Origin of the sequence: Methylocella silvestris (assembly GCF_002891535.1) — a bacterium.
GTDB classification, from domain to species: Bacteria; Pseudomonadota; Alphaproteobacteria; order Rhizobiales; family Beijerinckiaceae; genus Methylocapsa; species Methylocapsa silvestris_A.
On record NZ_PDZR01000010.1, the window covers coordinates 1 to 113,852 of the forward strand.

At 63.5% G+C, this 113,852-nt stretch carries 104 protein-coding genes and 2 tRNA genes (1 of these 106 running past the window's edge); 55 read left to right on the forward strand and 51 right to left on the reverse strand.

Translation table 11 applies throughout. The annotated features are described in order from the left end of the window. Positions 1-222 precede the first annotated feature (222 nt). Complete coding sequence (locus tag CR492_RS10155) at positions 223-969, forward strand: glycoside hydrolase family 25 protein (RefSeq protein ID WP_102843641.1); 747 nt, start codon at positions 223-225, stop codon at positions 967-969. 316 nt (positions 970-1,285) lie between these two features. Here CR492_RS10155 and CR492_RS10160 read toward each other — a convergent pair whose 3' ends face one another. Then, entirely contained in the window at positions 1,286-2,824 is a 1,539-nt protein-coding gene (locus CR492_RS10160) for a hypothetical protein (protein WP_102843642.1), read from the reverse strand. A 610-nt stretch (positions 2,825-3,434) separates the two neighbouring features. Between CR492_RS10160 and CR492_RS10165 the strand changes: the two genes are divergently transcribed. The 3 genes from CR492_RS10165 (at position 3,435) to CR492_RS10175 (ending at position 6,348) form a co-directional block, all read left to right on the forward strand. Beyond that, positions 3,435-4,628, forward strand: a complete 1,194-nt coding sequence (locus tag CR492_RS10165; protein ID WP_102843643.1) for a glycosyltransferase — start codon at positions 3,435-3,437, stop codon at positions 4,626-4,628. Then, on the forward strand, positions 4,625-5,230 hold the full coding sequence (locus CR492_RS10170) for a putative colanic acid biosynthesis acetyltransferase (RefSeq protein WP_102843644.1): 606 nt from the start codon (positions 4,625-4,627) through the stop codon (positions 5,228-5,230). Before CR492_RS10165 ends, CR492_RS10170 begins: the two co-directional genes overlap by 4 nt. Before the next feature lie 134 nt (positions 5,231-5,364). Beyond that, a complete protein-coding gene (locus CR492_RS10175) occupies positions 5,365-6,348 on the forward strand; it encodes an aldo/keto reductase (protein ID WP_102843645.1) in 984 nt (327 codons plus the stop codon). A 10-nt stretch (positions 6,349-6,358) separates the two neighbouring features. On the opposite strand, the gene CR492_RS10180 is transcribed toward CR492_RS10175, so the two are convergent. After that, a complete protein-coding gene (locus tag CR492_RS10180; RefSeq protein WP_102843646.1) occupies positions 6,359-7,231 on the reverse strand; it encodes an SDR family oxidoreductase in 873 nt (290 codons plus the stop codon). 105 nt (positions 7,232-7,336) lie between these two features. Here CR492_RS10180 and CR492_RS10185 point away from each other — a divergent pair, with 105 nt between their 5' ends. After that, positions 7,337-7,735, forward strand: a complete 399-nt coding sequence (locus CR492_RS10185; RefSeq protein ID WP_102843647.1) for a winged helix-turn-helix transcriptional regulator — start codon at positions 7,337-7,339, stop codon at positions 7,733-7,735. A 141-nt stretch (positions 7,736-7,876) separates the two neighbouring features. After that, positions 7,877-9,469, forward strand: a complete 1,593-nt coding sequence (locus tag CR492_RS10190) for a Na+/H+ antiporter (RefSeq protein WP_102843648.1) — start codon at positions 7,877-7,879, stop codon at positions 9,467-9,469. Positions 9,470-9,544: 75 nt separating this feature from the next. Here the strand turns inward: CR492_RS10190 and CR492_RS10195 are convergent, their stop codons facing one another. Beyond that, entirely contained in the window at positions 9,545-10,507 is a 963-nt protein-coding gene (locus CR492_RS10195) for a LysR family transcriptional regulator (protein WP_102843649.1), read from the reverse strand. A 96-nt stretch (positions 10,508-10,603) separates the two neighbouring features. Between CR492_RS10195 and CR492_RS10200 the strand changes: the two genes are divergently transcribed. Beyond that, positions 10,604-11,323, forward strand: coding sequence for an SDR family oxidoreductase (locus CR492_RS10200; RefSeq protein WP_102843761.1), 720 nt, complete (start codon positions 10,604-10,606; stop codon positions 11,321-11,323). Between the two features lie 319 nt (positions 11,324-11,642). Here CR492_RS10200 and CR492_RS10205 read toward each other — a convergent pair. From CR492_RS10205 to CR492_RS10220, 4 genes are all read right to left on the reverse strand, one after another. Then, positions 11,643-11,718, reverse strand: a tRNA-Lys gene (locus CR492_RS10205). 202 nt (positions 11,719-11,920) lie between these two features. After that, positions 11,921-13,498 carry a 2-isopropylmalate synthase gene (locus CR492_RS10210; RefSeq protein ID WP_102843650.1) on the reverse strand — a complete coding sequence of 526 codons (1,578 nt, stop codon included), beginning with the start codon at positions 13,496-13,498 and terminating at the stop codon, positions 11,921-11,923. Positions 13,499-13,777: 279 nt separating this feature from the next. Then, on the reverse strand, positions 13,778-14,770 hold the full coding sequence (locus CR492_RS10215) for a bifunctional riboflavin kinase/FAD synthetase (protein ID WP_102843651.1): 993 nt from the start codon (positions 14,768-14,770) through the stop codon (positions 13,778-13,780). 172 nt (positions 14,771-14,942) lie between these two features. Further along, on the reverse strand, positions 14,943-15,827 hold the full coding sequence (locus CR492_RS10220) for a TIGR01459 family HAD-type hydrolase (RefSeq protein ID WP_102843652.1): 885 nt from the start codon (positions 15,825-15,827) through the stop codon (positions 14,943-14,945). A gap of 271 nt (positions 15,828-16,098) precedes the next feature. On the opposite strand from CR492_RS10220, the gene CR492_RS10225 reads away from it, so the two are divergent. The 6 genes from CR492_RS10225 to CR492_RS10250 all read left to right on the forward strand — a co-directional run bounded on the left by CR492_RS10225 (position 16,099) and on the right by CR492_RS10250 (position 22,122). Continuing rightward, the gene (locus CR492_RS10225; RefSeq protein ID WP_102843653.1) at positions 16,099-16,914 is read left to right on the forward strand and encodes a hypothetical protein; all 816 of its coding nucleotides are present in this window, start codon (positions 16,099-16,101) and stop codon (positions 16,912-16,914) included. Between the two features lie 80 nt (positions 16,915-16,994). Continuing rightward, complete coding sequence (gene mobA, locus CR492_RS10230) at positions 16,995-17,627, forward strand: molybdenum cofactor guanylyltransferase MobA (RefSeq protein ID WP_102843654.1); 633 nt, start codon at positions 16,995-16,997, stop codon at positions 17,625-17,627. 71 nt (positions 17,628-17,698) lie between these two features. Further along, the gene (locus CR492_RS10235; protein ID WP_102843655.1) at positions 17,699-18,031 is read left to right on the forward strand and encodes a rhodanese-like domain-containing protein; all 333 of its coding nucleotides are present in this window, start codon (positions 17,699-17,701) and stop codon (positions 18,029-18,031) included. A 220-nt stretch (positions 18,032-18,251) separates the two neighbouring features. Next, positions 18,252-18,584, forward strand: coding sequence for a septal ring lytic transglycosylase RlpA family protein (locus tag CR492_RS10240; RefSeq protein ID WP_102843656.1), 333 nt, complete (start codon positions 18,252-18,254; stop codon positions 18,582-18,584). Between the two features lie 398 nt (positions 18,585-18,982). Further along, positions 18,983-20,731, forward strand: coding sequence for a 30S ribosomal protein S1 (rpsA, locus tag CR492_RS10245; protein WP_102843657.1), 1,749 nt, complete (start codon positions 18,983-18,985; stop codon positions 20,729-20,731). An 86-nt stretch (positions 20,732-20,817) separates the two neighbouring features. Beyond that, positions 20,818-22,122, forward strand: coding sequence for an Hsp70 family protein (locus CR492_RS10250; protein WP_102843658.1), 1,305 nt, complete (start codon positions 20,818-20,820; stop codon positions 22,120-22,122). A 45-nt stretch (positions 22,123-22,167) separates the two neighbouring features. Here the strand turns inward: CR492_RS10250 and greA are convergent, their stop codons facing one another. Continuing rightward, on the reverse strand, positions 22,168-22,641 hold the full coding sequence (greA, locus tag CR492_RS10255; protein WP_102843659.1) for a transcription elongation factor GreA: 474 nt from the start codon (positions 22,639-22,641) through the stop codon (positions 22,168-22,170). 258 nt (positions 22,642-22,899) lie between these two features. After that, complete coding sequence (carB, locus tag CR492_RS10260) at positions 22,900-26,223, reverse strand: carbamoyl-phosphate synthase large subunit (RefSeq protein ID WP_102843762.1); 3,324 nt, start codon at positions 26,221-26,223, stop codon at positions 22,900-22,902. A 324-nt stretch (positions 26,224-26,547) separates the two neighbouring features. Here carB and CR492_RS10265 point away from each other — a divergent pair, with 324 nt between their 5' ends. Further along, positions 26,548-27,030 carry an Lrp/AsnC family transcriptional regulator gene (locus CR492_RS10265; RefSeq protein WP_102843660.1) on the forward strand — a complete coding sequence of 161 codons (483 nt, stop codon included), beginning with the start codon at positions 26,548-26,550 and terminating at the stop codon, positions 27,028-27,030. 88 nt (positions 27,031-27,118) lie between these two features. Here the strand turns inward: CR492_RS10265 and CR492_RS10270 are convergent, their stop codons facing one another. Further along, a complete protein-coding gene (locus CR492_RS10270) occupies positions 27,119-28,120 on the reverse strand; it encodes an aldo/keto reductase (RefSeq protein ID WP_102843661.1) in 1,002 nt (333 codons plus the stop codon). 123 nt (positions 28,121-28,243) lie between these two features. On the opposite strand from CR492_RS10270, the gene CR492_RS10275 reads away from it, so the two are divergent. From CR492_RS10275 to rfaE1, 7 genes are all read left to right on the forward strand, one after another. Then, positions 28,244-29,446, forward strand: coding sequence for a glycosyltransferase family 2 protein (locus CR492_RS10275; protein ID WP_102843662.1), 1,203 nt, complete (start codon positions 28,244-28,246; stop codon positions 29,444-29,446). 118 nt (positions 29,447-29,564) lie between these two features. Then, positions 29,565-32,144: a PAS domain-containing sensor histidine kinase gene (locus CR492_RS10280; protein WP_102843663.1), complete on the forward strand. Its 2,580-nt coding sequence runs from the start codon at positions 29,565-29,567 to the stop codon at positions 32,142-32,144. Continuing rightward, positions 32,134-33,708, forward strand: a complete 1,575-nt coding sequence (gene tsaE, locus CR492_RS10285; protein ID WP_102843664.1) for a tRNA (adenosine(37)-N6)-threonylcarbamoyltransferase complex ATPase subunit type 1 TsaE — start codon at positions 32,134-32,136, stop codon at positions 33,706-33,708. The genes CR492_RS10280 and tsaE overlap by 11 nt, the downstream gene beginning before the upstream one ends. Before the next feature lie 23 nt (positions 33,709-33,731). Continuing rightward, the gene (locus CR492_RS10290) at positions 33,732-34,457 is read left to right on the forward strand and encodes a nucleotidyltransferase family protein (RefSeq protein ID WP_102843665.1); all 726 of its coding nucleotides are present in this window, start codon (positions 33,732-33,734) and stop codon (positions 34,455-34,457) included. A gap of 97 nt (positions 34,458-34,554) precedes the next feature. Then, the gene (locus CR492_RS10295; RefSeq protein WP_102843666.1) at positions 34,555-36,093 is read left to right on the forward strand and encodes a YifB family Mg chelatase-like AAA ATPase; all 1,539 of its coding nucleotides are present in this window, start codon (positions 34,555-34,557) and stop codon (positions 36,091-36,093) included. A 211-nt stretch (positions 36,094-36,304) separates the two neighbouring features. Continuing rightward, positions 36,305-37,525 carry an AGE family epimerase/isomerase gene (locus CR492_RS10300; RefSeq protein WP_146030231.1) on the forward strand — a complete coding sequence of 407 codons (1,221 nt, stop codon included), beginning with the start codon at positions 36,305-36,307 and terminating at the stop codon, positions 37,523-37,525. 276 nt (positions 37,526-37,801) lie between these two features. Beyond that, positions 37,802-39,259 (forward strand): D-glycero-beta-D-manno-heptose-7-phosphate kinase, encoded by a 1,458-nt coding sequence (gene rfaE1 / locus CR492_RS10305; RefSeq protein WP_102843668.1) that lies wholly within the window; start codon positions 37,802-37,804, stop codon positions 39,257-39,259. 3 nt (positions 39,260-39,262) lie between these two features. Here the strand turns inward: rfaE1 and CR492_RS10310 are convergent, their stop codons facing one another. Then, on the reverse strand, positions 39,263-40,792 hold the full coding sequence (locus CR492_RS10310) for an AAA family ATPase (RefSeq protein ID WP_102843763.1): 1,530 nt from the start codon (positions 40,790-40,792) through the stop codon (positions 39,263-39,265). Between the two features lie 142 nt (positions 40,793-40,934). On the opposite strand from CR492_RS10310, the gene ribH reads away from it, so the two are divergent. The 4 genes from ribH (at position 40,935) to CR492_RS10330 (ending at position 45,227) form a co-directional block, all read left to right on the forward strand. Further along, entirely contained in the window at positions 40,935-41,429 is a 495-nt protein-coding gene (gene ribH / locus CR492_RS10315) for a 6,7-dimethyl-8-ribityllumazine synthase (protein ID WP_102843669.1), read from the forward strand. Next, positions 41,426-41,890, forward strand: a complete 465-nt coding sequence (gene nusB / locus CR492_RS10320) for a transcription antitermination factor NusB (RefSeq protein ID WP_102843670.1) — start codon at positions 41,426-41,428, stop codon at positions 41,888-41,890. The genes ribH and nusB overlap by 4 nt, the downstream gene beginning before the upstream one ends. 70 nt (positions 41,891-41,960) lie before the next feature. Then, positions 41,961-42,932 carry a thiamine-phosphate kinase gene (thiL, locus tag CR492_RS10325; RefSeq protein WP_102843671.1) on the forward strand — a complete coding sequence of 324 codons (972 nt, stop codon included), beginning with the start codon at positions 41,961-41,963 and terminating at the stop codon, positions 42,930-42,932. 159 nt (positions 42,933-43,091) lie between these two features. Next, the gene (locus CR492_RS10330; protein WP_102843672.1) at positions 43,092-45,227 is read left to right on the forward strand and encodes a sodium-translocating pyrophosphatase; all 2,136 of its coding nucleotides are present in this window, start codon (positions 43,092-43,094) and stop codon (positions 45,225-45,227) included. A 153-nt stretch (positions 45,228-45,380) separates the two neighbouring features. Here the strand turns inward: CR492_RS10330 and CR492_RS10335 are convergent, their stop codons facing one another. Next, positions 45,381-45,872, reverse strand: coding sequence for an outer membrane protein assembly factor BamE (locus CR492_RS10335; RefSeq protein ID WP_102843673.1), 492 nt, complete (start codon positions 45,870-45,872; stop codon positions 45,381-45,383). 223 nt (positions 45,873-46,095) lie between these two features. On the opposite strand from CR492_RS10335, the gene CR492_RS10340 reads away from it, so the two are divergent. From CR492_RS10340 to CR492_RS10375, 6 genes are all read left to right on the forward strand, one after another. After that, complete coding sequence (locus CR492_RS10340; protein WP_102843674.1) at positions 46,096-46,623, forward strand: ubiquinol-cytochrome C chaperone family protein; 528 nt, start codon at positions 46,096-46,098, stop codon at positions 46,621-46,623. Between the two features lie 25 nt (positions 46,624-46,648). Continuing rightward, on the forward strand, positions 46,649-47,263 hold the full coding sequence (locus CR492_RS10345) for a YceD family protein (protein WP_180982507.1): 615 nt from the start codon (positions 46,649-46,651) through the stop codon (positions 47,261-47,263). A 368-nt stretch (positions 47,264-47,631) separates the two neighbouring features. After that, positions 47,632-48,741 (forward strand): phosphate acyltransferase PlsX, encoded by a 1,110-nt coding sequence (plsX, locus tag CR492_RS10355; protein WP_102843677.1) that lies wholly within the window; start codon positions 47,632-47,634, stop codon positions 48,739-48,741. A gap of 3 nt (positions 48,742-48,744) precedes the next feature. Then, positions 48,745-49,734 (forward strand): beta-ketoacyl-ACP synthase III, encoded by a 990-nt coding sequence (locus CR492_RS10360; protein WP_102843678.1) that lies wholly within the window; start codon positions 48,745-48,747, stop codon positions 49,732-49,734. A gap of 363 nt (positions 49,735-50,097) precedes the next feature. Then, positions 50,098-50,436, forward strand: a complete 339-nt coding sequence (locus tag CR492_RS10370; protein WP_102843680.1) for an integration host factor subunit alpha — start codon at positions 50,098-50,100, stop codon at positions 50,434-50,436. A gap of 186 nt (positions 50,437-50,622) precedes the next feature. Next, positions 50,623-51,123 (forward strand): MerR family transcriptional regulator, encoded by a 501-nt coding sequence (locus CR492_RS10375; protein ID WP_102843681.1) that lies wholly within the window; start codon positions 50,623-50,625, stop codon positions 51,121-51,123. 18 nt (positions 51,124-51,141) lie between these two features. Here the strand turns inward: CR492_RS10375 and CR492_RS10380 are convergent, their stop codons facing one another. Next, entirely contained in the window at positions 51,142-52,026 is an 885-nt protein-coding gene (locus tag CR492_RS10380; RefSeq protein WP_102843682.1) for an alpha/beta hydrolase, read from the reverse strand. Positions 52,027-52,380: 354 nt separating this feature from the next. Here CR492_RS10380 and rsfS point away from each other — a divergent pair, with 354 nt between their 5' ends. Next, entirely contained in the window at positions 52,381-52,707 is a 327-nt protein-coding gene (rsfS, locus tag CR492_RS10385; RefSeq protein WP_041368398.1) for a ribosome silencing factor, read from the forward strand. Positions 52,708-52,719: 12 nt separating this feature from the next. After that, positions 52,720-53,202: a 23S rRNA (pseudouridine(1915)-N(3))-methyltransferase RlmH gene (rlmH, locus tag CR492_RS10390; RefSeq protein ID WP_102843684.1), complete on the forward strand. Its 483-nt coding sequence runs from the start codon at positions 52,720-52,722 to the stop codon at positions 53,200-53,202. An 11-nt stretch (positions 53,203-53,213) separates the two neighbouring features. Here the strand turns inward: rlmH and msrA are convergent, their stop codons facing one another. Further along, the gene (msrA, locus tag CR492_RS10395) at positions 53,214-53,957 is read right to left on the reverse strand and encodes a peptide-methionine (S)-S-oxide reductase MsrA (protein ID WP_102843764.1); all 744 of its coding nucleotides are present in this window, start codon (positions 53,955-53,957) and stop codon (positions 53,214-53,216) included. A 32-nt stretch (positions 53,958-53,989) separates the two neighbouring features. After that, positions 53,990-54,475, reverse strand: a complete 486-nt coding sequence (msrB, locus tag CR492_RS10400; protein WP_102843685.1) for a peptide-methionine (R)-S-oxide reductase MsrB — start codon at positions 54,473-54,475, stop codon at positions 53,990-53,992. Positions 54,476-54,694: 219 nt separating this feature from the next. Here msrB and CR492_RS10405 point away from each other — a divergent pair, with 219 nt between their 5' ends. The 3 genes from CR492_RS10405 to CR492_RS10415 all read left to right on the forward strand — a co-directional run bounded on the left by CR492_RS10405 (position 54,695) and on the right by CR492_RS10415 (position 58,085). Next, the gene (locus CR492_RS10405) at positions 54,695-56,065 is read left to right on the forward strand and encodes a murein hydrolase activator EnvC family protein (RefSeq protein ID WP_102843686.1); all 1,371 of its coding nucleotides are present in this window, start codon (positions 54,695-54,697) and stop codon (positions 56,063-56,065) included. Beyond that, the gene (locus CR492_RS10410; RefSeq protein WP_102843687.1) at positions 56,062-57,405 is read left to right on the forward strand and encodes a S41 family peptidase; all 1,344 of its coding nucleotides are present in this window, start codon (positions 56,062-56,064) and stop codon (positions 57,403-57,405) included. Before CR492_RS10405 ends, CR492_RS10410 begins: the two co-directional genes overlap by 4 nt. Before the next feature lie 107 nt (positions 57,406-57,512). Beyond that, positions 57,513-58,085, forward strand: a complete 573-nt coding sequence (locus tag CR492_RS10415; protein WP_180982508.1) for an RNA pyrophosphohydrolase — start codon at positions 57,513-57,515, stop codon at positions 58,083-58,085. Between the two features lie 146 nt (positions 58,086-58,231). Here CR492_RS10415 and infC read toward each other — a convergent pair whose 3' ends face one another. Further along, on the reverse strand, positions 58,232-58,759 hold the full coding sequence (gene infC / locus CR492_RS10420) for a translation initiation factor IF-3 (RefSeq protein ID WP_102843688.1): 528 nt from the start codon (positions 58,757-58,759) through the stop codon (positions 58,232-58,234). A 293-nt stretch (positions 58,760-59,052) separates the two neighbouring features. Further along, positions 59,053-60,249: a glycosyltransferase gene (locus CR492_RS10425; RefSeq protein ID WP_245412042.1), complete on the reverse strand. Its 1,197-nt coding sequence runs from the start codon at positions 60,247-60,249 to the stop codon at positions 59,053-59,055. 149 nt (positions 60,250-60,398) lie between these two features. On the opposite strand from CR492_RS10425, the gene CR492_RS10430 reads away from it, so the two are divergent. Both CR492_RS10430 and rplS read left to right on the forward strand, forming a co-directional pair. Next, positions 60,399-61,217: an alpha/beta hydrolase gene (locus CR492_RS10430; protein WP_102843690.1), complete on the forward strand. Its 819-nt coding sequence runs from the start codon at positions 60,399-60,401 to the stop codon at positions 61,215-61,217. A gap of 124 nt (positions 61,218-61,341) precedes the next feature. After that, positions 61,342-61,782 carry a 50S ribosomal protein L19 gene (rplS, locus tag CR492_RS10435; protein WP_102843691.1) on the forward strand — a complete coding sequence of 147 codons (441 nt, stop codon included), beginning with the start codon at positions 61,342-61,344 and terminating at the stop codon, positions 61,780-61,782. Between the two features lie 179 nt (positions 61,783-61,961). On the opposite strand, the gene CR492_RS10440 is transcribed toward rplS, so the two are convergent. Then, positions 61,962-62,363: a VOC family protein gene (locus CR492_RS10440; protein WP_102843692.1), complete on the reverse strand. Its 402-nt coding sequence runs from the start codon at positions 62,361-62,363 to the stop codon at positions 61,962-61,964. Between the two features lie 135 nt (positions 62,364-62,498). On the opposite strand from CR492_RS10440, the gene leuC reads away from it, so the two are divergent. Then, entirely contained in the window at positions 62,499-63,905 is a 1,407-nt protein-coding gene (leuC, locus tag CR492_RS10445; RefSeq protein ID WP_102843693.1) for a 3-isopropylmalate dehydratase large subunit, read from the forward strand. Between the two features lie 29 nt (positions 63,906-63,934). Here the strand turns inward: leuC and CR492_RS10450 are convergent, their stop codons facing one another. Beyond that, a complete protein-coding gene (locus tag CR492_RS10450) occupies positions 63,935-64,750 on the reverse strand; it encodes a hypothetical protein (RefSeq protein WP_102843694.1) in 816 nt (271 codons plus the stop codon). Positions 64,751-64,982: 232 nt separating this feature from the next. Between CR492_RS10450 and CR492_RS10455 the strand changes: the two genes are divergently transcribed. Beyond that, a tRNA-Leu gene (locus CR492_RS10455) sits at positions 64,983-65,067 on the forward strand. A gap of 214 nt (positions 65,068-65,281) precedes the next feature. Here the strand turns inward: CR492_RS10455 and CR492_RS10460 are convergent. The 4 genes from CR492_RS10460 to CR492_RS10475 are packed head-to-tail and all read right to left on the reverse strand — an operon-like array spanning position 65,282 to position 67,935. Next, positions 65,282-66,061 carry an anti-sigma factor family protein gene (locus tag CR492_RS10460; RefSeq protein ID WP_102843695.1) on the reverse strand — a complete coding sequence of 260 codons (780 nt, stop codon included), beginning with the start codon at positions 66,059-66,061 and terminating at the stop codon, positions 65,282-65,284. Then, a complete protein-coding gene (locus CR492_RS10465; RefSeq protein ID WP_102843766.1) occupies positions 66,061-66,600 on the reverse strand; it encodes a sigma-70 family RNA polymerase sigma factor in 540 nt (179 codons plus the stop codon). Before CR492_RS10465 ends, CR492_RS10460 begins: the two co-directional genes overlap by 1 nt. Positions 66,601-66,637: 37 nt before the next feature. Further along, positions 66,638-66,982, reverse strand: a complete 345-nt coding sequence (locus CR492_RS10470; protein ID WP_102843696.1) for a cupredoxin domain-containing protein — start codon at positions 66,980-66,982, stop codon at positions 66,638-66,640. A gap of 11 nt (positions 66,983-66,993) precedes the next feature. Next, complete coding sequence (locus CR492_RS10475) at positions 66,994-67,935, reverse strand: metallophosphoesterase family protein (RefSeq protein WP_102843697.1); 942 nt, start codon at positions 67,933-67,935, stop codon at positions 66,994-66,996. Between the two features lie 121 nt (positions 67,936-68,056). Between CR492_RS10475 and pdxY the strand changes: the two genes are divergently transcribed. Together pdxY and CR492_RS10485 are read left to right on the forward strand one after the other, a co-directional pair. Next, positions 68,057-68,920 (forward strand): pyridoxal kinase, encoded by an 864-nt coding sequence (gene pdxY, locus CR492_RS10480; protein ID WP_102843698.1) that lies wholly within the window; start codon positions 68,057-68,059, stop codon positions 68,918-68,920. 64 nt (positions 68,921-68,984) lie between these two features. Beyond that, a complete protein-coding gene (locus tag CR492_RS10485) occupies positions 68,985-69,830 on the forward strand; it encodes an RNA methyltransferase (RefSeq protein WP_102843699.1) in 846 nt (281 codons plus the stop codon). On the opposite strand, the gene CR492_RS10490 is transcribed toward CR492_RS10485, so the two are convergent. Further along, a complete protein-coding gene (locus tag CR492_RS10490) occupies positions 69,803-71,221 on the reverse strand; it encodes an MFS transporter (RefSeq protein ID WP_102843767.1) in 1,419 nt (472 codons plus the stop codon). The genes CR492_RS10485 and CR492_RS10490 overlap by 28 nt on opposite strands. Positions 71,222-71,352: 131 nt before the next feature. On the opposite strand from CR492_RS10490, the gene murI reads away from it, so the two are divergent. Both murI and CR492_RS10500 read left to right on the forward strand, forming a co-directional pair. Next, a complete protein-coding gene (gene murI, locus CR492_RS10495; RefSeq protein WP_102843700.1) occupies positions 71,353-72,192 on the forward strand; it encodes a glutamate racemase in 840 nt (279 codons plus the stop codon). Between the two features lie 7 nt (positions 72,193-72,199). Next, positions 72,200-72,586, forward strand: coding sequence for a VOC family protein (locus CR492_RS10500; protein ID WP_102843701.1), 387 nt, complete (start codon positions 72,200-72,202; stop codon positions 72,584-72,586). 12 nt (positions 72,587-72,598) lie between these two features. Here CR492_RS10500 and xseA read toward each other — a convergent pair whose 3' ends face one another. The 10 genes from xseA to CR492_RS10550 all read right to left on the reverse strand — a co-directional run bounded on the left by xseA (position 72,599) and on the right by CR492_RS10550 (position 85,602). Beyond that, positions 72,599-74,368 (reverse strand): exodeoxyribonuclease VII large subunit, encoded by a 1,770-nt coding sequence (gene xseA / locus CR492_RS10505; RefSeq protein WP_102843702.1) that lies wholly within the window; start codon positions 74,366-74,368, stop codon positions 72,599-72,601. 75 nt (positions 74,369-74,443) lie between these two features. Beyond that, positions 74,444-75,412, reverse strand: coding sequence for a hypothetical protein (locus CR492_RS10510; RefSeq protein ID WP_102843703.1), 969 nt, complete (start codon positions 75,410-75,412; stop codon positions 74,444-74,446). A gap of 131 nt (positions 75,413-75,543) precedes the next feature. Next, entirely contained in the window at positions 75,544-76,257 is a 714-nt protein-coding gene (locus CR492_RS10515) for an anti-sigma factor (RefSeq protein WP_245412043.1), read from the reverse strand. Further along, positions 76,257-76,805, reverse strand: a complete 549-nt coding sequence (locus CR492_RS10520) for a sigma-70 family RNA polymerase sigma factor (RefSeq protein ID WP_102843705.1) — start codon at positions 76,803-76,805, stop codon at positions 76,257-76,259. Before CR492_RS10520 ends, CR492_RS10515 begins: the two co-directional genes overlap by 1 nt. Before the next feature lie 109 nt (positions 76,806-76,914). After that, a complete protein-coding gene (gene ybaL / locus CR492_RS10525) occupies positions 76,915-78,615 on the reverse strand; it encodes a YbaL family putative K(+) efflux transporter (protein WP_102843706.1) in 1,701 nt (566 codons plus the stop codon). 121 nt (positions 78,616-78,736) lie between these two features. Continuing rightward, positions 78,737-80,047 (reverse strand): DUF3422 family protein, encoded by a 1,311-nt coding sequence (locus CR492_RS10530; RefSeq protein WP_245412044.1) that lies wholly within the window; start codon positions 80,045-80,047, stop codon positions 78,737-78,739. 97 nt (positions 80,048-80,144) lie between these two features. Next, positions 80,145-81,044 carry a LysR family transcriptional regulator gene (locus CR492_RS10535; RefSeq protein ID WP_102843708.1) on the reverse strand — a complete coding sequence of 300 codons (900 nt, stop codon included), beginning with the start codon at positions 81,042-81,044 and terminating at the stop codon, positions 80,145-80,147. Continuing rightward, complete coding sequence (locus tag CR492_RS10540; protein WP_102843709.1) at positions 81,041-82,474, reverse strand: glycoside hydrolase family 15 protein; 1,434 nt, start codon at positions 82,472-82,474, stop codon at positions 81,041-81,043. Before CR492_RS10540 ends, CR492_RS10535 begins: the two co-directional genes overlap by 4 nt. Then, positions 82,471-83,733 carry a glucoamylase family protein gene (locus CR492_RS10545; protein WP_102843710.1) on the reverse strand — a complete coding sequence of 421 codons (1,263 nt, stop codon included), beginning with the start codon at positions 83,731-83,733 and terminating at the stop codon, positions 82,471-82,473. Before CR492_RS10545 ends, CR492_RS10540 begins: the two co-directional genes overlap by 4 nt. 39 nt (positions 83,734-83,772) lie before the next feature. Continuing rightward, the gene (locus CR492_RS10550; RefSeq protein WP_102843711.1) at positions 83,773-85,602 is read right to left on the reverse strand and encodes an ABC transporter ATP-binding protein/permease; all 1,830 of its coding nucleotides are present in this window, start codon (positions 85,600-85,602) and stop codon (positions 83,773-83,775) included. Positions 85,603-85,830: 228 nt separating this feature from the next. On the opposite strand from CR492_RS10550, the gene CR492_RS10555 reads away from it, so the two are divergent. Continuing rightward, on the forward strand, positions 85,831-87,972 hold the full coding sequence (locus tag CR492_RS10555) for a glycoside hydrolase family 3 N-terminal domain-containing protein (RefSeq protein WP_180982509.1): 2,142 nt from the start codon (positions 85,831-85,833) through the stop codon (positions 87,970-87,972). Here the strand turns inward: CR492_RS10555 and CR492_RS10560 are convergent. The 6 genes from CR492_RS10560 to CR492_RS10585 form a co-directional block, all read right to left on the reverse strand. Next, positions 87,969-88,613 (reverse strand): glutathione S-transferase family protein, encoded by a 645-nt coding sequence (locus tag CR492_RS10560; protein ID WP_102843712.1) that lies wholly within the window; start codon positions 88,611-88,613, stop codon positions 87,969-87,971. The two genes, CR492_RS10555 and CR492_RS10560, sit on opposite strands and share 4 nt — an antisense overlap. A 454-nt stretch (positions 88,614-89,067) precedes the next feature. After that, entirely contained in the window at positions 89,068-89,817 is a 750-nt protein-coding gene (locus CR492_RS10565) for an SDR family NAD(P)-dependent oxidoreductase (RefSeq protein WP_102843713.1), read from the reverse strand. Between the two features lie 136 nt (positions 89,818-89,953). After that, positions 89,954-91,429 carry an amidophosphoribosyltransferase gene (gene purF / locus CR492_RS10570; RefSeq protein ID WP_102843714.1) on the reverse strand — a complete coding sequence of 492 codons (1,476 nt, stop codon included), beginning with the start codon at positions 91,427-91,429 and terminating at the stop codon, positions 89,954-89,956. 243 nt (positions 91,430-91,672) lie between these two features. After that, entirely contained in the window at positions 91,673-92,284 is a 612-nt protein-coding gene (locus tag CR492_RS10575; RefSeq protein ID WP_102843715.1) for a CvpA family protein, read from the reverse strand. Between the two features lie 203 nt (positions 92,285-92,487). Next, complete coding sequence (radA, locus tag CR492_RS10580) at positions 92,488-93,900, reverse strand: DNA repair protein RadA (RefSeq protein WP_102843716.1); 1,413 nt, start codon at positions 93,898-93,900, stop codon at positions 92,488-92,490. A gap of 38 nt (positions 93,901-93,938) precedes the next feature. Further along, positions 93,939-95,435: a replicative DNA helicase gene (locus tag CR492_RS10585; RefSeq protein WP_102843717.1), complete on the reverse strand. Its 1,497-nt coding sequence runs from the start codon at positions 95,433-95,435 to the stop codon at positions 93,939-93,941. A gap of 236 nt (positions 95,436-95,671) precedes the next feature. On the opposite strand from CR492_RS10585, the gene CR492_RS10590 reads away from it, so the two are divergent. Beyond that, the gene (locus tag CR492_RS10590; protein WP_102843718.1) at positions 95,672-96,385 is read left to right on the forward strand and encodes a helix-turn-helix domain-containing protein; all 714 of its coding nucleotides are present in this window, start codon (positions 95,672-95,674) and stop codon (positions 96,383-96,385) included. 71 nt (positions 96,386-96,456) lie between these two features. Further along, positions 96,457-96,894, forward strand: a complete 438-nt coding sequence (locus tag CR492_RS10595) for a DMT family transporter (RefSeq protein WP_102843719.1) — start codon at positions 96,457-96,459, stop codon at positions 96,892-96,894. 17 nt (positions 96,895-96,911) lie between these two features. On the opposite strand, the gene CR492_RS10600 is transcribed toward CR492_RS10595, so the two are convergent. Together CR492_RS10600 and hemB are read right to left on the reverse strand one after the other, a co-directional pair. Then, positions 96,912-97,142, reverse strand: a complete 231-nt coding sequence (locus CR492_RS10600) for a hypothetical protein (protein ID WP_102843720.1) — start codon at positions 97,140-97,142, stop codon at positions 96,912-96,914. A gap of 140 nt (positions 97,143-97,282) precedes the next feature. Next, positions 97,283-98,350, reverse strand: a complete 1,068-nt coding sequence (gene hemB, locus CR492_RS10605; RefSeq protein WP_102843721.1) for a porphobilinogen synthase — start codon at positions 98,348-98,350, stop codon at positions 97,283-97,285. A 107-nt stretch (positions 98,351-98,457) separates the two neighbouring features. On the opposite strand from hemB, the gene CR492_RS10610 reads away from it, so the two are divergent. After that, positions 98,458-99,447: a glutathione S-transferase family protein gene (locus tag CR492_RS10610; RefSeq protein ID WP_102843722.1), complete on the forward strand. Its 990-nt coding sequence runs from the start codon at positions 98,458-98,460 to the stop codon at positions 99,445-99,447. A gap of 7 nt (positions 99,448-99,454) precedes the next feature. Here the strand turns inward: CR492_RS10610 and CR492_RS10615 are convergent, their stop codons facing one another. After that, entirely contained in the window at positions 99,455-99,763 is a 309-nt protein-coding gene (locus tag CR492_RS10615; RefSeq protein ID WP_102843723.1) for a DUF3572 domain-containing protein, read from the reverse strand. Positions 99,764-99,873: 110 nt separating this feature from the next. On the opposite strand from CR492_RS10615, the gene CR492_RS10620 reads away from it, so the two are divergent. Then, a complete protein-coding gene (locus CR492_RS10620; protein ID WP_102843724.1) occupies positions 99,874-100,245 on the forward strand; it encodes a response regulator in 372 nt (123 codons plus the stop codon). A gap of 41 nt (positions 100,246-100,286) precedes the next feature. After that, a complete protein-coding gene (locus CR492_RS10625) occupies positions 100,287-101,696 on the forward strand; it encodes a PleD family two-component system response regulator (RefSeq protein WP_102843725.1) in 1,410 nt (469 codons plus the stop codon). 332 nt (positions 101,697-102,028) lie between these two features. On the opposite strand, the gene parE is transcribed toward CR492_RS10625, so the two are convergent. From parE to sseA, 6 genes are all read right to left on the reverse strand, one after another. Next, positions 102,029-104,119: a DNA topoisomerase IV subunit B gene (gene parE / locus CR492_RS10630; RefSeq protein ID WP_102843726.1), complete on the reverse strand. Its 2,091-nt coding sequence runs from the start codon at positions 104,117-104,119 to the stop codon at positions 102,029-102,031. Positions 104,120-104,331: 212 nt separating this feature from the next. Beyond that, the gene (locus tag CR492_RS10635) at positions 104,332-105,375 is read right to left on the reverse strand and encodes a glutamine synthetase beta-grasp domain-containing protein (RefSeq protein ID WP_102843727.1); all 1,044 of its coding nucleotides are present in this window, start codon (positions 105,373-105,375) and stop codon (positions 104,332-104,334) included. A gap of 510 nt (positions 105,376-105,885) precedes the next feature. Next, the gene (gene glnA / locus CR492_RS10640) at positions 105,886-107,295 is read right to left on the reverse strand and encodes a type I glutamate--ammonia ligase (RefSeq protein WP_102843728.1); all 1,410 of its coding nucleotides are present in this window, start codon (positions 107,293-107,295) and stop codon (positions 105,886-105,888) included. Positions 107,296-107,384: 89 nt separating this feature from the next. Next, a complete protein-coding gene (locus tag CR492_RS10645) occupies positions 107,385-107,723 on the reverse strand; it encodes a P-II family nitrogen regulator (RefSeq protein ID WP_012589472.1) in 339 nt (112 codons plus the stop codon). 370 nt (positions 107,724-108,093) lie between these two features. Beyond that, entirely contained in the window at positions 108,094-108,480 is a 387-nt protein-coding gene (locus CR492_RS10650; RefSeq protein WP_102843729.1) for a hypothetical protein, read from the reverse strand. A gap of 364 nt (positions 108,481-108,844) precedes the next feature. Continuing rightward, on the reverse strand, positions 108,845-109,705 hold the full coding sequence (sseA, locus tag CR492_RS10655) for a 3-mercaptopyruvate sulfurtransferase (protein WP_102843769.1): 861 nt from the start codon (positions 109,703-109,705) through the stop codon (positions 108,845-108,847). A 314-nt stretch (positions 109,706-110,019) separates the two neighbouring features. Between sseA and CR492_RS10660 the strand changes: the two genes are divergently transcribed. Further along, on the forward strand, positions 110,020-110,292 hold the full coding sequence (locus CR492_RS10660; protein WP_146030234.1) for a hypothetical protein: 273 nt from the start codon (positions 110,020-110,022) through the stop codon (positions 110,290-110,292). 25 nt (positions 110,293-110,317) lie between these two features. Here CR492_RS10660 and CR492_RS21370 read toward each other — a convergent pair whose 3' ends face one another. Beyond that, entirely contained in the window at positions 110,318-110,638 is a 321-nt protein-coding gene (locus tag CR492_RS21370) for a trypsin-like serine protease (RefSeq protein WP_146030235.1), read from the reverse strand. Beyond that, on the reverse strand, positions 110,551-111,063 hold the full coding sequence (locus CR492_RS21375; RefSeq protein WP_180982511.1) for a trypsin-like serine protease: 513 nt from the start codon (positions 111,061-111,063) through the stop codon (positions 110,551-110,553). The genes CR492_RS21370 and CR492_RS21375 overlap by 88 nt, the downstream gene beginning before the upstream one ends. A gap of 34 nt (positions 111,064-111,097) precedes the next feature. On the opposite strand from CR492_RS21375, the gene CR492_RS20785 reads away from it, so the two are divergent. From CR492_RS20785 to ccmI, 4 genes are all read left to right on the forward strand, one after another. Beyond that, positions 111,098-111,421 (forward strand): PepSY domain-containing protein, encoded by a 324-nt coding sequence (locus CR492_RS20785; RefSeq protein WP_102843733.1) that lies wholly within the window; start codon positions 111,098-111,100, stop codon positions 111,419-111,421. A gap of 152 nt (positions 111,422-111,573) precedes the next feature. Continuing rightward, on the forward strand, positions 111,574-112,284 hold the full coding sequence (locus CR492_RS10680) for a response regulator transcription factor (protein ID WP_102843734.1): 711 nt from the start codon (positions 111,574-111,576) through the stop codon (positions 112,282-112,284). Further along, positions 112,284-113,729 carry an ATP-binding protein gene (locus CR492_RS10685; RefSeq protein ID WP_102843735.1) on the forward strand — a complete coding sequence of 482 codons (1,446 nt, stop codon included), beginning with the start codon at positions 112,284-112,286 and terminating at the stop codon, positions 113,727-113,729. Before CR492_RS10680 ends, CR492_RS10685 begins: the two co-directional genes overlap by 1 nt. Before the next feature lie 47 nt (positions 113,730-113,776). Further along, positions 113,777-113,852 carry the 5' portion of a c-type cytochrome biogenesis protein CcmI gene (ccmI, locus tag CR492_RS10690; protein WP_102843736.1) on the forward strand. The gene runs 1,046 nt beyond the window's last position, so the window shows 76 of its 1,122 coding nt (coding positions 1-76); the start codon lies at positions 113,777-113,779; the stop codon falls past the right edge of the window.

A 113,852-nucleotide genomic window follows, 5' to 3' on the forward strand; every position in this document is an offset into this window, starting at 1 on the left:
GGAGGGAGGCGGGCGGCGGGCGGTGAAGCAGCGCTTCAGTCGCAACCGTCTTCCAGGAGCATGACAGTTCGATGACGGGCGCAAGCGGCGAAAGCGACGCGCGCCTCACTTCGTCGTGAAAGAAAAGCATTCGGTGAAACAGGGCGCCGTTTTTTCGACTTGTTAACGAGGCTTTACTGATTTCACGATAATCGAATTGGATCGACATCCCGGTTCAGAACAATGTGGCGACCCCTCTTTTGCATTTTCGCGCTGGCGGCTCCTCTGCTCGTCGGCGGCTGCGCAGGCGGCGGCTTCGAAGAGGATCCATTTCCGACGCCGTCCGATTACCAGATTCACGGCATCGACGTATCGAAATATCAAGGCGAGATCGATTGGGCCAGCGTTCGCGGGGCAGGCGTGCAATTCGCCTGGATCAAGGCGACCGAGGGCGGCGATCACGTCGACGATAAATTCGCGCAAAACTGGGCCTCGGCGAAGGCTGCGGGCATTCCCCGCGGCGCCTATCATTTCGCCTATTGGTGCCGGCCAGCCGAAGAGCAGGCGGCCTGGTTTACCGCCAATGTGCCGAACGATCCCGATGCGCTGCCGCCGGTGCTCGACGTCGAGTGGAACGGCCAGTCGAAAACGTGCCCTAGAAAGGTGCCGCGCGACGTCGCCATCTCGGAAATGAAAATCATTCTCGCTGCAATGGAGCGCGCCTACGGCAAGCGGCCAGTCATCTATACTTCGGTCGATTTCCACAAGGATGTGATGCAGGGCGAATTTGCCGACTATCCGATATGGGTCCGGAGCGTGAAATGCCATCCGGCGCTGAAATATGGCGCGCGTAAATGGCGCTTCTGGCAGCACACGGCCGAAGGCCGCGTCGCCGGCATCAAGGGCAATGTCGATCGCAACGCCTTCAACGGCACGCCGAAGGACTGGCAGGTCTGGCTCGGCGCGATGACTGTCGCCTCACGCGCGTAGCACGCTCCGGCGGCCTGAAGACCCAAATAAAAGAAGGGCCGTCCTTGCCAGACGACCCTTCCATTGTCGGACCGCGTTTCCGCGAACCTGACGCCTAGGAGGCGAAAACCTCACTGGCGCGAGTCCAGGTCCGGGCCCGCAGCAAATGACAATGAGACACTGGATCACCTCCTTCCGATACGTTGATGATGACTCAAGGCTAAGACAATTTGGACGATTCGCCAATGCCCGAATTCGACAATCATGCGCGTCAATTTCAGGCGCTCCCGACGACCGACCCGCGCATGTCTGCGCCCTGGCGGCGATTGCGTGTTGGCTAGTCGCCGGGGCGGCGCGCCAGAACGCTGCGCGGCTCCCTTAGCAGAGCTGCTTTGACGAGATGTCGGGCGAGGCGCGGGGGCCGTTCGCGGAAGAAGACGAAATGGATACCGCCAAGGACGATCGCAAGAACAACAATTTCCCGCATCACCAAATTCATGTAGCCGTCGGAAGTGGATTCGATCAGCGCGTGCTGCATGTCAGCGAAGAGAAAGATGCTGACGGGAGCCCTGAGGCGGAAACTCGAAAGGCGGGAAAAGATGATCAAAACCGGCAAAAGGAAGATGAAGGGATACGTCAGGAAGCCAATCCATCCCCAAGTCGTGTACGCCTCCATCGGCAAGCTGTAGACGATATAGGTTGTGTAGGGCGGCTCCAGCAGCCCGGTGTGCCAAGCGAGCCAATCGCCGACGCTGACGCCATCTTTCTTGAAGCCGAGAAAACCGGGCATCACGCCCGCGAGATTTTTTTCGACGGCCGGAAAGCCGACATAGGTCCTTGTCCGCACGCCATTCAGGACAGCGTCGAGCAACGCCACATGGGACAGCCGGTTTGCGACGTTTGAGCGATCGCCGAAATAATCAAAGGCCGTGTCTTCGGTAAAATTCCGAGTTTGGGCAAATTTTGTAGTTTCGACGACGGTCCTGCGAAACTCCGGATCGACGATCATGCGCGCCGTGGTCTGCGAAGCTATCTCAATGAATTGCGAAACTCCTGCTTCTCTTTGGCTGCGCAAATAAAGCGTGAGCGGCGATAGGAAATTTGTAAAAACGACTGCGAAAACGAGGCCAAAGACAATCAAACGGAGGCTGATCGCGCGATACATGATGCCGACGAGCGCAATGCCGAGCACGGCGTCAAACAGGAAGGCGCGTTGATTGAGGGCGATGACGGCCAGGAAAGTGAAGCCGAACATGCCCGCAAGTAAAGGTGAAAATAACTTCTTTCCGCCAGAGAGCTCTACCGACCGTATGGCTTCCGCGGCGAGACCAAGAACGATGAAAGATACGAGAGCCGACGCGATGACCATGATCGGACCGGCGCTCGCCTGCCCGTCGCCGCTGCCGCGCGAGCCTATGATGGCAAGGCAACTCACGCCGATGCAAAAGGAAATGATTGCGAGCTTGCGGAGGCTTTTCGGATCGTTCGGGAACGCAAAGAATTGCTTGCCTGGGTCCCAGCGCCTCGCCAGCAGAATAATGACGGTGACGATCACCATCAAAACGAGCGTCCAGGCATAAGCCGCCGTGGCGTCGAAGAGATGGCTGTCGAGCGATTGCCCGTAGGCGATCTTGAAAAGCAGGGCGATGATCAGGTATCGGGCTGAAAACAGGATCGCGACCATCGAGTAAAGATCGCGTCCGTAAAGGTGCAGCGGAAGAAAGCTGATGGTGATTCCCGCAACGCACATCAGCACGACCGGGAGACTCGACCCGAGGCATAACGCGACCACGCCCAGCGCGCTGGCGGCGGCGAAAGGAATGATCAGCGGAACACGGGTGTCTTCCAGGTCTTGTGAACTGACGGCCTTTTCCAAACGGCAATCCCTAGTTCGTTTGCGGCGCGCCCGATTGACGCAGGTCGATCACGCCAGTCGAGACGCAACACGCCGGCTCCAGGCAACGCCCGTGCCTGAATGGCGACAGATAAACGGCCCCAGTCGAGGCCGGATCGACGAAACGACGCGCATATTCGTGTAAAGCGCCTGAAAGATCAAATCGCCTTAAACATGACGTCGGCCTGATCCGGCGGCCCCTTCTGCAGCTGCGACAAATGCACGCCCCTGTCGGCGCAAATTATGATCCACGCGCGGGCGCAAGGGAGCTTTCAGCAGCGCTCAGGCTCGCCGCGCATTGTTTAAATACCCCCACCGCGCTCGAATACTCAAGCGCATTTTCTAACAAGAATCGCGCCAATTCTTCAGGATGAAGATGTTTTATTTGATAAATACCGTCTATGCACAAGCCGTTATAGAAATGTTACATAAGTCGGCGGCGGCGTGCTTTTTCGCACCCGCTCTCAGCTTGATCGGCATTGCTCCGAAGCCCGATTTCCGTTAGGACTCGAGGCAAATGCGATCCCTGCCGAGGGCGGCGGCGCGAACCTTGCCCTATCCTTTTCGACGCAGCGACGGACATCGATTTCGCATGATTATTTTGCACATTATCCCGACGTGTAACCCCGAATATGGCGGTCCGATCGAAGGGATATTCACTTCGGCGCCGGCTTTGCGCGCACAGGGCTGCGACCGCGAGATCGTCTCGCTCGACATGCCGACCGATCCATGGGTGAAGGCGTCGCCGGTTCGTGTGTATCCGATGGGAAATCCAAGCCCGGCCTATCACACCTGGAAGAAACGCATCCCTTTCCTGCGCTACGGCTACAGTCCGGCGATTGTTCCCTGGATCCGTGAAAACGCCAAACGCTATGACGCGGTGATTGTCAACGGCCTGTGGAATTTCGCCTCGCTCGCGGCGCGGCAGGCGCTGGTCGGCAGCGACACGCGCTATTTCGTGTACGCGCATGGGATGCTCGACCCCTATTTCAACAAGATTTCTCCTGTCAAAGCTTTCTTCAAGCAGTTGCTGTGGTGGGTCAGCGAGGGCCGACTGATCAACAACGCCACGTCCGTGATGTTCGTGACGAAAGAGGAGCGCGAACTGGCGAAGACATCCTTCTGGCCGTATCGGGCGCGGGCGCAGGTGGTGCCTTACGGGATTGTCGACGTCAGCGGCGACGCAGAGGCCCAGGTCAAGAGTTTCCGCGACGTCGTTCCGGAGCTCGGCGACCGCCGTTTCCTGCTGTTCCTCAGCCGGATTCATCCGAAGAAAGGCTGCGACATTCTGGTCGAAGCCTTCGCTAAGATGGCGGCTGGCGACCCCGAGCTCGATCTGGTTATCGCCGGTCCGGATTCAGTCGGAGCGGTAAAAGAGCTTCGGGAGGTTGCGGCGCAGCGGGGCGTCGCTGATCGCATCCATTGGCCGGGCATGCTGAAGGGCGATCTGAAATGGGGCGCCTTTCGCGCCTGCGACGCCTTCATCCTGCCCTCGCACCAGGAAAATTTCGGCATTGTCATCGCCGAGGCGCTCGCCTGCGGCAAGCCCGTGCTGACCACGAACAAGGTCGCCACCTGGCGCGAGGTGGCCGAAAACAATGCCGGATTCGTCGAAAATGACGACCTGGCCGGCGCTATTCGATTGATCGAGCGTTTCCTAAGTCTTTCGCCGCTCGAAAAACAGGAAATGAGCAAAAGAGCGCGGGCAACCTATCTTACGAAGTTCGACATGGGGAGCATGGCTCCGGAATTGATCGAAGCCTTCAGGACCTCGCAGGCCGCATGAAGATACTCGACGCACGATCGACCCGGCCGCTCGAGGGCGGACCGACCTATTCGATAGCGAACCGCGCCTTCCGGGCAAGCTGGATGCTGACTTGGCTTCTGCTTGCTTCCTGGACGCCGCCGCTGATGCATGGGTGGCGGCGGATGCTTCTTCGCCTGTTTGGCGCGAAGATCGCCCCGAATGCGGCCGTCTATGGAAGCGTGAAGATCTGGTATCCGCCGCATCTCGACGTTGGGCGCTTCGCCGTTCTTGGCCCCGGCGTCAATATCTATTGCGTCGAGAAAATCACGATCCACGACTACGCCATCGTGTCGCAGGGCGCTAATTTGTGCTCCGCAGGCCATGACGTCGAGGACGTGTTCTTCCAGACTGTCGCGCGTCCGGTCACCGTCGGCCGGCGGGCGTGGGTCGCCGCCGAAGCCTTTGTCGGACCCGGCGTCACTCTCGGGGAGGGCGCCGTGCTCGGCGCGCGCGGTTGCGCCTTCCGCGATCTGGCGCCTTGGACGATCTATGGCGGCAACCCGGCCCGGATCTTGAAGCCGCGCAGCCTGCGCTTTGATGAAGACGGCGCCTCGGAAAATATCGCCCGCGCCGCGGAATGACGCAATCGCGGCGTCGCAACCCGCGCCGATGCATCAAGATTTGAACGCGAAAGCGGCCCTGACCCGTCCGGCAGAAGAGTGTTGACAGGCCGCAAGGCTTTGTCCGACCTTGATCGGCGTTGAGGGAAGCCGCTATGCGAACGGTCCTATACCCCGACCGCGCCGTGTCAGCGCTGGGGTTCAGTTGCGCCAGCCTCGGCTCGCGCGTGTCGGAAGCGCATTCGCGCCGCCTTCTCGACTATGCCTTTGACCGCGGCGTGACATGGTATGACGTTGCCCCGTCCGACGGCGATGGCGACGCCGAGGCGATTGTCGGGCGCTTCGTCGCCGGGCGGCGCGATCAGATCATTGTATCGGCGAAGGTCGGCCCCGCCCGTCCCAGTCCGTCCCGCGTCATGCGGCTTTTTTCATCCTTAAAGCGCAGCGCCCTCAACGCTTTTCCCGAGCTTGCGGCTGTGTCTTTGCGGGCGCTAAGGACGGGTGGCGAGCGCGAGCCGCTGCGCGCGGACCGTATCGGATCCTCCGTCCTTGACAGTTTGCGGCGGCTTAAAACCGATTATCTCGACGTGCTGGCGCTACAAAACCCTAGCGTCGAGGATTGCCGCAATCCGGCGATCCTCGACGCTCTCGCCGATGTGGTCGCCAAGGGCCATGTGCGCCGCCTCGCCGTCGCGGGCGATCCCGACGTGATCGAGGCCGCCCGCGAAACGGATCTGTTTCCCGTCATCATGATCCGCAATAACCCGTTCGAGCGCGCGATCGAGCGCGTTCGCGCCGCGCCGCCTGGCGGACAGGCGGAGTTTCTCGTGGTGCGAAGCCCGTTCGGAAAGGCCTATGAGCGGCTGTCGCATCTGCTGGTCGGCGACGGCGGCCGGCTCGCCTCGCTGGCCTCGCAGCTCGCCTATGGGCCGCCCTTCATGACAGCTGAGATTTTGCTCGACTACGCCTTCGGCAACAACCCGACCGGCATCGTCGTCGCCGCCATGTCGCAGATCGCCCATATCGAGCAGAATTGCGCGCGAGCGGCGCGCGCGCCGCGCACGGATGTCGTTGAATTCGTCAATAAGACAGTTTTATCGGCCCCCGCTCCAAGAGGCTTTGGCGTCCTGCGGCCATAACCGCCGCGGCTCAGGCGATAAGCGCCTTGGCTATCGTCGCGGCGAAGGGAGTCGTTGGCCGACCGATCAGGCGCGAAAGCTGGCGTGAATCGTCAAACAGCGCGTCTTCAGCCGCCGCGGCGTCGGAATCGGCGAGGAGCGCGGCGAGCGGTGCGGGAAGACCAGCGCCCGTCAGAGCCGCCCGATACTTTGCCTCGGGCAAGTCAGCATAGGGGATTTCGCGCCCGGCCTGACGCGAAAGCTCGGCGGCGAATTCCGCCAGCGTGAAGGATTGGTCGCCGGCAAACTCGTGGATCGCGCCGCCGGCCGCATCGTCGTCGAGCAGTGCGATCGCCGCGGCTTCGGCATAGTCGACGCGCGCGGCGCTGGAGATGCGCCCGCCTTGCGCGCTGCCAATGAAGGCGCCGTGCTGCAGCGCGGCCGGGATCGCGGCGGCGTAATTCTCCGTGTACCAGCCGTTGCGCAGCAGTGTGAAGGGAATGCCGCTCGCGCCGATCAGCGCCTCGGTCTGGCGGTGTTCTTCGGCGAGGCCAAGCTTTGAAATCTCGGCATGGAGCACGCTGGTATAAGCGATGCGCGCCACGCCGGCGCGCTTGGCGGCATCGACCACGTTTCGGTGCTGCGCCACGCGTTCGCCGAGCGCGTTGGACGAGATCAGCAGGAGGCGCTCTGCGCCCACGAACGCTGCGTCGAGGGTGTCGGGGCGATCATAATCGCCCTCGCGGATGACGACGCCCTTTGCAAAGAGCGCGGCGGAACGGGCGGGATCGCGGACGACCGCCGCCACTGCCTGCGGCCCGGCGCGCTCAGCGAGGGCGGCGACGACGAGCCGGCCGAGCTGACCGCTCGCGCCGGTGACAAAGAAACGGGGATGGGAAGCCATGGGAGTTCTCCGGTCTCGCTTGTTGACATTGGTCTCAAATAGAGACCAATGATCGGGCTGGGAAGACGGCACTTTTCCGTCGCCTGGTTACGCGGGAGGTACCGGATGGATGCGCGTGTGGCTCTGGGCGCCAAATTCGAGAATTGGCTGGCCCTGGGATTCGACGACGCGCGCTGTCCCGTGCGCAACCTGCTCGACCAGATCGGCGACCGCTGGTCCATGCTGGTGCTGGCTGCGCTCGCGGGTGGGGCAAAGCGCTTCAGTACGCTCGCCCGCGCGTTGCCGGATATCTCGAAGCGCATGCTGACCCAGACGCTGCGGAGGCTCGAGGCCGACGGGCTCGTTCACCGCGATGTGCAGCCGACTGTGCCGCCCAGCGTCACCTATTCGCTCACATCGCTCGGCGAGAGCTTCGCAGCGCCGCTCCTCGGGCTGGTCGAATGGGCCGAAGCCAATTTCGCCGCAGTGCTTGAGGCGCGCGCGAGAAGAGCCCAAGCAGCATAGCGTCCCGACTGTAAATAATGACCTGCCGCATCAGCTCGGACGGGGCTTTAAAAGCGCGGGAAAGCCGCTAGGTTCAGGCGAAACGCCTTCTTCGTCCCAGCAGCGCGAACCGCGCCGAGGGCTGACCCCAAACGCCGCCCCATGCCAGCCGAACGTTTTGAAATCCTTCTTATGCTGATCGCCGCCGTGATCCCGCTCGAGCTCGCGGCGCGGCGGCTGCGCTTTCCGCCCTCCGCCATGCTGACGTTAGGCGGCATCGCGATCGCCCTTGTCCCCGGCGCGCCGGAGATCGAGGTCGATCCTGATCTCATGCTGGTCCTGTTTCTGCCGCCGCTTCTATTCTCGAGCGCCTATTTCACCGTGTGGCGCGATTTCAAAGCCGATCTGCGGGTCATTCTACAGCTCGCGATCGGGGCGGTCGCCTTCACGACGCTGGCGGTCGGAGTCGTCGCCCACGCCATCGTCCCCGGCCTGCCATGGGCGGCCTGTTTCGCGCTCGGCGCCGTTGTGTCGCCGCCCGATGCGGTGGCCGCCAAGGCGGCGCTGCAGGGCCTCCCCCTGCCGCGCCGGCTCGTCACGCTTCTCGAAGGCGAAAGCCTCGTCAACGACGCGACAGGGCTTGTGCTCTATCGGCTCGCCATTGCGGCGGGACTGACCGGCGCCTTCAACGTCTGGTCTGGCGCAGCGGAGTTCGCCTTTCTCGCGGCGGGCGGCGTCGCCGTCGGCGTGGCGCTCGGATTTCTTGGCTCAAGCCTGCTCGAGCGGCTCGACAACGTCCATCTGAACATCGTGGCCGGATTTCTCGGCGCCTTCGCGTCTTACATCGTCGGCGAACAGCTTCATGTCTCGGGCGTGCTGTCGACGGTCTGCTGCGGCCTTGTCCTCGGCCAGCGTCAGCACAGGGTGTTCCCCGCGCTCACGCGCGTGCAGGCGACGGCGGTGTGGCAGGTGGCCATCTTCCTCCTGGAATCGCTGGTCTTCATCCTGATCGGCCTTTCGCTGCGCCCCGTTCTGCATCGTCTCGGCGAGGCAGGCGTCGAAGCTAATCAATTCGCTCCGGCAATCGGCGTCATTCTGCTCGCCATGACCGCGGCGCGTTTCGCATGGATTCTTGCCACCGCCTATATCTCGCGCTTTCTCATTCCGTCGCTGCGGGCGCGGGACCCCTATCCGCCTCTCGCCGTGCCCATCATCATGAGCTGGGCCGGCATGCGCGGCGTCGTCAGCCTCGCCGTCGCCCTTTCCGTGCCGGCGGGGTTTCCGGGCCGCGACTTCATCATGGCCGCCACAATGGCGGCGATCCTCGCTTCGATCCTCATTCAGGGGACGACTTTGCGCGCGCTCGTCAAGGCGCTCCAGCCAGGCGACGGCTTCGCGCTGAACGGCGGCGACCACGGCCTTTCCCGGCACGAAGCCCATGCGCGCATCCTCGCGGCGGAAGCGAAAGAAATCGAAAAGATCTCGCGCCAGCCTGATGGGAGCGAGCTGCATCCCCGCCTGCTCGAGCAGTATGGTCGCCGCGCGTCCGTCGCACAGCGCTTTGTCGACACGGAAGGCGCTCTTGCCGCCGATCGGCTGGCGCATTACGAGGCGATTCTCGCGGCAAACCGCGCCGGCCGCGCCGAATTGTTGCGGCTTCACCGCTCCGGCGAAATCCACGATTTGACGCTGCACGCCCTAGAGGCCGAGATCGACATAGAGGAACTCGGCGCGCGAAAGATGCTCGACCGCTGAGACAACTCTAAAATTCTGTGTCCGCGGCCATAGCGGCGCGTCCGGCGTCGGATTTGCGACGCCGATCAGTCAGGTCTACCCGCTGCAGGACGGAGCCGGCCGGATCTCCTTCGGCGGCGAGCTCGTCAATTGCGCTGGCTCGTTCGCGGCGATGAGATGAATGAATTCGAGAAAGGCGCGCAGCTTGGCTGGCGCCTGTCGGCGGGACGGATAATAGGCATACAAGGGGAAACGCTCGTCAGACCATTCGGGAAGGACCTGCACGAGCTTCCCGCTCGCGAGCCACTGGGCCAGCCCGAGTTCGAAGCTCTGAAATAAACCCTGTCCGGCTTCGCAGGCTGCCAGGGCCGTCGAGGGGTCATCCATTACGATGCGCCCGTCGACGGCGATCTCGACGATCTCTTCGCGCCGATGAAACTCCCAGCTGAAGGGCCGCCCGGACTGCGGGTTCCGGAACAGCAGCGCTTCGTGATTTGCGATGTCTTCCGGGGTCTGGGGCGTCCCTCGGCGCGCGAGATAGCTCGGAGACGCGCAGGTTACGATGCGCGTTTCGAGAATCTTTCGCGCGATCAGCGCTGATGCGTCGGGAGACCCGAAGCGCAGCGCGAGGTCAACGCCGCCGGCCATCATATCCTCGCGATGATTGCTGACGAGAATCTCCAATGAGAGGTGGGGAAAGCGGGTTGTCAGCTCGGGCAGGCGGGGCGCAAGAACGATGCGGGCGAACCACGGATCGAGGCTGAGCTTGAGACGTCCCCGAACCGTAGCGCCGGCGCCGGCCGCTTCTTCTGCCGCCTCTTCGATCCCCGTCAGCAGCGGCGCCACCTGGGAATGGAAACGCCTACCCTCCTCGGTGAGGACTACGGCGCGCGGGTTGCGATCGAAGAGCCTTATGCCGATCCGCGTCTCCAGCCGCGCGATGGCCCGGCTGACGCCAGACGGTGTCAGGCCGAGCGCCTCGGCCGCCTGAACGAAGCTGCCGGCTTCGACTACAGCTATCATCACGCTGACACCGGAAAGCAATCGCGCATTGAACATTGATAGTGACTCCAAGTCACTTTTGTATGGACAGGGATGCGTTTGTGTCAAAGGCATTCACAATGAGAAATGAGCCTCTCGCAAAAGGAGGCTACCATGGCTTTGAAAGACAAACGGATCATCGTTCTTGGAGGAACATCGGGCATCGGCCTCGCGGTCGCGGAAGCCGCCGCAACGGATGGCGCCAAAGTGCTGGTCGCGTCCAGGGACGAGGCGCGGATTAAGCGAGCGCTGACGGAGCTACCTGCCGGGGTAGAAGGATACGCGCTCGACCTGTCGAACGCCGCCGCCATCGAGGCTTTCTTTGACGCCGTCGGACCGTTCGACCATCTCGTCTACACCGCCGGGGAGTCGCTGAAGCTCTCGCCCCTAGCGGAAGGGGACATCGCCAGCGTTCGTCACTTCTTCGAAGTGCGTTATTGGGGCGCGTTCATGGCGGCCCGATGGGGGCATCGTCATATCCGGACGGGCGGCTCGATCGTGTTCACATCCGGCGTTGCAGCGGCAAGGCCAGGGCCGGGCTGGTCTGTCGCGGCAAGCATCTGCGGGGCGATGGAGGGGCTTACACGAGCCTTGGCGGTAGAGCTGGCGCCGATGCGCGTTAACATCGTCTCCCCGGGCGTCGTCAAGACGCCGCTTTGGCGTGAGATGCCAGAGGAGGCGCGGGAGTCGCTTTATGCTTCCGAAGCGCGACGTCTCCCTGTGGGGCATGTCGCTGACGCGCAGGAGATTGCGAAGGGCTATCTCTACCTGATGCGACAGACATTCGTGACTGGCCAGACTCTGGTGATCGACGGTGGCGGCCTCCTGGTCTGATCGGTTCGCCGAACGCGGCCCGCGTCTGAACGTGCGACGGGACGAAACAGGTTGATCCATCGCAACCCATTGATTGCTCGTGATTTTGACAGCCTGGGCGGCTTGGACGGCCCTCTCCTATTTAAGATAAAAAGGAGGAAGTAAGGGAGCATGCGCCAGCGCCTCGCGCCGGAAGCGTGTGGTCCTGCACGGGGGAAGGGGGCAACATTAAATGAGCCGCGAAATCGATCCGGCGGTTGACATATCGCTGACATAGCCCGGCGCGAGAGACGAGGCGCCAGTCATCAAAAAATAGGGACAGTGAAACCAAGGGGTTTGATGGTGGGCGCACAAGGGCTCGAACCTTGGACCCGCTGATTAAGAGTCAGCTGCTCTACCAACTGAGCTATGCGCCCATCAAACCAATGCAAGGGCCACATGGGCCCTGCGCAGCGGGAGCGCTCATGTAGCAAACGGGGTCCGCCCTGTCCAGAGCAAGAGGCGGAAAATACCAGACCCGCCGCCATGCGTCCGAAGTCGAGGAAAATCAGCGCGAACTGGCGGCTCATGCGCCGCGGTGGTCAAATTGGCCGCCAGTGATTTTCGCGCCGCTCGCCATCACCCGGCGAGAACGTCCCGCTGTGACTTGCCGCGCTTCATCATCAGCTTGTTCAGTGAGGCGATATAGGCTTTCGCCGCGGCGACCAGCGTATCGGGGTCCGCCCCCTTGGCCGTCACCGTCTTGCCGTCCTCGGCGAGCCGCACCGACACCTCCGCCTGCGCGTCGGTTCCCTTCGTGACCGCGTGAACCTGAAACAGTTCGAGGACGGCCCCATGCGGCACCAGCGCCTGGATGGCGTTGAAGATGGCGTCCACCGGGCCGTTGCCGGTCGCCTGATGGGTCACATGCGTTCCGTCGATGTCGAGGGTCAGCGCCGCCGATTGCGGCCCCTTGGTCCCCGCGAAAACGGTGAGGTCGACGAGCTTGATTCGATCATGCGCATGAATGATTTCATCGTCGACAAGCGCCATCAGATCCTCGTCATAGACGACCTTCTTGCGGTCGGCGAGATCCTTGAAGCGCACGAAGGCGTCGTGCAGGGCGTTGTCGGCGAGCTCATAGCCAAGCTCGCGCAGCTTGTCCTTGAACGCGTGGCGGCCGGAATGCTTTCCCATCACCAGCGAGGTCTTGCTGACGCCGACGCTCGCCGGCGTCATGATCTCATAGGTCTGGGCATTTTTCAGCATGCCGTCCTGATGGATGCCGCTCTCATGGGCGAAGGCGTTGCGGCCGACGATCGCTTTGTTGAATTGCACCGGCGACGAACTCACCGCCGAGACGAGTTTTGACGCGCGCGTCAGAAGCGTCGAATCGATTTCGGTGTGATAGGGCAATGAATCGCCGCGCGTCTTCAGCGCCATGACGACTTCCTCGAGAGCGGCGTTGCCGGCGCGTTCGCCAAGGCCGTTGATGGTGCATTCAACCTGACGCGCGCCGCCGCGCACGCCCGCTAGCGAATTGGCGACGGCGAGTCCGAGATCGTCGTGGCAATGCACCGAAAACACCGCCTTGTCGGCGTCCGGCACCCGCTCGCGGATCTGGCGGAACATCGCCTCATATTCGTCGGGCAAAGCGTAGCCGACGGTGTCCGGCAGATTGATCGTCGTCGCGCCGGCGCGGATCGCCGCCTCGACGCAGCGGCAGAGATAGTCGATCGGGGTGCGCGTTGCGTCCATCGCCGACCATTCGACGTCGTCCACGAGATTGCGCGCCTGCGTCACGGTGCGGGCGATGATCTCAAGTACCTGGGCTTCGCTCTTGTTCATCTGATGCTGAAGATGAATGGGCGAGGTCGAGACGAACGTATGGATGCGCGGCCGGCGCGCTTTGCGCACCGCCTCGCCACAGCGGGCGATGTCGCCCTCGATGGCGCGGGCGAGTCCGGCGATGACGGCATTTTTGGTGCGTTCCGCGATGGCTGAAACGGCTTCGAAATCGCCTTCGGAGGCGATCGGGAAGCCGGCCTCGATGATGTCGACGCCCATATGGTCGAGCATTTCGGCGACCTGCAGCTTGTCCTCAAGATACATGGTCGCGCCGGGCGATTGCTCACCGTCGCGCAAGGTGGTGTCGAAGATGACGACGGATTCTGAATTGCGCGCGGAGTCGCGCGGGGAAGAAACGGAGTCTGTCATGGTCTTGTCCGGAAAGGGAGATCGTCAGGGTTTTTTCGGCGCGTTCCCCTGAGCGCCCAGGCAAAGCCCGGCCGGCCCTCAGGGGCGGATAAGCAGAAGAAGCTTTCCAGCAAGAAGCGAAGCTCCGCCGGGCGCGGCGCAAAGCGCAACGCGGCCAACCAGCGGAAAGTCAAAACCGAAATGCACGGAATATCTTACCCTAATAGCGCCCTTAAGCTGAAGGCGAGGATTGAAAGTAGAGGAGGCGGGGGAAAATAGCAAGCGCCCGCCCGACGCGCGTCAAGGCGAGGATGAGGCGCGCAGCATCTCCCGCGCCTTCGCTGCGTCGGCCGCGATCTGCGCCCTCAGCGCCTCCAGCGAGGCGAATTTTTCCTCCGGCCTGATCCAGCCGATAAAGAACACTTCCACCGTCCGGCCATAGAGATCGCCGGAAAAATCGAACAGATGCGCCTCGAGCAGCGCCTCGCCATTGTCGTCGATCGTCGGACGGCGCCCGAAGCTCGCGACGCCATCGTGCAGGACGCCGGCAATTTCCACCCGCACGGCGTAAATGCCGTGACGCAGCCGACAGGTCGGATCCGGCCTGATATTGGCCGTCGGATAACCAAGCTCGCGTCCAAGTTTCTGGCCCGCCAGCACCTCGCCGACAATCGAATAGGGGCGTCCGAGCAGGCGGGCGGCCTCAGCGGCGTCGCCGGTTTCCAGCGAGGCGCGGATCGCGGTGGAGGAGGCGGGTCTTTGCGCCTCACCGGCCGCCGAACCGCCGCCAGCGGCGTCGACGCGTTCGACGATTTCGACGCCAAGGCCGAGTCGCGCGCCAGCCTGCCGCAAGAACGCCGGCGTGCCCGAGCGGCCGGCGCCGAAATGGAAATCATAGCCGGCGACGACGGCGCTGACGTTGAGCCGCCGCAGCAGAATCTCTTCGATGAAACGGTCCGCCGGCAGGCCGGCGAGCGCTGCGTCGAATGGCACGACGATCATTCCGTCGAGGCCGAGGCGCTTCAGCGATCGCGCCTTGGCTTCAAGCGGCGAAAGGCGAAACACCGCGCGTTCCCGATTGAAAAAATCGGCTGGATGCGGCTCGAAGGTCAGCACCGCGCAGGGCCGGCCAAGCCGGGCGGCAAGAGCTTCGGCGCGGCCAATCACAGCCAGATGTCCAAGATGCACGCCATCGAAATTGCCGATCGCGACGACGGCGCCCTCAAGGCCCTCCGGCGGGCTCTGCGGGTCGATCGCGAGGATGAAGCGTTTGGCGCCATGCGTTTGGGTCAAGGCAGGCGGCGCCGCGCCGATTGGAGGCGGTCGGTCGGCTGGCGCGCGCGGCGCCGCCGCATGGCCTCGTTCAGGTGCTGCGGCATGGGAAAGGCCTGTTGTCGGAAGTTCGCGCGAAACTGACGCGGGCCCTGGCTCCAGTCAAGCTTGGCGTCTGGCGTCCGCAATGGCTCTACCAGACAAGTTGGGCGATTGCGGCGCTGGGCCGCAGGCCGAAATCAAGGACGAACTGCTGCAGCGCGGCGGCGTGGATCGCCGCATGCTCGGCCGCTCCATGCAAGGCGTCGCGATGAATCCCGGACGTGACGAGAACGCTGTCAAAGCCCTGCTTGGCGGCCCCGCGAATGTCCGTGCGCATGGCGTCGCCGATGGCGAGGACTCTCGCGCGTTCGACCGCGCCGCCACGCGCTGCGCCCGCGAGCGTCAGAGCGCGATCATAGATCGGCGCAAAAGGTTTTCCAGCCTGGATTACATTGCCGCCGAGACGCTCATAGCGTTCGGCGATGGCCCCGGCACAATAGGAGAGGGCGCCGTCGACCTCGACGACGAGATCCGGATTGGCGCAGAGAAAATCAAGTTTTCGCGCAAAGATAAGCTTCAGCCGCTCATCGTAGTCTTCGGGCGTCTCGCTAAAAAAATCAATGAAACCGGTGCAGAGGACGAAGTCGGCGCTCGCGATCGGCGCAAATCGCGGCGCGTGGCCGTCGCGCGCCGCGACTTCCTCGAACAAGCCCGTTTCCTGCGGCGCGCCGATGTGGAACAGGCTTTGACCGCTCCGCTCGATCAACAGGCTGACGGTGACGTCTCCCGACGAAACGACGGCGTCATAGGCGCTGGAGGGAAAGCCGAGTTCGTTCAGCTGGGCCGTGACGATGCGGCTTGGCGCTGGCGAATTGGTGATGAGAATGACCGCGCCGCCCCTGGCGCGAAAGCGGCCAAGCGCGTCCGCCGCGCCGGCGAAGGCCGAGGCGCCATTATGGACGACGCCCCAGACGTCGCTGAGGATGACGTCATAGCCATCGGCGATCTCGCTCAAGCCCGCGATTAGACGAGGCACGCAAATTTCCTTCGGGTTGCGAAAAAAGGCTCTCTTTCAGGGCGGCCAGAGGGTTCGGGCGGCGCCGCAGGTCGGGCCTCGGACATCCCGCGCCTCTAGGCGGGGAAGCCAGCTCTGTCAAGCAAGCGTCCCCGCGATTGCAGAGGACTTTCGATCCGAGCCGTTTACCGATTTTTCTCAAGCTGCCGCTTAAGCTGTGGCATGACGACTGACAATATGTTTTATTAAATAGCTAGCCGGCGCGAGTTTGAGCCTTGCGTAACTTTCCCAAATGTCGCCGAGCACGAACCTCTTGAGCGCGGCGCCGACCGCCGCCCGCATTCTCTTCGCTTGCGCTCTTCTGCTTGTGACGCCACGCATCGTCGTCGCCGGAGCCTGGCTGATGCCGCCGGGCGCCGGGCAAATCATCGCCGGAACGGCCTTTTCCGGGTCGGCCCGGGCCTTTGACGCGCAAGGGCGCCTCGTGCCGGTGCCCTCCTACCAGAAATTCGAACTCGGCGCCTATGTCGAATATGGCCTGACCGATTGGGCGACGCTTGTCGCGACGCCGTCCTATGATCGCATCAGCCAGCCGGCGCCGGCCGTCCCCTACTCGGGGATCGGCCAAAGCGGGCTTGGCGCGCGCTTCGGCCTTTACCACACCGACGCGCTGGTGTTTTCCGCGCAGGGGCTGCTGGCCTCGCCGGGAGCGTCCTTCAATGGCAATCTGCAGCCGCATCGGGCCGCTTCGCTCGATCTGCGCGCTATGGCCGGCTATAATTTTACCCTCGGCGCGGCGGCCGCCTTTCTCGACGCCGAGGCGGCCTATCGCCTTTATGCGCAGGCGCAGCCGGGCGAATGGAAATTCGATGTCACCTTCGGCGTTCGGCCGATCGCAAATTGGCTCGTCCTGATGCAGAGCTTCGGCTCGCTCCAGCCAGGGCAGGCCGAGGGGTTCCCGCAATCCTGGTGGGAGAAGCTTCAGGGCAGCGTCGTCTACGATTTCAATTCCGTCTGGTCCGCGCAAATCGGCGTTTTCATGACCGTCGCGGGAAAGAACACGGGGCGGGAGCTGGGGCCGGTCGGAGCGATCTGGTATAAGTTCTAATCAGGTTGCGCACACGCCGGGAAGTTAATGTTAGATATCAGAAATATATTGCAAGTCATTGCCAAAGTTGCAGCGCCGTGATGGAGAAATGCGTTGGCGTGCTCCTCGCTGGCGGCCTCTCTCGGCGCATGGGCGGAGGCGATAAGGCGCTGCAAGAGATCGCCGGAGCGACGATCCTCGAACGCATGATCGCGGCGCTGTCGCCGCAATGTTCGAGATTGATCCTCAACGCCAATGGCGATCCAGGCCGCCTCAAGGCCTTTGGTTTGCCGATCATCGCCGACGATCCGCCGGATTTCAAAGGGCCGCTTGCCGGCGTTTTGGCGGGGCTCGACTGGATCGCCGAAAATTCCCCGGAAGCTTCCTTCGCGCTGAGCGCCCCGACCGACGCGCCATTTCTGCCGGATGATCTTGTCGCAAGGCTTTTTGCGGCGCGGCGTGCGGAAGGCGCCGAAATCGCCTGTGCGCGTTCAGGCGGACGGGAGCATTCCGTGATTGCGCTTTGGCCGGTAGCCATCCGGCAGGAGCTGCGTCACGCGCTTTATTCTGAAGACGTGCGAAAGGTCGGGTCTTTTCTTGGGCGCTACGCGGTCGCCTACGCCGATTGGGACATCGAACCCTTCGATCCCTTCTTTAACGCCAATACGCTCGAAGATCTTCGCGTCGCCGCCGAGATTGCGACCCGCCTGGCGTCTAGCCGAAAAATTCTTTAGTCTATTCTTTTAGACTGTAACTCCACGCTGCGTTATAGAGCCGTCACAATCAAAACGGATCGGGACCTAACATGGCGCAAACGTTGGATAATATCGAAAATATCTCACTTGAGGAGTTGAAGCAGGGGCTTGCCGATGGCGCGATCCTGCTTGTCGATGTGCGGGAGCCGAATGAATTTGCTGCCGGACATATTCCCGGGGCGACGCTCAATCCGCTGCAAAGCTTCGACCCTTCAAAGCTGCCGAAGGGGCAGGGCAAGCGCGTCGTCCTTTCCTGCCGTTCCGGCAAGCGGTCGCTGGCCGCGCTGGAGCTTGCCCGCAAGGCCGGGCGCAGCGATGTGACCGCGCATTATCCCGGCGGTTTTCAGGAATGGGCCCAGCGTGGCGAGAAGGTGGAATTGTAGCCCACTTCCTTGGCGTTGGGGCGCCTCGACGCCAGGGTCGGCCTCGGACGGGACGGACTTACCGGAATCGCCCCTAGCGTTTGACCGTTCCGCCGCCGCCCGCGCTCTATAGTCACAGTCTAATCAAGCAACCATCTCGTTATGGTCACAATTGCTGGCTAATTGCCCCGCTCCCGTTAACAGGAGAGGGGTAGAAGGTTTGAAGTTTGTAAATGGAGCGATGCTTGGAACCCTGATTGTTTGTCCTTTGTCTGAAGCCGTTGCTGGCGCCGAGGCTGAATATTATGTCAAAGCCTCATATTATTCATCGGGTGTGCGAACTGCATCTGGGGAACCCTTCGATCACCGCGCAATGACCGCCGCGAGCAAGACCCTGCCCTTTGGTGCGCGCCTGAAACTGACCAACCCCGCCACCGGACGCTCGGTCGTCGTGCGGATCAATGATCGCGGCCCCTTCGTGCGTGGCCGCGACCTCGATCTTGCCCGCGGCGCGGCTGAAGCGCTTGGCATGCTCGAGGCGGGCACGGCCACTTTGCAGGTCGCACGCCTGTAAGCGTTCGTTCGCCTTCCCTGGTTCGGCCGGGCTTTGCGCGTCGCGATCCTCGATCGGGCGCCGGGCCTGGCCGCATAAATCACCCAGCGCGCGCTCCAAACGGCTAAACGCGCTCCGCGCTCTTGCCAGTTACCAGACGCGCGCCGCGCTCTTGCTGATCAAACGCGCATTGCGCTCTTGCCGATTAAACGCGCCCGGCGCTCTTGCCGCAGCGCCCGGCTCTTGCTAGATAGCGCACATCAGTCTTGCTTTTTTTCGCCGTTCCGGCGCCGGTCCGCTTTAGCGGAAGTCCTTCGCCCATTGTGAGCAATGCTCATTGGCAGGGATACCGGCGGAAGAAAGCGCCACCAACCCCAAACCACCGGCGCCGCCCGCTCCGCGGGCAACCAGGAGACCAAATGGCATCAATTTCCACCTATGCGCCGACGCGCGAGGATTTCGCGGCGCTTCTCGACGAGAGCTATGGCGACAACGAGGCTTTTGAAGGCTCGGTCGTCAAAGGCACCGTCGTCGCAATTGAAAAAGACGTCGCCGTCATCGACCTCGGCCTCAAGACCGAGGGACGCGTCGCCCTCAAGGAATTTCAAGGTCCGAACCGCGAAGGCGCGCCCGTCGTCGGCGACGTCGTCGAGGTCTATCTCGAGCGCATCGAGAATGCGCTTGGCGAGGCCGTCATCTCGCGCGACAAGGCCCGCCGCGAAGAGAGCTGGGTCAAGCTCGAAAAAGCTTTCGAGAAGCAGGAAAAGGTTGAAGGCGTCATCTTCAACCAGGTCAAGGGCGGCTTTACGGTCGACCTCGACGGCGCCGTCGCCTTCCTGCCGCGCAGCCAGGTCGATATCCGTCCGATCCGCGACGTCACCCCGCTGATGGGCGTGCCGCAGCCGTTCCAGATCCTGAAAATGGATCGCCGCCGCGGCAATATCGTCGTTTCGCGCCGTACTGTGCTTGAAGAATCTCGCGCCGAACAGCGCCATGAGATCGTTGCCAACCTCGAAGAGGGGCAGGTGATCGAAGGGATGGTCAAGAACATCACCGATTACGGCGCCTTCGTCGACCTCGGCGGCATCGACGGCCTGCTGCATGTTACCGATATCGCCTGGCGCCGCGTCAACCACCCGACGGAAGTTCTGTCGATCGGTCAGACGGTTCGCGTCAAGATCATCAAGATCAACCACGACACCCACCGCATCTCGCTCGGCATGAAACAGCTGCTCGAAGATCCGTGGCAGGGCATCGAGGCGAAATACCCGGTCGAGGCGCGCTTCCGCGGCCGCGTCACCAACATCACCGACTACGGCGCCTTCGTCGAACTGGAGCCCGGCATCGAGGGACTGATCCACGTCTCCGAAATGTCCTGGACCAAGAAGAACGTGCATCCCGGCAAGATCGTCGCGACGAGCCAGGAAGTTGACGTTCAGGTTCTCGAAGTCGATCCCGTCAAGCGCCGTATTTCGCTCGGCCTGAAGCAGACCCTCGCCAATCCGTGGGAATCCTTCGCCGAGAAATTCCCGATCGGCTCGGAAGTCGAGGGCGAGGTCAAGAACAAGACCGAATTCGGTCTGTTCATTGGCCTCGACGGCGACGTCGACGGCATGGTCCACCTCTCCGATCTCGACTGGAAGAAGCCCGGCGAGCAGGCGATCGAGGACTACAAGAAGGGCGATATCGTCCGCGCCAAGGTGCTCGACGTCGATATCGACAAGGAGCGCATCTCGCTTGGCGTGAAGCAGCTCGGCGGCGACGCCGTCGCGCCGGCCGCGGAAGGCGCTCCGAAGCCGACCGACGATCCGTCCGACCTCAAGAAGGGCGTTGTCGTCACCTGCGAGATCATGGACGTCAAGGACGGCGGCCTCGATGTTCGCATCGTCGGCACAGACTTCACCGCCTTCATCAAGCGCAACGAGCTGGCGCGCGACCGCGCCGATCAGCGTCCCGAGCGTTTCGCCGTCGGCGAGAAGGTCGATGCGCGCATCACCCAGTTCGATCGCCGCACCCGCAAGGTGACGGTCTCGATCAAGGCGCTCGAAGTCGCGGAAGAGAAGGAAGCCATCGCGCAATATGGCTCCGCCGATTCTGGCGCTTCGCTCGGCGACATCCTTGGCGCGGCCCTGAAGGCCCGCGAAAAGGGCGGCAAGGCCGAAGAGTAAGATCGACCGCAAAGCGGCCTATCAATCCAGCGAGCCCGCGCGAAGTTTCTTCGCGCGGGCTTTTTTGGCCTTCAGGGGAGCGGTCCATGACTGCGGCAGCTTCACGCGTCGCCGGCGTCGGCGTTGATTTCGGCACGACGAACAGCGTCGTCGCTCTCGCCTATGAGAACGGCGAAGTCGAGAGCCTCAGCTGGCCCTCTCAGTTTGGCGCGACCGAGACCTATCGTACGGCGCTGATGTTCTGGCGCGAGGGGCGCGCCATTGCCCACGCCTCTGGGCCAACGGCCATCGCTCGCGCCGTCGCGGCCGATGGCGAACAGCGCTTCATCCAGTCGATCAAGACCTATCTGGCGAGCCGGCTCTTCTCCGAAACGCGGCTTTACGGCCAGCGCTTCACCATCGAGCAATTGGTCGCGACGTTTCTGAGCGATCTCTTGGCCGATTTGCGCTTGGGCGGCGATTCGAGCGCGGCGCAAATCGCGATCCTGTCCGGCCGGCCGGTCGTTTTCGCCGGCGAGGATCCGGACGAAGAACTCGCGGTCGCCCGCCTCAAAAACGCCTATGCTCTGGCAGGCTTTCACGATGTCGGCCTCGCCTTCGAGCCCTTCGGCGCGGCCTATTGGTATGCGCGTCATCTGGAGTGCGAAGAAACGGTGCTTGTGGCCGATTTCGGCGGCGGCACCAGCGATTTCTCAATTATGCGCTTTTCCCGCAAGGACGGCGCGCTGACGGCGCGGCCGCTCGCCCATACCGGCGTCGGCGTCGCCGGGGATTCATTTGACTATCGCATCATCGACCATGTCGTGGCGCCAAAACTCGGCAAAGGCTCGTTTTACCGCTCCTTCGACAAGCGTCTGCCGATCCCGGCCTATTTCCATGCCGCCTTCGCGCAATGGCATCAATTGTCGTGGCTGAAGACGCCGCAGACGCTGGGCGAATTGCGCAAGCTGATCCAGAGCGCCGAGGAGCCGGAGCGGCTGGAAGATCTGATGGCGGTGATCCAGCACGATCTCGGCTTCGAGCTGTACCGCTCCGTCGGCGCGCTCAAGGCGCAGTTGTCCGATGAGGAAAGCGCACGTTTTTCCTTCAAACGGGAGGGCATCGCCATTGAGGCGGACGTGTCGCGCGAAAAATTCGAGGCCTGGATCGCGCCAGATCTCAAGCGCATCGGTGCCTGCGTCGATCAGGCTATCGCGGCGGCCGGCCTCAACGCCGCAGCGATCGACGCCGTCTTTCTGACGGGCGGAACGTCTTTCGTGCCCTCCGTGCGCGCGCTGTTTACGGAGCGCTTTGGCGCCGGGCGCGTGCATATCGGCGACGCCTTCCAGTCAGTGGCCTCGGGCCTGGCGCTGATTGCGGCGGAGCGGGTGGGCGCCGGGCCGGCAGGGTAGGGGCCGGCGCGGCGCGCAAGACTTCGGCTACGGATGAAGCTCCGGCTACTGAAACGTCACCTTCAAGATCTCATAGCTTTTTCCGCCGCCGGGCGTCGTCACCTCGACCGTGTCGCCGACCTTCTTGCCGATCAGCGCGCGGGCGGTCGGCGAGGTGATCGAGACGCGGCCGGATTTCACGTCGGCCTCGGTCTCGCCGACGATCTGATAGGTTTTTTCCGCTTCGGTGTCTTCATCGATCAGCGTCACCGTCGCGCCGAACATCACCGTCGCGCCGCTGAGTTTTGAGACGTCGATCACCTCGGAGCGGGACAATTTGTCTTCAAGCTCGGCGATGCGGCCCTCATTCAGGGACTGGGCTTCCTTCGCGGAATGATATTCGGCGTTCTCCGACAGATCGCCGTGGCTGCGCGCTTCGGCGATCGCCTGGATGATCCGCGGCCGTTCGATCTGCTGGCGCCGCTTCAATTCGTCTTCGAGGGCGAGATGGCCCGCCGCCGTCATGGGAACCTTGTCCATGGTGGTATCTTTCACATCCCTATAAACAACAAAAGCGTCCGCTCCTCCCTGGGGCGCGGCGTTGTCGTGGTCTTCAAAAACTGTCGGCTCGTTTGAGGCCGCAGGGGCTATCGCTAATCGCCGGGCTCCAGCGCTTTGCCGCCGCGAATCCGTCTCCCGCCTAAGAGACACTTTCGCGCAGGCTCCTGCAAGTGGCTCGTGTCAGGGCGAGGTTTCAATCGAGACGCCGGCGCCGGGTTCCCGGGGGCAAATCATTCCTTAACTGAAATAATCCTGCAGTGCGCGGACTTCGAGATCGCCGGCGATATAGGCCTTGATTCCTTCGGACGCGGCGATCGCCCCCGCGAGCGTCGTGTAATAGGGCACTTTGTGCAAAAGCGCCGCGCGGCGCAACGAACGTGAGTCAGCGAGGGCCTGCTTGCCCTCGGTCGTGTTGAGGACGAGCTGCACGCTGCCGTTCTTGATGAGATCGACCACATGCGGCCGGCCCTCGGAGACCTTGTTGGTGCGCTGCGCGGCGACCCCTTCGGCGAGAAGGAAGCGGGCCGTCCCGCCGGTCGCAAGGATGCGGAAACCGAGCCCGGCCAAAAGCTTCATCGTGCCGAGCACGCGCTGCTTGTCGGCGTCGCGGACGGATACGAAGACGGCGCCCGAGGTCGGCACATTGGTGCCGCCGCCGAGCTGACTCTTGGCGAAGGCGACGGCGAAAGAGCGGTCGAGCCCCATGACTTCGCCGGTCGAGCGCATTTCCGGGCCGAGCACCGTGTCGACGCCGGGAAAGCGCGCGAAGGGAAACACGCTCTCCTTGACGCCGACATGGTCGAAGCGCGGCGGCGTCAGGCCGAAGCTGGCGAGGCTTTCGCCGGCCATGATGCGGGCGGCGATCTTGGCGATCGGAACCCCGATCACCTTGGCGACGAAGGGGACCGTGCGCGCCGCGCGGGGGTTCACCTCGAGCACGTAGATTTCGCCGTCCTTCAGCGCATATTGCACATTCATCAACCCGCCGACGCCAAGCGCGAGCGCGAGATCGCGGGTCTGGGCTTCGAGTTTTGCGATCATGTCCGGCGACAGCGAGCGCGGCGGCAGCGAGCAGGCGCTGTCGCCCGAATGAATGCCGGCCTCCTCGATATGCTCCATGACGCCGCAGATATAGACGTCCGTCCCGTCCGACAAAGCGTCGACGTCGACTTCGACGGCGTCGCTGAGATAGCGGTCGAACAGCAGCGGATTCTTGCCGAGCACCGTGTTGATCTGCCCGGTCTTGTCGTTTGGATAGCGCGCCTTGACGTCGGACGGCACGAGGCCCGGCAGAACCCCGAGCAGATAATCGTCGAATTCGCCATGATCGCGGATGATCGCCATGGCCCGGCCGCCGAGCACATAGGACGGGCGCACCACCAGCGGCAGGCCGAGGTCCGAGGCGACGATGCGCGATTGCTCGACCGAATAGGCGATGCCGTTCTTCGGCTGCTTCAGGCCGATCTTGTCGAGCAGGCGCTTGAAGCGGTCGCGGTCCTCGGCGAGATCGATCGAATCGACCGAGGTGCCGAGGATCGGGATTCCCGCCCGCTGCAGGCCTTCTGCGAGTTTAAGCGGCGTCTGGCCGCCGAACTGGACGATGACGCCCTTGAGCTTGCCGGCTTCGCCCTCCTTGGCGAGGATTTCGAGAACGTCCTCCATCGTCAGCGGCTCGAAATAGAGCCGGTCGGAGGTGTCATAGTCGGTTGAAACCGTTTCCGGATTGCAATTGACCATGATTGTCTCGATCCCCCTCTCACGAAGAGCGAAGGAGGCGTGACAGCAGCAATAGTCGAATTCGATGCCCTGGCCGATGCGATTCGGACCGCCGCCGAGGATGACGACTTTTTCACGATCCGAGGGGCGCGCCTCGTCCGCCGAGACCCCCGCGAAGGGTGGCGCATAAGTCGAATACATATAGGCTGTCGGCGAGGCGAATTCGGCGGCGCAGGTGTCGATGCGCTTATAGACCGGCCGCACGCCAAGACTGCGGCGAAGCGCGCCGACGGCGGCGGCGGAGGATCCGGTCAGAGCGGCGAGGCGGGCATCGGAAAAACCGGCCGCTTTCAGCATGCGCAGATTGGCGCTGTCGCCGGGCAGGCCGCGCTGGCGAACCAGCGCCTCAAGGTCGAGGATTTCCTGCAGCCGCTCGAGAAACCAGACGTCAATACGGCACGCCTCATGGATCTCGGCCGGCGTCATGCCGTAGCGCAACGCCTGCGCCGCGACGAGCAGCCGGTCCGGCGTCGGCCGGCCGAGCGCGGCGCGTAGCGCATTCATATCGTCGCCAAGGCCGAGCCCCTCGATCTCGATCTCGTCGAGCCCGTCGAGGCCGATGTCCAGAGAGCGCAGCGCCTTCTGCAGGCTCTCGGCGAAGGTGCGCCCGATCGCCATGGATTCGCCGACCGACTTCATCGCGGTGGTCAGGATATTATCGGCGCCGGGAAATTTCTCGAAGGCGAAGCGCGGGATTTTCGTGACGACATAATCGATGCTCGGCTCAAAGGACGCCGGCGTCGCGCCGCCGGTGATGTCGTTTTCGATCTCGTCGAGGGTAAAGCCGACCGCGAGCTTGGCCGCCACCTTGGCGATCGGGAAGCCGGTCGCTTTCGAGGCGAGGGCGGAGGAGCGCGACACCCGCGGGTTCATCTCGATGACGATCATGCGCCCGTCGGCCGGATTGACGGCGAACTGGACGTTGGAGCCGCCCGTCTCGACGCCGATCTCGCGCAGCACCGCGAGCGAGGCGTCGCGCATGATCTGATATTCCTTGTCGGTCAGCGTCAGCGCCGGCGCGACCGTAATGGAATCGCCCGTATGCACGCCCATCGGATCGATGTTCTCGATGGAGCAGACGATGATGCAATTGTCCGCTCTGTCGCGGACGACCTCCATTTCATATTCCTTCCAGCCAAGCACGCTTTCCTCGACCAGCACCTCGCTTGTCGGCGAGGCGTCGATGCCCCGCTCGATGATGTCGATGAATTCGGCCTTGTTATAGGCGATGCCGCCGCCGGTGCCGCCCATGGTGAAGGAGGGGCGGATGATCGCCGGCAGGCCGATATCGTCGATAATGGCGAGCGCCTGGCTGAGCGTCTTGATCTGATGCGAACGCGGCGTCGACAGGCCGATGCGCGACATCGCCTCGCGGAACAATTCGCGATCCTCGGCCATGTCGATCGCCTCGGCGCTGGCGCCGATCATCTCGACGTCATATTGCTCGAGTATTCCCATCTTCTTGAGCGAGAGCGCGCAATTCAATGCCGTCTGGCCGCCCATGGTCGGCAGCAGGGCAAAGCCCCCCGGCGCAGCGTATCGCTCCTTGGCGATGATCTTGGCGACCGCCTCGGGGACGATCGGCTCGATATAGGTGCGGTCGGCCATGTCCGGGTCGGTCATGATCGTCGCCGGGTTGGAATTGACGAGGACGATTCGGTAGCCCTCTGCGCGCAGCGCCTTGCATGCTTGCGTGCCGGAATAGTCGAATTCGCAGGCCTGTCCGATGATGATCGGCCCGGCGCCGATGATAAGGATCGTCGAGATGTCGGTCCGCTTCGGCATTAGGTCTCTTTCGCGATCGAGGCTGGCATTCAGATCTTTGTCATAAAAGCCGCGCGGCTGCCCAGGCCGGCGCTTTGACCGGTTCAAACGGAGTCTTTGCGCGATGGTTCGCTTGAGCGCAGCAAGGACGGCGCCGAGTCCGCGCGGGCTTCAGCGAGAATTCATGAGGCAGGCAGGTGTCTAGACTAGATCGCCGCGCCCCTCAACCCAAGCACCTTGGCAGAGGGCACGCCGCAGCCGGGGGAACTTCCTAGCTCGAGCTCTGACGCGGGTTGCAATCGGCCGCGGGATGATGTGTATTAATAGAACAGTAATTCTATAGAAATGATAATCATGAGCCCGCCCAAAATCCTCGATCCCATCGACCGGCGAATTTTGCGCATCGTGCAAACAGACGCCTCACTCTCAATCCACGAGATCGCCTCGCGCGTCGGACTTTCGCAAACGCCATGCTGGAAGCGCCTGCAGCGGCTTGAGGCGGCGGGCGTCATCAAGCGGCGCATCGCGATTCTCGATCCGATCAAGCTCGGCCTCGGCATCACCGTCTTTGTCACGATCGAGGTCGGCGATCATTCAGGGCAGGGCCTCGAGCGATTCTCGGCCGCGCTCGCCGCAATGGACGAGGTGATGGATTTCTACCGGACCGCCGGAGACGTCGACTATATTTTGCGGGTCGTCGTGGCGGACACCGCCACCTTCGACGATTTCTACAAGCGGCTGATCGCGCTGGCGCCGCTGAAGAACGTGACGTCGCGCTTCGCGCTGGAGAACATCAAATCGGAAACCGCTTTTCCGATCGCCGGCTGATGGGCGCACTCGCGTCACGCGGCGAATGCCCGGCGCGGGGACGGGCGGCGCCTGTCGCTGTGGCGAGATTGTTTCGGGCGCGGCCCCGTCAGAGATAGGCCGCTTTCAGCAGATTTTCCGGGTAGCGTTCCCCTGCCGCGGCGCCGGCCGGAATCATCTCGCCCAACTCAGCCAGCTCTTCGGCAGTTAGCTCCACATCCGCCGCGCCAATATTTTCCTTGAGCCGTTCGATCTTTTTGGTGCCCGGGATCGGCGTCACCGTGTCGTCGGCGATAAGAAAGGCGAGCGCGAGCTGCGCGCTCGTGCAGCCTTTGGCCCGCGCCATCTCCGCCACCCGGTCCGCCAGACGCCGGTTCTGGTCAAAGTTCTCGGCCAAAAAGCGTGGATGAGTCGCGCGTCGGTCGCCGGCGACATCCGCGACCGAGCGCAGCGCCTCGGTGAGAAGGCCGCGGCCGAGCGGAGAATAGGCGACGAAGCCGATGCCCAGTTCATGCGTTGCAGCAAGCACCTCTTCCGCCTCTTTGCGGTAGAGCAGGGAATATTCCATCTGCACGGCCGCGACGGGGTGGATGCGGCAGGCGCGTCGTATCGTATCGGGCTTTGCTTCCGAAAGCCCGATGAAGCGCGCCTTACCCTTTTTGACGAGCTGGCTCATCGCGTCGACGGTTTCGTCGATCGGCACCTGAGGGTCGACCCGATGCTGATAAAAGAGGTCGATATGATCGACCTTGAGCCGCATCAAGCTGGCGTCGCAGGCTTTGAAGACATAATCCGGCCGGCCATTGACCAGGAGCTCCCCGGAATTTCCCTCGACATGGCCGAACTTCGTCGCGATGAAGGCCTCGTCCCGGCGACCCGCGATCGCGGCGCCGACAAGGCGTTCATTGTGGCCCCAGCCATACATGTCGGCGGTGTCGAGGAAGTTGACCCCGGCGTCGAGGGCCGCTCGGATCACGGCGATCCCGTTTTTGTCCTCGCTTTCGCCATAGGCGCCGGAAAGCGACATGCAGCCGAGCCCGATCGCTGAAATTTTCGGGCCTTGCGCGCCAAGGCGATGAAACCGCGCGATTCTGGACGTGGATACAGCCATATTTTCTCCGCGAGACCGAAGCGAGAGGATGGTTTTGCTCACCGCGGTCCGGTCTCTCGTGTATGTCAATATTGACTGATCGGCAAAATGTTAGTCCATCTCTGTCTGGCTAGGAGATCGGCGATGAACGAGGTTCGCGTGACGGAGCGGTTTCGCTACGAACTGCAAGGCGCGGAAGCGGATTCGCGCGCGCCCGCGCTGAGCCTGCCGCTCGTCAGCGTCATCGTCGTCAATTACAATTACGGCCGCTTTCTCGCGGCCGCCGTCGGCTCCGTCTTTGATCAGACTTACCCGAATGTCGAATGCGTGATCGTCGATAACGCCTCGACGGACGAGACGCCCGAAGTTCTGCGCGCCATCGAAGCGCGCCATCCGCAAGCCAAAATTATTCGCCGCGCCGCCAACGACGGGCAGACGCCGGCCGCGCTCGACGGGCTCAAGGCCTCGCGCGGGCCTTATGTCATTTTCCTCGACGCCGACGATCTGCTGCTGCCCCACTGCGTCGAGACGCACGTCTATGTGCATCTGTCGTTGCGGGTGCATGTTGGCTTTTCCTCCGGCGATCTGCTGCAGGCGGCTGGAAACGAGGTGGTGCTCGGCGCTGAGGAGGCGTTCAACCGGGTGATCACCGCAAAACGCGGCGTAAAGACCAATTATGTGCGGCCCTATCGGCAGCCGGCCGGCGGCCCCTTCGCGACCGCGTGGCCTGGTGAGAATTTCGACCGATCGATCCTCAAGCGGCTGCGTTTCGTCGCGCCGATGACCAACGAATGGGTCTGGTCGCCGACCTCCGGCAATTGTTTTCGCCGCGATGCGCTTGACCTTTTTTGCGACAACGCCGAGATCGCGACGCTGCGCACAGGCACGGATCTTTACTTCTGCCTCGGCGTCAACGCGATCAGCGGCAGCGTCCTGATCGACGACGCGCTGGCGGTCTACCGGCTCCATGGCGGCAACATATTCTCCAAGCGGCCGCAGCTGCATAATGTGCTGTCGTATCAGCCAGGCGGCTCGGGCGACAGCAATGCGTGGGCCAAAGCGATCTTGATCGATCATCTGATCGATCGCGCCGCCTTCTTTCTCGAACGCGGCTGGACGTCGTTCGATTATGCGCTGCTGCTGCGCCGGCTCGACTGTTCGAACCCTGACGCCGGACCGGCGACGCCGCGCTGGTCGGCCCGCTCCCGCGTCGCGACGCGGCTGGTCGAGAGCTACAAGGACGTTGCCGCGGTGCTCGGGATGCCCATCGCCAGGGGCCTGATGTTCGTCAGCGGCGTTCCCTGGGCGGCGATTATCTGGCCGCCGGCGCCGCGTTCGCGGGGATAACCGGGCCGCCCGTCAGCCTGGCGCAAGAATTTTACCGGATTCTCAAACATAGGCGCTATCGCTACAGTGCAGCGAATCGGCGGCGATCGGCTTGATCGGGCCCGCTTCGGAGAGAGTCATGCAAGCGCGCCGGCGCGAGCCCCAGAATGCGCGGACTTATGCACGGACGCAATTTGCGTCGCGGGGGCATCGTGTTCTGCGCCGCGTCGCCGGCGCCGTGGCGTTTCCGCTGGCCGCGCTCGGCGTCCTTCTGCCAGCGGCGGCTGAAGGCGCGTTTGAGAGCGGCGCTTTTCAGCGCGCCGTTCCTGCCGCCGCCGAAGGCGCGCTCATCATCGGACTCATCCTCTTCGCCGGGGCCGCCGCCATCGCCGCCGTCGCCGCGCGGCGACGATGGGCGGATCGCGAAACGGAGCTTGCTGGCGAGGCCGCGCGTCTTCGCGCGCGGCTCGACCGCGCCGAGGTTTTGCTGGCCGCGTCGGCGGGGATTGTCATTGTCTGGCGTGGGGCGGACGATCAGCCCGACGTCGAGGGCGATCTCGCCCTGCTGGCGGAGGATCCCTCGCGACGGCTTCCGCTTTCCTTCGGATCCTGGCTCGCGGCGGCGACGGCGCGGGAGCTGGGGGCCCGCCTCGTCAATCTGCGCGCCCGCGGGGAGGCGTTCCGCGCGACTCTCGTAACCCTCGACGGGCGCCATCTCGATGTCGAGGGCCGTCCCGCCGCCGGTCTCGCCATGGTGCGGATCGGGGACGTGTCCGCCGAACGGATGGAGGCCATCCGGCTTCAGGAACTCGAAGCGCGCGCGAAGGGGGAGCTGAAAGCCTTGTGGGCGATGCTCGAGGCGTCGCCCAATCCGGCCTGGCTGCGCGACGGGGAGGGGCGGCTGACCCTGGTTAATTCCGCCTATGCGCGGGCGGTCGAGGCGGCGAACCCCGACGAGGCCGTGGCGCGCAACGTCGAACTGCTCGAAATGCCTGCCCGCGAGGCGAGCCGCGAGGCGCGCGCAACAGGCGCGGTCTGGCGCGGCAGGGCGCCTGCCGTTGTCGTCGGCGAGCGGCGCCTGTTTGACGTCATCGACGCGCCATCGGGCGAGGACGCCTCGCCCGGCTCCGCTGTTCCAGCTTCGGTTGGCATGGCGAGCGACGTGACCGAGCTTCAAGGCGCCCGCGACGCGCTCGAACGCGAAAAACAGGCGCATGCGCGCACGCTTGACCAGCTTTCGACGGCGGTTGTGATTTTCGACCGCTCGAAGCGGCTCGTCTTCCACAATGCCGCCTATCGGCAGCTGTGGGGCCTCGATCAGGCCTGGCTCGACGAGAAGCCGACCGATGCGGAAATTCTCGACCGGCTTCGCGCGGCGCGACTCATTCCCGAACAGACTGATTTCCGGGTCTGGAAGGAGAGCCTGCTCGCCGCCTATCAATCGATCGAGACCGAGGAGCAAGCCTGGTATCTGCCGGACGAGCGCACGCTGCGCATCGTCATCAACCCCAATCCACAGGGCGGCGTCACCTATCTCTATGACGACGTGACGGAGCGCTTCCGCCTCGAATCGCAATTCAACGCCGCAATCCGCGTGCAGAGCGAAACGCTCGACACGCTGAAGGAGGGCGTCGCCGTGTTCGGCAGCGACGGCCGGCTCAAACTGTTCAATCCGGCTTTCGCGGACCTATGGGGCCTCGAGCCCGGTCAGCTGGGCGATCAGCCGCATATCGATCGCGTGGCGGAACTCTGCGCGCCGTTGTTCATGAAGGAGGGCGACTGGAACGAGCTGCGGGCCGTCGTCGCCGGCCTGCAGGATCAGCGGCTCGGCTTCGAAAACCGGCTCGCGCGCCGCGACGGAGCAGTGCTCGATTGCGCCGCCGCGCCATTGCCGGACGGGGCGACGCTGATCACCTTTATCGACGCGACGCCGGGGGTGAATGTCGAGCGGGCGCTGACTGAACGCAATCAGGCCCTCATCGAGGCCGAGCGGCTGCGCAATGATTTCGTCCATCACGTCTCCTACGAACTGCGCTCGCCGCTGACCAACATCATCGGCTTCATCCAGCTGCTTGGCGATCCTTCCGTCGGGCCGCTCAACGCGCGCCAGCTCGAATATGCCGGCTATGTGACGAAATCCTCGTCGGCCCTGCTCGCCATCATCAACGACATTCTGGATCTCGCCTCGATCGACGCCGACGCGATGGAGTTATCGCTGGAGGAGATCGATGTCGCCGAAACGATGCGCGCCGCCGCCGAGGGGCTCGAGGACCGGGTCGCCGAAGCGGGGCTGACGCTGAGCGTCATCCCGATGCAGGAGCTCGGCTCCTTTGTCGCCGACGGGAAGCGCATCCGGCAAATTCTGATGAACCTTCTCTCCAACGCGATCGGATTTTCCGCGCCCGGCAGCACGATCGGTCTTGCCGCTCTGCGCCGCGGCGAGGAGATCGTCTTCAAGGTGAGCGATCAGGGCCGTGGCATTCCGCGCGAGGTCGTCGATCATATTTTTGATCGCTTCAAGACGCATACCGCCGGGTCGCGGCATCGCGGCGTTGGCCTTGGCCTCTCGATCGCGCGCTCCTTCGTCGAATTGCACGGCGGGCGCATCCTGATCGACTCCGCGCCGGGGGAGGGCACCACGGTGACTTGCATCTTCCCCACGAAAAGCCCGAAGGTGGGCGAGGTCGAATCACAGGGGCGGGAGCGGAATGGCGGTTGAGGCGCAGCTCGCGGCGGGAGCGGCGACGGTCTGGCCGCGGCGCCTTGCCGACGAGGACGCGACGTCACGCCTTGCAGCCGAAATCGCCGAACTCATCCGTCCGGGCGATCTCGTGACCCTTTCGGGCGAGCTTGGCGCCGGCAAGACCACTTTCGCCCGCGCCCTGATCCGCCTCCTGACCGGCGATCCCGATCTCGAAGTCCCAAGCCCGACATTTCTCCTCATGCAAATTTATGAGGGCGCGTCGGCGCCGATTGTCCACGCCGATTTCTATCGCCTCGAAAAGCCCGGCGATCTCATCGAACTTGGCTGGGACGAGGCCAGCGACGGCGCCTTTGTCATCGTCGAATGGCCGGATCGCGGCGGCGCTTATCTTGGCGACGACAGGCTCGACATCAGCTTCGCGCTCGACGCCGACAGCGCGGCTGGCGCACGCGACGCCACGGTGACAGGCTTTGGCGCCTTCGCCGGCCGGCTCGCACGCGCCCGGGCGATCGAGAGCGTGCTCGCCCCGACGCCATGGCGCGACGCACAACGCCATTTCATGCAGGGCGACGCCTCGTCGCGTCTGTTCGAACGGCTCGTGCGGGACGACGGATCGAGCGCCGTCCTGATGATTTCGCCGCCGCGCCCGGACGGCCCGCCAATCCGCTTCGGCAAGCCCTATAGCGCGATCGCCCGGCTTGCCGAAGATGTGAGGCCGTTCATCGCAATCGGCGAAGGCCTTCGCGCCGAGGGCCTTTCCGCGCCTGAAATTTATGCTTTCGACCTTTCGACTGGCGTGATCCTGGTTGAAGATCTCGGGCACGAGCCGATCCTCATTGGCGGGGAACCAGATTTCGAGCGCCATGCCGTCGCGACGGAGGTCCTCGCCAGGCTGCATGGCACCGATCTGCCCGACGCGCTGCCGGTTCCGGGCGCAGCGCCCTACGCCATTCCGCCCTATGACCTCGACGCGCTGCTGATCGAGGTGGAGCTGTTGCTCGACTGGTACGCGCCGTATCGGGCGCGGCTGCAGCTTTCCTCGGGCGCCAAGGCGACCTTTGTCAATCTATGGCGCAAGGCTCTGACCGAAAGCCTCACCACGGAGACGAGCTGGACCTTGCGCGACTATCATTCGCCCAATCTGATCTGGCTCGCCGGCCGTGATGCGCTGAAGCGCGTCGGGCTCGTCGATTTTCAAGATTGCGTCAGGGGTCATCCGGCCTATGACCTCGTCTCTCTGTTGCAGGACGCGCGGGTCACCGTGCCGGACGCCCTCGAGCTGAAGCTGCTTGGTCATTATGCGCGGGCGCGCCAGGCGGCGAACGCGCAAAAACCGGGGGCGGGCGCTTTTGCGATGGGCGATTTCGTCAGGGCCTACGCCTTGCTGGGCGCGCAGCGCGCGACAAAAATCCTCGGCATCTTCGCCCGGCTCGACGCGCGCGACCGAAAGCCGCATTACCTCGCGCATCTGCCCCGGGTCGAGCAATATCTTCTGAAAAACCTCCGCCATGAGGCTCTGGCCGAGCTCAAGATCTGGTATGAAACGCATCTGCCGCAGATTTTTGAATCTGCAGCCTGAGGCAAGCGCAGCGAGACGCCGATATGCCAGTCAAAGCGCCTTCGACGGCGATGGTCTTCGCCGCCGGCCTCGGCAAGCGCATGCTGCCCGTGACGTTGAGCGTCCCAAAGCCGATGATCAAGATCGGCGGCAAGCCGATGATCGATCATATGCTCGACCGTTTCGCCCGCGCCGGAACGCGGCGCGCGGTCGTCAATGTGCATTACCTCGCCGACCAGATCGAAAGTCATCTTGCGAGCCGCACCGATCTCGAAATCATCATCTCGGACGAGCGCGACGAACTTCTCGATCAGGGTGGCGGCATCGCCAAGGCCCTGCCTTGGCTCGGTTCCGAGCCAATCTTTATGTGCAACACGGATGCGCTCTGGCTTGAGGGGCCAAAGCAGAACCTGCTTCGCCTCGCCGCAGCCTGGGACCCGGCCAGGATGGACATCCTGCTCCTCGTCGCCGCGACGACGGCAAGCGTTGGCGTCGACTGGCCCGGCGATTTCTTCATGGACGCCGAAGGAAGGCTGACGCGGCGCGCCGAGACCAAGGTCGCGCCCTTCGTCTACGCCGGGGTCGGCATCGTCAAGCCGGAGCTATTTGCCGGGCAAACCCGGAAAATCTTTCCGCTGGCGCCGTTTTTCTGGGCGGCGGCGCAGCGCGGACGACTGTTTGGCCAGAGGCTGGATGGCCTCTGGCTGCATGTCGGCGCGCCGGACATGATCGAAGAGGCGGAGCTGGCCATCGCGCGCAGCGTGATCTGAAAATCCGCCCGACCATTCAAAATCTGTTCTTGGGTTGTTCTTGATCTGCAGCCTCGTCTCAGCTAACCTAATTGGAACTGAGGGATGAGTTCACGTCATGGTCGTCAGGGTCGCGACGGTTGCATTCGAGGGAATTGAAGCCCGGCCCGTCGACGTGCAGGTGCAAATCGCCAATGGCAACGTTGTTTTCACCGTCGTCGGCCTTGGCGACAAGGCGGTCGCCGAATCGCGCGAGCGGGTGCGTGCGGCGCTGAACGCCTCGGGCCTCGCCTTGCCGGCCAAACGCATCACCGTCAACCTCGCGCCAGCGGATCTTCCCAAGGAAGGCAGCCATTACGATCTGCCGATCGCGCTCGGCATCATGGCGGCGATCGGGGCGATCGCGCCGGACGCCCTGCAAAATTACACCGTGCTTGGCGAACTTGCGCTCGACGGGGCGATCACGGCCGTGGCCGGCGTGCTGCCGGCCGCCATCGCCGCCAATGCGCGCGGGCACGGACTGATTTGTCCGCATGACTGCGGACCCGAGGCGGCGTGGGCCGGACAGGATCTCGACGTGCTGGCGCCGATCTCGCTCATCCAGCTGGTCAATCATTTCAAGGGAACGCAGGTCATGGCCCGGCCGCGCCCCGGCGTGCGCGCGGTCAATAGGGCGCTGCCGGACCTGCGCGACGTCAAGGGACAGGAAAGCGCCAAGCGCGCACTCGAAATCGCCGCTGCGGGCGGCCACAATCTTCTGTTCAACGGGCCCCCCGGCGCCGGCAAATCGATGCTGGCGGCGCGGCTTCCCTCGATCCTGCCGCCGCTGACCCCGGCCGAACTGCTCGAAGTCTCGCTGATTCATTCGATCGCCGGCGATCTTGCCGGCGGGGCGCTGACGGATCAGCGTCCGTTCCGCGCGCCCCACCATTCCGCCTCGATGGCGGCGCTTGTCGGCGGCGGCGCGCGCGCGCGGCCCGGCGAGATTTCGCTCGCGCATCACGGCGTTCTCTTCCTCGACGAACTGCCGGAATTCCAGGCTCAGGCGCTGGACAGTTTGCGCCAGCCGCTGGAGACGGGCGAGGTCGCCATCTCCCGGGCGGCGCATCGCACGGTCTATCCGGCGCGGTTCCAGCTCGTCGCAGCCATGAACCCCTGCCGTTGCGGCCACGCCATGGATCCTGGCTTTTCCTGCCATCGACAGCCCAATGACCGCTGCATGGCGCAATATCAGACGCGTATTTCGGGGCCCTTGCTTGACCGTATCGATCTCCATGTGGAGGCGCCGGCCATCGCCGCCGCCGATCTGATGCTGCCGCCGCCGTGCGAGGGATCGGCCGAGGTCGCTGCGCGCGTCGCCGCTGCCCGCGAGATCCAACGCGCCCGCTACGCGGCCATGGGCTTCAAGGGCATCGGATCGAATGCGGCGGCCCCTGCCGCCGTCATCGAACAGGCGGCGCAGCCGGACGCCAGCGGCCGCAAGCTCGTGCAAGAGGCCTCGGAGCGTCTGCGGCTCTCGGCGCGCGGCTTCCATCGCGTGCTGAAATTGGCCCGCACCATCGCCGATCTTGACGGCGCGGCTACCGTCGGAGCCATTCACCTCGCCGAAGCCCTGTCCTATCGGATCGACGCGACGCGCCTGTTGCGGGCAGCCTGAACGAAAAAGCAGCCAAAGCATCAGACCGGGAAGATGCAGAATTGTCAGATTGATATTATGCTATAAACATCTGCAATCGCTGATGTTTTTGTGATTATTTGATGGCTGAAATCAAATATCGTCGTTCCATGCGTGATTTGGTCATTAAAGTTCAATCAAGGGGGTGTGTTGTCCTGCGGGATTGTCCGGACCCGCGTTTCAGGGAGTTTGTGTGACCGTACCTGCCTGCGTCGCCATCGAAGAAAAGAGGACGATGAAACAACAGATTTCCTCAGAAGCGGGCGCCGCCGCGGGCGGTCTTCGCGCGTGGCTTTCAAATGCGGCTCTCCCACTCTGGGCGAGCGCGGGATTTGACCGATCGCTTGGCGCGTTTCATGAGCGTCTTGATGGGAGCGGCCGGCCACGCCTTGATCTTGCCCGCCGCGCCATGGTGCAGGCGCGGCAGATTTACGTTTTTTCGCATGCGGCGCGGCTGGGCTGGTTCGAAGAAGGCGCAGACCTCGCCGAAAGCGCAGCGGAGGCGCTTGTCGGGCGCTATTGCGATGCGGGCGGTCCGCGCGGCGGGTTTGCTTTTTCGATCGGCCCTGAGGGGCATGTCGCCTCGAGCGTCAGGGACGCCTATGCGCATGCCTTCGTTCTCTTCGCGCTGGCCTCGCTGTACCGCCTGAACGGCGATGCGCGCCTGATCGTATATGCCGATGAAACCATCGCCTTTATCGACGAAGCCCTGACGGACCGGAATTTTGGTGGACTCTATGACGCCTCGCCCGTCACGGACCGGTCGAAGCGCCAGAACCCTCACATGCATCTGCTCGAAGCGTATCTCGCGCTGGAGACGGCGGCGCCCGGGCGCGGCTATCTGGATCGCGCGCGCAAGATCGTCGATCTTTTCAAAAAGCGACTCTTTCTCGCCGAGCCGGGCGTTCTGCTCGAATATTTCGGCGAGGACTGGAGCGTCCCGGAGGACCCGGCGAGGTGCGGGATTTTCGAGCCGGGCCATCATTACGAATGGGTCTGGCTGCTGGCCGAATTCGAGGCGCTTGCCGGCGACGATCTGGGCGCTGAGATCGCGCGGCTTTATCGGGTGGCGCGGCAGGTCGGCCACGCCCCGAACGGACTGATCTTCGACGAGCTCGACGTCGAGATGAAGGTGACAAAAGGCGCGCACCGCGTCTGGCCGCACACAGAAGCGGTGAAGGCTGCGGTCGCCATGCGCGCCAAGGGCGACGCCGGGGCCGAGGCCTTTGCCGCGGCGATGATCGGCGCACTGCGCGGGTCTTTCCTCGACCGGCCTTTCGCCGGGGGCTGGATCGATCATTTCAGAGCCGACGGCGTCCCGCTCAGCGGCGATGCGCCGGCAAGTTCGCTCTATCATGTGTTTCTGGCGGCGACCGAAGCCTCGTTCGCTTTCGAGCCGAAGATCGGCGCCTGACGCTCCCTGCGCGCGGCATGGCGGGTGCATGGTCGAGAACCGCCGCAAGCGCGCAGTCGCCTGAACCAATACCGGGTTTCAAATCAAAGTTTCGGGGACGGAGGGCGTGAGGCGCGCCCGCTTCGTCCTGATGGAAAGATCTGGAGGCAATTCATGAATTTGCGGGAGCGTGACGATCAAGGCAGAATGGACGGCGCCGTCCCTTCTGTGCCGCTCGCCCATCGTTCGTCGCCGGACAAGGAGCCGCGGACTCCTCCCTCAGGATCGGAACCCCGAATGATTCCCATCATCGACCGTTTCGCGAAATGCCGCGTCGCGGTGATCGGCGATTTGATCCTCGATTGTTATCTTCAAGGCGACGTCAGCCGGATCTCGCCCGAGGCGCCGGTTCCGATCGTGCGCTCTCTGTCCGAACGATCCGTGGCGGGCGGCGCCGCGAACGTCGTCGCCAATCTCGCGACTCTTGGCGCGACAGTCGACGTTGTCGGGCTGACGGGCCTCGACAGCGCAAGGGACGACCTGATTTCCTGCCTTCAGACCCATGGCAGGGTCGATCTGACCGGCCTCATCGGCGTTGCGGACCGCCCGACCACCCGCAAATTGCGCATTCTGGGCGCGCATCAGCAGATCGTCCGCGTCGATCAGGAAGACACCTCTCCCTATGACGATCTTGTCGAACAACGTCTGATCGCCGCCGCCGCCGCCGCGGCCGATCGCGCCGACATCGTCATCCTGTCGGATTATGGCAAGGGCGCTTTGTCCTTGCGCGTGCTGCGCGAGATCATTGATCGCTGCAACGCCACGCAAAAGCAGGTTCTTGTCGATCCAAAGCGTCTCGACCTCACCGCTTATCGGGGCGCGACCATCATTACGCCGAATCGCAAGGAGCTCAGCGCCGCGACGCGGCTTCCCTGCGACACGGATTCGCAGGCGCTCACCGCAGCGATCCAGGCGCAGGAATTAACCGAATCGAGCATCCTGCTAACGCGCTCGGAAAAAGGCATGTCGTTCTTTCCCCTGTCTGGATCGCCGATCCACCTCGCGACGGTGGCGCAGGACGTGTTCGACGTGTCGGGCGCCGGCGATACGGTGATCGCCGTGCTCGGGGCCTCGCTGGCCTCGGGCCTTTCCATGCTGGAATCGATGAAGCTCGCCAACCATGGCGCCGGCATCGTCGTCGCCAAGGTCGGCACCGCCTGCGTCACGCCGGAGGAGCTTGCCGCCTCGCTTGGCTCCGAGCTTGCCTCAGCCTCCGTCAATGACGGGCGCCACATCACGGCGGAGGATGCGGTCGCGCAGCGCTGGGCCTGGGCCAAGGAAAAGCTCACGGTCGGCGTCGCCAACGGCTGTTTCGACCTGCTGCATCCAGGTCATATTTCGCTCATCAAACAGGCCGCCGCGAGCTGCGACAGGCTGATCATGGCGCTGAATTCCGACGCTTCGGTGCGCCGCCTCAAAGGGCCGAGCCGGCCGATCCAGGACGAGGAATCGCGCGCCGCTGTGATCGGCGCGCTGAAGGGCGTCTCCGCGGTCGTGCTGTTTGATGAAGATACGCCGTTCAACCTGATCAAGGCGCTGCAGCCAGATATTCTCGTCAAGGGGGCTGATTACAGCGAAGACCAGGTCGTCGGCGGCGATATCGTCAAGGCCCGCGGCGGCCGGATCGTGCTGGCGCAGCTCTCTCCCGGCCAGTCGACGACCCAGCTCGTAAAGAAGGCCGAGTTGACGCATTGAGGATCAAGTCGCGGTGATCGCGGCGAGCGCCGCCTGCGCCACAAGTTCGGGCGGCTGCGCGGCGTCGATGTGGATCCAATTGATTTCGCCAAGAGAAACGGCCTCCTGCGCCAGAGCCACCTGTGGGCCGGCGTCGGAGGCGTCGCCATGACGGGCGGAGACGCGCTCCAGCCTCGCCTCGAGCGGCGCGTCGAGCCAGAGGCCGAGGAATTTTCCACCCGCGACCTTTGCGGCCGCAGCGTCCGCCCGCTCGCTCTCCTTGAAAAAGGCGGCGTCGATGATGACGCTCTGCCCGGTTTCAAGGGTTAGCGCCGCGAGCGCATCAAGGCGGCTGTAAACCGGGCCTGACGCCTCCGCACGATAGGCCTCCTGCGGCAGCCGCTCCAGCTCCAATGCGCCGAACATGCGCTTGCGCTCGACGTCGCTGCGAAAATGAACGGCGCCAGGCGGTCGGCCGATCGCGGTGGCGAGCCGGCGCGCAAGCTGCGTCTTGCCCGTGCCCGATCGTCCGCCGATCGCGACGAGAAGGGGCGCCTCGAATGCAAGAAAATCACCGGCGGCCGCAAACAGGAGCCGGGCCGAAGCGATCGTTTCGGGCGACGGCGACGGTTCGAGCGTTGCGACCCTCGCGCGGATCGCCGCGCGCAGGCTGAGAAACACGGGTAGGGCCTTTAGGCCGCCAAGCTGCACCTCAAGGGAATCGCTCACCGAGAGGTAGCGGTTCATGACGAGATTGGCTTCGCTGAAATGGCCGCGGGTCCAAAGATCCATCAGAAGAAAGGCGAGGTCGTAAAGACTGTCGCAAATCGCCAGTTTTTCGTCGAATTCAAGCGCGTCGAACAAGACGGGCGCGTCGCCGATCATGACGATATTGCGCAGATGCAGATCGCCGTGGCAGCGGCGGACGTCGCCCGAAGCTTCCCGGCGCAAAAGTAGCGGCGCGACGTCGTCGAAGGCGGCGAGCAGGGCGCTCTCCAGCCGTGCAGCGGCCCCCGCGGGGAAAACATCGCGCGCGTCGGCAAGTCCGCGCGCCGTCTCGATGATCTGGGCGCGCAAGGTCGCGGTTGCGCGTCTGTCGTGAAAAACGGGCGCCTTGCGATGCGCGGCGGCGACGATCTCGCCGAGCTGCGTGGCGATGTTGGGCTCGAGCGGCCCCTGCGCCGCCAGACGATCGAGCGTTTGATTTTCGTCGAACCGGCGCAGATGCACAGCCCACTCGATAATCTCTTCGCCGTTTCCTAAAGTTAGATGATTATCTTCGCGTGAAATTGGAACGACGCCAAGGTAAAGATCGGGCGCGTTCCGGGTGTTAGCCTCGATCTCGGCTTCGCAGGCGAGCCTGCGTTTCTCAAGGGTCGAGAAATCCATGAAGGGAAACCGCACGGCCCGCTTCACCTTGTAGACGTCTTTTCCGGCAAGAAAGACCGAAGCGCCATGGGTGTCGATGCGGATCACGGGTTCGCGCAAGCCGTGGGTCGCCGGCTCGCTGAGAAAGGCGAAAACCCTGGCCTGATCCGCGTTTTCCGCCGTCATTGCTGTCTCCATGCCAGGCCTCTGGCGGCGACCTGTGTCGGGCGCGCCGCCGGTTTTGCTTGCTCGCAAAGGCCCGCCTTGCTACTGCCAACACCAATCGGGCATCGCCCGCGGCCTCTCCTGCTTATTGAGCCCCAAGCTGATGGCCATACCGCGACGGTCCTTGACGGAATTGGACCAAAACGCCGCCGGCGCGCATTTTCTCATCGTCGAAGCCCGTTACTATGACTCGATTGGCGCGATGCTTCTCGCCGGGGCCAAGGCCGCGTTGGAGCGGGCGCGCGCATCGTATGAACTCGTCAGCGTGCCGGGCGCCCTCGAAATCCCGATCGCCATCGAGATCGCGACCGATCAGGCCAAGCGTGCGGGCGCGCCTTTTGCAGGAGCCATCGCGCTCGGTTGCGTCATCAGGGGTGAGACCTATCATTTCGAAATCGTCGCGGCCGAGAGCGCGCGAGCGTTGATGCAATTGGCCGTGGCGCACAAGCTTCCGCTCGGCAACGGCATTCTCACCGTCGACACCGAGGCTCAGGCCGAGGAGCGCGCCGACCCGGATCGGGGCGACAAGGGCGGCGACGCCGCGCGCGCGGCGATCGCGCTTCACTGTCTGGCGCGCCGCGCGGGAGCCCTCTCATGAGCAATGCCGATGGCCGCTCCGCCGCGCGTCTGGCCGCCGTCCAGGCTCTCTATCAGATGGACATCACGGACAAGGGCCTCAAGGAAACCTGCGCCGAGTTCGAAACCTTCTGGCTCGGCGGCGAAGTCGAGGGTCAGATTTATAAGCCGGCGGAACTCGCCTTCTTCAAGGATATTCTTTCAGGCGTCCTCGCTGATCAGGGACCGATCGACCGCGCGATCGATCAGACGCTGGTCGATGGCTGGCCGCTGGTTCGGATCGACTCGGTGCTCCGCGCGATTTTGCGCGCCGGCGCCTATGAATTGAAAAAGCGAACCGACGTTCCGGCGCGGGTGGCGATCAAGGAATATGTCGACGTCGCCGGCGCCTTCTTCGAGCGCGAGGAATCCGGCATGGTCAACGCCGTTCTCGACCATCTCGCGCGCCGCTTTCGCGCCGAGGAATTCGAGCGGCCGCGCTAAAGCATTTTTCGCGATAAGAAAATGCTCTGCGCCGACGGGGGAACGACCGCTGAGGCTCTCCGAGGACGAATTGATCGCCGCTTTTTTCGCTCCAATTGCGGGAGAGGCGGGTCTTGGCCTTCGCGATGACGCCGCGTTGCTGCAGGCGCCGCAGGGTCGCGGGATCGTCCTCACCAAGGATCTCCTCGTCGCCGGGGCGCATTTTTTTGAAGATGATCCCCCGGATGCAATTGCGCGCAAGGCGCTGCGCGTCAATCTCTCCGATCTGGCGGCCAAAGCGGCAAGGCCGCTCGGATTTTTGCTCGGCCTTGCGCTCCCGCCGGATTGGACGGCGGACTGGCTGAAGCGTTTTGCCGCGGGTCTTGGCGCGGATGCGCAAAATTTTGACTGTCCCTTGCTAGGCGGCGACACCGTCAAGACATCGGGACCGCTGACGCTTTCGATCACGGCGCTCGGCGCGGCGCCGGGGCATGGCATGGTTCGCCGCGACGCCGCCCGCGATGGCGACGCGCTTTATGTTTCGGGCTCGATTGGCGATGCGGCGCTTGGCCTCCGGCTGCGGCTCAACAGGGAGGAAGACCGGCACTGGATCGCCGCGCTCGGCGCCGAGAACGCGGCGTTTCTTGCCGATCGCTATTTGTTGCCGCAGCCCCGTCTCGGCCTCATCGAGACGCTTGGCGAACATGCGCGGGCCGCGATGGACGTGTCGGACGGCCTAGCCGGTGACCTGGCGAAAATGCTCGCCCTCGCCGGGCTCACGGCGGATGTCGCGCTGGCGGATCTGCCGCTCTCGCAGGCCGTGCGGGCGGCGCTCTCGGCGCGGCCGGAGTTGATCGAGACGATCTGTTGCGGCGGCGATGATTATGAGATCCTTTGCGCCGTCGCCCCTGAAAAAGCGCTGGCGTTGGAGGCGGGCGCCAAGGCCGCGGGGATCGAATTGACCCGCATCGGGCAGGCGCAGCGGGGCGCGGCGGCGCCTATCTTCCGCAACACAAAAGGCGAGGCGTTGCGCTTGGCACGCGCCTCATTCAGCCATTTTTAGATAAGTCTTTGAATTAGAATGCGTTTGCGGCCGCTCTGAAAACATTGGTTCGATTGATTTGGTCGATTGCGCCCTCTGACTGCTTTCTGTAAATGTCAGCCATCGGGCGGAGCATCGACTCCAAACCAAGCCCCAACAAAATTTTCAGGGTGGTAACAGATGGCCATTTGGCTTGTCATTTTCGCTGGGCTTTTGTCCGTCGCATACGGCTATGTAACGTCCTCCAAACTCATGGCCGCAAGCGCTGGCTCCGCGCGGATGCAGGAAATCGCCGGCGCCATCGCCGAGGGCGCGCAGGCCTATCTGAAGCGTCAATATCTGACCATCGCCCTCGTCGGCGCGGTAATTTTTATCGCCTTCTGGTTTTTTCTCGGCGGCGCGATCGCCTTTGGTTTCCTGATCGGTGCGGTGCTTTCGGGCGCTGCCGGCTTCGTCGGCATGAATGTCTCGGTGCGCGCCAATGTCCGCACCGCGGAAGCAGCCTCGCGGTCCCTTGCCGACGGCCTCGACATATCCTTCAAGGCCGGAGCCGTGACGGGAATGCTCGTCGCCGGCCTCGCGCTGCTTGGCGTCTCCGGTTATTTTTATGTCCTGACGGGGCCTCTCGGCCACGCCGCAAACAGCCGCGAAACCATCGACGCGCTGGTCGCACTGGGCTTTGGCGCCTCGCTGATTTCAATCTTCGCCCGCCTCGGCGGCGGCATCTTCACCAAGGGCGCCGACGTCGGCGCCGACCTTGTCGGCAAGGTCGAGGCGGGCATTCCGGAAGACGATCCGCGCAATCCCGCCACGATCGCCGATAACGTCGGCGACAATGTCGGCGACTGCGCCGGCATGGCGGCGGATCTGTTCGAAACCTACGCCGTCACGGTCGTCGCGACGATGGTCCTCGCCGCGATCTTCTTCGTCGGTCAGCCGGTTCTCTACAGCGCAATGATCTATCCGCTGGCGATCTGCGCGACCTGCATCGTCACCTCCATCGCTGGAACCTATTTCGTCAAGCTGGACGCCAGCCAGTCGATCATGGGCGCGCTTTACAAGGGCCTTATCGCGGCGGGACTTTTCTCCATCGTCGGCCTCGCCCTGGCGACGACGCTCACCGTCGGCTGGGGGACGATCGGAGCGGTCAAGGGCGTACCGGTTTCAGGCTTTCATCTGTTCCTCTGCGGCCTGATCGGTCTGGTCGTAACCGGCTGCATCGTCGTCATCACCGAATATTATACCGGCACCGGCAAGCGGCCCGTCGTCTCGATCGCGCAGGCCTCCGTCACGGGCCACGGCACCAATGTCATTCAGGGGCTCGCCGTCTCGCTCGAATCGACCGCGCTTCCGGCGCTCGTCATCATCGGCGGCATCATCGCGACGAGCCAGCTCGCCGGCCTGTTCGGCACCGCGATCGCTGTCACGACCATGCTTGGCCTCGCCGGAATGATTGTGGCGCTCGACGCCTTCGGCCCGGTCACCGACAATGCGGGCGGCATCGCCGAAATGGCCGGACTGCCGAAGGAAGTGAGGCAGGTGACCGACGCGCTCGACGCCGTCGGCAACACCACCAAGGCGGTGACCAAGGGCTACGCCATCGGCTCAGCCGGGCTCGGCGCGCTGGTGCTGTTCAACGCCTACAGCCACGATCTCGAATATTTCGCCGCGAACCCCGACCAGTTCCCCTATTTCAAGGGCATGGGAGTGGTCTCCTTCGATATCGCCAATCCCTATGTCGTCGCCGGCCTCATCTTCGGCGGCCTTATTCCCTATCTCTTCAGCGGCATCGCCATGACTGCGGTCGGCCGTGCGGCCGGCTCCGTCGTCGAAGAGGTGCGCCGCCAGTTCAAGGAAAAACCCGGCATCATGCTGGGAACCGAGCGGCCTGACTACGGCCGCGCCGTCGACATGCTGACCAAGGCGGCGATCCGGGAAATGATCATCCCGTCCCTTCTTCCGGTGCTGGCGCCGATCGTCGTCTATTTCGGCGTCCTCCTCATTTCCGGGTCACGCGCGTCGGCTTTCGCAGCGCTCGGCGCCTCGCTTCTCGGCGTTATCGTCAACGGACTGTTCGTGGCGATCTCGATGACATCGGGCGGCGGCGCCTGGGACAACGCCAAGAAAAGCTTCGAGGACGGATTTACCGACAAGGACGGCGTCAAGCATTTCAAGGGCGGGGAGGCGCACAAAGCCTCGGTCACCGGCGATACGGTCGGCGACCCTTACAAGGACACGGCTGGCCCCGCGGTGAACCCGGCGATCAAGATCACCAATATCGTCGCCCTGCTGTTGCTCGCGGTGCTGGCGCACTAAATTTCAGATACGCGATCAGATATGCGAAAGGTCAGGCGATGCGACGCCTGACCTTTTTTGCATAAAGCTGACTAGCAGCTGGAGCGCAGGGGCGCGGGCAGACGCGCTGGAGCCGCCGCGATTGGCGAAGCAGCGGGCCGCTTCGCCAAGAGGCTACTGGAAGCGCATCAAATTCAGGAACATGCCCTTCAGGAAGGTCGATTCCGCGCCGGCCGTCGGCGTTGTGCGCGAGACGAAGTCGAACACCTTGCCGTCCTGGATGCCGTAATTGGCGATCCGCTCGACTTTCTTGTTCTTGTCGAAATAGACGGCGAAGACGCGCTGGTCGATGAGCTTCGGCTGCAGGAAGGCGATGCTACGGTCGGTCACCTGCGTCACATAATACCAGACGGCGCCGCCGACGGTCGAGGTCGTGGTCGGCGTTCCAAGCAGGGTCAGCACCTGTTCGGCGGAAGCGCCGACGCGGACCTGTTCCAGGGTGCGGGGGTCGGATTGATAACCATGCACGACCGTGCCGTCATAGCCAAGGCAACCGCCAAGCCCGAGCGGCAGCGCCGCAGCAAAAGCGAGCTTCAGTCCAAAAAAACCGGAGCGGGCGCGAGGCGCCGACTTAAGGCGGCTTTTGTTCGCGATGGCGAGCCACATTCCCTAAAATCTCCGGAACAATTGCGATGCGAAGGATTACGAATTCAAAGCCGCGAGCTTGCTTTGGCCGCGAGGCTGGGCGATGCCTAGCCGTCAGCTTTGGTAAAAGCAAGGCGCCGCCTCGCCAAAGCTCGGCAGACTCCCGCTGGGCGGAGACAATCTGGCGTTTCGAAGGTTAAGCCCGCGTGAATTTCCGGCGCCGGCGGAACGGATATTTTTAAGCATGCTGTCCTGGTTTTCCCGAAGAGCCGCCAATCGCCAGCTCATCGCACGTCTCCTTGGCGAGATCATCGCGGCCGCCCGCGAGCCTGCGTTCTTTACCGACTACGGCGTCCCGGACAGTTTCGAGGGCCGGTTCGAAACCCTGACCCTGCATGCGACGCTGGTGCTGCGCCAGCTCAACGCAATGGCCCCGCCGGCGCCTGATCTGGCGCAGGACCTTGTCAACGCTATATTCGCTCATCTCGACGGGACCTTGCGCGAAATGGGCGTCGGCGATCCGACCGTGCCGAAGAAAATGAAGGTTCTCGCCGAGGCTTTCCTTGGCCGGGGCCTAGCTTATGATAGCGCGGCGCGAGCCGGCGGCCCGGCGCTGGAAGAGACGCTGCGGCGCAATATTTATGCTGGCCGAGGCGATGCGGGGCGCCTTGCCCGTTATGTCGCGGCGGCCGGCGCGGCGCTGGCTCGGGCGCCCTTCGAAACCTTCGTCAACGGGCCGCTGCCTTTCCCAGACCCGGCCGGCGTGGCATGACAGGGCAATCAGGGAGACGATTGCGATGAAATCGAACGATGATCGTCAGGCCGGCCGAGTCCGGCGCGGGCTTGCGGAAAAACACGCTGCGCCGAGCCCGGAGTCGCTGATGCCGCGCATCGTCAAAATTTCCGAATTACCCGACACGGGGCTGAAAATCGCTGTCATCGCCGATCCGGCGGAACGCGCCGCTATCGCCGCCGCAGACGGTCTTGTCGCGATCGAAAGCCTTGCCGCCGATCTCGAAATCACCAAGGAAGGCGCGAGGATCGAGGTGGGCGGCCGGCTGAAGGCGCGCGTCGTCGCGACCTGCGTTGTGACCCTTGATCCATTTGAAACCGAGGTCGAGGGCGATATCGAAGCCGATTTCGTCGTCGCGAGGGATCTGACCGCGCGGGGTCCAAGACCGCCGCGCGGGGCGCGGCGCGAGCCGGAGCCGCCGCCAGTGATCCTCGAGGGCCCCGAGCCGATCCTCAACGGCCAGATCGATCTCGGGGCGCTCGTCGAGGAGTTTTTGGTGCTGAACCTTGATCCCCATCCGCGCAAACCCGGCGCATCGTTCGAGCCGGATGCCGTCTTGGGCTCCGCTGAGGATGCCGGCTCGCCCTTCGCCGTGTTGAAAAAACGGACCGATGATTGATTCGGGCGGCCGATGAATGCAGCTTTCGAATGGGCCGCAAGGCAAAAGATTTCCAGCGCCGCGTGTTTCGGCGCCACTATGATCTCCGCCTTTTATCCTATATTTGATCGCCTGAGAGCGTCGAAACGTCTGACGCGCCGCGTGTTTTTCAAACGTCTGGCGCGCTTTTGCGTACGACGGGGCGAAGCGTAAACGCGGCGGTTCAGCATTGAGAGGCAGGTTCAACGGGCGGCCCAGCACGCAGGAGACGAGGCCGGTCGATACGACCCGTTGCGCTCCATTCATGCGCTCTGTGGAGTCCTGCGCCTCATTCGCCGGCGGATACGCCGCCTATCCTTATTGCGAACTTTGACGATGTCCTGAACGCCATGATGAAGACGGTTCGCATAGCTCTCGACGCCATGGGCGGCGATTTTGGACCGGAAGTCATGCTTCCCGGCGCGGCCATGGCGCTCGAGCGCGGTTTGGACATCGCCTTTTTATTGTTCGGCGACGAAACGCTGATCAAGCCTTACCTGGCTGTCCACCCTGCACTCGCTGCAGTCTCCACTTTGCATCACACGAATGTCGCGGTGCGAATGGACGACAAGCCAAGCCAGGCCTTGCGGTCCGGGCGCCGCATCTCGTCGATGTGGCTGTCGATCGACGCCGTCAAGAAAAACGCCGCTGATATCGCGGTGTCGGCGGGCAATACGGGCGCGCTGATGGCGATGGCGAAGACCTGCTTGCATACCATGCCGGGCGTCGACCGGCCCGCCATCGCGGCGATCTGGCCGACCATCCGTGGCCGGACCATCGTGCTGGATGTCGGGGCCTCGATCGGCGCCGACGCGCGCCATCTCGTCAATCTCGCCATCATGGGCGCGGCGATGGCCCGCGCCGTCCTCGACGTCGAGCGTCCGACCGTTGGCCTGCTCAACATCGGGTCCGAGGAGATGAAGGGCGTCGACGACGTCAAGGCCGCCTCGAAACTGCTGCGCGAGATGGCGTTGCCCCATCTCGATTATGTCGGCTTCGTCGAAGGCGGCGACATCGGCAGAGGCACGGTCGACGTCGTCGTAACCGAAGGTTTTAGCGGCAATATCGCCCTGAAGACCGCGGAAGGAACCGCGAGCCAGATGGGGCAATATCTGCGCGAGGCGCTGAGCCGGGATCTGATGTCGAAGATCGGCTATTTCTTCGCGCGGAAGGGGCTCGCCGGGCTGAAGGCCAAGATGGACCCGCGTAATGTCAATGGCGGCACGTTTCTCGGCCTCGATGGCGTCGTCATCAAGAGTCACGGCCATTCGGATGTGTTCGGGACGTCGGTCGCCATCGAGATCGCCTACCGTATCGCCCGTCATGAATTGCTGGGCCAGATCCGCGGCGCGCTCGCCCATTCGCACGAAACGACCTCCCGCCCGCCGGACAGTCAGATCGCCGGCGGCGAGCGGCCCGCCGCCTTGCCGAAATCAGCCCAGCTTCGTATGGATTCTTGAGCTTTGACAGTTTCTCCCGAAGGCAAAATCAGGTCCGTCGTCGTCGGCCTTGGCTCCTATCTTCCCAAGCGCATTGTCAGCAACGCCGATCTCGAGAAGGTTCTCGAAACCAGCGACGAGTGGATCGTGCAGCGCACCGGCATCCGGCAGCGCCATATCGCCTCGGAAGACGAGCCGACCTCGGTGCTCGGCGTCAACGCTGCCAAGGCTGCGCTTGGCGACGCTGGACTGACGGGCGCAGATATCGATCTTATCATCGTCGCAACCTCGACGCCGGATTTCACCTTTCCGTCTGTCGCGACACAGGTCCAGGCTGCGCTCGGCATGGCGCATGGCGCGGCTTTCGATTTGCAGGCGGTCTGTTCCGGCTTCGTCTTCGCCGTGGCGACCGCCGACAAATTCCTGTGCTCGGGCTCGCACAAGCGCGCGCTGGTCATTGGCGCTGAGACATTCTCGCGGCTGCTCGACTGGACCGATCGCGCCACTTGCGTGCTGTTCGGAGACGGCGCCGGCGCTGTCATCCTTGAGGCGCAGCCCGACTCGGTCGCGATGGGGCGCGGCGTGCTGACCTCTCACCTGCGCTCGGACGGGCGCCACCGGGCAGCGCTATATGTGAATGGCGGTCCATCCTCGACCAAGACAACAGGCGTGTTGCGCATGGCCGGGCGGGAAGTTTTCCGCCATGCGGTCGGGATGGTGTCTGACGTCGTCACCGAGGCTTTTGCGGCGACGGGGACAACGGCGGAGGATCTCGACTGGTTCGTGCCGCATCAGGCCAACCGCCGGATCATCGACGCTTCGGCGGAAAAGCTCAAAATAGCGCCACACAAGGTCGTCACGACGGTCGATCTGCACGCAAATACTTCGGCGGCTTCAATACCGCTGGCTCTTTGCGTGGCGCGGGATGACGGACGCATCAAACGCGGCGATCTCGTCATGATCGAGGCGATGGGCGGCGGATTCACCTGGGCGTCCGCATTAATCCGCTGGTAGCGGGAACCGCTTGATTTACACCGCATTTTGCCTCAGACTTGATAAAGTTGGCGGGGGCCATGCGGCGCGGGAGCAGCGCCGCTCTTTTCAAATTATTGATTGCGCGACGCGTCGACACGGAGCGGCGCGAAAGCTGGACTTCCGGCTTTCCTGGGTTACACTTGCGGCGCTCTTTTTGCGCTCGCGACGGCTTGCATCTTGATTGAGGTTCGCTCGCTTGCGGGAGGCGCGCGCGAGGAATGGCTTAAGATCGTCGGGCGGAGCCGGACGGTCGTTCGTGGCTGGGCAGAATGAGATTGCAGTATGACCAAGGTGACGGCCATAGCGGCTGCGGACGAACTCGGGGAAACTTCGGCGCGGCGCATGGTTGACGGGTTGGAAGAACTCGGCGGGCAGGGTCGCACCGTGACGCGGGTCGACCTCGCGGAATCCGTCTACAGATGCGTCGGCCTGTCGCGGAAGGAATCGGCTGCGTTGGTTCAGATGGTGCTGAACGAATTGTCGGACGCGCTGGCGGAAGGCGAGACGGTCAAACTCTCGTCGTTCGGCTCGTTCGTGGTTCGCTCCAAGTCCGAGCGCATCGGACGCAATCCAAAGACCGGCATCGAAGTGCCGATCACGCAGCGCCGGGTTCTCGTGTTCAAACCCTCGAGCGTCCTCAAGGCGCGCGTGAATGGCGAGGCGGCGGAGGACGAGGATTGATGTTTGAGCGGGGGTCTCATCGTGCCGGGCTTTCGGCGGGACTGCGCTCCGATTTTTTGATCTGACGCGGCTATCTGCTCTGCGGATAAGCCAATGCGGGCCAGGCGCGCGTCAGCAACGGCGGCGCTTTGCGTTCGGGCGGTTTTCTTAAAGCTCCGCGACCTGCGCCCTCGCCGAAGGGTCGATATGGACAAGAGCGCCGACGCATTCCGGACGATCAGCGAAGTCGCGGAGGAACTCGACCTGCCGCAGCATGTGCTGCGATTCTGGGAGACCCGCTTTCCGCAGATCAGGCCCCTGAAACGGGCCGGCGGCCGGCGCTTCTATCGGCCCAACGATATCGACATCCTGCGCGCGATCAGACGGCTTCTCTATAGCGAGGGCTACACCATCAAGGGGGTGCAGCGCATCCTGAAAGAGCAGGGCGCGCGCTCCGTCATCACCGCCTCGGAAACGGCCGCGGGCGGAAGAGGCCTCCACGAGCAGCCCGCCGCCGCCGAAAATTGGCGCGGCGATGTTTTTCCCGAGGCCGAGACCATCGCGGGCGAGGCCGAGCGCGGCGGCGATTCGCATCCTTACCCCGCTGCGGCTGCGCCTTTGCGTTCTCAGACGATCGAAAAGCTGCGGGCTGTCATGCGCGACCTCGAGGAATGCGAGCGCATGCTGGACGCCGCCCGCCGCACATAGAAGGCCGGCACAGGCGTCTCATTCGGTGCGGGCGATCGCCCAGTCGCCGATCAAAGCGATCGCTTCATCGGCTTCGGGAAACACGCCGGACCAGATCGGATAGACGTGCTGCATGCCGGCCGCAACGAAGGCGAGGGCGTCGACGCCGGCATGGGCCGCCTTGCGGACCAGCGCGATCGTGTCGTCCAGCAAAACCTCGTCGCCGCCGACGAGAGCGAAAATGGGCGGCAATCCCGTAAGATCGGCAAAAAGCGGTGAGGCGAGCGGCGCGCGCGGATCGGCGCCGGCGAGGATCCAGCCGGCCATCTCGCCAAGCGCCGCGCGGCTACAGGTGATGTCGGCTGCCGCCCGGCTGTCAAAACTCTCGCCGCTCAGGGAGAGATCCGTCCACGGCGACATGAGAACGAGGCCGGCGCATGGGGGCAAGCCCTTGTCGCGCGCCGCCAGTGCGGTCGCCAGCGCAAGGCCGCCGCCGGCCGAATCGCCGGCGACAATCGTTCGCGCCGGCTGCGCGCCCTGCGCCAACAGCCATTGATAGGCGAAAACGCCGTCCTCGAGCGCCGCGGGAAACGGATGTTCGGGCGCAAGCCGATAGGCGGGCGCCAGCGCCCGTGCGGCGCAGGCGAGCGCCAGATGGCCGAGCGTCTTGCGGCGCGATTTCGGCGAACCGCAGACGTAGCCGCCGCCGTGGAAATAGAGAATCGCCGCGCCCGGCCGGGCCTCGGGCGGTTCGGCCCAAAGGCCATGAACGTCCGGAGCTGGCGTAAAAGCGACGCCACGTGGCTCGCTGGTCATGCCTTCCGACCGTTCCGCCGCCCGGCGGCGCATGTCGAGCGGGAGGGCGAATAGTTTTGGGCTGTTTTGGATGAAGGTCCAGAATTGGCGGGCAGGGGCGCTGATCATGCGCGCGTCCGGCGCCGCGCGGCGTCATCGCCGCCGAGGTGAATCTTTTGGGTCGGATTAGTACGCAATCGCACCGGAGCGACTGCATCCGCTAGGCGCAGATTGGCGCGCCAACAGGCATCGTGACACATGATCTTTCTTTGCGGTTCTCAAGCGTCTCGCGCTTGCGCAAGGTTACGGTTCAGTAATGAAGATTGCAAAGGCAAAGAATTTACGCCATGTTAAGGATCAAGATCGGCGATGCCGCCGATGTTGCAAGAGGATGGAAAACTGATACCCACGATTTTTGGCGGAACGGCGCCTCAGCCGCTTCATCCGGTCCCCGGTCAGCCCCGACCCGACGCCGGAACCCTCGTGCGGACCATCTTGACGGCTCTCGACGACGCAAAAGCCGAAGACATTGTCTCCATCGATCTGCACGGAAAAACCACCCTCGCCGACGTCATGATTATCGCGACCGGACGCTCCAGCACTCATGTCGGAGCGCTGGCGGATCGCGTCATCAAGGCGTTCAAGGATGTTCAGGCGGCGCCGCGCACCGAAGGGCTGCAGGCGGGCGACTGGGTATTGATCGATGGCAGCGACATTATCGTGCACATCTTCAGGCCCGAAGTGCGCTTGTTCTACAATCTTGAAAAAATGTGGGGCGTCGGCCGGCCGGGCGAATTGCGCGCCGGCTGATCCAGCCGTCCGATGCGCCTGATTCTTCTTTGCGTTGGCCGCTCCAAGGCCGGCGCCGACACGGAACTGTCGCAGCGATACATCGAGCGGGCCAATGCGGCCGGACGCGCCCTGGGCTTCCCGCGCGTCGAATTGCGCGAACTCGACGAGAGCCGGGCGCGAGAGCCGGCGCTGCGCAAAGCTGCCGAGGCCAAAGCGATTCTGGCGAGCCTCAGCCCGGGCGCGAGGCTGATCGCGCTCGATGAAAACGGCGCTCTGGCTTCAAGCCGGGAATTTTCCACTTACCTCGGCAAAACGCGCGATCAGGGCGCGTCGGTCCTGACTCTCGTCATTGGCGGCGCGGACGGCCTCGGCCCGGACGTTCTCGGGGCGGCCTCGCTCGTCCTCTCCTTCGGGCGGATGACGTTTCCGCATCAACTCGTGCGGGTCATGGCGGCGGAACAGCTATACCGCGCGATGACGATTCTTGCGGGCCATCCGTACCATCGCGATTAACGCGCCCGCGATCAACGCTCCGCCGACGTCAGCACTGGATCGGCGCGATACACATTCGGGAAAAGCCGCTTCAGATTTTCGATCTTCGGCAGATCATTGACGACGATATAGCCGTAGGTCGGGTTACGCGCCAAGAAATCCTGATGATAGGCCTCGGCGGGAAAGAAGATGCGCGAGGGCTCGATTTTGGTGGCGATCGGGGCGCCCAGCGCATGCGTGGCGTTCAGCTGGGCGATATAGGTCGTCGCGATCTTCGCCTGCTCCGCACTGACCGGAAAAATCGCCGAGCGGTACTGCGATCCCTCATCGGGTCCCTGGCGGTTGAGTTCCGTTGGATCATGGGCGACCGAGAAGAAGATCTGCAGGATGCGGCCATAGCTGATCTTGGCAGGATCGAAAGTGACGCGCACCGATTCGGCGTGGCCGGTCGAACCGGTGGAGACGTCGGCGTAATGGGCCTGCGCCATGCCCCCGCCTGCATAGCCGGAGACGGCGCTTGTCACGCCCTTCACATGTTCGAAGACACCCTGCACGCCCCAGAAGCAGCCGCCTGCGAGGACGGCTGTTTCGCTCGCCCCTTGCAAGGCGGGTTCATCGGCCGCGGGGGCCGGGAGTGGTCGCCCCTCCATGGCGAAGGAGCCGGCGGCGCCAAGGGCGACAAAGGCGATGATGGCCGCTGCAGGCAGCGACGAAGCCAGAGCGCGCCGCGCGGCGGTCCTGGCGGCGGCGAAAGCGAACTCATGCGGTCCGTCCATAACGATCTCCTGATCGGCCAAGCGGTGCGCCCTCACGCCGCGACGGGCTCGAAACGCATCGCTGCGCCATTCATGCAGTAGCGCAGGCCCGTCGGCTTCGGGCCGTCATTGAAAACATGGCCGAGATGGCCGCCACATCGGCTGCAATGCACCGCCGACCGCGTCATTCCAAGGGTTCGATCGTCTTCGACGCCGACGCTGCCGGCGAGCGGCTCCCAAAAACTCGGCCACCCCGTTCCGCTGTCGAATTTGGCGGCGGAGGAGAACAGTTGCGCCTGGCAGCCGGCGCAGGCGAAAACGCCGCGGCGATGCTCGTCGTTGAGAGCGCTGGAGAAAGGCCGCTCGGTGCCGCTGCGCCGTAGCACGTCATATTGCTCAGGCGTCAAGCGCTTGCGCCATTCGGCGTCGGAGAAAGCGACGGGAAACTGCCGCGTCGCCTCGGCCCAGGCGGCCCCGCGACACAGCGCTACAACTGCTCCGGCAATCCCGCCGACGCCAACCATTCGCCTCGTAAACATGGACGCGATTCCTGATTGAGATGCATGTAAGCCGCTTACGGCGCAGCGAATGGCTTTGTTACGCCGTGGAAAGTCACATTGTGTTGAAGGCGGCTTCGCGACCAGGCCGTTAAGCACCAATCGAAAAAAGCCGGCGAGCGGCGCGTTATCTTCCCTAAACCGGTGAAGTCTTAGAAATGCTTCAGATATTTCCGAGATTGTGATTGAGACTGTCATTTCATGGTGAAGGATCAGGTGAAGTCGAAAGCCGCGCCCGACCGCTTCGGTTTCGCGCTCGCGTGCTGCGTGGCGGGCGCGGCCTCGCTCGGCTTCGCCCAGACCGCCGCGCCAAATCCGCCGGCGGGCGGCGAGGCCTATGACATGCTCAGCGGCCGCAGGCTCGAGCTGCGCGGCATGCAGGATACGATCGGCGCAGCCGAGGAGCAGCGCGCGAAAATCGAATCCGAAGCCGCCTCGATCCGGACCGATCGGGCCAAGCTGACGACAGCCCTCGTCGATCTCGTGCGTCAGATCGACGAGCGCGAGCGCGCCATCGCAGAGGCCGAGCAGAGGCTCGACACCTTGACCGGCAGCGAGGAGGCGATCCGGCGCTCGCTCGCGAGCCGCCGCTCCGTCATCGCCGAGGTGCTCGCTTCATTGCAGCGCATGGGCCGCAAGCCGCCGCCCGCTTTGCTCGTCGCGCCGGACGACATGCTGGCCGCGCTGCGGGCGTCGATGATGCTCGGCGCCGTACTGCCGGAAATGCGGGCGGAGACGGAGGCGCTCGCCTCAGATCTGTCGGACCTCCTGCAATTGCGCAAATCCATTGCGGCGGAACGCGATTCGCTCGCCAGCGAAGTGGCCAAGCTCGGGCTTGACCGTCAGCGCCTCGCCGCCCTGATCGACGCGCGGCAGGCGGCGCTCGCCGCCGCCGAGAAGGCGCTTAGCGCCGAGAACGCCCGCGCCGCGGAACTCGCAAAACAAGCCGCGAGTCTCAAGGACCTGATCGCGCGGATGGAAAGCGAAGTCGCTGCGGCGGGGCGCGCGGCGGAGGAGGCTCGTAAAGCCGACGAGGCGCAGAAGGCGGCGCAGGCGGCGGCGCCGGAAGCCCAGCGCAAGATCGCCATGGCGCCGTTCAAGGATCCGGCGCGGCTCGCGCCAGCCAGCGCCTTTCCGGACACCAAAGGCATGCTGCCGGTACCGGTCGCCGGCCCGGTGCAGCGCGCCTTCGGCGCGCCGGACGGATTCGGCGGGACTGAAAAGGGCATGCTGGTTGCTACGCGCGCCAATGCGATCGTCGTTTCGCCCGCCGATGGTTGGGCCGCCTACGCCGGGCCTTACCGGAGTTATGGACAAGTCTTGATCATCAATGCTGGGCAGGGCTATTATATTATTCTTGCAGGGATGGATCGGATCAACGTAAACGTGGGGCAGTTCCTGGTGGCTGGGGAGCCTGTCGCCGTTATGGGCGATGGGTCCGCCAAGACGGCTGCCGCCATTGCAATCGGCGCGGCGCAGCCCATTCTCTACGTAGAATTTCGGAAAGACGGGGCGGCAATCGATCCGGGCCCATGGTGGGCGAAGCCGGAGTTGCAAAAGGTTCGCGGATGATGCGGAAGGTATCACTTGTCATGCTCGGCGCCGTTCTCGGCGCGTCAGTCGTGACCGTCGGCACGCAGACGAGAGTATTCTCGGACGGCGTCGCAAGCGCGGCCGCGTCGGATACTTATCGCAATCTCAATCTGTTCGGCGACGTCTTCGAGAAAATCCGCTCCGATTACGTCGAAAAGCCCGACGAGCAGAAGCTGGTCGAATCGGCGATCAACGGGATGCTGACCTCGCTTGATCCGCATTCGAGCTATATGGACGCCAAAAGCTTCCGCGACATGCAGGTGCAGACGCGCGGCGAATTCGGCGGCCTCGGAATCGAGGTGACGCAGGAGGACGGCCTCATCAAGGTGGTGACGCCGATCGACGACACGCCTGCCTCGCGCGGCGGGATTCTCTCCGGCGACATCATCACCGCCATCGACGGCGAAAACGTGCAGGGCCTCACCCTGAATCAGGCCGTCGACAAAATGCGCGGCGCGCCGAACACGCCGGTGACGCTGAAAGTCCTGCGTGGGCCGAACAAGGACGCCCAGGACATCAAGCTGACCCGCGCGGTGATCCAGATCAAGTCGGTCCGCTCGCATCAGGAAGGCGACGACATCGGCTACATCCGCATCACGCAATTCAATGAGCAGACGGGCGAGGGCGTCGCCGCCGCCATCAAGAAGTTCCAGAGCGAGATCCCAGCCGATAAATTCAAGGGCTACATCCTCGACCTCCGCAATAATCCCGGCGGCTTGCTCGACCAGTCGATCGCTGTCTCGAATGCGTTCCTCGACCGTGGCGAGATTGTCTCGACTCGCGGCCGCAACGCCGATGAATCCATGCGCTACAACGCGCATCCGGGCGATCTTTCCAAAGGCAAGCCCCTGGTCGTCCTGATCAACGGCGGTTCGGCCTCGGCGTCCGAGATCGTGGCCGGCGCGCTGCAGGATCACAAGCGCGGCACCATTCTCGGCACGCGCTCCTTTGGTAAGGGATCCGTGCAGACCATCATTCCGCTCGGCCAGAACAATGGCGCGGTGCGGCTCACGACAGCCCGTTACTATACGCCCTCGGGGCGCTCGATTCAGGCAAAAGGCATCGATCCCGACACGATCGTGCTACAGGACGTGCCTGATGAATTGAAGGGCAAGGACGACACCAAGGGCGAAGCCTCGCTCAAGGGTCATCTTAAGAACGGCGATGACGAAAAGGGCGGGTCGCAGGCTTATGTTCCGCCGAATCCGAAAGACGACAAGCAGCTTATCGCCGCCGAAGACATACTGCGCGGAATAACGAAAACCTCGAGCAAGACGCCTACTCAGCCTGCCACCGAGCCGGAAAAGGTTCCGAACTAGAAACGGCTGTCGTCGGGCCGGCCTGTTCACTCGCTGCAAGGGCCGCCACAATTCAATAGGGTCGCTGCGCGGCCTCGAGACAGAGCGCGCAGTGGGCGCCATGATAAATGTCGCGATTGCGGAGAGTGGTGAGGTCCGAAGTGACGCAGTTTGGCAATTACCGTCCGTGCGTCGGCATCATGCTCCTTAACCGTGACGGTCTTGTTTTTGTCGGCCGTCGGCGGACGAAGAAACCGCTCGAACAGCCCCGCATCGGGCATGAATGGCAGATGCCACAGGGCGGCATCGATCCCGGAGAGGATCCCTTCCAGGCGGCTCTGCGCGAAATGCGCGAAGAAACCAATGTCGCCTCCGCGACCCTGCTCAGCGAGTCGCCGGAATGGTACACCTACGACTTGCCGGATGAGTTCTCGCGCAAATCATGGAAGGGCCGCTTCCACGGACAAAGGCAGAAATGGTTCGCTTTCCGTTTTGAAGGCGACGAAAGCGAGATCGACATCGAGACGCCGGCCGGCGGGCAAAGGCCGGAATTTGACGCTTGGCGCTGGACGCCGATCGACCAGCTGGTGGATCTGATCATTCCCTTCAAGCGCAAGGTCTACGAGCGGGTCGTCGAAAACTTCGCTCATCTGGCGGCGCCTGTCGAGGCGTCGGCGCAGAGCGGCCACGGTCCCGGTTAGCTCGTTGCGCGGCGCCGAGGATGAAGCCTGACGAGGGCGACAAAGCGCCCGCGCAGTGTTTTATCAAGATCTGAAGATCATTTTTATAAGCGATTGAAATACCTTCGCTCTAGCCGTTGCGGCAAAGGGAGCGTCGGCTCCCTGCGCTATTTCGGCGCGAGCACCATGACCATTTGGCGCCCTTCCATCGATGGCTCGGCTTCGACCTTGGCTATGGCGACAGTCTCGTTCTTCACGCGCTCAAGCAGGCGGAACCCAAGATCTTGATGCGCCATCTCGCGGCCACGGAAGCGCAGCGTCACCTTGACCTTGTCGCCTTCCTCAAAGAAGCGGCGAACCGCCTTCATCTTGGTGTCGTAATCATGTTCATCAATGCCGGGACGCAGCTTGATTTCCTTGATTTCGACGATCTTCTGCTTCTTCCGGGCTTCGGCGGACTTTTTCTGCTCAAGAAAGCGGAACTTGCCATAATCGAGGATTTTGCAGACCGGGGGATTGGCCGTTGGAACGATCTCGACGAGATCGAGGCCCGCTTCTTCAGCGGACTGGAGAGCTTCGAGAGAATCGACGACGCCTTTATTCTGGCCTTCAGCGTCAATCAATTGAACTTCACGAGCGCGGATATCCCGGTTTACGCGTGGCCCGTCCTTTTGCGGGACCGGAGGCGCTTTCATCGGACGGCGAATGGCATATCTCCTTCATGGTCGTTGAACGAATCCCCCCGCGTGCGATCCGCATTGTCAGAGCATATTACAACCATTGGAATCATCTGATCGGCAGGAACGTGCTCCAGCTTTGAAGATGGAGCGATTTCTTGTCGAGCGAATGATTCCATCCAGCCGTAAAGCGCTCTAAAGCGTTCGCATGCGCCGATGGACTCAAAGAAAACATTGGGCGATTGCAGCGGAAAGTCAATGCGACTCAAGTCAAGACGTCGCTTTGACTGCGCGTTATTCGGGCAAAACAGTCATTCGGCCGGCTTGCGCACCGTGTTGAGCGCCGCCGCATAGGCGTCGAGCGTCTGCTCCCACATCAGCTCCCTCGCGAACCGTCGCTCGACATGGGCGCGCGCGTGCAGTGAAAGCCGATCGCGCGCCGTGGCGCCGAGGTTCAAGGCCTCGCCCAGCGCAACGGCGATTGCCCCTGAATCGCCGGCCATTGTGCGCCAGCCGGTCCGCGCGCTAGGCTCGACCTCCGGCGGGGCGAGCAGAGTTTCGGCCGCGGCCGCCCCCGTTGTCGCGAGAATCGGCGCGCCCATCGCCTGCGCCTCAAGGGCGAGGCTGGCGAAAGCTCCCGGATTGCGCGACAGCGCCATGACGACCGAGGCCGCCAGCAGGGCGGCCGGCGGATCGGAGACGATGTCGCCCTGCCGGACAATGTCCTGCAATCCGGATTGCGCGATAATCCCATCGATCTCCTTGAGCTCGGCGGCGCTTGCGCCGCTGGCGCCGATGATGACCCTCAGACTCGACACGTCGAAGACGGCGTCGGTCGCCGCCTCAGCGCGGTTTTGCTCGGCCAGCGTTCGAATGGCGTCCAGCGCCGTCTTGCAGTCTCCGGCGGGGCTTGGGCCGAGCGCGATCAGCGCCACGCGGGCGTCGGGCGGGACGCCCCAAAGCCGCCGGACCGCCTGCACCCGCGCCGAAGAAACTGATTTCGGCGAAAAGACCCGGCAATCGACGCCGCCGAGAACGATATGAACCTTGTCTTTCGTTGCCGGATTGAGACGCGCCGCGCTATGCGAGGCCTCGGCAGAGCCAGCGAGGATGACGTCGCCGCGCGTCATCACGAGGTTATACCGCAGGGCGAGGGGTCCGCCCGCGGCATAGGAGCTTTCAAAGCTGGTTACGAACGGCGTCTTGACCAGGCGCGTCGCTCCATAGGCAGACCACGCGGAGGCGCGCGAGCGCGCATGCACGAGATCGATCCGTTCCGCTTTGATGAGGCGCGCCAGCCTTTGCACATTGTTCGCCATGGCGAGGGGATTCTTGGCGTCGACGGGAAGGGCCGCGAACAGGCCGCCACGCGCCTGCAGTTCGCTAACGAGACTGCCGCCTCGTGCGGCGACAAGGGCTCTTGCGCCGACCCGGGTCAGCGCTGCGGCGATCTCGATCGTGGTTTGCGCCGAAGCGCCGCCGTCAAGGTCCGGCACGATCTGAAGCACGCTCCGGCCCGCGAGCGGATGCGCCGTACCGTCACGAAAATATGAGCTTGAGCCTGATGACATCCAAAGGAACTGCGTTCAGACAACCAGCGAGTGCGAGAGATTCTTGAAAAATCTCGCCAATTGAGCATAGACGGGCGGACCTTGCGGTGGAAGGGCAAGCGGCGGGATTTGCTTCGACATGGGAGCCGGACACAGAGTTTCTGACCGTGGGGGCGGGGGGAAACGCCCGCCGCATCGCCTTTTTGCGCGGCGCCCCGCTTCAAGACGGCGGAAAGCCGGGGATCGTCTGGCTTGGCGGCTTCCGATCGACCATGCGCGGCGAAAAGGCGGCCTATCTGCATCAGGCGTCATGCGCGTCGGAAAAGGCGTTCCTTCGCTTCGATTATTCCGGCCATGGCGAATCGGAGGGGCGCTTCGAGGACGGAACCATCGGCCGATGGTTGGAAGAGAGCCTTGCCGTTTTACGGGAATTGACCGTTGGTCCACAAATCCTTGTCGGCTCGTCGATGGGCGGATGGCTGGCGCTGCTTGTCGCCCGCGCGCTTTCTGGAAGCGGCGAGAGCGGGCGGCTGCATGGAATGGCGCTGATCGCCCCGGCGGTCGACTTCACCGAGACGCTGATCTTCGCCAGAATGAGCAAGGCCGAGCGGGCCGAACTCAAGGCGGACGGGCGGTGGCTGAGGCCCTCCCGCTACGGTGACGGACCCTATCCGATCAGCCGCGAATTTTTGGAGGAGGGTCGGCGCCATCTTCTTTTCGGGGGCAGCATCGCCAGCCATTGCCCGGCGCATATACTGCAGGGCATGCAGGATGAGGACGTTCCCTGGCGCCATGCGCTGACGCTCGTCGAGCATATGCACGGCGACCCCGCGACGTTGACCCTCATCAAGGACGGCGACCACCGGCTGTCGCGGCCACAGGATCTGGCGCGAATCTGGGCGGCGGTGGAGGGAATGGGCGGCTAGGGCGTGCGGCGCGCGCCTCTCTCGACAAACGCGCCTCCCTCGTGTAAGCACCGCGCTCAACTCAAAACAGCGTATCGAAACGCTCGCCTGGAAAAAATCCGGCGAAACGACAGGTTCGACTTCAATGAATATTATCGCGGAACTCGAGGCCGAACAGGCCGCCAAGCTGCTGGCCGGCAAGACCATCCCGGAATTCCAGCCGGGCGATACGGTCATCGTCAACGTCAAGGTCAAGGAAGGCGAGCGCACCCGCGTGCAGGCCTATGAAGGCGTCTGCATCGCGCGTAACGGCGGCGGCCTCAATGAGAGCTTCACCGTCCGCAAGATTTCCTATGGCGAGGGCGTCGAGCGCGTGTTCGCGATCTATTCGCCGAACATCGACTCGATCAAGGTCGTGCGCCGCGGCAAGGTCCGCCGCGCCAAGCTCTATTATCTGCGCGATCGCCGCGGCAAGTCGGCCCGCATCGCCGAGAAGATGGAATCGCCCGCCGCCAAGGCGACGCGCGAAGCGGCCAAAAAAGAAGCCAAGGCCGCCAAGAAGAATGCCGCTCCGGCGGCAGAGTAAGAGCGCCCGGAAATACTCGATTTCTGCAAGCCTCGTGGTGGCCTCAAACCACGAGGGCCCTATGGCGCGCCCTAAAAACCATCCTTCGAGACGCAAGCTTTGCTTGCTCCTCAAGGTGGGGAGATCCGGATTTCCAGACGGTTTCAAGCGCGCCGCGTCGGAGCGTGCGGCGTGGCCGCTTACTTCAGTGGTCCGTTCAAGATCCAGCGATGGCCGAACGGATCGCGGAACGTCGCAAAGCGCGTTCCCCAAAAGGATTTGGTCGGAGGCGTTTCCGACTTTCCGCCGAGGGATGTCGCCTTGGCGAAGATTTCATCGACCTGATCGGCGCTCGCATATTCGAGACTGACGGAGGACGTAACGAGTTCGCCCGGAACCGACATACGCGTGTGGCCGAGCTCGGGAAAGGCGTCCGCGAGCATGATCGAGCCGCCATTGATCGCAAGCTCGCAATGCATGATTCGCAGCCCGTCGAAGGCCGGCATGATGGATTTTTGCTGCGCGCCGAAGACCGCGCTGTAATAGGCGATCGCCGCGAGGGCGGGCGAAACCGTCAGATAGGGCGCAACCGGCGGGCGCATTGATCTCTTCGCTCCTATATAGGCACAAACGCCCACGGGCAGGGTACTTCCCCGCGAGCCCGGTTGCGAGTAAGAACTGCCGCGTCGCGAGGATTTTTAACAGAACGCGCATCCGGCGCATCACGGAAGTAGTAAATGGACAAGCCGCGTACGCTCTACGATAAGATCTGGGACGAACATCTGGTGCATGAATCCGCCGATGGCTCGAGCCTTCTCTATATCGATCGTCATCTCGTTCATGAAGTGACCAGTCCGCAGGCCTTTGAGGGGCTGCGGGTGACTGGCCGGAAGGTTCGCGCGCCGCAGAAAACGCTCGCTGTCGTCGATCATAATGTGCCGACGACCGATCGCAGCAAGGGCATTGCGGATCACGAGAGCCGCACCCAGGTCGAGCAGCTCGCGATCAACGCCAAGGAATTCGGCGTCGAATATTTCAACGAGCTCGATCCGCGCCAGGGCGTCGTCCATATCATCGGACCGGAGCAGGGCTTTACGCTTCCCGGCGCCACCATCGTCTGCGGCGACAGCCATACCTCGACGCATGGCGCCTTTGGCGCGCTGGCCCATGGCATCGGCACCTCGGAAGTCGAGCATGTACTCGCGACCCAGACGCTGATCCAGAGCAAAGCCAAAAATATGCGCGTCATCGTCGACGGGCTGCCGTCCGAAGGCGTCAGCGCCAAGGATATCGTGCTGGCGATCATCGGCGAGATCGGCACGGCCGGCGGCACCGGCCATGTCATTGAATATGCCGGCGAGGCGATCCGCGCGCTGTCGATGGAAGGCCGCATGACGGTCTGCAATATGAGCATCGAGGGCGGCGCGCGGGCCGGATTGATCGCGCCCGACGAAAAAACCTTCGCCTTTCTGAAGGACCGTCCGAAATCGCCGAAGGGAAAAGCCTGGGACGAGGCGGTCGCGCATTGGCGCACGCTCCATTCCGACGAGGGCGCCCATTTTGACAAGGAAGTGCGGCTTGATGCGGCAAGCCTGCCGCCGATCGTCACCTGGGGCACCAGCCCCGAGGACGTCGCAACCATCAACGGCGAAGTGCCGCGCGTCGAATCGGCAATGAGCGAGGCCAAACGCGTCTCAATCGCCCGCGCGCTCGACTATATGGGATTGAAGGGCGGCGAAAAGATCACGGATATCTCGATCGACCGCGTGTTCATCGGCTCCTGCACCAATGGGCGGCTGGAGGATTTGCGCGCCGCCGCGAAAATCCTTGCGGGCAAGCATATCGCCGCGCATGTCAACGGAATGGTCGTGCCGGGCTCGGGGCTCGTGAAGCAGCAGGCGGAAGCCGAAGGCCTCGACGTCGTGTTCCGCGAGGCGGGCTTTGAATGGCGCGAGCCCGGCTGCTCGATGTGCCTCGCCATGAACCCTGATCGGCTGGAGCCAGGCGAGCGCTGCGCCTCGACCTCGAACCGCAATTTCGAGGGGCGTCAGGGTTTCAAGGGACGCACACATCTGGTCTCGCCGGCGATGGCCGCCGCTGCGGGCGTCGCCGGCCATTTCGTCGATATCCGCACCTGGCGTTAGCGGTCTAGCCGGGCTTCGGGAAGATCCGGTCAGCAGGTGCTCTCAACGCGATAGCCGGCGCTGGAGATAAAGCCGCGATAGGCGCAGCCGCCGAACGTGCCAGAGAAATTATAGGCGTTCGGCGCGGCTGCGGGGCGATAGGCCGGCTCGCTTTGCCATCTCACCGCGCGGATGGCGTGCGGACGGTGTTGTTCGCGCGGCGCCTCGTCCAAGTCGCGCTCTGCTTGGCGCGCGGCGTCGCGTTTGGCGAGCCGGACGCTTTGGCGCGCGGGATCCCCGCTCTTTTGCTTTTCCGCTTTCTCCGTCGTGGCTTTTGCCGGAGCCGGCTTGACCATGACCGGCTTTACGACGGCCGTTTTTGGTTCGCTGGGCGCGACTTTATCGGACTCGATGGAGGTTTTCGGCTCGAGCGCCGGGACGGGCGCGGCGGCGGCCGCCTTTGCCGCAATGGCGGCCTTGGTTTCCGCGATGATTTCATCCGCCGTTTTCATGGGCGCCGTGCTCGCCGGCTGCGGCGACGCGGGAGCCGAGGTCAGAGGCGATGCGTCACGCATCGCCGCGGGCTCGACGGGAGTGGCGGCCTTGGCCCAGGCTGGCAAGGGCGACGGCAGGCTGTCGCCGGACGGTTGAGCGACGGCCGTGGGCGCGGGGAGCGAAACTGCGGGGGCGATCTCGGCGGGCGGATCGGCCGCCAAGGGGGCTGACGGGGGCGCTTGCTCGGCGTCGAGGACAGCCGTCGCCTTTGCCTGCGGCTCGGGAGCAGACTGGCGCCGCGCCATTTCGACCGCCATGGCCGTGGTCACGAGGGCGAAAGTTGTTGCGACAACGATCGTAACATTCTTCATGACTGCGTTTCCTTATCGCCGCCTATCAATTGGGCGCTCCGTCAATGCCAAGCGTCCTTTGTCGTCAGCGCAGAATGAACCGTGTTGCTGCCCTCGATCTGTGCGCAGATGCACCCAAACGGGCTATGGTCAGCCCGACGAAGCTTGGGTTGCGCAAGCAAGGTTGCAGGGCTCGCCGTAATCGGCTAACGCAACGGGCGTGGACAAGCGGCGGCGCAAAGCCGCGGCTTTTGCGGGTGTGGTGGAACTGGTAGACGCGCCGGACTCAAAATCCGGTTCCGCAAGGAGTGTCGGTTCGATTCCGACCACCCGCACCACCTTCTTGGCGATGTTCAGCTACGCGCTTGCTCTACGCCGGGCCCCACCAACAAGGGAGTTCCGGCTTCGACCATCGCCGAAATCGTCGACGATATCGTGTTGCCGTTGCTGAGGCTTCTTGACCTTCCGAAACGGTAGCGCCCGTCCTGCGGACGGGTGATCGCCGGGTTGCAAGAAATCCCACGCGCTATCTCTCCACCGGCTGACACAGGCTTAATTCACGGGCTTTGCCGGCGGCGCGGCTTCCGCGCGGAAAGCCTCGACAAATGTCCGCAGATCGGCCGGAGCGATATCCGACACCGCGACATAGGCAAGATCGCCGACGGTCCATCGCTCGAACGAAAAGCCCGCCCGGCTTTCGCTGCCGGGCAAGGACGCCAACGTCTCGCTGGGCAGCGCGGTGACGCTGATGACATGGGGACCGCGCCGGTAGACCAGCGTTGGCGCCGGCCTGCCCTCGATCACGTCGACGCGGCCTCCCACCAGCGGAAAGCCGCGCTCCGCGAGATCGACCGCGTCGGGCGCGATCGTCGTCTTGCCGTTGAACCAGGGTTTCACGACATGGCGGTTCGATGAGGCGACATCGAACGGCTGCGGCGCCATCATTGCGCGCAGATGCGCCGACAGAATCGCGGCGGAGGTCTCGGCGTCGGGGCGATTCATCGCCAGAAAAGTCGTTCCGCTGCCAAGCAGGACGCCGCCCGCCAGCCCGACCAGCAAAGTCGCCGCGAGCGGCGACAGAAAACGGGTCAGCCGGCCGCTTGGCGCTCCATCGCGAAAGCCGATCTCCTGAATGATCCGGCCCCGCAGCCCGTGCGGAACGGGGGCGCCGGCGAGCGCGCCGCGCAGGGCGAGCGACAAGGATTCCAGCCGTTGCGCCTGCGCCCGGAGTTCGGGCTCCTCAGCGAGCCGCCGCTCCATGGCCAGCGCCTCGCCCGGCGATAATTCTCCGTCCCGGTAGGCGTTCAGCAGTAGAATGTCCTCGTCCGTCATCAATTTTGCGCCTCTAACCCCTTGAGGAGCTGTTGTCTGGCTCGCGCGAGACGCGACATCACCGTGCCAATCGGCGCGCCGCTGACTTCGGCGATCTCGCGATAGCTCAATCCATGATATTCGCGCAGCACGAGCGCCTCCTTCAGGGTGACGGGAAGAGCGTCGACGGCGCGCGCCAGCCGCGCGGCCTCGTCCTTGGCGAGAAGCAGGCTTTCGGGCGTCTCGAAGGCGGGCGCGAACACGCCCCCCTGTTCCAGCGTCGCCGCGTCGGAAGCATCCAACACTTCGCTCGACAGCGTTACGCCCGGCCGCCTTTTTTCGAGCCACGAGTAGCAGGCGTTGCGCACGATGGTCAGGAACCAGGCGCGAGCATTGCCCTCCGCAAAGCTCTCGATCGCGCGGTAAGCGCGCAGACTTGCGTCCTGGAGTACGTCCTCGGCGTCCGTCGCGCTTCCCGTCAGCCAGCGCGCGAGCCGATAGCCCTCATCGAGCCGCGGCAGCACGAGCTGCGAGAAACGCGCCTTGGCGAGCGTCGTCACCAGCAAACTCCTCGCGACCTGAAGGGGATGCCCTCCATCACGGCGTCCTCACGATGATTTTGCCGGTCATATGCGGATGAATCGAGCAGAAATAATCATACTGGCCCGGCTCCTTGAAAGTGAAACTGAACTTGTCGTCGGAATCGAGCGGCTTCGACTTGAAGGATTTGTCGACGCCGACGACGGTATGGGGAATATCGTCGCCATTGGTCCAGGTCACCGTATCGCCGGGGGCGATTGTCAGCTCTGGCGGATTGAAGGTGAAATTATCGATCTTTACGCTCACGGCGGCGGCGCCAGCGGGGAGAGGGCTGACGAGCGCCGCCGCAAGCAGGAATGGGAAAAGGCTTCGGCGCTTCGCTGTCATGAAGGTTTGAGGCATGCTCCGCTCCCTCAGCTTGCCAGCGCGCTGTCGACGATGGCGAGCGGCTCGCCGCCCCGCACGAAATTCAGCTCCGTGACGCCGAGATAGGTTCGCAGCGCGCCGGGCGGCGTCTTCATCGGTCCGGGCGAGGGCGCCGTCCCCGGCGCCGGCTGCGGGAAGGCGGTCGAGCGAGCGGTGTGGAAGGTGACCGCGCCTTCGACCTTTTGCATAACCTGATGAATATGGCCGTTCAGCACCGTGACGGATCCGAATCGCTTCAGCAGCTCCAGCGCCTGCGCGCTGTCCTGCGTGCCCCAGCCCCATTCGGGATAGACCGTCCACAGCGGAATATGCGCGAAGACGACGATCGGCGTCGATGATGACAATCCGCGAAGGTCGTCGGCGAGCCAGGCGAGCTGCGCCTCGCCGAGATTGCCGAGCCCGCCGGCCTTGAGGTCGACGACATTGACGCAGCCGATAAAGTGGACGCCGTTTTCGTCGAAGGAGCGCCAGCCGGCGCCTTTGGTTCCCTTGCCATAGCGGGCGAGATAGGCCTTGCCCGGTTCTTCATCGACAATGTCATGCTCGCCGGGCACATAGAAGATCGGCGCGTTGAGCTCTTTCAGGACCTGGTCGGCGTCGTCGAATTGCGAATCCTTGGAAAGATGCGTGATATCGCCGGTGTGGATGAAGAAGGAGGGCTGCGTCGGCAGGGATTTGATACGGGCGACCGCCTCGCGCAGCGTGCCGAGGGCGTCGGGATTGGCCGGCTTGTCGAACCCGACATGGCTGTCGCTGAGTTGCAGGAAGCTGAAGGGTTTTTGCTCCGCGAGCGTCGCCGCTTTGGCGAGGCTGATCGAACTCGGCACGCCGCCGGAGACGGTCCAGACGACGGCGGACCCCGCCCAAAGCATACATTCCAGCGCGCCGCGGCGGCTCACGCCGCCCAATTCGGTTTCATCATGAGTCATGTTGATTCTCCGCGAAAAGCGCTTCGCAAAGAAAGAACCGGAGCGGGGCGACGTTTATTCCTTGGCCCCAACCGAAAAATGCGCGCGGCGATGGCGCTCCCAAGTTTAGAAGGCGCTTTCATTGACGGATGACGACAGCCAGCGCCAACCGCCCGCGGCGCTGAGCAAGGGGCCGCGGATTATTTCGATTCAGAGCCAGGTCGTTCATGGCTCGGTCGGCCATAATGCGGCGCTGTTTCCCATGCAGGCGCTTGGCGTCGCAGTGGCCGCCGTGCCGACGACGCTTCTGTCCAACCATCCGCGCTACCCGACGTTGCGCGGACGCGTGCTCGATGCGGCTCTTGTCGCCGACCTGCTTGTTGGCGTCGCCGAGCGCGGGCTGATCGAGACCACTTCGATCCTGCTCACTGGCTATCTTGGCTCGGCTGAAATCGGCGCCGTCGTCGGGGATTTCGTCGATCGCGCAAAAGCGCGCAATCCGCAGCTTGTCTATCTCTGCGATCCGGTGATCGGCGACGACGGGCCGGGCGTCTTCGTCGCGCCGGGTCTTGTCGATCTGATCCGCGATCGCCTCGTCCCGGCCGCCGCGATTTTGACTCCCAATCAGTTCGAACTCGAAATTTTGGCGGGCGCGCCAGCGCGCGATCTTTCTTCGCTGAAACGGGCCGCAGCGCTGATTTCCACCCGCGGACCGGGCCGGATCGTTGTCACCGGCTGCGCGCTTGCGGATACGCCGCCCGATCGCATCGAGACCATTGTTTACGATCGGGGCGTTGTTCATCGCATAGCGGCCCCGCGGCTGCCGATCCGGCCGAATGGCGCCGGCGACCTGTTCGCGGGGCTGCTCGCAGCCCACCTCGCCAACGGCAAAGCGCTCTTCGAGGCGAGCCAATCCGCCGTGCGCGGCGTATCTGCCGTGCTCGCGCGGACGTTGGCCGAAGGCGCTTATGAATTGCGGATCCTCGCCAAGGATATTCTCCCCTGATTGCTATCGCCGCGCCTTTGGGGCAACACCGGCGGAGAATGAAATCAGAAGGATCTCGCCGCCCATGACCGGGGCCGGAACCGACCATACCAAGAAATGCCTGACCGGCGGCCCGGCGATCATCCTTGTTCGTCCGCAGCTTGCCGTGAATATCGGCATGTGCGCGCGGGCGATGGCCAATTTCGGGCTGTCCGACCTAAGGCTCGTCTCGCCGCGCGAGGGCTGGCCGCGCACCGGCGCCTTGAAGAAGGGCGCGCATGCCGCCGCAGCCGGAGCCGTCCATCTGCTCGAAGGGGCGAAGCTTTACGATACGCCGGAGGAGGCGGTTGCCGACCTCAATTTCGTCTTCGCGACGACGGCGCGCGAACGCGGCCAGCACAAGCCCGTGCTGACGCCCGCCGAGGCGTTGCCGGGCGCGGCGTTGGCGATTGCCGGCGGCGCGAAGGGCGGGGTGATGTTCGGGCCCGAACGCACCGGCCTCTCCAACGACGAGGTGGCGCTCGCCGACAGGCTGATCACCTTTCCGGTTAATCCAGCCTATGCCTCGCTCAATCTGGCGCAGGCGGTGCTGCTGATCGGCTATGAATGGATGCGCGCGTCAACCGAGGCGAAAGCGCCCTTCGTCGCCGATCCGCGCTCGCCCCCGGCGCCGCGCGAGATGGTGCTGTCCTTCTTTGCCTATCTCGAAGACGAATTGGAGCGCGTCGGATTTTTCCGCCCGCTCGACAAGGCTCCGGTGATGCGGCGAAACATCAAGAACATTTTTCATCGGCTCGATCTTTCTGCGCAGGATGTGAGCACGCTGCGGGGCGCGATCGTGCGGCTCGTCGAGGGGCCGCGGGCAGAGGCCAAGGCGCGCGCCAAGAAAACGGAGGCCGAGCCTCAATCCGTGACCGAAGACAAGGGCTGAGCGACAGCCTCCAGAGGTTTGCCCTCAGCCGCGACGCCATAAAGCCATTGCGCCAGCGCGGCGGCCAGCATCAGCGCCGCGCCGATCAGATAGCCAATGAGGACGCTCATTCGTGAGCCGGTGGCGATCAGGACACCAAGCAGATATGGGGCGCCGGCGCCGCCGATCGCCGTCCCTGCGGCATAGAAGACGGCGATCGCGAGCGCCCTGATCTCGACCGGAAAAATCTCGCTAACTGTGAGATAGGCGGCGCCCGCCGCGGCCGAGGCGAAAAAGAAAACGATCATCCAGGCGATGGTCAATTGCGCCGCGCTGACCCATTCGAACGCGAACAGCAATCCGCTCAAGGCGAGAAGCACGCCGGAAATGGCATAGGTAAAGGTAATCATCGGCCTGCGGCCAAGGGTGTCGAAGAACCTCCCGAGCGCCAGCGGGCCCATAAAATTCGCGAGCGCAAAGGGAAGGATGAACCAGCCGATTTGATTGGCCGGAACGCCATAAAACCGGCTTAACACAAGCGCATAAGTAAAAAAGATCGCGTTATAGAAGAACGCCTGCGCGGCCATCAGCGCAAGGCCGACGAGCGCGCGATGGCGGTAGACCACGAAGAGAGTGTGAAACACCTCGCGTAGCGGCGTGAAGCGGCGCGGACGGATGCGCAGGGGGGTGAGCGTTCCGGTGGCCTTGCCGTTCCCGGCCCTCGCCTCGATTTCATCCATGATCAGGTCCGCCTCGGCGAACCGGCCGTGGATAACCAGCCAGCGCGGGCTTTCGGGAATGAAGCGGCGCATGACCAGTACCGCGAGGCCGAGCAGCGAGCCAATCATGAAGGCGAGGCGCCAGCCGATTTCGGGGTCGATAATCGCCGGATCAAGCAGTGCCAGGGAACTCGCCGCGCCAAGAGCGCCGCCGATCCAGAACGAACCATTGATGACAAGGTCCGTGCGGCCGCGATAACGCGCCGGGATCATCTCCTGAATCGTCGAATTGATCGCGCTATATTCGCCGCCGATGCCGGCGCCCGTGAGAAGGCGGAAGAGGCAGAAGCTCGGCAGATCCCAGGACAAGGCGGTGGCGGCGCCGCCGACAAGATAGAGCCCGAGAGTCGCGAAAAACATGAGGCGGCGGCCGAGGCGGTCGGTCATCCAGCCAAACAGCACCGCGCCTGCCACCGCGCCGGCAAGATAGGCGGTCGAGGCGAGTCCAACGTCGGCGTCGGAGAATTGCAGTCTTGGGCTGGCCTTGAGCGCGCCGGCGACAGAGCCTGCCAGCGTCACTTCGAGCCCGTCGAGAACCCAGGTGACGCCGAGCGCGACGACCACAAGGGTATGAAATCGGCTCCAGGCCAGCCGATCGAGCCGCGCGGGAATCACGGTCTCGACCGGCGCCATCTTTGCGTCTTGTTTTACGCCAATCAAGACTGCCTTAACCTTTCGCGCGCTTGCATGCCGACGCTGCGGAGCTTGCACGCGCCCGCGGCTCAAGGTGACGAAAGGCCGGAAAGATCGCTACGGTTCCATCGATGTCCCGCCCGCCAAAAATTCTCGTGTTCGATTCGGGCCTCGGCGGCCTCACCGTGTTCGCCGAGATCGCGGCGTTGCGTCCCGACGCCGAATTCGTCTATGCGGCCGATGAAGCGGGCTTTCCCTATGGCGCTCTGCCGGCGAGCGCGCTCGCCCCTCGCGTTCTCGCCGTGATGGGACGGCTGATCGAATTATTTTCGCCCGACGTCGCGGTCATCGCCTGCAACACGGCCTCGACCCTTGTGCTGCCGCATCTGCGCGCGGCCTTCCCAAATCTTCCCTTTGTCGGAACCGTGCCGGCAATCAAGCCTGCGGCGCAGACCTCGCGGTCGAAGATGATTTCCGTGCTGGCGACGCCCGGAACCGTCGCGCGCGACTATACCCGCGGCCTGATCGAGGCCTATGCCGCCGATTGCAAGGTGACGCTGGTCGGATCCAGCCGCCTCGCGACCCTCGCCGAAGATTTCATGCAGGGCGACGCGCCGCCCGACGCCGCGATTCTTGACGAAATCGCGCCGGCCTTTGTCGAGACGGAGGGACGCCGCACCGACGCCATCGCGCTCGCCTGCACCCATTACCCCTTGCTGATCGCGCAATTCGAGCGCCTTGCGCCCTGGCCCGTCGCCTGGATCGATCCGGCGCCGGCGATCGCGCGCCGCACGGATCATGTGCTTACGGCTGAACTGGGTTTTGCTGCCGGCGCCGGCGACCCTGCTCGAAAGTCCGCGCTCGCGCTGTTTACGGGCTCCAAAGAGGCGGGGCCGAAACTGAGCGAGGCGCTGCGCTTGCGCGGCATTGCAAAAATCGCCCTGGAGCCAATGCCGCTGGTCTTTGCATGAGGCTCCGATGATCGATCATATGGGCTTCCCCGTCGCGGATTTTTCCCGGTCGAAGGCGTTTTTCGACCGGGCTTTGGCGCCGCTCGGGATTGAAATCGTGATGCAGGTCTCGGCGCAAGAGACCGGCGGCTCGGCCCATGCGGGATACGGAAATAACGGGAAGCCGTTTTTCTGGATCGGCGACGGGAGCGCCCCAGCTGGCGCCATTCACATCGCGTTCGAGGCGCTGTCGCGGTCACAGGTCGATGCATTTTACGCGGCGGCGCTGGCGGCCGGCGCAAAGGACAATGGACCGCCGGGCCTGCGCGCAGACTATCATCCGAATTATTATGCCGCCTTCGTGCTTGATCCCGACGGCAATAATATCGAGGCCGTCTGTCATCATGCGGAATAGGCGCAAGCGCTGTTAGAACAGCGAGCCTTGGCTCGGCTTGGGGCGGGCGGCTGCCGGCTTTCGCGGCGCGGCAGGCGCAGCGCCGGCGATCGCGGGTTTGTCGCCATCGCTAAATTGCAGAGTGAGAAGGGCGCCGTCCGCGATTGTGGCGGCCGAGCGTAGTGGGTTGTTCTCCGCGTCACGCACCAGCGCAAAGCCGCGCGCCAGCACATTTTTGTAGCCGAGACTTTCGCGGAGCTGATCGAGCCGCCGGATCTCACCGCGCCGCGCGGCAATTTTTTCCTGGACCGCGCGCAACATGCGCGCTTCCAGCATCCCGAGCCGCTGCCGCGCCGCCGCCGTTCTCTCCTGCTCGGTGCGGGCTTGAGCGAGATGCGCATTGGTGAGACGTTCGGAAAGGCCGCTCAGCGCTTGCGCGCGCCATTCGGCACTGATCGTGGCCGAGCGTTGTATCCGCCGTTCAAGCGCCACCAGCTTTTCTCTTGCGCGCATCAGCTGTGCCTGAGGCGATTGTCGCGCCAACCGCTGCGCGACCCAGCCGAGCGTGAGGCGGTGATGGTCACAGATGCGCGGGATCGTTTTGACGAGGCGGTCGCCCAATCCCTTTAGCGCCGCGGCGCGACGCTCGCGCCCGATCACGGCCGATCGTTCCAAGCGCTGCTGGAGCCCGGCGAGCTTTTCGCCTGCGCGCGCCATCCGCGCCCGCGGCGCCTGCCGCGCGAGACGCTGCGCCGCGCGCCCGAGCGCCAGCGCATAGCGGTCGTGCGCGCGCAAAATGGCGTTGGCGAAGCGCCGGCCGGCATGATCGAGCTTTTGCCGGGGCAGGGCCAGAATCTCTTCCGGCAGCGGCAGGGCGCGGGCGAGCGCGCGCGCCTCGCCGCGCCGCCGGTCGAGAAGGCGGGCCATGGCCCCCGCGTGTCGGCGCGAGAGATCGGCGACGTCGGCGATGAGCTGGAGGCGCACCGGCACCGCCTTTTCGGCGGCGCCCGTCGGGGTCGGCGCGCGGAGATCGGCGGCGTGGTCGATCAGCGTCCAGTCCGTCTCATGCCCGATCGCCGAGATCAGCGGAATGGCGCTCGCCGCCACAGCCCGGACGACAATCTCCTCGTTGAAACTCCAGAGGTCTTCAAGCGAGCCGCCGCCGCGCGCGACGATGATCACATGCGGCCGCGCCAGCGGACCGTACTCGGGCAGGGCGCCGAATCCGGCGATAGCGGCGGCGACTTCCGCCGCGGAAGTCTCGCCCTGAACCCGGACCGGCCAGACCAGAACATGCCGGGGAAACCGGTCCTTGATGCGATGCAGAATGTCGCGGATCACCGCGCCGGTCGGCGAGGTGATGACGCCGATCCGCAGCGGCAGAAACGGCAGCGCCTTCTTGCGCGCTTCGTCGAACAGGCCTTCGGCCGCAAGCTTGCGGCGCCGTTCTTCGAACAGCGCCATTAGGGCGCCGACGCCGGCGGGTTCGATCGCCTCGACAATGATCTGATAGCTCGATTTACCCGGGAAAGTCGTGATCTTGCCGGTCGCGATGACCTCGAGGCCTTCCTCGGGCTTGACGCGCAAACGGCCGAAGACGCCCTTCCAGATGACCGCGTCGATGCGTGCGCCGGCGTCCTTCAGGCAGAAATAGGCGTGGCCGGAGGAATGCGGCCCGCGATAGTTGGAGATCTCGCCGCGCAGCCGGACAAAGCCGAAGCGGTCTTCGATCGTCCGCTTGAGGGCGCTCGAGAGTTCGGAAACGGTGAGTTCGGGCGCATTGCTCGCGAGGGGCTCTGGCATGAGGCTCAAATTTTCAACGGGTTCTGGCGCGGAGCCGAGCGCATCGCTGTTTTGAAGTCAAGCCGCGCCTACGTCTCAAAAATCGACGCCGATCGTCATCTGCGCCTTGTTGCGCGTGAAATTGCCAAGATCAAAAAGATTGGGGTCGCTCGCCTGACGCCCCGTAATCTGCGTCGAGATGGCGGCGGCGAGAAACAGCCTGTCGTTGAAATGAACGTAAAGGGTCGGGCCGAAAAACAACGCGTCGCCGGCAAAGCGCGTCAGGCCAAAATTTTCATGGGCGGTTTCATATTCAAGCTCGGCGCCGAGAACGATCTGCTTCGCGCCGAGCGTCAATGCGGGATCCAGGGAATAGGCGAGCGCGGCTGAAACGCCGAGGCGCGCGGTTCGTTCAACGGCCGAGCCTTCGAGATCGCTCGAAAGCTCCGGCGCATAGATGGCGTTCAGCGCGGCGTAGAGCTTTGCAGGAACAAGCTCGGTATCGACGATAATTCGCGTCTCCGCCGAAAAGGCCCAGTTCAGCCGGCCGGCCTCGCTGACGCGCGACCATTCGGGCTCAATTGAAACGGTAAGGCCGACCGGCGTCTCAACGCTTCTATGCACCAGAACGAAGCTGAATTTCGAGTCGACGCCGCCGAAATTCGCGCCACTGCGATCATTGAGGCCATCGACGCCGCGGATTCGATCGAACGCCCCGCTGAATCCCGTGTCGATCTCCAGCCAATCGGTCGGATTGACTTCCAGCGTCGCTTTCTGGCTGCCGACATTATAGACGCCGTTTCGCTTGCCGAAGGCGAGATTGGTTTCGAATTCCATCTCGCGATCCTGGTCCGGACCGATGTCCGTGCCGGAGGTGAAACCGAAGATATTCTTGGTTTCGAGCGGGCGGGATTTTTCGTTGGCCTCGCTATCCGCCTCCTGCGCCCGCAGATTGGCCGTCGACAGGAGAAGGGCGGCGGCCAGAGCGGCGAAAAGGCCGAATGCCTCTCGCGCTCGCGCGGGGATTGGGCTGCGCGCGGCCTGCGGTCCCGTTTGCGCGCGCACGCGTTCCTCCGGCCTCCATGACGGCGCCAATCTCGCGGGATCGGCGTGAAGGGGAGTATTCCTGCAAACCGGGAAAAATTCTACTACATTTGATGAATAATTCCACTTGAGTGAGCATCGCCCGCAGGCGCTTACTCCTTGATCAATTGGCCGGAATAGACCACCGGGCCTGTCGGGTCGCCTGTCGGCGAGCCGCCTTGCGGTTCGAGCGTGACGGCGAAAACCGTTTTTTGGGTGGAGAGCCCGGCCGGGAGCGGCATTTTTGCCGCGGCGTCGCTGATGACGCCCATCGATTTCGGCGCCTTGCCCTCGCCGATGTACCAGAGTTCGAGGCTCTTGCCGGCCGGCGTTTGCGCGGCGACCGGGCGCACATAAACGGTTCCGTCAGCCAGATCGACGCGCACGACGAGCGCCGGCAGATCGCCGCCGCGATTGACCACTGCGACATAGGATGATTGCAGGGCGGGATGGCGCGTCAGTTCGCGCGAGAGGGTCAGAAGCGCGAGTCCCGCGGCGAGCGCGCCGGCGGAAAGAGCGGCGCCGCGCCAGATCGACACCGTGCGGCGCAGCGTCGTCACATTGGAAACGTCGTCATCGTGGTCGCTGTCAATGACGGCGGCAGAAGCTGTCGGGGGCAGGGCGTCCTCGATCCGCTCCCACACTTCTGCCGGCGGCGCGATTTCGTCGACCGCCTGGCGCAGGGGGGCAAGGCGCTTTTCCCAGGCGGCGACGGCGTCCCGCGCCTCGGCGTCATTGGCGAGCGCGCTCGAGAACAGGGTGCGCTCGTCGGCATGCAGCGTGCCGAGCACATATTCCGCCGCGGCTATTTCGCGTTCGTCGCTCATCATAGTTTGTCCAGGCACGCCCGAAGAGCGAGAAGGCTGCGGTGCAGCCAGGTTTTGATCGTGTTCACAGGCTTGTCGAAACGGGCGGCGAGCTCCTCGCGCGAATAGCCTTCGTAATAGGCGAGAAGCACGCAGCTGCGGTTCGGCTCCTCGATGGCGCCAAGACAATGGCGCAGCGCGCCGATGTCGATGAGATCAGCCTCCTCGTCGCGCGGCGAGGCGATCTTCTCATACCAGTCGGTTTCGTCCGGCATCGGCGGGGCAAAGAAGCTCTTTCGACGCAACACGTCGATGGTCCGGTTTCGCGCGATGGAATTCAGCCAGGCCATCGGCGGTCCCGCCTCGGGCGCATAGCTCGAAGCATTGCGCCAGACCCGCAGATAAACGTCCTGTAAAATGTCTTCCGCCGTCGATTTGTTGCGGATGATACGCAAGATGATCGCGAAAAGTTTCCCGCTGGTGGCGTTGTAGAGCGCTTGAAACGCGTCGCGGTCACCGTCCGCTGTGGCGGCGATCAAATCGGCGAGGCTCGCGTCATCTTTCGGCATGAAGGCGCTTCTCCCGCGGCGATGCTGGTCTTCCGGCGCAATCTTCGATCGAAGAAAGACAGCGGGCGAACTCTAGCAAAATCCGCGACGGGCGCCAGCGTCGCGGCGGTTACGCGCCGCTCTTTGCCGCCTCGCGGCCGAATCGTTGCAGCACATAATGGGTCATGCCATTGGCGAGCTCCTGCTCGCCGAGGAACACGACGCCGGCCTTTTCCTGCCGCAGCAGGCCGGCTTCTTCTTCATTATGGGTGCGTACCACGGTTTCGATCGCCGAATTGACCTTGCGCGCGGTGCTGATCATCGTGCGCACGTCGAGCGTGTCGGGCGTTGCGATGACGAGCAGGCTCGCCTTGGAGATATGCGCCTGGATCAGCACCGCGATTTCCGCAGCGTCGCCAAAAACAGCGGGGATATTCTTGCTTCGGCATTGCTCGACCAGCTCGCGATTCTGGTCGACCACCACGAAGGGAATGCCGGCTTCGGTCATCGCGGCGCCGATGCGCCGTCCAACCCGCCCATAGCCGACCAGCACAACCTGTCCCGCAAGATATTTATCCTCGGTCGACATCGGCAGTTCGGAGAGCGGATCATCCGAGCGCTCGACCATTCGCGCCAGCGCAGAATTCGAGCGGATCCAGCGCTGGATCGGCTCGAGGCCACTGAAGACCAGGGAGTTCAACGTGATCGATATCAGCGCGCCGGCGAGGATCAGGCTTTGTCCTTCACGCGGCAGAAGGCCAAGGCTCATGCCAAGGCTCGCCAGAATGAATGAAAATTCGCCGATCTGGGCAAGGCTGGCAGAGACGGTCAGCGCGGTGTTCAGCGGATAGCGGAACAAAAGAACGAGGCCCGCCGCCGCCAGCGACTTGCCGATGATAATGATCGCAACGACGGCCAGGACGCGCCAGGGCTGTTCGATCAGGATGTGGGGGTCAAACAGCATGCCGACCGAGACGAAGAACAGCACGGCGAAAGCGTCGCGCAGCGGCAATGTCTCTTCTGCTGCGCGGTGGCTGAATTCCGATTCGCGGATCACCATGCCGGCGAAAAAGGCGCCGAGCGCGAAGGAGACGCCGAAGAGTTCGGCCGCGCCATAAGCGAGGCTGACCGCGGCGGCGACGACGCAGAGGGTAAACAATTCGCGCGAGCCGGTGCGGGTCACCTGCCACAAAAGCCACGGAAAAACCCGCCGCCCGATCACCAGCATCAAGGCGACGAAAGCGGCGATCTTGGCGATCGTAACTTCGAGCGTCCACCAGATGTCCGGGCCGGCTTCGCCGCCGCTCAGGGCGTTTGACAGCGGCGGCAGCAGAACGAGGACAAGCACCATGGCGAGATCCTCGACGATCAGCCAGCCAACCGCGATGCGGCCGTTGGTGGTGTCAAGGATGCCGCGCGTCTCCAGCGCCTTCAAAAGTACGACCGTGCTGGCGACGGACAGCGCAAGGCCAAATACCAGCGCGCCGCCAAGGCTCCAGCCCCAAAGATGAGCGAGCGCTGCGCCGAGCGCAGTCGCGACGGTGATCTGCAGGACGGCGCCCGGCAGCGCGACCTTGCGCACGTCCCAGAGATCGTCGAGCGAGAAATGCAGCCCGACGCCAAACATCAGCAGCATCACGCCGATCTCGGCGAGCTGCGCAGCAATTTCGGCATTGGCGGTGAAGCCCGGCGAATAGGGACCGATGATGACGCCGGCGATGAGATAGCCGACAAGCGCGGGCAATTTCAGTTTGGCCGCGGCAAATCCCAGAACAAGAGCAAATCCGAAGGCCGCGGCGATCGTGGTGATAAGCGGGACTTCGTGATGCACAGGTGATTTTTCCTTTTGCCAGGCTAGCGCTCGACGCGCCGCCGCGCATCATAAGGATCGCCGCGACCCTTCGCCACCTGCAGTGCGGCCGGATAAAGCACAATAAGCGTGAACGAGGCGGTCAGTCGACCGGATGGCGCTCACGCAGGCGGCGCACATTCCACCAGACGAAACCGGCGATGAAAGGCACGGCGATTGCTGTCGCAAGCGCCGGATTCAGCTCATGTTCCTGCTGATGCGCGCCCTCAAGCATCAGATGCACGATCGAGGAGATGTAATAGGTGATCGCTGCGACGGAGAGGCCTTCAACCGTTTGCTGCAACCGCAATTGCATGCGCACGCGCTCATTCATGGTGCGCAGCAAATTCTGGTTCTGGCTCTCGAGTTCGACTTCGACGCGGGTTCTGAGCAATTGCGCCGCGCGGGCGAGCTTTTGCGAGAGCGTGTCCTGACGGGCTTCGATCGCGCCGACTGTGCGGATCGCCGGCGTCAGCCGCCGGCTGAGGAAGGCGGCGAGGGTCGGAATGTCGCCGATCGCATGTTCGCCGATCGCCTTGAGGCGCAGCTCGACGACCTCATGATAGGCTTTGGTCGCGCCGAAGCGATAGAGGCTTTGCGCCGCGCCCGTTTCAAGTTCGGCGGCCAGCGCGTTGAGCCGCCCGAGCAATTGCCGGCTGGCCTCGAGGCCTTCGCTGTCGCTCATTTGCGCGATCAGGCGCGGCAGCTCGGCCTCGATGCGGCTGATGGACGGAGAGAGATCCTGCGCGCGCGGCAGGCCAAGCAGCGCCAGCGTTCGATAGGTTTCGAGTTCGAGCAGCCGCTGCGCCAGCGCGCCCGCTTCGAGCTCGGTCAGATTGCGGTCGAGCACGAGAATGCGGACAAACCCATAAACGTCGGCGCGAAAATCCGTCGCCACGATCGCGGCGCCATGCGAGACCTCGGCCGCCGCGAGTTCCGCCTGCCCGAACAAGCGCATCCAGCCATCGCCGAGGCGGGCCTCCGGCAAGACGTCGAGATCGACCGCGACGATAAGCGGACCCGGCTGCGGCAGCATGCGCATGATTTTGGCCAGTTCACCGGCGCCGGGCCTGAAGGCGGTTCGTTCGGGATCGCCGCCATTCTCCTGCGAAAACTCCCATGTGTAGGTCAGGAATTCGCCGTGCCGCTCCCAGCGCAGCACGGTGGGCGCAAGTTCGACGCGGTGGCGCCTTGCGCCCGCAAGCGGCGGCGGCGCGGCGCGGTCGAGGCAGAATTGCGCCAGCGCGGCCTGCGCCCGTTCGGCCTCCTCATAGTCGGTCATGAAAGCAAAATGCAGGATACGCTTTGCGCCCGCCATCGACTCGAACGGTCGGGCATGGACCTCGGCCAGCACGCGCGAGCGAAGGGCGTGCTCCCGAAAGCCGATATCGGATGAGGTCGTTTCATCGATCACGCAAATCATCCCCGAAATTTGAGTCTTGATAGTTTTGGCGCGGCCGGACCATGGGTCGCGGCAAAGGCTGGAAAAAGTCAATCCTCGCCCGGCGCCTTCATGCGCCGACGCCTTCGATAGCGGCGAGGCGGGTCGCCTCCGCCAGCAAGGCGCGCGAGAGCGGCGGCATCGGTTCGCGGCGCGGCAGGACGAGCCCGATCGTTTGCACCTCCTTAGGCTCGACGATCGGAATCGAACGCAGCGCCTGCGTCGAGTCGAGGATATCGGCAAAGGTTTCGGGAATGATGCTCGCCCATCGACCCGTTCTCACATGAGCGGCGAGCACCACCATCGAATTCGATTCAAGCATTGGCGTATCGTTCGACGCCGAGCTTGCGAGCATGCGGTCGATGATGCGGCGGTTCTGCATGTCCGGCGTCAGCAGGCATAGCGGGATCTTCGCCACCTCTTTCCAGGTCACGGTGGCGCGGTCGCCGAGCGGCTGATCGGCGGAGGTCAGCAAGCTATATCTCTCACGATATAGAGGCGTCGCGCGAATGTGGCCGAGTGGTTCATTGTCGACATAGGTGAGGCCGGCGTCGATCTGCAATCCGTCGAGCATGATCAAAATCTCGCGCGAGGTTTGCGAGAGAATCGTGAAGCGCACTTGCGGGTGCTTTTCGCGGAAGGGAATGGTGAGTTTTTGCACCATGCCGAGCGCGGTCGGCACGACGGCGAGGGTCAGATGGCCGATGAGGGATTTATTCGGCGAGCGAATTTCCTGACGCATCGCGCGCGCGTCGGCGACGATGCGCTTCGCCCATTCCAGCACGCGCTCGCCATCCGGCGTCAGGCTATGGAACCGCGAGCTGCGGTTGACGAGCAGCACGCCGAGCGTTTCCTCCAACTGCTTGATGCCGGCCGACAGCGTCGGCTGGGTGACGCCGCAAAATTCCGCGGCGCGGCTGAAATTACGCTCCCGCGCCAGCGCCAGCAGAAATTCCAGTTTCTCGATCATGGCGAGCCGCCCTTGGCGGCGCGGATTGCCTTCGTCCGGCTGGCGTAGGCGCTAATGAAAGCGGCGTGACTCCAGGCGAGATTTTTGGCCGATGTCTGAGCGCCGTCTGTCTGGTCGAATTGTTCCGACAGGTCGCCGCTTTCGGGCGTGTAGGCCGCGACCGTCGCCATGAACTGGTCGCCGCGCCGCATGAGCGCGTCAAAGAGATGATTGTTGTCATGTTCTGTTTCGAGCCCGAGGCGCGCCCATTGCGAGGCGTCGTCGAGCAAACCCTTCGCCACGGCCTGCGCCGCTTTGAAATAAAACTCTGCGGCGCCAAGCGTCGAGAAAAAATAGGCGCCGCCGCTGTAGTAGCGGTCACCGTCATAGCGGCCCATCGCCGGGGCGTCCGCGCCCGGCCGCGCCGCGTTGATTGCATAGGCTTTGGCGAAAAGCGCTTCGAGCCGGCCGAGGGTTGCAATCAGTCTCGAATCGCAGATGCTATGCGGGCCAGCGTTGCGCCCGGCGTGGATCACGGCGAGAACGGTTGCGATGTCGAGCTCCTTTTGCGGGCCGGAGTCCGGCGCGGCGATGCGGCTTCGCAGAAAACCGTGTGGCGCGCTCCAGAAATCATCAAGGCCCGTGGCGATCTCCTGCGCGGCGTCGAGATAGGCGCTGGCGCTCTCGATCGCGCCGCGCGACAGGAGCCATAAGCCGCCCTCGCGCAATGCCTCGCATTGGATGAGCTGCGTGTAATAATGGCGCCCGAGTTCTTCCTCCCAGATGTCGAAAGATGGCGCGCGCCAGCGGGCGAAGGTGAAGCCGAGATCGCGCAGGATGAGTTGCTCGGCCTGCTTTAGGATGTCCGGCCCTGGGCCGACAGACCGGCAGAAGCGGGCGACCGCGAGCACACGCAGCGCCGGCCCATCATGCTGCGGCCGCGACCATTTCAGGATGTCGATCGAACCGTCGGGATCGAATCTCGGTTCGCCCAGAATATCGTCGCCCGAGATGGCGAGAAGCTCTGTTTCGGGCCGCAGAAATTGCGCGAAATGTGGCTCGACCTTCCCCCGGTAATCGCCGGCGCCCGCCAGAAACGAGCGCCCATCGAGGCCGCACAGCGTCAGGCTGAAGCCGAGGAAATCGGAAAAATGCGCCAGGCCGTCGGACCGCGCGATTTCACCGCTCTCGATCAACAGGCGCAAGGCGTCGATGATAACGGCAGAGTCGCGCAGCCAGTGGAAGAAATAGTCGGGGTCCGGATCATAGGCGGCGATCACCGGCGAAGCGAGGATCGAGCCCTTTACCGGCCGCACCTGCCGTCCAAAACCGCGCCGCTCCTTGACGAGATCGACCCGTGAAATGGCGCTCATCATCTTGGCGGCGGACAGCGCATATTGACGGCGCATCCAGGCATCAAGCGACGCCTGTTGTTTGAATGGCGCGCTCATGCCTGCCCGCCAAGATGCGGCGAGCGAAAGCGCAGACGCGTGAGGCCGCGCCGGACGTCAGGATCCGACATGAACAGCCGCCACAACAATCCTGAGCGGTAGTTCTCGATCATGGCGACGATCGGCCCCTGATCGATCGCGAGATAGGTCTCCGCCCGCCATCCATGCGTTTGGCTGAAAGCGTCGACGAAGCCGAATCTTCCGAAAATCCAGTCGCCCAGATCGTCGTGAAAATGGCGCAGCGCCCGCATCGCCTCTGCCGGCGCATAGGGAAAGCTGGAGAGGGCGGCGGTTGGCGAAATGACGCCATTATCGAGGTCCGGCGCATGCGCCATATAGCCGGCGGGATCGTCGCTCGCCGTCAATCCCCAGCTCGACGGGCCATAGCCTTTAAAGCCGCCGGGGTTCAGCACGCAGTGGGTATGGTTGATTAGCGTGTGCTGCACGTTCTGGCGCCAGTAATCGGCGTAGTCGTCGAGGAGTCCGCGCGGATCGAGCCCGCAGAATGAGTAATGCGCAAAGAACAGCGGGCCGCCGTAATCGGGCCCCAAGGGCAGATCCAGCCCGTAGAAGGTTCGGCCGTTGAGAAAAGTGCGGCTCTGCGCGTAGCCGGCATGATAGACAATCGGATCAATGCAATAGCGCGGCGCGGCGGCGGCCAGGACATAGGCGATCAGGCATTCGTTCCAGCCGCGGACCTCGACGTCGATGCTGAAGCCATTATTCGGGCTCCAGTGCCAGGTCAGCGCCTTGCGGCCGTCTCGAGCATGCCAGCTCCACTCCACCTCGCTCCACAGCCAGGTGATATGATTGCGCAGCTCCTGTTCGACGCCGTCGGCGTCGAAATAGGCCCGCGCGCACAACAGCCCCTGAAACAGCAGCGCCGTTTCGACGAGGTCGCCGCCGTCGTCCTTGCGGCCGAAGGGGATCGTCGCGCCCGTGCGTCCGTTCATGAAATGCGGAAAAAGACCGTGGTAGGAAGGCGTGCGCTCGAGAAAGCGCACCATCGCCATGAGCCTTTCCGCCGCGGCCTCTCGCGTGACAAAGCCCCGCTCCGCCGCGACGATGATGGCAAGGACGCCGAAGCCGCTGCCGCCGATCGAAACGAGATCGTCCGTAGCGTCGTTCTCAAGCCCGGTGCGGTCACGCGCGAGGAAGCTGACGGGATGCGCCCCTTCCCAGAAAAAGTGAAAGCTCTTGCGCTGAACGAGATCGAGCAGGGCGTCATCGGAGCGTTGCGGAGGTTTGGCGTTGGTCATGGAGTTCCCCGCGATTCTTTTTCTTATTAGCGCCCCAGTCTAGCCAGGATAGCTGGCGTTCGTCGATGTTGCGACGGAGACGCCGGGCGAGGTCGCAATCGCCGGCGCCTCGGGGCGGGGCGCAAGGCGTTCGCCGCCGGGATCGTCAATGAGATGGAGCACTCGGGCGAAGAAGCCGTTTTGCGTGTCGGGACGCCCGACGTTGAGGACTGTCGCTCCTGCAAGCTCGAGCGTGAAGATATCAAGCACGATCGCGCGGGTTTCCTCGTCGAGCGCGTCGAGCGCTTCGTTGATCAGGATCCAGCGCGGCTTGTGCAGCAGCAGCCGCGCGAAATGCAGGCTCTGCTGCTCATCGCCGCCAAGCTCGCGATCCCAGCGTCTCTGACTATCAAGCCCGGGCTTCAAATGAGAAAGACCAATGCGGTCGAGCGCTTCGGCGAATGCCGTTTCCGGAAAGTTCGAGACTGGCGCCGGATAGGCCAGCGTCGTGCGCAGCGATCCCGGCGGCAGATAGGGACGGCTCGACATGAACATCATTGAAGCGGGCTCCGGCACGCTGATGCGGCCGGCCCCCCAGGGCCAGAGGCCAGCGATGGCGCAGAAGAAATTGCTCCGGCCGGCGCTGGACCGCGCGATAATCAGGATGCGCTCGCCGGGCTTGATCGTGACATGGCGCTCGCTGAGCCGCGTGCAGGTCGAAGCGGAGGAGACCCTCAAATCGTCGAACTGGATCATGTCCGACTGATTGACGACGCGATCGATGCGGCCGGTTTTGTCGCCAAGATTGTCGAGTTCGATCAGCGCGCGCCGGAAGGTCGAGATCCGGATCATCGTCGCGCGCCAGTCGGCGATCACGCTGAAATTGTCGACGAACCAGCGCAACGCCAGCTGGACCTGATTGAACGCGCCGACGACCATCATCAATCCGCCGAGCGACAGGTCGCCCGAAAAGAACCCCGGCGCCGCGACGACGATGGGCGCGACGATGGTGAACCAGCCATAGCCGGCCGTCACCCAGGTCAGCCGCGTCACCCCCGAGACGAGGCGGCGCATGATGGAGAGCACCGGCTCGAGCTCGTTGCGCAGCCGCTGCTTCTCATCCTCTTCGCCGCCGTAGAAGGCGATGGCGTCATTGCGCTCATTGGCGCGCACGAGCGCGAAGCGAAGATCCGCTTCGCGGCTGTAACGCTCGGCATTGATCGCGATCAGCGGTCGGCCGACGCGCCAGCTCATCCAGGACGCCGCGCCGGAATAAAGCAGCGCCGCCCAGACCATATAGCCGGGGATGTCGGCGCGGTAGCCGAACAGGGTCAGCGCGACGCCCTCGGACAGAACCCAAAGGACGCCGATGAAGCAGACGAGGAGCAGCGTCGCCTGCAACAGGCCAACGCCAAGATCGGTCGTCAGCTCGACGAGATGACGCGCGTCCTCGTGGATACGCTGATCGGGATTGACGCCAATCTCGCCCGCATTGGCGAGGCGGAAGGCTCTGGTCGGGCCAAGCCAGAGATCGATCAGATTACGCGTCAGCCGGCTGCGCAGCTTGAGCTTGGTCATCTGGTTGAGCCAGATCTGTGCGACGTTCAGGATCAGAAGGCCGCCCGCGATAAACGCGAAATTCCACAGCTGGCTAACGAATTCATCCATGTCCTTGCGTGCAAGGGCGTCATAGAAGGGATGATTCCAGGCGTTGAGCTTGATCTGACCGAAAGCGGTCGCCCCGACCACGGCGCAGAGCGCGAAGGCGAGCAGGAGAAACTGGTTGCGTTCGGGCGCAGCCATAAGCGAGCGAGCCATGCCGAGCAACTGCGTCGCGAAGCCCTCGTCGCGGAAGTTAGACTGACCCTCGTTACGGTCTTCTTGGCTCATCAAACCCGGGCGCCGCCTGTCACTGATGCTTCCTTCGATATATTAAGCGAATCGAAATAGTCACGCGCAGGTTCCGATATCCCGCCGTGCGCCCGCGCACGGTAAATCGTTTCCAAAGCCCTTTCGCGTGTATTTTTCTGATCGATTGAGCGATCCAGCTTGGCCGCGACTGAATGAGGGCGGCTGACCGCGGCTGTTTTCCGGCCGCGGAGGAAGGGGAGGAACGGCGTGGCGCTCGATCTCAAGACACTTCTCGCCGCCATGACGCTGGAGGAAAAAATCGGCCAGCTCACCATGGCCGCGGGAAGCTATGCGGTCACCGGGCCAATCATTGGCGGCGACGTTGAGGCCGCCATTCGCGCCGGACGCGTTGGCAGCTTGCTCAATCTTTGGGGCGCAACGGAAATCGCCGCTATTCAAAAGATTGCGATGGAGGAGTCGCGTCTTGGCATTCCGCTGATCGTCGGCTTCGACGTTCTGCACGGCCATCGGACGATCTTTCCCATTCCGCTCGCCGAAGCCTGCGCCTTCGATCCGGCGCTGTGGAAGGCGACCGCGCGGGCCGCGGCGGGGGAGGCCGCGGCCGATGGCGTCTCCATGGTCTTTGCGCCAATGCTCGACATCGCGCGCGATCCGCGCTGGGGCCGCATCGCTGAGGGCGCTGGCGAGGACCCCTTCGTCACATGCGAATTCGCCAAGGCCAAGATCGCCGGTTTTCAGGGCGAGGATCTCGCCGATCCGGCGGCCGTCGCCGCCGTCGCCAAGCATTTTTGCGCCTATGGCGCGGCGGAGGGCGGGCGCGACTATGCTTCCGCAGACGTGTCCGAGCGCGCTTTGCATGAAATCTATATGCCGCCTTTCGCCGCCGCGATTGAGGCCGGCTGCGCCGCCATCATGCCGGCCTTCATGGATCTCGCTGGCGTCCCCATGACCGCGCATCAACCGCTTCTGCGCGGCTGGCTGCGCGAGGCGCAGCGCTTTGAGGGCGTCATCGTTAGTGATTACAACGCGTTGGCGGAACTGATGCAGCATGGCGTCGCCGCCGATCTGACTGCGGCGGCCGTGCTGGCGCTGCGGGCGGGCGTCGACATCGACATGATGAGTTCGGCTTACGCTGACGGCCTGCCGCAGGCTTTGGCGCGGGGGCTTGTCGCGGAGGAGGAGATCGACGCCTGCGTGCATCGCGTGCTGAAGCTGAAACAGAGACTTGGGTTGTTTGACGGCGTTCTTCGGGGCGCAAGGCGCCAAGGCGGCGACAGCGCGGAGCCGGCGCTTGCGCGCGACGCCGCGCGGCGTTCGATCGTTCTTTTGACCAATCATGGCGCGCTGCCGCTTTCCCCGACTCTACGTAAAATCGCTCTGATCGGACCTCTCGCAGAGGCCGCCGGCGAAATGGACGGCCCCTGGGGCGCGGCGGGCGACAGAAATGACGCCGTTTCCATTCTGAACGGGTTGAAAGCCGCGCTCCCTGCAGCGGAGATTTTTTACGCGGCGGGCGTTGCCATCAAAGAAGGGGACGCGGCAAGCATTGCTGAAGCGATGCCGCTCTGCGCGGAAGCGGAGCTCATCATCCTCTGTCTTGGCGAGAGCGCCGAAATGAGCGGGGAGGCGGCCTCGCGCGCGGAGCTTGGCCTGCCCGGGCGACAAAGGGAGCTTGCTGAAGCCGCGCTGGATCTGGGGCAAAAACTTGGGCGCCCCGTCGTCGCGCTGCTCTCGAGCGGGCGCCCGCTCACGCTGCCCTGGCTTTTCGAGCGCGCCGACGCCGTCGTGGCGACCTGGTTTCTTGGCGCCGAAGCCGGCCATGCGATCGCCGATGTCCTGACCGCCCGCTTCAATCCGGTCGGGCGCCTGGCGCTCAGCTGGCCGCGCGCGGTCGGACAGATCCCGATCTATTACGCGCGCCGGCCGACCGGCCGACCCTTCGCGGCCGAAGATCACTACACTACCAAATACATTGACTGCGCCGTGGAGCCGCAGTTTCCGTTCGGCCACGGCCTGTCTTACAGTCGGTTTTCGCTCGAAAAATTCGCCGCCGGGCGGCAGAGTTTCCGCTCCGGCGACACGCTCCATTTTTCGGTGGAGGTCCATAATCATGGGCCCTTCGACGGCGAGGCGACCGTATTTCTGTTCGCGCACGATCTCGTCGCCTCAGTGGCAAGGCCGGTGCTTGAGCTGAAGCGCTTCGGTAAAATCGCGTTGCCGGCGGGCGAGAGCGGCGCCCTATGCTTCGCGCTTGCGGCAAGCGAACTCGCCTTTCGAGGCGCCGATTTCCAGCCCTGCTTCGAGCCCGGCGCTTTCGCCTTTTCAGTTGGATTCGACGCAGATCCAAGTCGGCACAGGAAGCTGACCCTCGAAGCCTTGGAGCGCTAAACGGTGTCTTGTTCAAGCGCCCAGGCCGGCGCCATCTCGTCGAGGACGCGGCGGATCGCGGGATGCTGGTTCACTTGCAAAACATACCGGCCGACTCCGGGATAGGCCTGCAGCAATCCCGATTTGCCATAGGCGGCAGTGATTTTCGGAAGCATGAACAGCGCCGGCGCCACCACGCAATCGGCCAGCGTCAGCCGCCACCCGGCCGCGAACGGATCATCGCCGATCGTGGTCTGCAACGACGACAATCCGCGCACTACGCGCGTCAGCCAGGCCGCCGCATACGGATCTTCAAGCTCGGGAACATTCCGCCGGGAGAGCTCGACCAACGGCGTCATGATGAGCAATTCGCCGATGCGCTGCAGCAGTCTGACGCGGGCCCGGGCTTCTGGCGACTCCGGCCGCAGCGACGGCTCGGCGAATTTATCTTCGAGATATTCCATGATCGCCGCCGACTCCGGCAGCGGGGTTCCATCGTCGAGAATGAGGCAGGGGATCGTCCCCATCGAGTTGATGGCGTGGAACCTTGCCGAGAGCAGTCCGCCCGGCGGCGGCTCGATGTCGATCTGCAATCCCTTCGCATAGATTGTCGCCCTGACCGGGGCGGAAAAGGGCGAACTGTCTTCCGAATAGAGCTTCATGGCGCCTCCGGGCCCCGATGGTCCTCAGCCCAAGGCGGTTATCAATCAGAGCGGCGGGTGTCGAGTGGAAAGGCTTTCGCACCGTCCGAATGGCCGACAAATCGCGCGCTTTTGAACGCGCAGCCGGAGTTTTCGCATAAAATCAACAAGTTATTTGACATTTTCTTCCGATGCAGCGGCTGGATCCCGGCGCGTCATCGGCATAGGGAATTTTTGCTGGAGTCACTATGGACTATTCGCCCGATCGGCCCCGAGCTTTGGCAGGCCAGAATGGATCGGGCTAATTATGTCGCAATCCAAACGTCGGGGGGGTGACGATGCCGTCTGAAAAATTTGAACTGACGATCGGGCGTTTCATCAATGCGCCGCCAGCCGCCGTCTGGAGACACGCCGAAAATGACCCTTTGGGCCTAAAGCAGTCATTGCTGCTCTGCTGATTTGATCGCTTTTGACCCTAGGCCGGCGCCGAAAAGCTCAACAGGCGATCTTGCGGAAAATCATACAGTCTCCCGGTCGCTGTCCAGTCCGGCGCGCAAATCTCCGCGATCTTCGGCGCGAGATCTTCGGGCGTCCTGAGGCTCAGCGGATTTTCGCCCGGCATGGCGAGCGCGCGCATTTTGGTGCGCAACGGGCCGGGATTGACGATCATGACCCGCACTGGCGTGATGTTCTTCGTCTCGGCGGCGTAGGTGCGGGCGAGGGCTTCGAGAGCTGCTTTCGAGGCCGCATAGGGGCCCCAATAGGGCCGCGTCTCTGCGGTGTGCGCGACGCCTGACGAGATAAACACCGCGCGGCCGGCGTCCGAGGCGCGCAGCAGCGGATCGAGCGAGCGGATCAGCCGCCAGTTGGCGGTCACATTGACCGCAAAGACATCGTCCCATTGCTTCGGCTCGACATGACCGATTGGCGTCACCGGGCCCAGCACGCCGGCGTTGCCGACAAGAATATCGAGCTTGCCCCAGCGTTGAAAGATCGCCCCGCCCAACCGGTCGAGAGCGTCGAAATCCTTGATATCGCAGGGCGTCAACGTCGCCTGGCCGCCGACGGCTCGGATCTCGTCGTCGAGTTCTTCAAGCGCGCCCTGCGTGCGCGCCAGCGCGATGATATGGGCGCCCGCCCGCGCGAGTTCGAGCGCGACGGCGCGGCCGATGCCGCGCGAGGCGCCGGTGACGAGGGCGATGCGGCCTTGAAGGGATGCTGACATGAAAAAGCGACGCTCGACTGTTGATGTGCGAGCGAATGTCTAGAGCATGATCCTGCAAAGGGGAAACCTTGCAGCAAATCTGCCCGATAAACCGACTAAGTTTCTGCGAGAAGGGCCGTGAGAGCCTTCAGAGGATCTAACTCGCCTCAGCAAGAAGCGACAGCTGGCTCTTTGTTTCGCCGGTGAGGTCGGTGAGGCAGGTCGGATAGTCGCCGGTAAAGCAATGGTCGGTGAATTGCGGGCGCTGCGGATCGCGGCCCTTCTCGCCCATCGCGCGGTAGGTGCCTTCGATCGAGAGGAAGGCCAGAGAATCGCAGCCGATGTAGTCGCGCATCTCGTCCAGCGTATGCGTCGCGGCGAGGAGATTTTCACGCACCGGCGTGTCGATGCCGTAATAATCGGGGTAGGTGATTGGCGGCGACGAAATGCGGAAATGAACTTCGGCGGCGCCGGCGTCGCGCATCATCTGCACGATTTTCACGGAGGTGGTGCCGCGTACGATCGAATCATCGATCAGAATGATTCGCTTGCCTTCGACGACGGCGCGGTTGGCGCTGTGTTTCAGCCTGACGCCGAGCTCGCGTACGGTTTGCGTCGGTTGGATGAAAGTTCGGCCCACATAATGGTTGCGGATGATGCCGAGCTCGAACGGGATGCCCGCAGCCTGCGCGTAGCCGATCGCCGCCGGAACGCCGGAATCGGGCACCGGCACCACGACGTCAGCGTCGACGCCTGATTCGCGGGCGAGTTCAGCGCCCATCGCCTTGCGCACATTATAGACCGGGCGCCCGTGCACCACGGAATCGGGTCTTGCGAAATAAATATACTCGAAGATGCAGGGACGCATCGGCCGCGGCGGGAAGGGATGCAGGCTCTCGATGCCTTCCTTCGAGATCACGACGATCTCGCCGTTCTCGACGTCGCGCACGAAGCGCGCGCCGATGATGTCGAGGGCGCAGGTTTCCGAGGCGAGAATATAATGGCCGTCGAGTTCGCCGATCACCAGCGGACGAATGCCGAGCGGATCGCGCGCGCCGATCATCATGGTGTTCGCAAGCGCGACGAGCGCATAGGAGCCTTCAAGCGCGCGCACCGCCTCAATGAAGCGCTCAACGATGCGAAGCTTGCGGCTGCGCGCCATGAGATGAAGTATAACTTCCGTGTCGGAGGTCGATTGATAGATTGCGCCGCTCTGGACCAGGTCACGCCGCAGCGTCAGCCCATTGGTCAGATTGCCATTATGCGCAACGGAGAAACCGCCGGAATTCAGTTCGGCGAACAGGGGCTGCACATTGCGCAGGATGGTTTCGCCGGTCGTCGAATAGCGGACATGACCGATTGCGGCTTCGCCGGGCAGGCGGGCGATCGTCGAGGCCTTGGAGAAATGATCGCCGACAAGGCCGAGGCGGCGTTCGGAATTATAGCGCGCGCCGTCGAAGGAGACGATGCCGGCCGCCTCCTGTCCGCGATGCTGAAGCGCATGCAGGCCGAGCGCGGTGATCGCCGCTGCATCGGGGTGGCCGAAAATGCCGAAGACGCCGCATTCCTCGCGAAGCCGGTCCGCTTCGAGATCGAGATCAAACCAGGCGTCGCTCTGAGCCTCAGTATCCATAACCGCCTCCGCAACCAACGCTTGTTGTATGGAGGCGCTGGCCGTCTAAGGCTTAACGCCCGCCGCAGCGGCGCAGATTCAAATCGTCTCGAAGAGCTTGACGTGAGCCGCGCCGGCGCCACAAAACTTACATAGTGGAGATGAGGCGTTTAGTCGACCCCGCGCGCAGGCGGGATTTGTCGCACCCCCCGCTTTTTTGAAATATCGCACGCGGAATCTGCCTGCGAAGCCTTCAGGCGGCGCTCAGCTCTTCTTGCCGGGGGGCTTTGGCGGCGCGGCGGGCGCTGCCGGCGCGGGTTTGGGCTCGACGTCGGCGTCCGGAGCCGCTTCCTCGCTTGGCGCGGCTTTCGGCTGCTTCAGCTTGGCGAGTATGCCCTCCGGATCGTCGGGAAGCATGGCCATCAGCTGATCCCCCGTCGCCTGCAACAACGGACGCATCTTTGCAGCCTTGACCCATTCCGGCTGGGTTTTCTCCGGCACCAGCCAATTGAAGAAGATGAAGGCGATCACGCAAAGCAACAGGCCGCGCACCGCCCCGAAGACGAAGCCGAGCGAACGATCGAGCGCCCCGACCTTGGAATCAAGAATCGCGTCGGAAAATTTGATGGTGATCAGCGAGACGATGATGAGCGTTACGAAGAACACGGCGGCGGCGGAAAGGGCGAGGGCGATCACGTCCTTCGAGACGTAGGGCTTTATATAGGGCAGCACCAAAGGGTGCAGATAGATCGCCGCGACCGCCGCCGCGCCCCAGGAAGCGATGGCCAAAACCTCGCGCGTAAATCCGCGCAGCATGGCGAGCAGGGCCGAGATCAAGATGACGACAATCAAGCCTAGGTCGAGATAGGACGGCATGTGTTCCCTGGCCTTTTCGGTCCGGCGGTTCTGGCCTCGGACCCATGCTTTGGGCCTTGAGCGAACGGCGAAGGCTCGATTGCGATCGGTGCATGGTGATCGGCTCGATGGAGGTAGCCGCGAGCGCGAGCGGCTCCCCCCTGAAAGCGCCGCGACTTTCCTATAAAGAACCGCATCTTCAAAGAAAAGCCTCAGCTCTTGCGTCAACCGTGCCGGCCGGAGCGCAAGGCTGTGCGCGGCGGCTTCGAGCCGATGTCCGCCGCAAGGCCGGAAATATGCCTCATCGGCTTGGCGGCGATCGATTTCGGGGCGGCGTCCTCGCGTTCCGCCGCAGCGGGAATCGTCGCATGGCGGAAGCCGAGTTTTGCCGCCTCCTTCAGCCGCGCCGGCCCCTGCGCGACCGAGCGGATCACGCCGGAGAGCGCAATCTCGCCGAAATAAACCGAATCGGCGGCAAGCGCGATATTGCTCAAGGAGGAAATGAGCGCGGCGGCGGCGGCAAGATCCGCCGCCGGCTCGCGAACCCTGAGGCCGCCGGCGACGCTGAGATAGATGTCGTGCTGGCCAAGTTTTATGCCCGCGTGGGTTTCGAGCACGGCGACGATCATCGATAGGCGCGAGGCGTCCCAGCCGACGACGGCGCGGCGCGGCGTTCCGAGCGTGCTTGGCGCGACAAGCGCCTGGAATTCGACGAGCAGCGGGCGCGAGCCTTCCATCCCGGCAAAGACGGCCGCGCCCGGCGCCGCCTCGTCGCGCGCCGACAGAAACAATGAAGAAGGGTTGGCGACCTCCGCCAGCCCGCGCCCGGTCATCTCGAACACGCCGATCTCGTCGGTCGGTCCGAATCGGTTCTTGACGCCGCGCAGCAAGCGCAGGTCACGCCCGCCCTCGCCTTCGAAGGAGAGCACGGCGTCAACCATATGTTCGACGACGCGCGGGCCGGCGATCTGGCCGTCCTTGGTGACATGGCCGACGAGAATCACCGCCGCGCCGCTCATCTTGGCGAAGCGGATCAACGCCTGCGCCGCGCCGCGCACCTGTCCGACCGTGCCGGGCGCCGCCTCGATCACGCTCGACCACATGGTCTGGATCGAATCGATGATGACGAGCGACGGGCGCTCCCCGCGCGAGAGCGTGGCGACAATGTCCTCGACGCTGGTCTCGGCGGCGAGCTCGACGGGGCTCTGGCCAAGGCCGAGACGACAGGCGCGAAGGCGCACCTGATCGACCGCCTCCTCGCCGGAAATATAGACGACGCGGCGGTTCTTCGCCGCGAGCGCGGCGCATGCCTGGATCAACAGGGTCGATTTGCCGATTCCGGGCTCGCCGCCGAGCAGCAGGGCGGAGCCGGCGACAAAGCCGCCGCCCGTGACGCGATCAAGTTCATTGATGCCGGTCAGGATGCGCGGCGGGGCGGGTCGATCCGTAGCGGCCAGACTCGCAAGGTCGAACACGCGGCCCTTGCGCGCGCCGGCGGCCTGTTGCGCGCCAATGCCCGAGGCGGCGCTCTCCTCGATGATCGTGTTCCATTCGCCGCAGGCCTCGCAGCGCCCTTGCCAGCGGCTCGTGACGGCGCCGCAATTCTGGCACACGAAGGAAGCTTGCGACTTCGCCATCAAAATCCCGCCGGGTTCTGCGTCCGATCGCCCAAAACTCAAATCCGATCGGGCAGGGAGTCTTCCCGGGCGAGATTGGAAAAGCGCGTCAGTTCGGCCTCGAAGGCAAGCTCCACCGTTCCGGTCGGGCCGTGGCGCTGCTTGCCGATGATCACTTCCGCCTTGCCGTGGACGCGCTCCATATCCGTCTGCCAGGTTACGAATTCCTCGGTGCCTTCGCGCGGCTGCTTGTTGTTCAGATAATATTCCTCGCGGAACACGAACATGACGACATCGGCATCCTGCTCGATCGAACCGGATTCGCGCAAATCCGACAGCTGCGGCCGCTTGTCGTCGCGCGATTCGACCTGACGCGACAGCTGCGAGAGCGCGATCACCGGCACGTTGAGCTCTTTCGCCAGAGCCTTCAGGCCGGTGGTGATCTCGGTCACCTCCTGTACGCGGCTGTCGGAGCGGTTTTTCGATCCCCCAAGCAATTGCAGATAGTCGATGACAAGCACGTCGAGTCCGCGCTGGCGTTTCAGGCGGCGCGCCCGCGCGGTCAGCTGCGCGATGGAAAGGCCGCCGGTCTGGTCGATATAGAGCGGCACCTGCTGCATCGTCCGCGCCGCGTCGGCGATGCGATGGAATTCGCTTTCCGTCATGTCGCCGCGCCGGATTTTATAAGACGCGACGCCGGATTGTTCGGCGATGACGCGGGTCGCCAGCTGCTCGGCCGACATTTCGAGCGAGAAGAAGCCGACGACGCCGCCATTCATCGTCTCATGCGTCCCGTCCGGCCGCACGGTGAATTCATAGGCCTTGGCGATATTGAAAGCGACATTGGTCGCGAGCGCCGTTTTTCCCATGCCGGGACGGCCGGCGATGATGATGAGATCGGACGCCTGCAAGCCGCCCATATAGCGGTCGAGGTCGGAAAGGCCGGTGGCGATGCCGGACAGGCGCCCGTCGCGCTCGAAAGCCTTTGCAGCCATGTCGACGGCGGTGACGAGCGCGTCGGAAAAGCGCTGAAAACCGCCCTCATAGCGGCCGAGTTCGGCGACCGAATAGAGTTTTCGCTCGGCCTCCTCGATCTGCTCGCGCGGCGAGGCGGCGACGGGGGCGTCATAGGCGGAATTGACGATGTCCTCGCCGATCAGAATCAGATCGCGGCGGACCGCCAGATCGTGGATGGTGCGGCCGTAATCCTCGGCGTTGATGATCGTGGTCGCCTCGGCGGCGAGGCGGGCGAGATATTGTGGCGCGGTGACGCCGCCAAGGTCATGCTCGCCCAAAAAGGTTTTCAGGGTGATCGGCGAGGCGATCTTTCCTGCCCGGATCAGCTGGCTGGCGATATCGTAGATGCGCCGATGCACCTCTTCGGAAAAATGCTCGGGCTTCAGAAAATCCGAGACGCGATCGAAGGCGTCATTGTTGACGAGTACGGCGCCCAGCAGCGCCTGTTCGGCCTCGATATTGTGGGGCGCAAGGCGATAGGTCGGGGTTTCGGCGCTTTGGCGGGCCGCGCCGGGGCGAAGATTGTCGATCGCTGACATCAGGTCTTTCTTGCAGTTTTGCTTGGCTTTTCGCCGCCAGCGAATCAGCCGCGCAATGGGTCGCCCTTGATGCCATGTCCGCCCCGCGCGCGCAAAAGACGAGTCGATCCGCGCCCGCTATTCACATGGCGGGTCGCCGATGAGACGCTTGTTTGCGCCAGCGCCGTCGGATAAGAGCTCGACGGTCACGAAAGAGCGTCCGCGCTCCTGGCGGAGCCAACGCGCAAGGCGGCGCCATGACCGATCTTCTTCATAGCAACGCGGTCGACCCGAAGGGCTCCCAATGGGTTTACTGGCGCCCGATGATCGACGGGATTTCGGAACTCGGCATATTGCGCGGGCGCGGCAGTGAGCTCGCCATGCATTTCCACGAAGAATTTCAGGTCACCTTTGTTCTTGCCGGCCGCCGCGCGCTGCAATTGGGGGACGCCGTCATCGAACTGACGTCCCCTCGCTGCGTCTGCATTCCCGCCGGGACGCCGCATCGCTCCCTTGAGGGATCGTCCGATCTCGTCAGCGTCAACGCCTATCTTCCGGCCGGCGACTATGCCGTGGCGGCGATGCAGGCGGCGATCGAACGCGAATGGCGCATGGTCGAGGGATTTGACTGGCGCGAGCTTGCGGCGCTCATCCGCGCCCACCGCAAGGACGGCTGCGCCGCCGACCGATCGATCGCGATCCGTCCTGACCGCCAGGAATCCGTAAGCCGGCGCGCCTCACGCAGGGGGCAGAGCCGCGAAGGATTTTCGCGCGCTTTCGCCAGGCGCCACGGCATGCCGCCGCACGCGTTTGAGCTGATCGGCCGGCTCAATCGCGCAAGGGAATTGCTGCGGGCCGGAGAAGCCGTCGCGGCCACAGCGGCGGAGACCGGCTTTGCCGATCAAAGCCATCTTGGCCGATGGTTTCGGCGCGCCTTCGGCGTGACCCCTGGCCGCTATCGCCTCGGCTGACGCGCGGTCACAAACGTTCCAGACTTACCCGTTTCCCTCTGCTCAAAGGCTTGCAGACGGGAGAAACGGGCATGGATTTCGGACTTTATTTGCTGGTTGTCGGCGCGGGAGCGAGCCTTGTCCTGCAGCAGGCGCTTAACTCGAATTTGCGCTTGGAGCTCGGGTCGCCGTGGTGGGCCGGATTGGTCAGCTATCTTGGCGGCGCATTCGCCATGCTGGCGATGGTTGTTGCGCGGGGCGATCGCCTGCCGGCGGGCGCGGCGGCGCAAACATCGTGGCATTCATGGACCGGGGGCCTGTTCGGGGCGATCTTCATCGCAGTTGCGATCTTCATGGTCCCACGGCTTGGCGCCGCGACCGTCGTCGCTCTGATCGTCGTCGGTCAGATGCTTGGATCGCTGATTTTCGATCATTTCGGTTTTCTCGGCGTGCCGCAGCACGACGCCAATCCCGTCCGCCTAGCCGGAGCGGCGTTTTTGATCCTTGGCGTGGTTTTGATCCGCTATTGATCGCCGCAGCGCCGCCCCTACCACTCCTCGTCCTGCTTGCCGCCGCAGGCGCGCCGTTCGAGGCACTGACACCGCCCGGTGCCTTGCTGGCAATAGGGTTTTCGGGTCGGCCCGCAGGGATAGCTGGCGCGGTCCTGACCGGTGTAGGAGCCGCCGCACGCGCCTTCGGAATCCTGCGCCCTGGCTGCGTCAAGCATGGCGAGGCTCAGAAGGGCGCAAGCGACAATGAGAAAAACTCTGTAGATCATTCGGGGTCCTGTCGTCGCAGCTTTTAATCACACAACCTCATCCTGGGGAGGGCTCGAAGAGCCCGTCTCGAAGGATGGGCCGCCCTCGTGGTTCGAGACGCAGGCTTTGTCTGCTCCTCACCCATGAGGGCTCAGGCTCATCACCCATCCCGCAGCAGCCGCGCGACGCGCGGGGCGAAATAGGTCAGGACGGCGTCAGCCCCGGCGCGCTTGAAGGCGAGCAAGCTCTCCATCATGGCGCGGTCGCCGTCGAGCCAGCCATTGCGCGCCGCGCCCTCGATCATCGCGTATTCCCCCGACACCTGATAGGCGAAGGTCGGCAGGCCGAATTTCTCCTTCACGCGGTAGATGATGTCGAGATAGGGCAGGCCGGGCTTTACCATCACCATATCGGCGCCCTCGGCAATGTCCTGCGCAACTTCGCGCAGCGCCTCGTCCGAATTGGCCGGGTCCATCTGATAGGTGCGCTTGTCGCCAATGAGCGTTTTCTGCGTGCCCACGGCGTCGCGGAACGGGCCGTAAAAAGCCGAGGCGTATTTGGCGGCATAGGCCAGCACCTGAACGGAGGTAAATCCCTCCGCGTCGAGCCCGCGCCTTATCGCGCCGACGCGCCCGTCCATCATGTCGGACGGCGCGATCATATCGGCGCCTGCCCGCGCGAAATTCAGCGCCTGTTTGACGAGAACCTCGACCGTCTCGTCGTTGAGAATTTCCTCGCCGCGCATCAGGCCGTCATGGCCGTGGCTGGTATAGGGATCGAGCGCGACGTCGGTGATGAGGCCGATCTCCGGCGTCGTCTCCTTGATCGCCCGGACGGCGCGACAGATCAGATTGTCGGGGTTCAGCGCCTCGGTCCCGGCCGCGTCGCGGAGCGCCGGATCGGTATAGGGAAACAGCGCGATCGCCGGGACGCCAAGCTCATGCGCCGCGCGCGCGCTTTCGACCGCGGCGTCGATCGAGAGGCGCTCGACGCCCGGCATGGAGGCGATCGCCTCGTGCTGATTGACCCCCTCGCGCACGAAAATCGGCCAGATCAGATCATTGGCGGTAAGGACGTTTTCGCGGACGAGACGGCGCGTCCACTCCGCCTTGCGGTTGCGGCGCAGCCGCAGCGTCGGGCCGGGCAAGGGCGAGGGGGCAGCGCCGTCCGGGGCGGCGCCCTCATCGGCCGGAAGCTGTTTCGATTTTGAATTGAGGGGCCAGATCATGCAACAAGGGTCTCGCGGGAAAGGCGCCGGCGGCGCGGTCGATGTTTAGGCCGGGCCAAGGGCGCCCGCAAGCGCCGGTCGCCCAGTGCAAACAGATGTGAGGCTTTATGGGACTGCTCGTCGACGGCGTCTGGCGCGATCAATGGTATGACACGCAAAGCCATGGCGGACGATTTGAGCGCGACGCCGCCAAATTCCGCAACTGGATCACGCCGGACGGCGCACCCGGCCCATCGGGGCGCGGCGGCTTCAAGGCTGAGGCAGGCCGCTACCATCTCTATGCCGCCTATTTCTGCCCCTGGGCGCATCGCACGCTGATCTTTCGCGAGCTGAAGGGCCTCGCTCCGCTGATCGACGTCTCGATCGTCAACTGGCTGATGCGCGAGAATGGCATCACCTTCGCCCCCGCCGACGGCGTCATTGGCGATCCGCTGTTTGGCGCGCGCTATCTCTATGAGATCTATCAGGCCGCCGATCCCGCCTATAGCGGCCGGGTGACCGTCCCGACGCTGTGGGACAAGGAGACAAAGGCGATCGTCTCGACCGAATCTTCCGAGATCATCCGCATGTTCAATTCGGCCTTCGACGGCGTCGGGGCGGCGGCGGGGGATTATTATCCCACGGAGTCGCGCGAGGAAATCGACGCGCTCAACGCGCGGATTTATCCGACGGTGAACAATGGCGTCTATCGCGCGGGCTTTGCGACGACTCAAACGGCCTATGAGGAGGCGATCGGCCCGCTGTTCGAGACGCTGGATTATCTTGAGGCGTTGCTGGACGAGCGCCGCTATCTCTGCGGCGAGCGGATGACAGAGGCGGACATAAGGCTACTCACCACCCTTTTGCGCTTCGACATCGTCTATGTCGGCCATTTCAAATGCAATGTGCGGCGGATCGCCGATTATCCAAATCTTTGGGGCTATGTGCGCGACCTCTATCAGACCGGGACGATCGCAAAAACCTTTCGGCCGGACCACATCAAGGGCCACTATTATCAGAGCCATCTGCAGATCAATCCGACCGGCATCGTCCCCCTTGGGCCGCATATCGACTTTGACGCCCCGCATGACCGCGCGCGGCTTGGCGGGGCCGGTTGAGACGCCTTCAGATGGCCTCGGGCGCAAGGGCCTCGCGCGCGCGCTCGACCTCTGTCGGATTGCGTCCGGCGTTCGCCGTAAAGGCCAGCAGCAAGGCCTCGTCGGAGGCTAGAAAATCGAGCACGCCGGCGAGAAATCCGGGCTCGGCGGCCGCCGCGCGCAGATTGTCGGGTTGCAGCCCCGAAAGACTCATGAATCGCTCGAGCGCTTTGGCGTCGCCCGCGATATAACCCAAGGCCTCGATCGCCAGCGTTTCGGCGCGCTCCCGCGACTGATTGATTTTTCCTGGAAAGCGGCGATTGCCGAAACTTTGCATATTGGCGTTTTCCCTTTCGTCAAGTTCTATCCGTTACCCCTTGCAGATCGGATCAGGTGGCGCTGAGGCATGGCGTGCGACCGACTCGCAAGGGCTCAACAGGGTCTTTCATGCAAAAAACCATCCTGATCGTAGAAGACAACGAACTGAATATGAAGCTGTTCAACGATCTTCTCGAAGCGCACGGCTACAAGACCGTGCAGACCCGCAGCGGGCTCGAGGCGGTCGGACTGACGCGCGAGCACATGCCGGATCTGATCCTGATGGATATCCAGCTTCCAGAGGTCTCGGGGCTCGAAGTCACACAATGGCTCAAGCAGGATGAGGCGCTGCGCCACATTCCCGTGATCGCGATCACCGCCTTCGCGATGAAGGGCGACGAGGAAAAGATCCGTCAGGGCGGCTGCGAGGCCTATCTGTCGAAGCCGATCTCGATCGTCAAATTTCTCGAGACGGTGCGCAGCTATCTGAACGACCGCTGATCCGCGCCCCGCGGGCGGCCGCATGACGGAAGGAAGGCTTTATGACCGCTCGCGTTCTGGTCGTCGACGACAACCTTCCCAACGTCAAGCTGCTCGAAGCGCGGCTGTCGACCGAATATTACGAGGTCGTCACCGCGAGCAATGGGGCCGACGCGCTTGCGATCTGCGCCCGCGGCGAATGCGATATCGTCCTGCTCGACGTGATGATGCCGGGCATGAACGGTTTTGAGGTCTGCCGCCGGCTGAAGGCGGACCCCCTCACCGCCCACATCCCCGTCGTGATGGTCACAGCGCTCGACCAGACGTCCGACCGGCTGATGGGGCTTGAGGCCGGCGCCGATGATTTTCTGACAAAGCCGATCGACGAAGCAGCGCTGCTCGCCCGCGTCCGCTCTCTCGCCCGGCTGCGATTGTCGCTCGACGAATTGCGCATGCGGGCGATGCGCGCGGCGAAAATGGGAATTGGCAAGTCGTTCGATTCTGCCGCCGTTGAGACCGGCCTTGGCGGGCGCGTTCTGGTTGTCGATGACCGCCGCTCGTCGGCCGGGACGATTTATGGCGCGCTGAAGGATCTGCATGAAGTCGAAGTCGAGCCCGACGCATCGGAGGCCCTGATCGAGGGCGCCGCGGGCGGCTACGATCTTCTGATCGTCAGCCTCAGCCTTGAGGCCTATGACGGATTGCGGCTATGCAGCCAGATACGCTCCATCGAAGCGACGCGGGAGCTGCCCATTTTGGCGATCGCCGAACCGGAGGAGCGCGTCAGGATGCTTCGTTGTCTTGACCTCGGCGTCAATGACTATCTCCTGCGTCCGATCGAGCGCCACGAACTGGTCGCGCGGGTGCGCACACAATTGCGGCGCAAGCGCTACGCCGACAATCTGCGCGAGAAGGTCGAGGCTTCGCTCGAAATGGCGGTGGTCGACGCTTTGACCGGTCTCCACAACCGCCGGTTCTTCGACGGCGTGTTTCCCTCGCTGATGGAAGAGGCAAAACGCAAGGCGCGGCCGCTCTCGGTGATGATGTTCGACATCGACCATTTCAAGAGCGTCAATGACGCGCATGGCCATGAAGCCGGCGACCGGCTGCTGCAGGGGCTTGCCGGACGGGTCAGGGCCCTCGTGCGCGGCTCCGACATGTTCTGCCGGCTGAGCGGCGATGAATTTGTCATTCTGATGCCTGACACCCGGGTCGACGTCGGCGCCAAGGTCGCCGAGCGCGTGCGGGCGGGCGTCGCGGGCGCTGCTTTCCCGATCGGCAAGTCGCGCTCCCTTTCGACGACGATCTCGATCGGACTTGCCGAAAGCGCCCATGCCGGACCGGATCTGTTGCGTGAGGCGGACAGGGCGCTCTACCGCTCGAAGGAGGGCGGGCGCAATCGCGTTTTCGTCGATACGCCGGCCGAGCAGTCTGGCAAATTTACGGGATTCAGGGTTGTGCGGACGGGGTAAGGCAGACCGCTTCGCGCGCGTTAACGAAACAAGGATTTCGCCGCCAACAAGTGATTGCATTTAGCCGCCGCCGCGCGCTAACGTCTTTGCGCCGAGCCCGAAAGGGCGTGGCGCGGAAGGGGTCCTTGAAGAAATATCCGCCGCGCCCTGCGCCATCGAAGCGCATTTGGCGACTTGACTGGAAGTTGCCCTACGGAGTGCTCAGGTCCGCCGCATCTCCTGGGTCCGTAGGGTCGGCCGGCGCGCAAGTAGTTGGAGTGGCCTCCTCGAAACGCTACTTGCCGCCGGCCACCTTCAGGCGCCGCCCTTGTGCGAGCAGGTTATGCCGAAATTCACACCACGACGAGATCTGCCGCATTGGCAAAAGCGGCGCGCTCCTGAATGAAGGCGAAACGGGCTTCCGGCTTGTTGCCCATCAGCCGTTCGACGGAATCCGATGTGCCCTCGCGGTCTTCCGGCAGCACGACGACGCGCAGAAGATTGCGCTTTGCCGGATCCATCGTCGTCTCTTTAAGCTGTGCGGGAAGCATTTCACCCAATCCCTTGAATCGACTGATTTCAATCTTGCCGCGTCCGGTGAGAACCCGCGTGATCAATTCGTCACGATGCGCGTCGTCGCGGGCATAGACCTGCCGTGCGCCCTGCGTCAGCCGGTATAGCGGCGGCACGGCGAGATAAAGATGGCCGCCCTCGATCAGCTTTGGCGTCTGCCGATAGAAAAAGGTGATCAAGAGCGAAGCGATATGGGCCCCGTCCACGTCGGCGTCAGTCATGATGATGATCTTTTCGTAGCGCAGATCGTCGTCGCGGTATTGCGCGCCGACGCCGCAGCCAAGCGCCAGCATCAGATCGCTCAATTGCTGATTGGCGGCGAGCTTGTCGCGCGTGGCGCTGGCGACATTCAGGATTTTGCCCCGCAGGGGCAGGATCGCCTGGCTCGCGCGATTGCGACCCTGCTTTGCCGAACCGCCGGCGGAATCGCCCTCGACGATAAAGAGTTCAGACCCTTGCGCCGCTGTATTCGAGCAATCTGCGAGTTTCCCAGGCAGGCGCAATTTGCGGCTCGCGGTCTTGCGCGCGACATCCTTTTCAGCTCGCCGCCGCAGCCGCTCATCGGCGCGCTCGACGGCCCAGTCGAGCAGTTTCAACGCATGCGAGGGCGCCGCCGCAAGCCAATGATCGAAGGCGTCGCGCACCGCCTGATCAACGATGCGGGAAGCCTCGGAGGACATTAGCCGGCTTTTGTTCTGACCCTGGAATTCGGGTTCCCGGATAAAGATCGAGACGAGAGCGGCGCAGGAGCCCATGACGTCGTCGGCCGTGATCGCCGCCGCGCGGCGCGACTGGCCGATCCGCTCGGCGTGATCCTTGAGGCCGCGGAGCAGGGCGGCGCGCAGGCCCGACTCATGAGCGCCGCCGTCGGGCGTCGGAATCGTGTTGCAATAGGAGTGGACGAAGCCGTCGTCCATGGCGAGCCAGGACAAGGCCCATTCGAGCGAGCCATGACCGCCGGGCTTTTCGATCTTGCCGGCGAAAATCGGCTCGATGACGCGCTCCTTGCCCTCGATATCGACGGCCAGAAAATCCTTGAGGCCGCCGGGAAAATGGAAAACCGCCTCGCGCGGCGTCGATGAGCCGGGCTCAATGCGCTCCGGCGCGCAGCGCCAGCGGATTTCGACCCCGCCGAACAGATAGGCCTTGGCGCGGGCCATTTTGACGAGCCGGGCGGGCTTGAACTGCGCGCCCTTGCCGAAAATCTGCGGGTCGGGCGTAAAGCGCACCCGGGTGCCGCGCCGGTTCGGCGCCTTTCCGACTTCCTCGAGCTTGCCCAGCGGCTTCCCGCGCGAAAAACTCTGCCGATAGAGCGTCTGACCACGCGCGACCTCAACCTCGAGGCTTTCGGACAGCGCATTGACGACGGAGACGCCGACCCCATGCAGTCCGCCGGAGGTCTGATAGGCGCCGGAATCGAATTTGCCGCCCGCATGCAGGGTTGTCATGATGACTTCGAGCGCGGATTTCTTTGGAAATTTGGGGTGCGGATCAACCGGAATGCCGCGGCCATTGTCGGTCACGGACAGAAAGCCGGCCGCGTCGTAATAGACCTCGATGAAACTGGCGTGGCCCGCGACGGCCTCATCCATGGCATTGTCGAGCACTTCGGCGAAGAGATGATGCAGCGCGGCCTCGTCCGTGCCGCCAATATACATTCCCGGCCGGCGGCGCACCGGCTCCAGCCCTTCGAGCACCTCAATCGAAGCCGCGGTGTACCCGGCCTCCCCGGGCGTTCCGAGCCGCGCCGGCTCCGACGCCGCGCTTTTGATGTCGGCGCCCTTCGCGGCGCTGCCTTTGGCGCCAGCCACGGGCCGCGCCGCTGCCGGCTTGCGCGCGGCGGCTCCAAAAAGATCACCATGATTGGCCATTGAACGCCATACACTCCGAAACTGCTCGTCAGAACTGCCGGGGCCTTTATGCCATGTCGGACCCGGGAAAGGAACAGAACAGAAACAAATAAAAGGGGATAGATTGACGCGCGGTAAATGCGGCGATCAATCTTCACGCCGAAGGCGATGCAAAAGAAAAAGGGGCGGCCCTATGGCCGCCCCTCGCTTTCGTTCGTCCGGATGCTGCAGGCTTAGGCGCTGGCCGCTTTCAGCTGGGCGACAGTCGGGACGGAGTCGATCGTCTTCAGGATGACGGAAGCGATCTGGTAGGGGTCCCCCTGGGAGTTAGGGCGGCGATCTTCCATGTAACCCTTGTAGCCGTTCTTGATGAAGCTGTGCGGGAGACGGATGGACGCGCCGCGGTCCGCCACGCCATAGCTGAACATGTCGATCGATTGGGTCTCGTGCTGACCCGTCAGACGGAGGTGATTGTCCGGACCGTAGACGGCGATGTGTTCCGGCACATTCCGCTCGAAGGCGGCCATCAGAGCCTCGAGATATTCCTTGCCGCCAGTTTCGCGAAGGAAGGTGGTCGAGAAATTGGCGTGCATCCCGGAGCCGTTCCAATCCGTGGCGCCGAGCGGCTTGCAATGATATTCGATGTCGATCTTATATTTTTCGGTCAGGCGCTGGAGGATGTAGCGGGCGACCCACATTTCGTCAGCGGCTTTCTTGGAGCCTTTGCCGAAAATCTGGAATTCCCACTGCCCTTTCGCCACTTCCGCGTTGATGCCTTCGTGGTTGATGCCGGCGTCGAGGCAGATGTCGAGATGCTCCTCGACGATCTGGCGAGCGATATCGCCGACATTCTTGTAGCCGACGCCCGTGTAATAAGGGCCTTGCGGCGGGGGGAAACCGTTTTCCGGGAAGCCGAGCGGACGGCCATCCTTATAGAAGAAATATTCCTGTTCAAATCCGAACCAGGCGCCGGGATCGTCCAGAATGGTGGCGCGGGCGTTGGTGGCGTGGGGCGTGACGCCGTCAGGCATCATCACTTCGCACATGACAAGCGCGCCGTTCTTGCGCGTGCTGTCAGGATAGACGGCGACCGGCTTCAGAACGCAGTCCGAGCTTCTGCCTTCGGCCTGTTTGGTCGAGCTGCCGTCAAAACCCCAATTGGGAAGCTGCTCCAGCGTCGGGAAGGACGCATAATCCTTAATGAGCGTTTTACCGCGAAGATTCGGGACGGGCTTGTAGCCGTCGAGCCAGAGGTACTCGAGCTTATATTTGGCCATGTTTCCTCTAGCCTCCTTTCGTTGTTGACGCAGTAGCGCCGCGGTGGATTTCAACGCTACTTGCGTAAGCAGTTTTCACAGCTGCAAGGGCGCGGGCACGGCGCGTCCTCGCATCATCCATGCCACAACGCGCGAATCCGCTGCTCTCTTTCCCGTTACCGGGCCTGCGCAGGAAACTCTCGCAAATCCAAGATGATAGGAGAAAGGGAGGGCCCGCTCCGCGCGCCGTGACCAAGCTTTCGCCGGAGCAGCCAGAATGACCGGCTGCCGTCAAGCCCTGGACTCGGCTCCGGGCGTCAAGGGGCGCCTGTCTTTTAGGCAGCTTGGGCTTCTAGCGAGCAGTCGGGTGTCATGAAAACCCGCTGCGGTTGCGCGCCCGGGAGCCGCGCAACCACTCTTTTCGGGGTCGTTGGCAATATAAAATGCGAACGGCGGGAGAGTCGGGGCCAGCGCCGCCGTCTCTCTCGCCGTAGAAACTTGACCTTCAGCTCAAGACTAGAAAGGCAATCCTCAGTAGGAATAATACATGTCGAATTCAACCGGATGCGGCGTCATTTCAAAGCGCATCACATCGGCCATCTTGAGTTCGATGTAGCTATCGATGAAATCATCGTCGAACACGCCGCCTGCCTTGAGGAAGGCGCGGTCCTTGTCAAGATTGGCGAGCGCTTCGCGCAGCGAGCCGCAGACGGTCGGGATCTTCTTCAATTCGCGCGGCGGCAGATCGTAAAGATCCTTGTCCATCGCCGGGCCGGGATCGATCTTGTTGATGATGCCGTCGAGGCCGGCCATCAGCATCGCGGCGAAAGCGAGATAGGGGTTAGCCATCGGATCCGGGAAGCGGACCTCGACGCGTTTGGCTTTCGGGTTCGAGGCGGTCGGGATGCGGCAGGAAGCCGAGCGGTTGCGCGCCGAATAGGCGAGCAGGACCGGGGCTTCATAGCCGGGCACGAGGCGCTTGTAGGAGTTGGTCGAGGGGTTGGTGAAGGCGTTCAGCGCGCGGGCGTGCCGGATGACGCCGCCGATGTAATACAGGCATTCCTGGCTGAGGTCGGCGTATTTGTCGCCGGCGAACAAGGGCTTGCCCCCTTTCCAGATCGACTGGTGCACATGCATCCCTGAGCCGTTGTCGCCAAATACCGGCTTCGGCATGAAGGTCGCCGTCTTGCCGTAGCTCTGCGCGACCTGATGAATGCAATATTTATAGATCTGAAGGTGATCGGCCATGGTGGTGAGCGGGCCGAACTTCAGGCCGAGTTCGTGCTGGGCGGAGGCCACTTCGTGGTGATGCTTTTCGACCTTCGCGCCCATCGCGGCCATGGCGGCGAGCATTTCGCCGCGCATGTCCTGTGCGGAGTCTTGCGGCGGAACCGGGAAATAGCCGCCCTTGGTGCGGATGCGGTGGCCGAGATTGCCGCCTTCATAGGGCGTGTCGGAATTCGACGGCAATTCGGCGGAATCGAGCACGAAGCCCGTATTATAGGGATCGGCGCGATAGCGGACGTCGTCGAAGACGAAGAATTCAGCCTCGGGGCCGACGAAAACGGCATCGCCGACGCCCGATGAGACGAGGAAGGCTTCGGCTTTCTTGGCGATGCCGCGCGGATCGCGGCTGTAGGGCTCGTTGCTGTTCGGCTCCAGAATGTCGCAAACGATAACCATCGTCGGCGCCGCGAAGAAGGGATCCATCACGGCGGTCGCGGGGTCGGGCATCAGCAGCATGTCGGATTCATTGATCGCCTTCCAGCCGGCGATCGACGAGCCGTCGAACATCGTTCCTTCAGCAAAAATCTCCTCGTCGATGAGGGAGATGTCGAAGGTCACGTGCTGCCATTTGCCACGCGGATCCGTGAAGCGGAAATCGACGTATTTCACGTCGTTGTCCTTGATTTCCTTGAGCACGTCGGCAACGGTCTTCATAGTCCTGCCTTTCGGATTAATGGATAGCCGATCTGATTGATAGCGCCGGAAAATCGGCGAGGCGAAGCCTCAGCGCAAACGGGTGGGGATCAGATGGCGTCCGCGCCGGTTTCGCCGGTGCGAATGCGGATCGCGCCTTCAATATTGGAAATGAAGATCTTGCCGTCGCCGATGCGGCCGGTCTGGGCCGCCTTGCGGATCGCTTCGACGGCCGCGTCGACGATGCTGTCGGCGACGACGACTTCAACCTTCACCTTGGGAAGGAAATCGACGATATATTCGGCGCCGCGATAAAGCTCGGTATGGCCTTTTTGCCGGCCAAAACCTTTGGCTTCGGTCACGGTGATTCCCGCAACGCCAGCTTCGTGCAGCGCCTCCTTCACCTCATCCAGCTTGAAGGGCTTGATAATCGCCTCGATTTTTTTCATGGGCGGTTCTTATGTCGCTCTTAATTGTGGGAGCCATTCGGGTTTCGAGCGGGCATTTATCATTTACACGATGAAAACGCCATCGAATTTCGGCGAGATCGCCGGCGGGACGGCCTTAGGGCATTTGTGCGGAAGGCAGCTCGTTTATAGCAATCAGCAGGCCAAACTTGCAATCAGCAGAGAAGCGCGACTTGGCCAAAACGCGCCGCGCGCCGCAAGCCGCAGGGCCGACGTGGATCAATGATGTCTGAACCGCGGGGGACGCCCCAACAGGCAGCTGCTGTTGCGGCCGGACCCCATAAAAAAACCCGCTCCAAACAGGGAGCGGGTTCTGCGGGAAGCAAGCCAAATTAACGAGAAAGCGCGACCATTATTCCGCCGGTTCGAGAACTTCCTCCACCTTTGCCGGCGTCTCTTCCTTGGCGGGCCGGACGTCGACCAGCGTCACGCTGACGCCAGAGCCGAGCAATTGCAGTGAAATCTCCTTGCCATTGCCGAATTTAACGCCGTCCCTGTAGGCGCCGTGCTCGAGCCGCGCGAACACCACATGTTCGGCGGGCTGCACGCCGAGCCGCGTTTGCAGATCGCTGGAGATGCCTTCGAGGTTAAGGTGCGTATCATATTGCACGCACACGGCGGTGGAGCAGTCGCCCGGCGTTGCAAGACCGATGCTCCCCGAGGGGAACCGCGTCGTCACATATTTCTCCGACTCGCGCGCAGGCCGCGAGGCATACATTTCAAGCGAATAATCACACATGTGAACCACTCCAAATGTCTCGAGATGCGGAGTCCCTTCCGTGCGGAGGCGTTCTCGGCGCACAGGGCGACGAGTTGGGCTACGAGCTGTGAAGATATTCAGCCCCCCAAGAAGGAAGGGGAATGTGGAGGCCTCTCAGGGCCAGCCTGGCTCGATCTAGAAAAACGCTGGCGCTTGGCTGCGTCGACCGATACCGCGCCTGACGGTCGTCAGGCGCTCCACTTAACGCTTCGAACGCGAGGATTCCAATTTGGTTCGCCTCGAGTCGCGCTTAATGTGATGATAGCTCAGCCCTTTGCATCGTCAAGCTCTTTTGGCCGATCTGCGATCAAATCCCGGACGTGCAATGGGCCGCGGGCAAGCATCAATCGGCGATTTCTTCCGCTTCTCCGGTTGCGATCGGCAGGTCAAGACGCCCGCCCCATTCGCTCCAGGAGCCGTCATAGAGCGCGACGCCTTGCTTGCCGACGCTTTCGAGGGCGAGCAGCAGGATCGCCGCGGTGACGCCCGAGCCGCAGGTCGTGATGATCGGGCGCGACAAGTCGACGCCGGCCTTGGCGAAGGCGGTTTTCACTTCTTCCGGCGGTTTGACGCGACCCTTTGCGGCGACCTCGGGCCATGGCACGTTGCGGCTTCCCGGAACATGGCCCGAGCGGAGTCCCGGCCGCGGCTCGGCGACCTCTCCCGTAAAGCGTCCGGCGCTGCGCGCATCGACGACTTGCGCCGATCTCATTTCGCTCGCCTTCAGAACGTCGGCGGCGGTCGCGACCCCGGCCCGGTTCAGCTTCGCTGTAAAATTCCGCGGCTTGTGCAGCCGCTCGCCCGTCTCGAGAAGCCGTCCTTCCTTGCGCCATTTGGCGAGGCCGCCCTCAAGGACTTTCACGTCTTTTGCGCCGAACAACCGGAGGGTCCACCAGACGCGCGCCGCGCCGACGAGATCGGAATTGTCGTAAACGACGATCGTCATTGCCTCGCTCAGACCGAGTTTTCCCGCCGCGGCCGCAAACGCCTCGGGCGATGGCAGCATATGCGGCAAGGACGTCGAGCGATCGGCGATGGCGTCGATGTCGAAAAACACCGCTCCTGGAATATGCCCGGCGGCGAATTCGGCGCGGGCGTCGCGCTGTTCGGCGGGCATGAAGAAACTGCCGTCGACAATGGCTAAATCCGCCGAGCCGAGCCGATCCGCTAGCCATTCGGTGGAAACGAAGAGATTCTGGTTCACTTGCGTCGCCTTCGTCCTCGGGCGAGCCCGCGCGATAGGATTGCGGGGTCGCGGCGGCCTCATTCGATAGCCAAACCCAGATGTAAAGCGCGCCGCCGCGTCTTCCAACTGCAAAACTTTTGGCTTTCGCTTGTAAAATTTTGTCGCAGGGTCCGCCTGCTGGCGCGGCATAAGGCAGCGCGCCTTTGCCAAGCCGCCGGCCCCGCGCCGAAGGCCCTCAATTCCATCCGAACCATTTGCGCCGCCGTCCGTTAGGCCCGCCGCAAGCGGCCGAGCAAACCCGGCTGCGTTTGTCCATACGGAGGAGTTTTCGAATGAAGTCTGCTGCCGCTATCTTAGCTGCCATGCTGGCTCTCGCGCCGGCCGTCGCTTTTGCTCAGTCAGAGTCCGCCACCGGAAGGGGAAATGGCGATAAGGCTGTCGGACCGGCCTCCGAGAACGGCGACACCGCGACCAGCAATACGAAGCGTCCGGACGGCATGGGACGCTCGGCCTATCCAGACAATTCGGCGACATCGGCGCCCGAGACGCCGCCCGCCGCTGGGTCAGTCCCGCCGACAGGGACGACCGGTTCAGGCAAATACTAGCCAGAGCTTGCTAAGACGATGGCGGTCACCGCCAGGCGTGAAGCGCAGACGCGATCCACGCCTTCTGCGGCCCCGTCAGGATCGCTTGAGTGAGGGCGCCGCATGCGGCGCCCTTTTCGCCGCTGGCCCATGTGGCGATTGCGACCAGCCGGCCGTCGAGAAGCAAGGGCGCGCCGGAATCGCCGACGCAAGCGCCGGACCCAGATCCCGGCCGGCCCCGCGCCCATAGCAACACGGATGACAATGGCGCAGTCGTGATCAGCTCAGCCGAACGCAACACGCCGCCGGTTTTTGGCTTGCCTTCGAGGCCAAGGCCAAATCCGGCGAGGCGGACGCTTTGCCCCAGCGCGGCAGAAGCTCGGCAAAACCAACCGGCGAAAAAGCTGGCGGAAGGTCGCGGGAGAGGCGCAGCAGCGCAAGGTCGATCGAAACCACGCGGCGCCGGATCGCGTCCGCGCGGTAAAGCGGATGAATCCGCGTTGCGGCGATTTCAAGCAACTGCGTTCCACTCGCCGTTTTGACATAAACCCGCATATCCATGGGTGCCGCGGCGCAATGCGCCGCGGTGAGAATGACGTTTTGGGCAACAACTGCGCCGGTACAAAAGCCGGCCGACCCTGCGGTCCGCGTCAGCACCATCACGGCAGATCGGGCGAGGTCCGCCGCGTCCTCCGAGGCGCCGACGATTGCGTTTGCCGGCGCGGCCAGCAGAAGCGCAGAGAAAAGCTGCAACAGGAGCCGAAAAAGCGTCCGCCAGGGGCCTGCGTTCATTGACGGTTCAGTCTTCGCGCGGCAGCGTATTGGCATGAACGGCGTCATTCTTTCGCTAGGGCTCCTGGTCGGCCTCTGCCTTTGCGTGCGCACGCAGGCGGCGCCGCGATGCTATTCGACCGGGGAAACGCGCGAAAAGATAGCCACCGACGGCCTGACCGAGCCGTTCAGGGCGATGCAGAAGGCGGCCGCGCGGACGCAGGCGGAGGCGCTGGCGGCAAAACTCTGCCTGGGGGACGATGATTTTGTCTACGAGATTAGCCTGTTGCGTCGGGACGGAAAAATCATTCGGGCCTTCGTCAACGCCAAGAGCGGCCAGATGCTCGACGCAAAAAGCGAAAAGAAACGCGGCGATTAGAGCGTGAGGCGGAAACACGGCCCGACATTGCGCGGCAATCCTCGAAATTATTGGAATTGATCCGGTTCATGAATCCAAGACCGCCCATGAGTGATCTTCATCGAGGAACGCCGCGAATGGTCGCGCTTTAGCCGCCGGGCGGGAGAATCACGATGCGCCTGCTCGTTGTCGAGGACGACAAGGATTTGAACCGGCAGATTGTCTCTGCGCTTGAGCGCGCCGGTTACGCCGTCGATCGCGCCTTCGACGGCGAGGAGGGCTGGTTCCTCGGCGACACGGAGCCATATGATGGCGTCGTGCTCGATCTCGGCCTGCCGGAAAAGGATGGCGTCGCCGTGCTTTCCGATTGGCGCAAGGCCGGCCGCGTGATGCCGGTGCTGATCCTCACGGCGCGCGACCGCTGGGGCGAAAAGGTCAAAGGGTTCGACGCTGGCGCTGACGATTATGTCACCAAGCCCTTCCACATCGAGGAGCTTCTCGCCCGGCTGCGGGCTCTTCTGCGCCGCGCCGCAGGGCACGCCTCAAGCGTGTTTTCCTGCGGCCCGGTCAGTTTCGACGAACGCGGCGGCAAGGTTTCGGTCGAAGGCCAGCCGATCAAGCTCACCTCGCATGAATATCGGCTGCTCGGCTATCTGATGCATCATCAGGGCAAGATCGTTTCGAGGGCAGAGATCGTCGAGCATCTTTACGATCAGGATTTCGACCGCGACTCCAATACGATCGAGGTTTTTGTCGGGCGCCTGCGCAAAAAACTCGGCGTCGACGTCATCCATACGATGCGTGGGCTTGGCTATATATTGGCGCCTCCGAGGGCGGACGACGGCGCGGCCGCAAGCCGAGCCGGGCCGCCGACCGGCCGCTGATGCCGCGTCCGGATCCCGTTGCGGGCAAAGCCTCGGGCTGGGCAACAAGCAGGATTTCGATCGCCAAACGGCTTTTCGTGTCGGCGGCGATTTTAAGTTTCGCCATCCTGTTCCTCGCCGGCGCGCTCCTGACCGCCGCCTACCGGCAGGCCGCCGAGCGCAATTTCGACGAGCGTCTCAACGTCTATCTGCGCGCGCTCATCACCGACATTGCCACCGCAAGCGAGGCCGAGCGGGTAGGGCCGGACGAATTGAGCGATCCGCAATTCGCGCTCGCTCTTTCCGGCTGGTACTGGCAGATCACGAGGCTCGACGGTGATCAGCGCCAGATCAGGAGTTCGCGTTCTCTCTTCGCCGCGCGCCTTCCTCGGCTGTCGGATCTCGGTGTTCCGGTCGGGATCGGCGGCGCGCGTCAGGGCTACGCCAAGGGTCCTGACGACCGGCGCCTGCGCATCGTCGAGCGTATCGTCGATGCGGGCGACGATGGCATCTATCTCGTTCAGGTGGGGGCGACGACGGCCGAACTCGAATCCGCCATCCAGCAATTCGAAGCCTATCTGACCGTCACTTTCACGCTGCTCGCCCTCGCGCTCATCGCATCCTCGGCGCTGCAACTACGTTATGGCCTTGCACCCTTGCGCCAGCTGCGCGAGGGCGTTGCGGCGATCCGCCGCGGCGAGGCCGAATCGATCTCCGGCGTCTATCCCTTGGACCTCGCCCCGCTCGCCGGCGAGCTTAATCTGCTGATCGGCGCCAATCGCGCCGTGGTCGAGCGCGCCCGCACCCAGGTCGGCAATCTGGCGCATGCGCTGAAAACGCCGCTGAGCGTCGTCATCAACGAGGCGGCGCTGGAGCCGGGGCCGCTTTCGGCCAAGGTTACGGAGCAGGCGGCGATCATGCGCGATCAGGTTGGCTATTATCTTGACCGCGCCAGAGCCGCTGTGCGCGCCGGAATGCTCACCGGATCGACCGAGGTCGAGCCCGTGATCCGCGCGCTGCTGGCCGCCTTCGAGAAGATCTACGCCGACCGCGCGCTCGAATTTTCGCTCGACGCGCCATTCCCCATTCGCTTTTTGGGCGAGAAGCAGGATCTTGAGGAGATGATCGGCAATTTGATCGACAATGCCGGCAAATGGGCGCGCAGCCGCGTCAATGTGACCGTCGCCGCCGAGACGCTCGATCGCGACGCCGAACGCTCCTTTTTCCATATTGTCATCGATGATGATGGGCCGGGCCTTCCGGCGAACCGGCGCGAGGAGGCGATCGCGCGCGGCCGTCGGCTCGACGAAACCAAGCCGGGCTCGGGGCTTGGCCTCTCGATTGTCGTCGATCTTGCGACGATGTATGGCGGCGGCCTGACGCTCGACGCCAGCCCGGCCGGGGGGCTTCGCGCGCAATTGCTCCTGCCGTCGACGCAGAACCCGCCCGAGCCAACGCGTTCGTGAGCGAAAGACCCTTTGCAAGGCCGCGCGCCGATGACTAAGAGAACGTCATGTTGTGGGTATTTTTTGCAGCCTTGACGGTCGCCGCCCTGACAAGCGTGTTCTGGCCGCTCCTTCGAACGCCGC

Bases quoted from the DNA above. Each gene is read 5' to 3' on its own strand.
- glnA (WP_102843728.1), bottom strand. From the start codon at position 107,295: ATGAAGACCGTTGCCGACGTGCTCAAGGAAATCAAGGACAACGACGTG.
- msrB (WP_102843685.1), bottom strand. From the start codon at position 54,475: ATGTTTACGAGGCGAATGGTTGGCGTCGGCGGGATTGCCGGAGCAGTT.
- carB (WP_102843762.1), bottom strand. From the start codon at position 26,223: ATGCCGAAGCGGACCGACATCTCGACGATCCTTATCATCGGCGCCGGG.
- CR492_RS10175 (WP_102843645.1), top strand. From the start codon at position 5,365: ATGCGAACGGTCCTATACCCCGACCGCGCCGTGTCAGCGCTGGGGTTC.
- CR492_RS10615 (WP_102843723.1), bottom strand. From the start codon at position 99,763: ATGCAAAGTTTCGGCAATCGCCGCTTTCCAGGAAAAATCAATCAGTCG.
- murI (WP_102843700.1), top strand. From the start codon at position 71,353: ATGTCCCGCCCGCCAAAAATTCTCGTGTTCGATTCGGGCCTCGGCGGC.
- CR492_RS10520 (WP_102843705.1), bottom strand. From the start codon at position 76,805: ATGCCGAAAGATGACGCGAGCCTCGCCGATTTGATCGCCGCCACAGCG.
- CR492_RS10625 (WP_102843725.1), top strand. From the start codon at position 100,287: ATGACCGCTCGCGTTCTGGTCGTCGACGACAACCTTCCCAACGTCAAG.
- CR492_RS21375 (WP_180982511.1), bottom strand. From the start codon at position 111,063: ATGAACGCAGGCCCCTGGCGGACGCTTTTTCGGCTCCTGTTGCAGCTT.
- CR492_RS10550 (WP_102843711.1), bottom strand. From the start codon at position 85,602: ATGAGCCAAGAAGACCGTAACGAGGGTCAGTCTAACTTCCGCGACGAG.
- CR492_RS10290 (WP_102843665.1), top strand. From the start codon at position 33,732: ATGCCAGTCAAAGCGCCTTCGACGGCGATGGTCTTCGCCGCCGGCCTC.
- CR492_RS10635 (WP_102843727.1), bottom strand. From the start codon at position 105,375: ATGGCCAAATATAAGCTCGAGTACCTCTGGCTCGACGGCTACAAGCCC.
- greA (WP_102843659.1), bottom strand. From the start codon at position 22,641: ATGGACAAGGTTCCCATGACGGCGGCGGGCCATCTCGCCCTCGAAGAC.
- CR492_RS10540 (WP_102843709.1), bottom strand. From the start codon at position 82,474: ATGAGCGCGCCATTCAAACAACAGGCGTCGCTTGATGCCTGGATGCGC.
- CR492_RS10405 (WP_102843686.1), top strand. From the start codon at position 54,695: ATGGTGAAGGATCAGGTGAAGTCGAAAGCCGCGCCCGACCGCTTCGGT.
- CR492_RS10330 (WP_102843672.1), top strand. From the start codon at position 43,092: ATGGCCATTTGGCTTGTCATTTTCGCTGGGCTTTTGTCCGTCGCATAC.
- CR492_RS10310 (WP_102843763.1), bottom strand. From the start codon at position 40,792: ATGACGGCGGAAAACGCGGATCAGGCCAGGGTTTTCGCCTTTCTCAGC.
- CR492_RS10370 (WP_102843680.1), top strand. From the start codon at position 50,098: ATGGTTGACGGGTTGGAAGAACTCGGCGGGCAGGGTCGCACCGTGACG.
- CR492_RS10490 (WP_102843767.1), bottom strand. From the start codon at position 71,221: ATGGCGCCGGTCGAGACCGTGATTCCCGCGCGGCTCGATCGGCTGGCC.
- CR492_RS10165 (WP_102843643.1), top strand. From the start codon at position 3,435: ATGATTATTTTGCACATTATCCCGACGTGTAACCCCGAATATGGCGGT.
- CR492_RS10345 (WP_180982507.1), top strand. From the start codon at position 46,649: ATGAAATCGAACGATGATCGTCAGGCCGGCCGAGTCCGGCGCGGGCTT.
- CR492_RS10585 (WP_102843717.1), bottom strand. From the start codon at position 95,435: ATGTCAGCGATCGACAATCTTCGCCCCGGCGCGGCCCGCCAAAGCGCC.
- CR492_RS10515 (WP_245412043.1), bottom strand. From the start codon at position 76,257: ATGAGCGACGAACGCGAAATAGCCGCGGCGGAATATGTGCTCGGCACG.
- CR492_RS10410 (WP_102843687.1), top strand. From the start codon at position 56,062: ATGATGCGGAAGGTATCACTTGTCATGCTCGGCGCCGTTCTCGGCGCG.
- CR492_RS10685 (WP_102843735.1), top strand. From the start codon at position 112,284: ATGCCGCGTCCGGATCCCGTTGCGGGCAAAGCCTCGGGCTGGGCAACA.
- CR492_RS10560 (WP_102843712.1), bottom strand. From the start codon at position 88,613: ATGAAGCTCTATTCGGAAGACAGTTCGCCCTTTTCCGCCCCGGTCAGG.
- CR492_RS10650 (WP_102843729.1), bottom strand. From the start codon at position 108,480: ATGTGTGATTATTCGCTTGAAATGTATGCCTCGCGGCCTGCGCGCGAG.
- CR492_RS10565 (WP_102843713.1), bottom strand. From the start codon at position 89,817: ATGTCAGCATCCCTTCAAGGCCGCATCGCCCTCGTCACCGGCGCCTCG.
- CR492_RS10380 (WP_102843682.1), bottom strand. From the start codon at position 52,026: ATGATCAGCGCCCCTGCCCGCCAATTCTGGACCTTCATCCAAAACAGC.
- rplS (WP_102843691.1), top strand. From the start codon at position 61,342: ATGAATATTATCGCGGAACTCGAGGCCGAACAGGCCGCCAAGCTGCTG.
- rlmH (WP_102843684.1), top strand. From the start codon at position 52,720: ATGCGCCTGATTCTTCTTTGCGTTGGCCGCTCCAAGGCCGGCGCCGAC.
- CR492_RS10225 (WP_102843653.1), top strand. From the start codon at position 16,099: ATGTCGCCGAGCACGAACCTCTTGAGCGCGGCGCCGACCGCCGCCCGC.
- CR492_RS10575 (WP_102843715.1), bottom strand. From the start codon at position 92,284: ATGCCGTCCTATCTCGACCTAGGCTTGATTGTCGTCATCTTGATCTCG.
- CR492_RS10240 (WP_102843656.1), top strand. From the start codon at position 18,252: ATGCTTGGAACCCTGATTGTTTGTCCTTTGTCTGAAGCCGTTGCTGGC.
- CR492_RS10270 (WP_102843661.1), bottom strand. From the start codon at position 28,120: ATGGCTGTATCCACGTCCAGAATCGCGCGGTTTCATCGCCTTGGCGCG.
- CR492_RS10235 (WP_102843655.1), top strand. From the start codon at position 17,699: ATGGCGCAAACGTTGGATAATATCGAAAATATCTCACTTGAGGAGTTG.
- CR492_RS10660 (WP_146030234.1), top strand. From the start codon at position 110,020: ATGAAGTCTGCTGCCGCTATCTTAGCTGCCATGCTGGCTCTCGCGCCG.
- CR492_RS10470 (WP_102843696.1), bottom strand. From the start codon at position 66,982: ATGCCTCAAACCTTCATGACAGCGAAGCGCCGAAGCCTTTTCCCATTC.
- tsaE (WP_102843664.1), top strand. From the start codon at position 32,134: ATGGCGGTTGAGGCGCAGCTCGCGGCGGGAGCGGCGACGGTCTGGCCG.
- CR492_RS10200 (WP_102843761.1), top strand. From the start codon at position 10,604: ATGGCTTTGAAAGACAAACGGATCATCGTTCTTGGAGGAACATCGGGC.
- CR492_RS10475 (WP_102843697.1), bottom strand. From the start codon at position 67,935: ATGACTCATGATGAAACCGAATTGGGCGGCGTGAGCCGCCGCGGCGCG.
- CR492_RS10185 (WP_102843647.1), top strand. From the start codon at position 7,337: ATGGATGCGCGTGTGGCTCTGGGCGCCAAATTCGAGAATTGGCTGGCC.
- parE (WP_102843726.1), bottom strand. From the start codon at position 104,119: ATGGCCAATCATGGTGATCTTTTTGGAGCCGCCGCGCGCAAGCCGGCA.
- CR492_RS10450 (WP_102843694.1), bottom strand. From the start codon at position 64,750: ATGAAGAATGTTACGATCGTTGTCGCAACAACTTTCGCCCTCGTGACC.
- CR492_RS10335 (WP_102843673.1), bottom strand. From the start codon at position 45,872: ATGTGGCTCGCCATCGCGAACAAAAGCCGCCTTAAGTCGGCGCCTCGC.
- msrA (WP_102843764.1), bottom strand. From the start codon at position 53,957: ATGGACGGACCGCATGAGTTCGCTTTCGCCGCCGCCAGGACCGCCGCG.
- CR492_RS10485 (WP_102843699.1), top strand. From the start codon at position 68,985: ATGACCGGGGCCGGAACCGACCATACCAAGAAATGCCTGACCGGCGGC.
- CR492_RS10595 (WP_102843719.1), top strand. From the start codon at position 96,457: ATGGATTTCGGACTTTATTTGCTGGTTGTCGGCGCGGGAGCGAGCCTT.
- leuC (WP_102843693.1), top strand. From the start codon at position 62,499: ATGGACAAGCCGCGTACGCTCTACGATAAGATCTGGGACGAACATCTG.
- rpsA (WP_102843657.1), top strand. From the start codon at position 18,983: ATGGCATCAATTTCCACCTATGCGCCGACGCGCGAGGATTTCGCGGCG.
- CR492_RS10210 (WP_102843650.1), bottom strand. From the start codon at position 13,498: ATGACAGACTCCGTTTCTTCCCCGCGCGACTCCGCGCGCAATTCAGAA.
- CR492_RS10155 (WP_102843641.1), top strand. From the start codon at position 223: ATGTGGCGACCCCTCTTTTGCATTTTCGCGCTGGCGGCTCCTCTGCTC.
- CR492_RS10180 (WP_102843646.1), bottom strand. From the start codon at position 7,231: ATGGCTTCCCATCCCCGTTTCTTTGTCACCGGCGCGAGCGGTCAGCTC.
- CR492_RS10275 (WP_102843662.1), top strand. From the start codon at position 28,244: ATGAACGAGGTTCGCGTGACGGAGCGGTTTCGCTACGAACTGCAAGGC.
- CR492_RS10250 (WP_102843658.1), top strand. From the start codon at position 20,818: ATGACTGCGGCAGCTTCACGCGTCGCCGGCGTCGGCGTTGATTTCGGC.
- CR492_RS10170 (WP_102843644.1), top strand. From the start codon at position 4,625: ATGAAGATACTCGACGCACGATCGACCCGGCCGCTCGAGGGCGGACCG.
- rfaE1 (WP_102843668.1), top strand. From the start codon at position 37,802: ATGATTCCCATCATCGACCGTTTCGCGAAATGCCGCGTCGCGGTGATC.
- CR492_RS10500 (WP_102843701.1), top strand. From the start codon at position 72,200: ATGATCGATCATATGGGCTTCCCCGTCGCGGATTTTTCCCGGTCGAAG.
- CR492_RS10440 (WP_102843692.1), bottom strand. From the start codon at position 62,363: ATGCGCCCGCCGGTTGCGCCCTATCTGACGGTTTCGCCCGCCCTCGCG.
- CR492_RS10415 (WP_180982508.1), top strand. From the start codon at position 57,513: ATGTCGCGATTGCGGAGAGTGGTGAGGTCCGAAGTGACGCAGTTTGGC.
- CR492_RS10545 (WP_102843710.1), bottom strand. From the start codon at position 83,733: ATGACCAACGCCAAACCTCCGCAACGCTCCGATGACGCCCTGCTCGAT.
- purF (WP_102843714.1), bottom strand. From the start codon at position 91,429: ATGGATACTGAGGCTCAGAGCGACGCCTGGTTTGATCTCGATCTCGAA.
- plsX (WP_102843677.1), top strand. From the start codon at position 47,632: ATGATGAAGACGGTTCGCATAGCTCTCGACGCCATGGGCGGCGATTTT.
- CR492_RS10190 (WP_102843648.1), top strand. From the start codon at position 7,877: ATGCCAGCCGAACGTTTTGAAATCCTTCTTATGCTGATCGCCGCCGTG.
- CR492_RS10680 (WP_102843734.1), top strand. From the start codon at position 111,574: ATGCGCCTGCTCGTTGTCGAGGACGACAAGGATTTGAACCGGCAGATT.
- CR492_RS10590 (WP_102843718.1), top strand. From the start codon at position 95,672: ATGACCGATCTTCTTCATAGCAACGCGGTCGACCCGAAGGGCTCCCAA.
- mobA (WP_102843654.1), top strand. From the start codon at position 16,995: ATGGAGAAATGCGTTGGCGTGCTCCTCGCTGGCGGCCTCTCTCGGCGC.
- CR492_RS10280 (WP_102843663.1), top strand. From the start codon at position 29,565: ATGCAAGCGCGCCGGCGCGAGCCCCAGAATGCGCGGACTTATGCACGG.
- hemB (WP_102843721.1), bottom strand. From the start codon at position 98,350: ATGATCTGGCCCCTCAATTCAAAATCGAAACAGCTTCCGGCCGATGAG.
- CR492_RS10340 (WP_102843674.1), top strand. From the start codon at position 46,096: ATGCTGTCCTGGTTTTCCCGAAGAGCCGCCAATCGCCAGCTCATCGCA.
- CR492_RS10295 (WP_102843666.1), top strand. From the start codon at position 34,555: ATGGTCGTCAGGGTCGCGACGGTTGCATTCGAGGGAATTGAAGCCCGG.
- radA (WP_102843716.1), bottom strand. From the start codon at position 93,900: ATGGCGAAGTCGCAAGCTTCCTTCGTGTGCCAGAATTGCGGCGCCGTC.
- CR492_RS10375 (WP_102843681.1), top strand. From the start codon at position 50,623: ATGGACAAGAGCGCCGACGCATTCCGGACGATCAGCGAAGTCGCGGAG.
- CR492_RS10620 (WP_102843724.1), top strand. From the start codon at position 99,874: ATGCAAAAAACCATCCTGATCGTAGAAGACAACGAACTGAATATGAAG.
- xseA (WP_102843702.1), bottom strand. From the start codon at position 74,368: ATGCCAGAGCCCCTCGCGAGCAATGCGCCCGAACTCACCGTTTCCGAA.
- CR492_RS10535 (WP_102843708.1), bottom strand. From the start codon at position 81,044: ATGATCGAGAAACTGGAATTTCTGCTGGCGCTGGCGCGGGAGCGTAAT.
- CR492_RS10600 (WP_102843720.1), bottom strand. From the start codon at position 97,142: ATGATCTACAGAGTTTTTCTCATTGTCGCTTGCGCCCTTCTGAGCCTC.
- nusB (WP_102843670.1), top strand. From the start codon at position 41,426: ATGAGCAATGCCGATGGCCGCTCCGCCGCGCGTCTGGCCGCCGTCCAG.
- infC (WP_102843688.1), bottom strand. From the start codon at position 58,759: ATGAAAGCGCCTCCGGTCCCGCAAAAGGACGGGCCACGCGTAAACCGG.
- CR492_RS10195 (WP_102843649.1), bottom strand. From the start codon at position 10,507: ATGTTCAATGCGCGATTGCTTTCCGGTGTCAGCGTGATGATAGCTGTA.
- CR492_RS10645 (WP_012589472.1), bottom strand. From the start codon at position 107,723: ATGAAAAAAATCGAGGCGATTATCAAGCCCTTCAAGCTGGATGAGGTG.
- CR492_RS10610 (WP_102843722.1), top strand. From the start codon at position 98,458: ATGGGACTGCTCGTCGACGGCGTCTGGCGCGATCAATGGTATGACACG.
- CR492_RS10265 (WP_102843660.1), top strand. From the start codon at position 26,548: ATGATAATCATGAGCCCGCCCAAAATCCTCGATCCCATCGACCGGCGA.
- ribH (WP_102843669.1), top strand. From the start codon at position 40,935: ATGGCCATACCGCGACGGTCCTTGACGGAATTGGACCAAAACGCCGCC.
- CR492_RS10460 (WP_102843695.1), bottom strand. From the start codon at position 66,061: ATGACGGACGAGGACATTCTACTGCTGAACGCCTACCGGGACGGAGAA.
- CR492_RS20785 (WP_102843733.1), top strand. From the start codon at position 111,098: ATGAACGGCGTCATTCTTTCGCTAGGGCTCCTGGTCGGCCTCTGCCTT.